Raw genomic sequence first — 97437 nt, 5'->3', positions numbered from 1 at the left:
TCCTCGTCGACCGCCGCGGCGAACGGCGCGATCTTCGCCTCCGCCAGTGCACGTACCGACTCCCGGAGCATCTCGTGCTCCTCCGAGGGGCGGTACAGGTCGAAATCGGTTCCCGCTGACGCCACGAGCCTTCACTCCCCTGAGCTAACTACTGTTAAGTAGCCTGAATTCTAGGGCTGCTCCGCGGGCCTCCCCAGGGGCCCTCGTACGTGATGTTCCCGACAGGGCCGGGGCGCGGTCCGCCCGCTCCTGGACTCCCCGCTTTCCCTCCCGGATATGCTCGGTCGCGGCCTGGGCTGCCCGTTCCGCCCATGCCGTGACCCCGTCCGCGCACCCGTCACTGGAGCACCGCATGGCCCTGAAGATCACTGTGATCGGCACCGGCTACCTCGGCGCCACCCACGCCGCGGCCATGGCCGACATGGGCTTCGAGGTGTTGGGCATGGACGTCGTGCCCGAGAAGGTGGCGGCGCTCTCCCGTGGCGAGATCCCGATCTACGAGCCGGGCCTGGAGGAGCTGCTGCGCCGCCACGTGGCCGGTTTCGAGGGCTCCACCGGCCGGTTGCGGTTCACCACCTCCTACGAGGAGGTCGCGGCCTTCGGTGACGTGCACTTCGTGTGCGTCAACACCCCGCAGAAGCACGGCGAGTACGCCTGCGACATGAGCTACGTCGACTCCGCCGTCGCCGGCCTGGCCCCGCACCTGACGCGTCCGGCGCTGGTCGTCGGCAAGTCGACGGTGCCGGTGGGCTCCGCCGCGCGCCTGGCCGAGATGCTGGCCGAGCTGGCGCCCGCGGGCCGGGACGCCGAGCTGGCCTGGAACCCGGAGTTCCTGCGCGAGGGCTTCGCGGTGGAGGACACCCTGCACCCGGACCGCATCGTCACCGGTGTCACCAGCGCCCACGCCGAGAAGCTGCTGCGCGAGGTGTACGCGGCGCCGATCGCCGAGGGCACCCCGTTCATCGTCACCGACTTCCCCACCGCGGAGCTGGTCAAGAGCGCCGCCAACTCCTTCCTGGCGACGAAGATCTCCTTCATCAACGCGATGGCCGAGGTGTGCGAGGCCGCGGGCGGCGACGTGGTCAGGCTCGCGGAGGCGCTGGGCCACGACGACCGGATCGGACGGAAGTTCCTGCGCGCCGGCATCGGCTTCGGCGGCGGCTGCCTGCCCAAGGACATCCGGGCGTTCATGGCGCGCGCCGGTGAGCTCGGCGCCGACCAGGCTCTGACGTTCCTGCGCGAGGTCGACTCGATCAACATGCGGCGCCGCGGCCACATGGTGGAGCTGGCCCGGGAGGCGGTCGGCGGCGTCTTCCTCGGCAAGCGGGTGGCGGTCCTCGGCGCGACCTTCAAGCCCGACTCCGACGACGTCCGCGACTCGCCCGCGCTCAACGTGGCCGGGCAGATCCACCTCCAGGGCGGCCAGGTCACGGTGTACGACCCGCGGGGCATGGAGAACGCCCGCCGGGTCTTCCCCACCCTGGGCTACGCGGAGTCGGCGGTCGACGCCATAAGGGGTGCGGACGTGGTGCTGCACCTGACGGAGTGGGCGGAGTTCCGGGAGCTGGACCCGGTCGCCCTGGGCGAGGTCACCGCGGGCCGGCACATCCTGGACGGGCGCAACGCGCTCGACGGCGAGGTGTGGCGCCGGGCGGGCTGGACGTACCGGGCGCTGGGCCGGCCGTAGGCAGGGTCTTCACAGTCCCGCCTGTCCGCCCTTCGGGCGAACGACGCCACTGTGAAGGCTTTGCCCAGGGCTGAGGAGCGACCGCGGGGCGCGAGGCGTTCGCCGTCGGGCGCCCCGCCCCGTCAGTACGCCTGGAGTTCCACCAGCGTGCCCTGCGGATCGCGTACGTGCGCGGTGCGCAGCCCTGCGCCCCACTGCGGCCGGTCCGCCGGCGGTGCGACCGGCGCCGCCGAAGCCGCCAGGCAGCGGGTGTAGGCGTCCGCCACGTCCGCGACCCGGCAGACGAACATCACCGAATCCGCCGGGTCGCCGCCGGCGGAACCGGTCACCTCGGCCATGAGCGCCCTGTCGCACAGGATGAGCAGGGCCTCCTCACCCAGATCCCACTGGGCGTACGGGCCGTCCTTGTCCCCTTTCACCCGCCGCGCGCCGGTCAGCGCGGGCAGCACGGCGTCGTAGAACCGGAAACACGCGGCGAAGTCGGTGACCAGCAGTCTCGGGTGCAGTCCGTCCATGGTTCCGCCATTTCATAGGTAGACACCTACGGTTTCACCTTTGACTATAGGTGATCACCTAACATGGCGTCATGTCCTCGCGCCCCGCCGACCGGCCCGCCTCCCCGCCCACCCTGCTGGACCTGGACGTCTACCTGCTGTCCCGGGTGGGCAAGGCAGGGCGGGCTGCCGTCGCCGCGCGGCTCGCCGAGTACGGTCTGCGCCTGTGGCACATGGCGGTCCTCGCGGTCCTGCGGGACTTCGGGCCGCAGGACCAGCGGTCCCTGGGCGAACGACTGGCGCTGCACCCCAGCGACGTGGCCAAGGTGGTCGACGCGCTGGCACGGGACGGCCGGGTGCGGCGGGAGCGCACACCCGCCGACCGGCGCCGCGTCACGGTGGACCTCACCGAGCACGGGCGGGAGTTGCTGACCTCGCTGCACCGGGAGGCGGCGGCCGTCGGTGACCGTCTGCTGAGCGCCCTCACCCCCGGGGAGCGCGAGACCCTCCGGGGCCTCCTGCGGCGGGTCACGCCACCTCCCGGCACCCCCTGACCGCGTCCCCGATCCTCGCGGACCCACCAACCGCCGTGCGGACCGCGGCTCTTGCGTCCGCGTCCGGCCGCCGTGCCCGACGGCGAACAACCCGGCCCGGTCGCCGCGTTCGGCGTCGGTCATCGGGCAGGATCACGAGGTGACCGTCACCAGCAGCCACACTGTGGAGGTAACCGCATGGCCATCGCGAAGCTCGGCGTGACCGCTCTGGACTGCCCCGATCCCGCGGCTCTCGCCGCGTTCTACGCCGCCCTGGTCGGCGGCGAGGTCGTGGACCCGGAGGAGGACGACTGGGTGGAGGTGGAGGGCCCGGACGGGGAGCGGCGCCTGGCGTTCCAGCGCGTCGAGGGGTACCAGCCGCCGAGCTGGCCCGGCCAGGAGCAACCTCAGCAGCTCCACCTCGACTTCGACGTGCCCCGCGCGGAGATCGACGAGGCCGAACGGCAGGTGCTCGCCCTCGGTGCCAAGCTGGCCTGGGGCGACGAGGGGGAGCGGAACTTCCGGGTCTACCTGGACCCGGCCGGTCACCCGTTCTGCCTGTGCATGACGGACCGGGCCTGAGGACGATCCCCGCCTGAGGCCGCGCGGCGGGGCGGGGGGACCGCACTGCGGCAGCGGGTGCCCTCGCCGGCGGCCTGCCGCCGCGACGTCTCGCGGAAGGCGCCCCGTGACGACCGGATCGGCCCCACCGTGCTCACGCAGGGTGGGGTTCCGGCCCGTCCGCGGCCCGCGGGGCAGGTGTCGTGCCGGGCTCTCTCGACGCGTGCGTGGGCGCCCCGTGGCGTCAGGTGCGGACCGTCCCGGTGTCCACGGTGGGCCTGTCCTGCTCGCGTTGCAGGGACCGGAAGTCCCCGGCCCAGCCGGGGTTGCGGGCGGGCGTCGCCGAGGACGCCTCCGCCGGGCGTGCCGTGCGGTTGGCGTAGAGGCTGTTGAGCAGCCAGGGCTGTTTGTGCGGCCCGAAGTCCTTCGTCATGGCGGCCCCCTGGGCGACGCCGTAGGTGGCCACGGCGAGCCGGTCGGTGGCCCGGAACCGGTCGACCTGGTCGCGCAGGTAGTGCCGGTGACTGGCGTACCAGGGGCTCATGGCGAGCAGGTCCTGCCACTGCTGCTGGGGCCACGGGTGGTCGATCGCCTGCCTGATCGCCTGCCACACCCTGGTGTCCGCATCCATCCGGTAGCGCTCGGCGAACCGGTGCGGTATCGGGTCCGTCATGTGCTGCTGCCACAGCTGCACCAGGGAGAACTCGGTGACCAGGAACTTCTGCCCATGCCCCAGCCGGGGCAGCACGAAGTCCAGGTACTTCCCGGCCTGCTCGATCGACTGCACGTGCGGGTGGATGTCCACGCCCTCGATGCCGTCCGTCCGTCGCGCGAAGTCCATCCAGCGCTCGGCCCCCCGGCCGCGCCACTCGGGCTGGTCGAGGTGGTTGAGGGCGCCCATGTAGACACGGGTGCGACTGGTGCTGCCGCTGTGCCGGGACCGGTAGGCGAGGACGTGCCGGGCGACCGCCTCGTAGAAGTCGCCCAGCGGGCCGTTCCAGTCCTTCTTGCGGCTCTCGATGAACGGCTCGTTGCCGACGACGAGGATGTTCACCTTGCCCATGACGGCGTCCAGCACCTTGTCGACCCTCGCGAGCACCTTCTCCGTCTCGGGACTGTCCGGAGCGGGGAACGCCCTGTCGTTGTGCGGCAGTTTGAGGGTCAGGACGGTGCCGAAACCGTGCTGGGAGACCTTCAGCAGGGTGGCGAGCGCCCTGTGCTGGAGGGCGCCGGGGTCCTCCGCGGCGCGCAGGGCGACGAAGCCGCGCAGCCAGCCCGCGCCCACCCCTTCGAGCTCGGTGAGGCCGCAGCCGGTGGGGTCCTCGTTGAAGTTCCCGCCGAGCGCCCCGTCCGGGGCCGCGCCCGACGCACCGCCGTCCTTCTTCTCACCCGAACCGTCGCCACCGGTCCTGGAGCACCCGGCAGCGAGCAGGGCCGCCCCTGACGCCCCGACCAGCCACCGCCGGGTCACTCCACCCTCGTTCCGCGTCACGCCTTCTCCTTCACGACCTGGCTGTTCCGGCAGGCTGCCTGCCCTGATTCGCCGCCACTACACGGGTCAGCGGACGGGAGGCCGGCGGTCGTCCTGGAAGCCGATCCGTAGCGTCGGGGCGACCGGAGGCAACCGGCGTACCGGATGGGACTGTCCAGACGGGCAAGTCTCGCGGACCACCACCGCGAAATCTGGCGAGAAAGCACCTCGACAGTGCAAAGTTGCACCTCAGGCGAGTCCCGAGGACGTGTGTCCAAGGGCGGAGCGCCACAGGGGCGCTACCTACACCTGGGGGGCGCATGGCTACGGCTGACTTCGACGTTCGGCCCGACCAACTGGACGACCAGGCGAAAGATCTCGACACCGCGGGTGAAGAGGTCGACTCCGTCAAGGGTGGCCTGCCCACCCCGTCGCGTTATCCGGCCCGCGTCCTCGGTGGGGCCGAAGTCGGGGCGGCTTTCGACGCGTTCGCCGACGCGTGGCTGACGGAGTGCACGACGCTGGGGGGCGCCCTGCACGAACTGGCCGACAGGCTGCGGGCCTCGGCTGACAACTACCGCTCCACGGAGAACGAGGCCGTCGCCATGCTGGGCCACTCGATGGTCCTGATGCCCCACGGCCTCGCCACCCCGATGGCCTCCGCGGGCGGCGGGTCCCCCTTCGGCTGACCGTCCTCGTCACCGACCGTCGTCATCACCCCGGGCCCCGCCACGCGCGGGCCCCCTCATCCCGCGGGTCACGCCGTCCCGGTGTACCGCCCGTACCTCTCGCACGGGGACGACAACCTCACCATGGCCGATCAGGACACTCCCACCGCCCGCCGAAGCCGACTGCAGTCGTGCCTGCACCGCCTCGGCGACTGCGACGACAAGGTCGCGCTGGCCGAAGCGGTCCGGGACACCCTCGCCGTGTCGCCGCCGGACGGCTCCTCCGACGTCCTCGACCACCTGGCCCAGGCGTACCGGCGCCAGGCGGACGTGGTGGAGGAGGTGGGCGCCCGGGTGGGTGCCGTCGGCAGGACACACCTCCCGAACGTGTGGGCGGGGCAGAGCGGTGCCGGCGCGGCGGACGCCGTGAACGCCGCGGCTCGCGACGCGGACCACATGTCGCTGGCGTTCCGCGAGGCGTACAGGACGCTCGCCGCGTTCGCGGACGTCGTCCACGAGGCCCAGGCCACCGACGGCATGGGCCGGGAGCTGCTCTTCGACGCGTTCCGCATCCTGGAGTCCTCGGACGCACTCGCCGACGACCAGCAGGGGGACGGGGCCGGGAAGGGCGGCGGCGGACTCCGGAAAGGCGGACTGTCGGTGAACAGGCAGGACAGCGAGGCCGCGGAGGAAGCCCTGTCGCACGCCCGCACGGCCGCCACCGCGGGCGCGCAGAAGAGGCTCACGGCCGCCGCCAAATGCGAAGAGGCCGCCCGTGTCGCGACACGTGACCTCAACAAGCTCACCTCCCAGGCCCGCGCCGGCCGTCTGCGGGGCTCCGGCCTCAGTGACGCCGACGCGCTGGCCCTGGCCGACACCGCCGTCGCCGGTGCGCCGCGCGACCTCAACAAGCTGCTCAGCGCCGACGACCTCGACCGTTCGGAACAGGCGATGAGCCGGTTGGACAGCGACGACCACGCCGAGTTCAACCGGATGTTGTCCGATGCCAAGAGCCCGGAGGAACGCGCCTACCTCCTCAAGGCACTGGCCGCCGGGAACAGCATGGACGCCGTCAGCACCTTCCAGGACAAGATCCACGGGCGCGACCCCCTCTGGCTCCGCGACCACCTCTCACCGATCACCGCGGACAGCGACAGCATGAAGGACGAGGGGCTCGACGACGACGGCGCGAACAAGAACACCGAGGACGTGACCTTCCACGGCCAGAAGTGGGAGCAGGGCGGGGACGGCAGCGAGGGCACCTGCGTCGCCTCGTCCACCATCACCGCACGCGCCCTGGTCGACCCGGTGTACGCCCTCGACCTCACCGGCGGGCCCTCGGGCCACGACGAGAACCCCGACCACTTCCGGGACCGCCTGGTGGACGAGCAGCACCGGGTGCACAACGAGGGCGACGGCGGCAAGAACTGGAACGGCATGGGGGTCGAGGGGCAGGAACTGGTCGACGACCGGGAGATCGGCTCCCACACCGGTACCGACTACGACCGGCGTGACCTCTCGGGCGACGACGACCGGCGCGCCGCGCTGACCGATGTCGAGCAGTCCGTCGCGGACGGCCGCCCCGTGCCCGTCAACGTCTCGGGGAGCGACGGCAACCACGCCATGATGATCATCGGGCAGGAAGGCGACAAGCTGCAGATCTACAACCCGTGGGGTACGACGACATGGGTGAGCGAGCACGACTTCGTGAGCGGGCACCTGGGGGGAGCGGCCGACAGCGGCCTGGGCGACGGCGTCTTCGCCGTCTTCGTCCCGCACGGAACGGGATGAGCCACGGACGTACGGCGGCCCGCACCGCGCTCCTGGCAACACTGCTGACCGTGCTCCTCGCGGGGTGCGGTGAGGGTGAGCCGCCGTCCCACTCCACGGGCCACCGGAAGATCGTTGTCGACGCCGGTGAGGAGTTCGACCTGACCGTCCCCTACAACGCCTCCACCGGAGAACGCTGGGGCATCACCACCCCCGCGCCCGACCCGTCCGTGGTCCGGACCCGAGGCAGGCGTTTCGCGCACGACACCCCGGTGCAACCGGGCAGCGGCGGCACCCTGCACCTCCGCTTCACGGCCCGGAAGCGGGGCACCACCCGCATCGTGCTGCTGCACTGCCTGGTCCACGCCTGCGACGGTCCCGTCGACTCGCCCTCGCCGGCAGCCCCGTCCCCGTCCACCATGTCCCTGGCCCCCCTCACTCCCCGGCCCGAGCGGATCACCTGGACCGTCACCGTCCGCTGAGAACCGTCAGGCCCGCACGCAGCACCGCGCAACGTCCGTACACAGCAAGGAATCCGACATGACGCCCTCCTCCGCCGACGGTCCGCCCCCCGGTTACCGGACGGAGACCGAACTGCGCGCGCTCGCCCTCCCGCCACTGCTGCGAGGCGGACTGCCCCCGGGCTCGCCCGGTCGCACGGCCCTCTTCGGCGAAGGCGCCGTGGCCGGTGCGTTGACGCTGGGGGACCTCGGTGTCCTGCCCCGGTCGGTGGCGTTCCTCGCCAAGGTCGTGCGCTCCGGCGGAGTCCGCTACGCCGCCGACCTCAGCGAACCCCTGCCCCGGGAGGAGGCCGCCACGGTCGTACGCGGCTGGCTGACGGAAGCGGCGGCGGTCGCGCCCCAGGGCCTTGAGGGGGACGAGGAGGTGGCACGCTGGCTCGAAGCCGTGGCGGCCGTGATGGAGCTGCGCCTCACCAGCGGCCCGCCCGCCACCGGCCGGCAGGACTGAGGGAGCCTCTGGCCGCACCCGCCGCCCGGCTCGGGCCTCAGGCCGCGATGATGGCGATGACTGCCAGCGCCAGTCCGACCGCCCCGACCACGCTGTTCGTCACGTTGAGCAGGTCGGCGTCGACATGGGCTTCGGCGCGCTGGATCGGGTCTGCCGCGATGTCCGCCCAGTGCGCGGCGATGGCGTCACTGCGTGTGTCCACCGTCCAGTCGTCGTTCCGCGATCCGGGTTCGAACGTGCCGGCCACGTGTCCGGAATGCTGGAAGGTGTACACCCGGCCCTGCGCGTCCTTCACCGCCCACACGAGTTGGGTGTTGAACTCGTCGGCGCCGGAGTCGTGGAAATGTCCCGTGAACGTCACCGAGCCGTCCTCGCGGAGGGTCAGGTGGGCGTTGCCGCCGACCGGGATTCCGCTCGCGAAGACGATGGGGGCGAAATCGAAGGTCAACGACGTCGGCAGGTCGTGGGAGAGGGCGAAGTTGAATCCGGCTGCCTCGTGCGGGATGCGCGCGGTGCGGGGTGGTTCCCCTTGTCCCGGCGGCTTTCCCGCAGCGTGCGGACGACGCCCGCGGACGACCCGGCACACAGCGATGCCCCACCGCGTCGCGCGCAGTGGGGCATCGCCGGGAGGGGGCGGGCCGGCCTCAGCCCTCGCCCCCGTCCACCTGCTCGATCGTCGCGTTGGACGGCCCCCGCAGGGACTGCTCCTCGCGGGCCACGGCCTCGGCGTCGCGCAGGACGCGGACCGCGTTGCGCCAGGTCAGCTTGGAGACGTCCGTGCGGGACCAGTTGCGGTCCAGCAGTTCGGCGACGAGGTTCGGGTAGCCCGCGACGTCGGCGATGTCGGCCGGGGTGAAGGCGGTGCCGTCGAAGTCGCCGCCGATGCCGACGTGGTCGACGCCGGCGACCTCGCGCATGTGGTCCAGGTGGTCGGCGACGGTCTTGGCGGTGGCCTTGGGCCGGGGGTGGTTCTCCTCGAAGCGGCGGTGCACCGCCATCGCCTGCGGCGTGGTGTCGAGGTGGTGGAAACCGTGGGCGCGCATGTTCTCGTCGGCGCGCTTGGTCCACTCCACGGCCTCGGGGAGGATGAACTTCGGCACGAACGTCGCCATGGCCACACCGCCGTTGGCGGGGAGCTGCGCGAGCACGTCGTCGGGGATGTTGCGGACGTGGTCGCAGACGGCGCGCGCCGAGGAGTGCGAGAAGACCACCGGGGCGCGGGTGACGCGCAGCGCGTCGCGCATGGTGTCGGCCGAGACGTGGCTGAGGTCGACGAGCATCCCGCAGCGGTTCATCTCGCTCACGACCAGCTCGCCGAACCGGGTCAGGCCGTGGGCCTTCGGCTCGTCGGTGGCGGAGTCGGCCCAGTCGATGGTGTCGTTGTGGGTGAGCGTCATGTAGCGCACGCCCAGCGCGTACAACGCCCGCAGCGTGCCGAGGGAGTTCGCGATGGAGTGGCCGCCCTCGGCGCCCATCAGGGAGGCGATGCGGCCCTCGGCACGGGCGGCCTCCATGTCCTCGGCGGTGTGCGCGGCCCGCAGCTCGCCGGGGTGCCGGTCGATCAGCTGACGCACCACGTCGATCTGTTCGAGGGTGGCGCTGACCGCCTGGTCGCCCGCGAAGTCGGAGCGGACGTAGACCGACCAGAACTGGGCGCCGACGTGGCCGGCGCGCAACCGGGGCAGGTCGGTGTGGAGGGTGGCGCTGGTGTCGCCGGCCAGGTCGACGCGGTCGAGGTCGTAGCGGACCTGCTCGCGCAGGGCCCAGGGCAGGTCGTTGTGGCCGTCGACGACCGGCCACTCGGTGAGGACGTCCACGACGTCGGCGCGGGCGCTCACCGCTGCGCCCCGAAGCCGAAGCCGCCGCCGGCGACCTTGGCGCGCAGCTTGCGGCCCTTCTCGGTGGCCTGGTCGTTCAGGTCCTGCTGGAAGGAGCGCATCCGGTCCTGGAGGTCCGGGTCGTGGGCGGCGAGGATGCGGGCGGCCAGCAGGCCGGCGTTGCGGGCGCCGCCCACGGAGACGGTGGCGACGGGCACCCCGGCCGGCATCTGCACGATGGAGAGCAGCGAGTCCATGCCGTCGAGGTACTTCAGCGGCACGGGCACGCCGATGACGGGCAGCGGGGTGACGGCGGCGAGCATGCCGGGCAGGTGGGCGGCCCCGCCGGCGCCCGCGATGATCGCCTTCAGGCCGCGCCCGGCCGCCTGCTCGCCGTAGTCGACCATCTCGCGCGGCATGCGGTGCGCGGAGACGACGTCGACCTCGTGGGCGATCCCGAACTCGGTGAGCGCCTCGGCGGCGGCCTCCATGACGGGCCAGTCGGAGTCGGAGCCCATGACGATGCCGACGAGCGGTGCCGCGTCGGGCCGGGCGGAGGATTCGGGGGCAGCGCTCATTCCTTGATCGTTCCTCGCAGGTAGCCGGCGGCGTGGGCGGCGCGCTCGCGGACGTCGGCCAGGTCGTCGCCGTAGGTGTTCACGTGCCCGACCTTACGGCCCGGCTTCACGTCCTTGCCGTACATGTGGATCTTGAGCTGCGGGTCGCGCGCCATGCAGTGCAGGTACGCGGAGTACATGTCGGGGTAGTCGCCGCCGAGCACGTTGGCCATCACGGTCCACTGCGCGCGGGGCCGCGGGTCGCCCAGCGGCAGGTCCAGCACGGCGCGCAGGTGGTTGGCGAACTGCGAGGTGATCGCGCCGTCCATGGTCCAGTGGCCGGAGTTGTGCGGGCGCATCGCCAGTTCGTTGACGAGGACGGCGGGCCGGCCCTCGGCGTCGCGGACCTCGAAGAGCTCCACGGCGAGGTGGCCGACGACACCGAGCTGGGCGGCGATGCGCAGCGCCAGTTCCTGGGCCTGGGCGGAGAGGTCCTCGGAGAGGTCGGGGGCGGGTGCGATCACGGTGTCGCAGACGCCGTGGACCTGGATCGACTCCACCACCGGGTAGGCCACGGCCTGGCCGTGCGGGGAGCGCACCACGTTGGCGGCGAGTTCGCGGACGAAGTCCACCTTCTCCTCGGCGAGGACCGGCACGCCGGCGCGGAACGGCTCGGCCGCCTCCGCCACGGAGCGCACGACCCACACGCCCTTGCCGTCGTAGCCGCCGCGGACGGTCTTCAGGACGACGGGGAAGCCCTGCCCGTCCTCGCCCTGCCCGCCCTCGGCGGCGAAGGCGGCGACGTCCTCCGGGTCGGAGACGATGCGGTGGCGGGGGCACGGCACGCCGATCTCGCTGAGCCTGGCCCGCATCACCCCCTTGTCCTGCGCGTGCAGGAGCGCCTCGGGCCCGGGGCGGACGGGGATGCCGTCCGCCTCCAGGGCGCGCAGGTGCTCCGCGGGCACGTGCTCGTGGTCGAAGGTGATCACGTCGCAGTCGCGGGCGAAGGCCCTGAGCGTCTCCAGGTCGCGGTAGTCGCCGACGACGACGTCACCGACCACCTGGGCCGCGGAGTCCTGCGGGGTGTCACTGAGGAGCTTGAACCTGATGCCGAGGGGGATGCCCGCCTCGTGGGTCATGCGGGCGAGCTGACCGCCGCCGACCATGCCGACTACCGGGAACGTCACGCCACCAGGGTAGCCGTCCGCTTCGTCGCTTCGAACACCGGCACTTGGAGGAACGTCCAAGCGGTACCGTGGGGCGCCGTCCGCGTGAAGGTCGCGTGAAGCGCCGGTGACGGGGAACCGGGGTAGCCCGACTGCCGTCCCTCGCGGCGCGGCGCGGTGCGAGCACCGGACCGGGCGGCTCCGCCCTGGTTAGCATGACCGCGGCGGGCTGCCTTCGCCGGCACGGCCGCCGAAGAGACGGACGACGCCCCCGACAGGAAGCGGAAACGATTCACATGGGTGAGCGCAGCGACCTGCGGGCGCGACTGTCGGGCCTGGCCCGCGAGGTCGTGAAGTTCGGAGCCGTGGGGGGCGCCGGCGTCCTGGTCAACCTGGGCGTCTTCAACCTGGTGCGGCACACCAGCGACCTCCCGGTGGTGCGCGCCAGCGTCGTCGCGACGGTCGTCTCGATCCTCTTCAACTACGTGGGCTTCCGCTATTTCACCTACCGGGACCGCGAGAGCAGCGGCCGCACCCGGGAGATGGCACTGTTCCTCTTCTTCAGTGCGATCGGCCTGGTCATCGAGAACGGGCTGCTCTACGCGGCGACCTACGGTTTCGGCTGGGACTCGCCGCTCCAGTCCAACGTCTTCAAGTTCGTCGGCATCGGCCTGGCGACGCTCTTCCGCTTCTGGTCCTACCGGAGCTGGGTCTTCCGTGCGGTTCCCGCGGCGGAGCCGGCGGAGGGCGGCGCACCCGTGGGCGTGGGGCCGGGAAAACCCCGTGAGGAGTCGACCCCGGTCGCGCTCGCGGCGGAGCGCCGGGAGGCACACGCGGTGCCGGGCGCCCCGGTCGACTGACCGCGCGGGGGCCTGACCCTGCGGGCACTGCGGGGGCTCCTCCGTACGGGTCCGGCCGTGGGGGCACGCCCCTGCCGGGGGCCGGACCGGCCCCTTCCGGTCACTCCGCCGCCTCCTCGGCCTCCCGCGCGAGGAAGAGCGCGAAGACGGGGGGCTGCTGCTGGAGGAGCTCCAGGCGTCCGCCGTCGGCTTCGGCGAGGTCACGGGCGACGGCCAGGCCGAGCCCGGTGGAGTTGCGGCCGCTGACGGTCCGCTCGAAGACCCGGGAGCCGAGGTCGGGGGAGACTCCGGGGCCGGCGTCGGTGACCTCGACGACGACCTGGTTGCCGGTGGTGCGGGTGCGCATCGCAACGGTGCCGTCGCCGTGCATCAGGGCGTTCTCCACCAGGGTGGCCAGGACCTGGGCGACCGCGCCGGGGGTGCCGACCGCCCGCAGGCCCTGCTTGCCGGAGCGGACGATGGCGCGGCCGGCGCTGCGGTAGGCGGGCCGCCACTCCTCGATCTGCTGCTTGACCACCTCGTCGAGGTCGAAGGCGACCGCGGAGCCGCTGCGGGGGTCGCGGGAGTTGGTGAGCAGCCGCTGCACGACGTCGCTGAGCCGGTCGACCTGGCCGAGCGCGATGCTCGCCTCCTCCTTCACCGTGTCGGGGTCGTCGGCGACGGTGATCTCCTCCAGCCGCATGGACAGCGCGGTCAGTGGGGTGCGGAGCTGGTGGGAGGCGTCGGCGGCCAGCCGGCGTTCGGCGGTGAGCATCCGGGCGATCCGTTCCGCGCTGGCGTCCAGGACGTCCGCCACCCGGTCCAGCTCGTGCACCCCGTAGCGGCGGTGGCGGGGCCGGGGGTCGCCCGAGCCGAGGCGCTCGGCGGTCTCGGCCAGGTCGGTGAGCGGTGCGGTGAGCCGGTGGGCCTGGCGGACGGCGAGGACGACGGCGGCGAGGACGGCCAGCAGCGCGACCGCGAGGATGATCAGCAGGGTGCGGCCGATCTCGGCGCTGACGGCGGCGTGGGACTCCTTGACGGTGACGGTCTCGCCCCGGTCGCCGTGGACGGTCCAGGAGATGGCCTCGCCGCTGGGCCGGTCGCCGATGTGCAGGGTGGGCCTGCCGGGCACCGTGATCTCGGCGTACCGGTGGGCGGTGATCTGCTCCCGGAGGATGCCCTGGGTGAGTTTCTCGCCGCCGCTGAGCCGGCTCTCGACGATGCCGACGAGCCGGACGGCCTCGGAGGCCACGCTCTCCTGCGCCCCGGCCTGGATGGTGCGGGTCTCGACGATGACGAGGGAGATGCCGAAGACGGCGATCACGACGAGCACCACGGCGAGCGTGGAGTTGATCAGGCGGCGGCGCACGGTGCCCTCCGGGGCCGGGGACGGTCGGCTGCCATTGTCCCGCCCCGGAGCCGGTGGCGGGGCGGCCGGGCGCGCGGCGCCGCCGGTCGGGTGCCTGCCGTCAGCTCTTCTCGAAGCGGAAGCCGACGCCGCGCACGGTGGCGATGTAGCGCGGGTTGGCCGCGTCGTCGCCGAGCTTCTTGCGCAGCCAGGAGATGTGCATGTCCAGCGTCTTCGTCGAGGACCACCAGGTGGTGTCCCACACCTCGCGCATCAGCTGGTCGCGGGTGACCACCCGGCCGGCGTCCCGGACCAGGACCCGCAGCAGGTCGAACTCCTTGGCGGTGAGCTGGAGTTCCTCCTCCCCCATCCAGGCGCGGTGGGACTCCACGTCGATCCGCACGCCGTGCGTGGAGGGCGGCACCTGGGCGTCGGGGGCGGCGCCGCGGCGCAGCAGGGCCCGTACCCGGGCGAGCAGTTCGGCCAGCCGGAAGGGCTTGGTGACGTAGTCGTCGGCGCCCGCGTCGAGGCCGACCACCGTGTCCACCTCGTCGGCCCGGGCGGTGAGGACGAGGATGGGGAAGGCGTGCCCCTCGTTGCGCAGCCGCCGGGCGACCTCCAGGCCGTCCATGTCGGGCAGCCCGAGGTCCAGGACGAGCAGGTCGACGTTGCCCTGGAGGCCGGCGTCGAGGGCGGTGGGACCGTCCTCGCGAACCTCGACGTCGTAGCCCTCGCGGCGCAGGGCGCGCGCGAGCGGCTCCGAGATGGACGCGTCATCCTCGGCCAGCAGTACTCGGGTCATGGCCCGATGGTAGTCCGAGGTGCCGGGCCCTCAGGTCGGCCTTGTACGGGCTGTCACATGACACTTGAAGGCGCCGTTCGGTTGCCCCCCGGTTCCCTCACACGAGTGTGAGGGTTCTCTCAGTGGGTATCGGCGCGTCTTAACGGGACGTAAAGTGACAGGAACGTCCATCGCACCACCACGGGACCCAACGCGCCGCCCGGCGCCGCCGGTCCCGTTCGTGTAAGGGCCACTCACTTCCGTGACCGGCCCGTGACACCCCGTGAATGACCTGTTGACCGGGTCCGCCGCGCGCAACGAGGCGCGGGGACGTGGATCCCGGTGTGCGGTTCTCGTCCGCGTCGCCTTCGATCAGGCGAACGTACCCCAGGGCGTGGGGGAGGACGGCCGCACGCCGGTGCCGGTCACCGACCGGGCGCGTGAGCTGCGAGGCAGGCGCGTCCCGAAGAGCAAGGAAGCACCATGGCGTCCAGCCTGACGAAGGATGCCCCGGAGCAGGAGAACCCTGCCGGCGGCAAGACCTTCTTCGGCCACCCCCGCGGACTGGCCACTCTCTTCATGACCGAGATGTGGGAGCGCTTCAGCTTCTACGGCATGAGGGCCCTGCTCACGCTCTACCTGCTCTCCGGTGGCGTGGACGCCGCGAAAGGGATGCAGGGGGGCGGCCTGGGGATGACCCTGGCCGCCACGACGGCGATCTACTCCATCTACCTGGCGATGGTCTACCTGCTGGCGCTGCCCGGCGGCTGGCTCGGCGACCGGGTGTGGGGGCCCCGCAAGACGGTGGCGATCTCCGCCGGCACGATCATGCTGGGCCACCTGTGCCTGGCAGGTCCCGGCGCCGGCTTCTTCTTCGCGGGCCTCGCGCTGGTGGCGATCGGTTCCGGTCTGCTGAAGGCCAACATCTCCACGATGGTGGGCCACCTCTACAACGGTCCGAACGACCCGCGGCGTGACGGCGGCTTCACGATCTTCTACATGGGGATCAACCTGGGCTCCTTCATCGCCCCGCTGCTGATCGGCACCATCGGCGAGGAGGTCAGCTGGCACCTCGGCTTCGTCCTGGCCGCCGTCGGCATGGGCCTGGGCCTGCTGCAGTTCATGCTGTTCAGCAAGCACCTCAGCCCGGAGAGCTCGGTCGTGCCCAAGCCGCTGTCGCGGGAGGAGAAGGCGTCCTTCCTGCGCAAGGGCCTGGCCTGGCTGGCCGTCGCCGTCGTCTTCTACGCGATCGTGGTGGGCACCGGTCACTTCACGCTGAACTGGGCGATGGTGCCGCTGACCCTGCTCGGCCTGGTCATCCCGGCGGGCGTGCTGATCCGCATCAAGCGGGACCGGGAGCTCGACCGCAGCCAGCAGTCCAAGATGTCGGCGTACATCTGGTTCTTCGTGGCCGCCGCCGTGTTCTGGATGATCTACGACCAGGGCGGCTCGACCGTCCAGGCCTTCGGCTCCGGCAAGGCCGCCGGCACGCTCTTCGGCATCGGCTTCCCCTCGTCCTGGTACCAGTCGCTGAACCCGATCATGATCATGGCGCTGGCGCCGGTCTTCGCCTGGTTCTGGCTGTACCTGAACCGGAAGCGGAGCGAGCCGAGCACCATCGCGAAGTTCGCGGCCGGCCTGTTCTTCGTCGGCGTCTCGTTCTTCTTCTTCCTGATCCCGATGGCGATGGCCTCGAACGGCACGCTGGTCAGCCCGATGTGGCTGGTGGGCATCTTCCTGATCCAGACCGTCGGCGAGCTGTGCCTGTCGCCGGTGGGCCTGTCGGTGACCACGAAGCTGGCCCCGGCGAAGTACGCCTCGCAGATGATGGGCGTCTGGTTCCTCGCGGTGAGCGCCGGCGACTCCGTCACCAGCATGCTCTCCATCTGCGGCGCCGACCTCAGCGGTGCGGGCGTGGTGACGGTGGAGGCACTCCTCGCGGTCGTCGCGGGCTTCGCGGTGTACATGTACCGCCGCAAGGTGCGCGACGCGATGGGCGAGGTCAAGTAGCGCCCGTCCCCCGGGCCCGCTCCCCACGGCGGGCCCCGGGGACCGCTCAGTGTTCACCGCTCACCGGGCACTGAGCGCGGAGAACGGAGCACGGAGCACGAAGGAGCCCGGGTCCGGCAGGAGAACCTGCCGGACCCGGGCTCCTTCGTGTGCAGTGTGGAGCTGTGGAGCCGTGTGCGCTGTGGAGCGGCGTCCGCGTGCGCTCCGCTGCGTTCGGCTACGTCGGCGGCGTCCGCGGGTCCGCTGCGGCGTCACGTGGCGCCAGCGGCGTTCACGTGGCGCCAGCGGCGTTCCGGTGGGGCGGGACGGCCCCGGGGGTCAGCGGGCCTCCGGGAGCGTCAGCTCGGCCCAGACGGTCTTGCCGGTGCCGTCGGGGTGGTGGACGACGCCCCAGTCGCTGCACAGCCGCTGGACGATGAACATGCCGTGGCCGCCGGGGCGGCCCGCCTGGTGGGGCGTGCGGGGCGCCGGGGAGCCCGAGCCGTTGTCGGACACCTCCAGGCGCAGCACCTTCGCCGTGTAACGCAGCCGCAGCTCCTCGGGGCCGTCGGCGTGCAGGCACGCGTTGGTGACCAGCTCGGAGGCGACGAGGAGGACGTCCTCGGCCGCGGCTCGCGCGTCGGGTGCCTCGGCGGGCAGCCAGCCCCAGTCGTGCAGCGCCTCGCGTGCGAAGTCCCTGCCGCGGGCGACGGCACCCTTGGCGCCTGCCAGCCGCAGCCTGCGGATCTGCCCCGCCGGCACGACGGGGGAGGCAGCCGCGGCGGCCCCGGGGGAAACGGACGGCACGCCAGCGCTCCCCGGCTCCGGGCCGAGGTCGCCCGGCGGGTACGGCCGGGTGGTGCTCATCAGCGCTTCACCTCACCGAATCGCCTGTTCACGGTCAACGGGTTACCTGCCGACTACAGCAGATTCAGGTGTCTCCTGCCCGACGGGGCGTCGGGAACACCTGGTGGCGGACACCGGTCCGTGTGACGACGGCAACGGCAGCCGGATCATGTGCACGCTGCGCCGCGACACGGCGACCCGGCGCAGCGGCGCAGTCTGCGGCGGCGCACCGGCGCAGCCGCATGACACCCCTGCGGCCAGGGGATATCCGTGTGACGGGCGAGCGGCACCCGAGCGGCGGGCGCTCATTCGGCGAGCGCCGCGTCGAGGCTGTCGTGCACCCCGAACACGGCGTCGGCGCCGGTGATCTCGAAGACGCGCGCCACCACCGGCTGCATGTTCGCCAGGTGCACGGCGCCGCCCTCGGCCTCGACCGTGAGCCGGGCACCGAGCAGGACGTTGAGCCCGGTGGAGTCCATGAACTCCAGACCGGCGCAGTCCACGACCAGACGCGTGTAGCCGTCGGCGACGCAATCCTCCAGTGAGCCGCGCAGCACGTCGGCCGTGTGGTGGTCCAGTTCGCCGGTGGCGGTCACGACCGCGCTGGCACCGTGGTGCCGGATCTCCACCTGGAGTCGGCCACGGCTCGCACTGCCGACCGTCCCGCGGTCCATGCCTGCGCTCTCCTTCAGCTGCTCTGAACGGGCTGTCCGTACGCGCTGCGGATATCTGCACAGATGTTCGACATCCGGCGCTCGGAACCCACTACGCGTGGTCGCACCCTACGCCAGTGGGGGAGGTCGCCGGTAGCCGAACGATGGGCATAAACCGCCATATACGGACAGCCGTCACTTGCCTTTGGGGTGTGAACCCAGGTAGGCGTAGAGGAGAACCACCCGCACAGCCGGCTTTGGAGGCGCCGCACACCGCAGCTTGATGCACAGGCTTCGGCAGCCATATGCCGAGTAACCATGGAGGACACCCATGTCACCCCGGCTCGACGACCTGCGTACCGGGCTTGTCCCGGAACCGAACTCCGCATCGTCGACTTTCCTGGCCGAGCGGAACCTCGCTCAGTCAGTTCCTTCCCAGATGATCCCCACTGATGCGCACCTCGCGCACACGGAATCCCCGCAGTCTGAATCCGCGCTGGTCACGCCCCCGCACTCGGAGGACGTGGACCCCACGCTCGCGGAACTGCACGAGATCGACCCGCTCGCCACGCTCGACGCCCTCCCCTCCTACGAATCCCTGGGGACGGTGGACGCCCGCGCGCTGTCCAGGACGCTCTTCGGGCGGCTGGAGACCCTTGAGGAGGGCACCGCGGAGCGCGCCTACGTGCGCGGCACCCTGGTGGAGCTGAACCTCGCCCTGGTGAAGTTCGCCGCCTCCCGGTTCCGCTCCCGCAGCGAGCCGATGGAGGACATCGTCCAGGTCGGCACCATCGGCCTGATCAAGGCGATCGACCGGTTCGAGCTCGACCGCGAGGTGGAGTTCCCCACCTTCGCCATGCCGACGATCATCGGCGAGATCAAGCGTTTCTTCCGCGACACCAGCTGGTCGGTGCGGGTCCCGCGCCGCCTGCAGGAGCTCCGGCTCGACCTGGCCAAGGCCGGTGACGAGCTCGCGCAGCAGCTCGACCGCGCCCCGACGGTGCACGAGCTCGCCGAGCGGCTGGGCCTGAGCGACGACGAGGTCGTCGAGGGCATGGCCGCGAGCAACGCGTACACGGCCAGCTCCCTGGACGCCCAGCCCGAGGACGACGACGGTGAGGGCGCCCTCGCCGACCGCATCGGCTACGAGGACCACGGCCTTGAGGGCGTGGAGTACATGGAGTCCCTCAAGCCGCTGATCGCCGACCTCGCGCCGCGCGACCGCAAGATCCTCAGCCTGCGCTTCGTGGCCAACATGACGCAGTCGGAGATCGGTGAGGAACTGGGCATCTCGCAGATGCACGTCTCCCGTCTCCTCTCGCGCACCCTGCGCAAGCTCCGCAAGGGGCTGATGGTCGAGGAGTGACGTCCGGCCCGCGCCCTCCCTCCGCGGGTGAGGCGAGCGGACGCACGTGACGCAGACGGATGCGGCCCGGCCCGGAGGGGTCGGGCCGCATCCGTCTGCCGTGGGCGGTCCCCGCGCGAGCCCGAATACGGAGCCGGCCGAGCCGCGTGCGACGCCCCGCCCCGGCAGCCCGCGCATCCCGCCCCGGCAGCGTTCGCCCCCCGCGGCCCGGCGCCTGCCGCCTGGCCCTGACGACTGAGGCCGGAGCCCGCTGTCCGGGGCCGGCGCCCGGAGCCTGCCGCAGACCGGCCGCGACGGGCCGCGCTCCCGGCCCTGGCCCGGCACGATCCGGTCCCCGTCCTGGGCCCCGGCACGGCCCCTGCTTCCGGTAGGCGCGGGGCGGCGGTGACAGCAGGTCGCCCAGGTGATGGAGTTGACCCATGAGTGCCAGCGCGTCCTCGTCCTCGTCCTCCGCCGCCGTCCGGCCGGGTGCCGCCGCCCGCGACCTCGCCGTCGAGGCGGCCGTGGCCAGGGGGCTCCTCGGCCCCGAGGCCCCCGTGGTGGGCCTGCTCGACGTCGCCGGCGTCCGCCGTTCGGTGGCGGAGCTGCGCGCGGCCTTCGAGGCGGTTTCGGCGCCCGGTACGCCCGTGCTGCACGCCTTCGCGGTCAAGGCGGCCTCCCTCGTCCCGGTGCTCCGACTGCTCGCCGACTGCGGCATGGGCTGCGAGGTGGCCAGCCCCGGTGAGCTGGCGCTGGCGCGGGCGGCCGGCGTCCCCGCGGCCCGGACCGTGCTGGACTCCCCCGCCAAGACCGCCGCGGAGCTGCGTGAGGCGCTCTCCCTCGGCGTCGCCGTCAACGCCGACAACCCGCAGGAGCTGGCGCGGATCGACGCGCTGCGGGCCGGCTCGCCGACCGCCTCGCCGCTGGGTCTGCGCGTCAACCCGCAGCTGGGCACCGGCAGCATCGGCGCGATGAGCACCGCGACCGACACCTCGAAGTTCGGTGTGGCGCTGCGCGACCCGGGCGCCCGCGACTGGGTGCTGCGGGCCTACGCGGACCGGCCGTGGCTGACCCGCCTGCACGGCCACGTCGGCTCGCAGGGCATGCCCCTGGACCTGATGGCGGCGGGCGTGCGGGAGCTGTACGAGCTTGCCGAGGAGGTCAACGCGGCGGCCGGGCGCCGGCAGATCGACACCCTCGACATCGGCGGCGGCCTGCCCGTCAACTTCGACTCCGAGGAGACCACCCCGACCTACGCCGAGTACGCGCGGCTGCTGCACACCACGGTGCCCGGCCTGTTCGACGGCCGCTACGGGCTGGTCACCGAGTTCGGCCGGTCCCTGCTGGCCAAGCACGGCACGGTGGTGGCGCGCGTGGAGTACGCGAAGTCGGCCGGCGGACGCCCCATCGCCCTCACCCACGCCGGCGCGCAGGTCGCCACCCGCACGGTCTTCGTCCCCGGGGCCTGGCCGCTGCGGGTGGCCGCCTACGACGGGCAGGGGCGACCGAAGACCGGGGAGGCGGTGGCCCAGGACGTCGCGGGCCCCTGCTGCTTCGCCGGCGACCTGGTGGCCCGCGACCGCCCGCTACCGCTCCTGGCGGCGGGCGACCACGTCGCCCTGCTGGACACCGGCGCCTATTACTTCTCCACCCACTTCGCCTACAACTCGCTGCCCCGGCCCGGCATCCACGGCTACGACCTGACGGGCGAGGGCACCGGTGCGGACGCCGTCCGCTTCGCGACCGTGCGCACCCCGCAGACCGTCGCCGAGGTCGTCACGGAGAGCGGCGCGGCACACCGGGACGCACTGGGCGAGCTGGGGGCGGGGTGACGGGAACCGTGGCACGCCACTGACCTCTGCCGCCGTCCGGCCTGCGCTCCTCAGGGGGTCCGGCTGCCGCTCCACCAGGACCGCTCAGGACCGGGCAGGAGCGGCCGGGCAGCTCGGGGCCTGACCACTGGACCGGCCCGCTCAGCCACCGCCCCACCCGCGTCCGTCACGCACGTCCCTCACTCACGTCCCTCACGCACGTCCGTCACGCCCGTCGCGGCGCGGTGCTCCCTGCGGCCCGGGACGGGGGCGTGGTGGAGCGGGCCCGGCCACCGCCGGGGGCCGCGTCTCCCGCGGCCAGGCCGGTGGTCAGGAAGCCCCGAACGTCGGGGCCGACCGGGCCGCGGCGGGCGGCCCACTCGGGGCGGACCCACAGCAGCGTCTCGTGCCGACGCTCCCAGCGGCCCAGCCACAGCGACTTCGCCCACAGCCCCACGCCGAAGCCCGCCATGAGCAAGCCACCGGCGGCGGGCACGGCGAACGCGGAGGCGACGGCGGCCAGGAAGGCGAGCAGCAGCCACCAGCGGCGGCCACGACGCCACTGACGGAGCGTCACCGCACGGTCCTGGAGGACCACCATCTTGGCGGCCCGCGAGGCCGCCCGGGTGAAGCCGGTGTAGCGCCGCCGCCGGACGCCGAACGCCACCAGGGCCGCCACGACCAGCAGCACCACCCCGGTGGCGAGCCCGACCCGACGTCCGGTCAGCCCCGGCACCAGGAGGCCGATGCCGGCGGCGAGCAGGCCCGGCCACCACAGCCACCCGGCGGGGGCCCGCACGATCACCGCCACCCGCGCCAGTCCGTACGCTCCACGTCCCACGTCAGCCTCCTCGCTCCGGGCGGCCCTCCACCGCCGCCCCACCTCGGCGCGGGACTGTAGCGCCCCGTTCTGAGAGCAAGCTGAGGAAGCGGGGCGGGTGATGCACCGGACGGGTGACCTGCGCCGGGGTACGGAGCCGGGAGAACGGGCGCTCCGCGCGGCGCAGCTCAGGGCAGGTAGGTCCGCTGCCACTCCACGGAGGTCATGTTCAGCGCGGCCTCGGCTAGGGACCGGGCGGAGGGGGTCTTGAGCTTTTCGAGGCTGCTGTCGATCCAGCCCCGGACGTTGGAGCAATGGCTCCAGAGAGCACCAAGCCCCCTCACCGTAGAGTGATGGTCCCAGACTGGCACCTCAAACCGTGGCACTCCTGCTGAAGTTCACGAACTCCGCCCAGACGCCCGGCGTTACGTTCATGGTTCCGCGCTCACGAGACTTCGTGTCCCGAACCATGACCTTGACCGGGTCGTTGTCGGCGACTTCAACGCAATCATTCGTTTGCGTGTAGCTGCTGGTACGCCAATTCGGCATGTCACCCACACCTTCCCCTTCCCAAACGTTCGAAATGGTCGATGGCGGCCAGTATGAGGCCCCTCGCCGCCTGCCCGTAGACAGCAGCCCTCCTATGCAGATCGAATGCTTTACGGTAGAGCGCTATCTCTTTCGGCTGCGTCACGGTAATTTCCGCGGAGTACGTCTCGACTAGGGCAAGTTTATCGTCAAACATCGAGAAAGCGTGACCTGTGAAGATGGCGAGGGGGGCGGACTTGGGGACAATGCCCAGGCTAAGTCGCGGCAGCGCCAGGATGGCCAGCAAGCGATCTAGCTGAGCCCTCATGACCTCTGAGCCGCCGTGGTTCGAGTAAAGGGCCTGTTCGCCAAGGAGCACGTTGAAGATTCGATTCCCCTCGTAAAGGTACCTCTGCCTTTCAAGGCGCTTCGCTACGGCAGCTTCCTTGTCAGCTGGCGTCTCGTGGAAGTCAGACAGCAGCTCGAAGACGTTCTCGGCATACTCGGCAGTCTGAATGGTCCCCCAAACCATGTTGGGGTCCCAGATTCGGAAGATCTTGGTCTTCTGATACAGCGGCAAGGACTTCTTCTGCCGGTTCGCGGCCCCGGCAGCGAGCACCCGGCGCCACTCCATCCACAGCTCGTCAATGTGACGGACCGTCGCCACCAAGTCGTCCGCCTCGGCCTCGTGTCCAGTAAGCCGGCACCAGAGGTGGATGTCCTCTTCACGCGCGTTCTGCTTGCCGTTCTCGATGCGAGACACCTTGGACTCCTGCCAGCCAGTGGCAGCGGCAAAGGCCCGGCCACTGCTGAATCCCGCATCTTTGCGGAAACCACGCAGCCGGGCTCCCAACGCCTCACGTGTCTCTTGTGCTTGGTTGTTCACAGCAGGATCAGGGCTTGTACTCGGAGTGCGGGATAGCAGACGACCAGAGCAGGTCCCGCACACGGACGCATTCGGCAACGGTTTGGGGCGCGTCGATCAGTTCGTTGCCGATGAACCGGCCCGAGTCGTTGAAGTGCCCCACAGCCAAGAGGTTGTCATCGAACAACCACCAGTCATTCCCCGCCACCGGAAAGACCAGCCCCTTGGGCAACATGTGCCGCGGGAACCACCGGACTGTCTCGCCGGCCTCCTCGTTGACGTGAGCGGTGACGTACTCCCACTGGATGTACGGGGAGTGCGGCTCGGTGACGACCCGCACACGATGCATGTACCTCCCTGCGCCGGTGACCCGCCTCACGAGGTCTGTCCACGGCACCATGAACGAGTTGTCCACCGCATCCCCACGGAGCCAGCTCGCGTAAGGGCCATCCTCGACTGGGACTGAGTAGTCGTCCCTCAGTTCCAAGTGGAAGGCGCCGTGCGCGCACCCCTCAAAGAGCTGGTTGCGCTCGTCGCTGGAGATCAACTCCACGAGGCTCCTCCAGTAGCGCAGTGATCGCGGCCTTGGGGACCTCGACCACGGTTTCGTAGTCCGGGATGTCCATCTGTGCCAGTGCTTCGGCGTCGGTCACTTCCTGGCCCTGCACAACGTACGTACCTCCAGGTGTGAGGATCATCAGGGGGTCCTCAAGGCGCCTGAACTCACCGGAGGGGAGGCCGTCCTTCTCCAGGTGCTCGAACAGCTCTGTCGGCACCTCCACGGCCGTCTCGCCCTCGGGGATGGTGAGCTGCATCAGCAGATCGTTCGCGAAGACCCTCCAACCCTGGACGAGGTAGGTGTCACGATCCGTGGAGTAGAGGGTCGGGCACTCGCCACCTTGGGAGTTCTTACCAAGGAACCGTAGCTTCATGGTCGTTCTCCTGTCCGCCGCCTTGCGCCGATTTGCGCGCCAGGACGATGGTCAACCAGGCGTGCGGCCCCGTCAAAACTTCTTCTGCAAACTCGTGCAATCTCCTTGGGGGTTGGGCCTCAGGCCTTCTACGTTCGTGACCTCGCACGCTGCCGGGCGTCACTGGCCGGGTTGCGGCGTTGGCGGAGAGCGTCCCGTCTTGCCTCCCCCGTCGAGACAGGACGCCTAACACCCCGAAGGGATGCCCCGTACCCATGACCGCGACGAAGCCCCACGCCATCGGCGCCCCCCGCTACAGCGAGACCATGGTCTGCAGACCGGAATCCGCCCGCTCGGCCCGTCGGTTGGTACGCAGGGTCATAGAGACCTGGCGCTTTCCGAACCGCCTCATCGAGGACGCCGAGCTGGTCATCTCCGAGTTGGTCGGCAACAGCGTGCGACACAGCAGGTGCCACCTCATCCGGGTCGTCATCAGCCGAACGAGCGAGCACCGCGTACGTGTTGCCGTCAGCGACAGGCCCGCAAGCCTCCGTCACCGCGTGCTGCTGCCGGTGAGGACGAGAATGGTCGCGGTCTTCTCCTTGTCGCAGGGCATGCCGAGTCCTGGGGAACCGAACACCGGCGCTGGGGAAAGATCGTGTGGGCCGAGCTGGTCGCCGGAGGCGGTACCTGATGACGCTGCTCCGAGCCACTGTCTCCGGCACTGCTCTCGTGTGCCGGGTCCTCCGGGCCGCCGTGCGTGGGCCGGGACGGGCGCCCTCGGTGGAGCCCCCGGCCCTTCTGGCCGAGGTCGAGGGCCGTCTGCCCGCACGGCAGGCCTGCGAAGCCGTGCCGTTCAGTGTCGCCCCGGAGAGCTACCTGCTCGAAGGGCTTCTGCAGTCGGTACCCATACCGCCTGCCCGGGTCGCGCCGGACGGACAGCCGCCGGTCCGGGAAGGACACCTCCACCACCCTCTTCGATCGAACGGACAGGAGAACCACACATGAGCACGGCAGTTGAGAGCAGCGTCGGTACCCGCCCCTGGGGAGCCGGACGGCTGGCCCCCTACCCGACCACTTACCCGTGCCCGCACGTCACGGTCACCGTCGACCCGGATACGCAGCTCGGGGTCTTCCGTGACCGAGCCGGGCACGTCGTCGAGATGGGCAAGCACGGAACCAGCTCCGGCACCGAGACCTCCACCGTCACCAACGCGGACTCGGCGAACGACCAGGGCCACGACCAGGACAGCCAGCAGGACTGATGGCCAGGACCGAGGAGAGGCCGGTGCTCGTGGCCACCGAGGCGGACGACATCACCGCCGACATGGTGATCACCCAGTTGAACCGGCATGGTGTCCCCGTGGTCAGGTTGAACCCTGCCGACATCGGTACCGGCCTGACGGTCTCGACTCGGATCGGTACCTGTCCGGCCCACGTGGCCGGGCAGGTCCGCACACCGTCGCGAACCCTCGACCTGACCCGACTGCGGTCCGTGTACTGGCGTCGGCCGACCTGGCCCGCCTTCGAACACCTCAGTGATGACGACGCACGTTTCGCTGCCGCACAGGTCCGGTACGGCCTCGGTGGTGCCCTCTACGCCTTCGAGGACACGTTGTGGCTCAATCATCCGCTGCGCAACGCTGCTGCGGACTACAAACCGGCCCAGCTCGCCGTTGCTCGACGCCTCGGCTTCACCACACCACCGACGTTGGTGACGAACGATCCCGATGACGCCCGGAGATTCATCGAGGACCACGGTCAGGTGATCCACAAGACTCTCCGGTGGACTCCGTACCAACGGGACGGTGTTCCGGTGACCGGTTGGGCGGAGCCCGTGACGGCGGCCGAGATCGATGAGAGCGTGCGAGTGGCACCGCATCTCTTCCAGGCCCGCGTGGACAAGGTGGCCGACCTCCGTGTGCTGGTCGTCGGCCGACGGGTGTTCGCCGTGAGAATCGAGTCCGGTCTGCTGGACTGGCGCACGGACTACTCAGCGCTCAGATACAGCACGGTGTGCCTTCCCGGTGACGTGGAGAGGGCGCTGCACGCCTACCTGGACAAGTTCGGCCTGGCCTCGGGCAGCTTCGACTTCGCGGTGGACAGGGCGGGCGGCCTCTGGTGGCTGGAACTGAATCCGAATGGCCAGTGGGCGTGGCTGGAGGAGCACACCGGACTGGGGATGTCCGCTGCATTTGCTGATCTGCTGACTCGGGGAGTGACCCCATGAACGACAGCGTGTCCCGGCGTCAGGCCCTGGCCGAACGGCTGGAGGAAGCCGGTGTCCTCCTCACCCCCCGGTGGCGCACAGCGGTGGAGTCCGTGCCGCGTGAGCTGTTCCTGGAGCCCGGTGTCTTCCTCCCTGCGGAAGGGGGCCGGTGGCGTCCTGTCACCGCGGCGGGGAGCGACCCGGCGGAGTGGGAGGAGATCGCCTATCGCGAGGAGTCCCTGACCACCCAGCTCGACGGGCATCTCACCGCCGACCAGGTGAACGGCCCGGTCGCCGGTTCCCCCACCTCGTCCTCCACCACCCCGGTCACCGTGGTGGACATGCTGGAGAAGCTGAGGGTGGAGGACGGCCACGACGTGTTGGAGATCGGTACCGGTACCGGCTATTCCGCCGCTCTCCTGTGTCACCGTCTCGGCGAGGACCACGTGACCACGGTCGAGGTGGACGCCAACGTGTCAACCCGCGCGGACGCGGCCCTGGAGACGGCCGGGTTCTCCACCTGGGCCGTCGTGGGGGACGGGCTCCTTGGCCACCCTCGTCGGGCCCCGTACGACCGGGTGATCGCCACCTGTGCGGTACGCCGCATCCCTTACGCCTGGATCAGGCAGACGAAACCGGGCGGCGTCGTTCTGGCCACGGTCGGTGGCTCCTGGCAGTACGGCACGGGTCTCGCCGAGGTCACCGTCGCCCGGGACGGTACTGCTGAGGGAAGGATCACCGGTCGCTCCTCGTTCATGCAGGCACGGTCCCAGGCAGCGATCCCGGTAGCCGGTGATCTGTCTGCCCGCACTGCCTACGCCGACAGCGAGCGCAGGGCCGAGCTGTCCCCACTCCTGCTGGAGGAGTGGATGCCGGCGTTCCTTGCGCAATTGTCGTGTCCTGGGGCGCAGTTCGCGCGTGCCACGGCCTCCGACGGCGCCAGGCTGCTGCATCTCTTCCACCCGGAACGGGAATCGTTCGCCGCCTTCACAGAGGGCGGAGGGGGCTGGACCGTCCGCCAAGGCGGCCCCGTTCCACTGTGGGACACGATCGAGTCCTCCCTTGCCGCCTGGCAGGACGCGGGAACGCCCGACATCTCCCGCGTACAGCTCCGCATCACACCGAAGACCCACACGTACTGGATCGAGGGGAACCCGGCACTGCGCTGGCAGCATCACCTCTGACAGCCCGACCGCACCATGGCGCATCGCCCCGGGCGGGACGGTGGCCCGCATCTGGCGTCCACTCGCCCACCTCGGTCGCCTCGGCTGAGCCGCGGTTCCGTGCGCTCGCCCCCGTGCCCTCCCACTGACCGCGGGGCCTCCGCACTCCTTCGGTGCCTGCCCACCACCGCGACCGGCGAGGCCGCACACTGGCCGCCGAAGGTGCAGAGACCTCGTCCATGGTCTCACCGGGATACGGCAGGAGCGCGTGAGATGACCACCCCTCATCCGGCATCGGGGTCCTGGCGCAGGAGTTCCTACAGCCTCGAAGAAGATTCCTGCTGCGTGGAGGTCGCCGACCTGCCTTGTTCGATTGGGGTGCGCGACTCGAAGGACCACTCGGTTTTGGCACTGGCCTTTCCCCCCGCGTCCTGGTCCTCGTTCATCGCTGGGGTGAAGGGGAACGAGCGTCGCGGCTGACCCGGGTCGGACAGGTGGGCCACCGGGCCCGCTCGTCCCCAGTGGCCTCGACGGCGGACGCGCAGCGCTCCCGGCCGTGATCGGTGGGGACGTGCAGCGCTCCCGGTCGTGATCGGCGGGTCGGCGGGAAGGCCGGGGGAGGGGTGTGTGGCGGGGACCGCCGCACCCCGGGCATGGGCCGGGGGCGGGACGACGGCGGTCCCCGCGGTGGACGCGGTCCGGGTCAGGGCCGGCCGTCGCGTCCTGGGCGATCATGGGAGTCCGGGAGCCGCTCCGGAGTTCCTTCTCGCCGCACCACCGAATCTGCCGGAGGCGTGTTAAGGCCGTGCTGCGACCGCGTGACACCTGCGTGCATCTTCGGGTGCGGCCTGTTCCTGCGGGCGGGTCGGGCGGCGCGGGGTGGGCCGGCCGCCCGACGGGGCCTCACTTCGGCCGGTTGGCGAGGAAGGCGAGCAGGTCCTGCCGGCTCACGACACCCACCGGCTTGCCGGCGACCAGCACGATCGCGGCGTCGGCGCTCTCCAGGACGGCCATCAGCGCGCCGACCGCCTCGCCCGAGCCGACCTGCGGCAGCGGGGCCGACATGTGCTGCTCCAGCGGGTGCTCCAACGCCGCGCGCCCGGCGAACAGGGCGTCGAGCAGCTCGCGTTCGACCACCGACCCGACGACCTCGGCGGCCATCACGTCGGGGTGGCCGGCGCCGGGCTTGACGATCGGCATCTGCGAGACGCCGTACTCGCGCAGCACCTCGATGGCCTCACCGACCGTCTCGCCGGGGTGCATGTGGACCAGCGAGGGCAGTGTGCCCTGCTTGTAGGCCAGGACGTCGGAGACCCGGGCGTCAGGGCCGCTCTCCTCCAGGAAGCCGTAGTCCGCGAGCCACTCGTCGTTGAAGATCTTGCTGAGGTAGCCGCGGCCCCCGTCGGGCAGCAGCACCACCACCACGTCCTCGGGACCGAGCCGCTGCGCCACCTCCAGCGCGGCGACCACCGCCATGCCGCAGGAGCCGCCCACCAGCAGGCCCTCCTCCCGGGCCAGGCGGCGGGTCATCTGGAAGGCGTCCTTGTCGGAGACGGCCACGATCTCGTCGGCGACGTCCCGGTCGTAGGCGTCGGGCCAGAAGTCCTCACCCACGCCCTCGATGAGGTAGGGGCGGCCCGACCCGCCGCTGTAGACGGACCCCTCGGGGTCGGCACCCACCACCTGCACCCGGCCCTCGCTGGCCTCCTTGAGGTAGCGGCCGGTGCCGCTGATGGTGCCGCCGGTGCCGACGCCCGCGACGAAGTGCGTGATGCGGCCGTCGGTCTGCTGCCACAGCTCCGGCCCCGTCGTCTCGTAGTGCGAGCGCGGGTTGTCGGGGTTGCTGTACTGGTCGGGCTTCCAGGCCCCGGGGATCTCGCGGACCAGGCGGTCGGAGACGTTGTAGTAGGAGTCCGGGTGTTCGGGGTTGACGGCCGTGGGGCAGACCACGACCTCGGCGCCGTACGCGCGCAGCACGTTGATCTTGTCGGAGGAGACCTTGTCGGGGCAGACGAAGACGCAGCGGTAGCCCTTCTCCTGGGCCACGATCGCCAGCCCCACCCCGGTGTTCCCCGAGGTCGGCTCCACGATCGTGCCGCCGGGGCGGAGCGCGCCGGACTCCTCCGCCGCCTCGATCATCCGCACCGCGATGCGGTCCTTCACCGAGCCGCCGGGGTTGAAGTACTCCACCTTGGCCAGAACAGTGGCCGACACGCCGCGTGTGACGTGCTTCAGCCGGACGAGGGGGGTGTTTCCCACCAGGTCGATCATCGATTCGTAAAACTGCACGGTTGTCTCCGCGATAGGGGGCACGCCCGCCGTCGAGCGCCCGTCCGGCCACCCTATTGCCCGTCCCCCGCCCAGGTCCGCCGCGTTGCGACACGCCGTCTGCGGGGCAGAACGTTGACAGGAGCTCCAGCCGACTTCCGGGCGCGTCCACGGCGGCGGGGCGGGCGAGGTGGCGGGCCGTCAGCCGACAGGCCGTCGACGGCTTCGCGAGGCGCACCGGACCGGGCCACCGGGGGTGCCCTCCCCCGTCCCGTCCCCGTGCGGCGGCCCGCCACGCACGTACGGGGAGGTGCCGCCCGATGTCGACGACGCAGCGGGTGCGGACATGGACGTCCACGGGGAGAGTGGTGCGCCGGATCGTGACGGCGGCCGCCGTCGGGGGCGGCGGCGTCGGGGTGCTGGGGGCGGCCGCCGTCGGGCTGCTGTTCACCGAGATCCGGCTGGCCCGCCACAGCATCGGGGTGAGCGAGGAGGTGCCGCCCGTGGCCGACGGCCGCTACGGCCGCTTCCTCACACCGCCCGCCGACCGCGGCCCGCTGCGCCTGGCCTTCCTCGGCGACTCGACCGCCGCCGGCCAGGGCGTCCACCGGGCCGGTGAGACGCCCGGCGCCCTGGTCGCCTCCGGACTGGCGGCCGTCGCCGAGTCGCCGGTGGAGTTCCGCAACGTGGCGCTGCCGGGCGCGTGCTCGGACGACCTGGCCCGCCAGGTGGCGCTGCTGCTGGCCGACCCGGCGGGCCGGCCGGACGTGTGCGTGGTGATGATCGGCGCGAACGACGTCACCCACCGCGTGCCGCCCACCCGCTCGGTGCGGCTGCTGGCCGAGGCGGTGTGCGCGCTGCGCGAGGCGGGGTGCGAGGTGGTCGTCGGCACCTGCCCGGACCTGGGCACCATCGAGCCGGTCTGGCAGCCGCTGCGGTGGGTGGCCCGGCGGCTGTCCCGCCAGCTCGCCGCCGCGCAGACGGTGGCGGTGGTGGAGAGCGGCGGCCGGACGGTCTCCCTTGGTGCCCTGCTGGGCCCCGAGTTCGAGGCCCGTCCGCGGGAGCTGTTCGGTCCCGACAGCTACCACCCCTCGGTGGCGGGCTACGCCACGGCGGCGATGGCGGTCCTGCCCACGGTGTGCGCGGCGCTCGGCCTGTGGCCTGCCGACCGCGACCGTCCGGGTGTCCTGGCGGCGGACGGTGACGTTCCGGTCGAGCAGGTCGCGGCGGAGGCGGCGGCGGCCGACGGGACGGAGGTGGTCGGACGGCCTGCGCGGCGACGGCTCGGGCTGTCGGTACGGGCGGGGCGGCAGTCCGGCTGATCCTCCCCCGGCCGGGCCGTCCTGGGGAATCTTTCGCCGGCCCCCTTCCGCCAGGGGTAAGCGTACGCTTAGAAAGAGGTCCTCGTCACACCTCGTAAGCCGTGACCCCCGGCCTTACGGACCGGTAACTTCCCCAGGGGCCGGTCCCGGCCGGGCCGGCCACGCCCTCTCGTCCCTCTTGGAGCCGTGATGCCCGAAGCCGTGATCGTTTCCGCCGCCCGCTCCCCCATCGGCCGCGCCTTCAAGGGCTCGCTGAAGGACCTGCGCCCCGACGACCTGACCGCCGAGATCGTGCAGGCCGCCCTCGCCAAGGTCCCCGAGCTGGACCCGGCCGACATCGACGACCTGATGCTGGGCTGTGGCCTCCCGGGCGGGGAGCAGGGGCACAACCTGGGCCGGATCGTGGCCGTGCAGATGGGCATGGACCACCTGCCGGGCTGCACCGTCACCCGCTACTGCTCCTCCTCGCTCCAGACGACCCGGATGGCGCTGCACGCCATCAAGGCCGGTGAGGGCGACGTCTTCATCTCGGCCGGCGTGGAGACGGTCTCCCGCTCGGTCAACGGCACCTCCGACGGGATGCCCGGCACGCACAACCCGCTCTTCGCCGACGCCGAGGCCCGCTCCTCGGCCCGGGCCGAGCAGGAGGGCACCGACTGGCACGACCCGCGCGAGGACGACCTGCTGCCCGACCCCTACATCGCGATGGGGCAGACCGCGGAGAACCTCGCCCGCCTCAAGGGCGTCACCCGCCAGGAGATGGACGAGTTCGGCGTCCGGTCGCAGAACCTCGCCGAGAAGGCCATCGCCGACGGCTTCTGGGAGCGGGAGATCACCCCGGTGACGCTCCCCGACGGCACGGTCGTCGCCAAGGACGACGGCCCGCGCGCGGGCGTGACCATGGAGGGCGTCGCGGGACTGAAGCCCGTCTTCCGCCCCGACGGGCGCATCACGGCCGGCAACTGCTGCCCGCTCAACGACGGTGCCGCGGCGCTGGTCGTCATGTCCGACACCAAGGCCCGGGAGCTGGGCCTGACGCCGCTGGCCCGCATCGTCTCCACGGGCGTCTCCGGCCTCTCCCCCGAGATCATGGGCTACGGCCCGGTGGAGGCCAGCAAGCAGGCGCTCGCCCGCGCCGGCCTGTCGGTCGGGGACATCGACCTGGTCGAGATCAACGAGGCGTTCGCCGCCCAGGTGATCCCCTCCTACCGGGACCTGGGCATCGACCTGGACCGCCTCAACGTCAACGGCGGCGCCATCGCGGTGGGCCACCCCTTCGGCATGACCGGCGCCCGCATCACCACCACGCTCATCAACTCCCTCCAGTGGCACGACAAGCAGTTCGGGCTGGAGACCATGTGTGTGGGCGGCGGCCAGGGCATGGCGATGGTCATCGAGCGCCTGAGCTGAGCCGGCACCCGCACTCCGCACCGCCCGCACTCCCCCGGGAGTGCGGGCGTTCGCCGCACGCCCCCTCGCGCACCACTGCGACGACTGCCTCCCTCGCGCGCCGCGACCGGGCCCCAGGCCCCCGAGCGGGCACGCCGGTCCACGGCCCCAGGGCCCCGCAGCCGCGACCGCGCGGGGCACCGGGCCGCGGCCGGACGGTCCTGGGCCCTGCCCGCGCGGGGGTGTTGGGCCGGCTGCCGCGCAGGGCCGCACCCGCCGGACGCCCGGACACCACCGCACCGAGGTGACGCCTCGTCACCCTCCGCGACGGTCCGGGGGAATGGTGACCGGTGTCACTTCCGGTTCGAAATGCTGCCCGGATTGTGACCAATTCCCCGACCGGAACGTTTCTCCGCAGGTCAGAACATCCGTCTGACGGCTCTGGAAGTACTCCGACCCTGGTTTGCCACGCCTTTCGGGCTGGGCAGGGTCGCCGAGGACCGGCACGCTGGGATAGGAACTCGGGGACGTCAGCCATCGGGAGTCGAGTCTGTGAACGTGCGCAGGGACCTCAACAGCCACTCGTGTGGGCTCCACACGGGCACGGCCTCCCCACGCGTGGAGGCCGGCACATGACCGCGCTCGCCGTCACCCTGGTGATCGCGACGGTGGCCGCCCTCGCTGTGGGCGCCGTCACCGCGTACACGGCTCGGGGGCTGCGCAGGCAGATAACCGCGCTGCGCGAGGAACTGCTCACCGCCTGCGCCCACGCCGAGGCCTCCGCCGACCCCGGGGTGCCCGCCGCACGCCGGTCGGCCGAGGCCCAGGCCCCGCGGGCCGAGATCAGGGCCGCCGTCGCCGAGGCGCTGACGGCGGAGCGGGAGCGCGAGCTGGCCGAGGCACGGGCGTTCTGGGCCGCGCAGGAGGCCCGCGAGGCCGAGGACGCACCGTTCCCGCCGCACGGGCTCGCGGCGTTCGGGCCGGAGGCCACGGCCGCGTACGAGGACCCGGACGTGCTGGGCGCGCTGTTCTGCGAGGACGAGGGCGACCGTTTCGAGGGCCGGCTCTTCCTGCCACGGCAGGTCGACTTCTCGGGCCTCGAACCGCTCCACCCGCGCCCGGAGGGTGACCTCGACGCCTGGCAGAGCGGCCCCTTCGCCGAATGCACCGACTTCGGCTGGCCGCGCCTGGCCGCCGGCGAGCCGGTCCGGGGCGGGATGCCGGACCTGGGCCCCGGTGAGGCGGAGGCCGGCCGTGGGCCCGGCATCGAGGAGCCGCTGGGCGAGTCGCCGGAGCTGGCGGCGGCCCGCCGGCGCCACCCCTCCCACCCGGACTTCCAGCCGGGCCCGGCGATCAGCGACCACGAGCGGACGGTGGCCCGGCTGGAGGAGCTGGCCCAGGAGCGCACCCCGCTCACCGACGTCCGCCCCGGCCCCCTGGGCACCCTCGACGTGTACGTCTTCGCCGACGGCACGACCATCTGCATGACCCCGGGCGACCGGACCACCGCGGAGCGTGTCGCCGCGGCGCTGCGGGAGGGCGACGGTCCGGTGCTGCTGGGCGGGTCGGGCATCTCGGGCGCCTACGCGCTCACCTTCGCCTGGGGCGCCGACCACGCCGAGAACGCCTTCGTGCTGGCCGACCGCGTCATCGCCTCCGTCTGAACCGCCGCCGCCTGCCGGGCGGCGCGAGGGGCCGCGTGCCCTCGCGGTCCGGCTGCGGCTCCGGCCCGGCGAGGGCTTCGGGGGCCCGGCGGCGACGTGCGGACAGGTCCCGCTTGCCGAGCGGGCGTCTCGGGCCGCAGCACGCGGAGCGGCGCGGGCTCGCCGGCTGCGGGTCGCGCCCGTCCCGTCAGCAGCTGCGGGCCGCGCTCCGCACCAGTTCCAGCGCCTCGACGAGCGCGCCCTCCCCCTCCGGGCCCGCCCCGCGCACCGCCTCGACCAGGTCGTGACCGGCCACGGCCACCTGGTCGCCCACCGTGAAGACGCCCTCCTCGGGGAGGGTGCGCAGCGGCTGCTCGGGGCTCTCCAGGCGCTGGGCGCGCCGGGCCAGCTCCCTGGCCAGCGTCAGACCGGTCGCGGCGGCCCCGCGGTGCAGCGCGCTCTGCGGCAGCGCCCGGAGCCGCTCGGCCAGGGAGTCCACGGCCGCTTGCAGGGGTGTCGTGTCAACCACGCCGCGAGCCTATGCGCCGCTGCCAAGTGGTTGCCAACGGGCCGAGGCTGCGGCACGGTGAAATGAAGGAACAGCATCGAGTGTGCGTCCGGAGGCGCCGATGTCTCAGCCCATCTCCGAGGAGACCCATCACAACCTCATCGCCCGTGTTCCGCAGTGCACGGGCCGCGAAGTCTCCGACTGGATCCGCACCATCGACGAGGGGCCGTCCTTCTCCCGTTTCGACGAGAAGGTCAGGTGGCTGAGGGGGGAACACAACCTCTCGCACGGGCACGCCAAGGCGCTCGTGCACGAGTACGACCTCAGGAGGGCGGCACGCAGGCGCTGAGCGCCTGGGCCAGGCACCGCCCGGACGGACCGGTGGCACGGCGGTCACGGGCCTTGCACACGTACGACGAGGGCCGCGGAGAGCTTTTCGAGCTCTCCGCGGCCCTCGTCGTGGCAGACGGAGCCGGCGGGCGGCTGCACCGCAGTGGGCCGCCGCCGCCCGGCTCCCGCGATCAGTCCCTGAGGATGGAGATCAGGCGGAGCAGCTCCAGGTAGATCCACACCAGGGTCATCGTGAGGCCGAACGCGGCCAGCCAGGACTCCTCGCGCGGCGCACCGTAGGCGATGCCGTCCTCGACCTGCTTGAAGTCCAGGGCGAGGAAGAGCGCGCCGAGGACCACACCGACGACGCCGAAGAGGATGCCGGGTCCGCCGCTGCGGAAGCCGAGGCCCTCCCCGCCGCCGAACGCCATGAACAGGACGTTGACCAGGGACAGCAGCACGAAGCCCATGGCCGCGATCAGCACGAACCGCGTGAAGCGGGCCGTGACCCGCACCAGGCGCGTCTTGTAGGCGATCAGCATGGTGACGAACACCGCGATGGTGCCCATCACCGCCTGGGCCGGCGCGCCCTCGAACCCGGGGATGCCGTTGATCTGCCCGCTGAGCGCACCGAGGAAGAGGCCCTCGAAGGCGGCGTAGGCGAGGATCAGCGCGGGCGAGGGGCGGCGCTTGAAGGACTGCACGAAGCCCAGGACCATCGCGATCAGGGCGGCGCCCACGGCGAGCGGCATGCGCTCGCGCTCGGCCAGGAAGATCCAGCCGGCGACGGCGCCCACCACGACGGTGCCCAGCGTCAGGCCCGTCCGGGCGACGACGTCGTCCATCGTCATGCGCTGCGTCTGCGGCGCGTACTGCGGCGGTGCCTGGGCGGCCGTCCGGTCCTGCGGGTGGGTGGCGGTCGCCGTCTGCGCGTACGGGTTGGCTCCGGCGTAGGGGTTCGCGGCGGGGCCCCCGGCCTGCGGCGGCGCGTCGAAGCCCGCGTAGCCACCGGTGCGGCTGAACCCCCTGCGCGAGAAGACCGGGTTACTGCTCCTCATCTCACTCCTCCATGGCCGCCGTGCGCGGCCTTCCCACAACAGTAATGGTCTGGCAAAAAACTGTCGCTCGTTCTCAGGCAGGATCTTTCCCTTCCACCCCCTGCGTTCCGCCTCGGGGGTGGGGTTCACACCTGTCCCTTCCCCCGGAGGACGAACGAGGTACCCCGGAAGGTGCCCGGTGGGCCGACCTCCCGCCCACAGCTACCGGATTCCGCCCCGGCATGCCGGTATCGTCGGCCGACAAACTCGGACTTTTGCGGCAAATGGGGCGCCACTCCGGCATTCGGCGCACGCCACGGCGGGCGGCACCTCAGGCCGCCCCCGAGCGGACCCGCCCCGGGAACGCCGCACCACCGGAAGGCAGGGGCAACCGCATGCAGGCGATCAACCGACGCACCCTCACACTGGCCGGACTCGGACTGGCGGGCACCGGCCTGCTGGGCACCCGCCCCGGCGGCGGCCAGTCCGCCCGGGCCGCGACACCGCCGCGGCCGGCCCCGACGGCGACGACGACGGCCGCCGCTCCCGTGCACCGGGTGCGGCTGTCCGCCACCGTCGCCGACGTCGACCTCGGCGGCCGGACCGTACGGACCTGGGTCTACGACGGCCGGCTGCCCGGACGGGAGATCCGCCTGCCCGTCGGCAGCATCCTGGTCGCCGACATCGCCAACCACCTGCCGGAGGCCACCTCCCTGCACTGGCACGGCATCGCCACCCCCCTAGCGATGGACGGGGCTCCGCCCGTCACCCCCGCCGCCCCCGCGGGCACCTCCTTCACCCACCACTTCATGGTTCCGGACCCGGGGACGTACTGGTTCCACTCCCACGTCGGGCTCCAGCGTGACCGGGGACTGTACGCACCGCTGGTGGTGGAGGACCCCGACGAGCCGCTGGGGTACGACGAGGACTGGGTGGTCGTGCTCGACGACTGGCTGGACGGCGTCACCGGCACCCCCGAACAGGCCCTGGCCGCCATGCACGCGGGCGACCGCCCGAGACCCGAGAGCGACGCCTTCGTGCTGCGCGGCGCGAGCAGCCCGCTGCTGGGCGGCACGGCCGGCGAGGTCAAGTACCCGCACTACCTGGTGGACGGCCGGCTGCCCACCGCGCCGAGGACCTACCGGAGCAAGCCGGGGCGACGGGTGCGGCTGCGGCTGGTCAACGCCGGCGCCGACACGGCCTTCCGGGTCGCCCTGGGCGGCCACCGCCTCACGCTCACCCACACCGACGGCTTCCCGGTGGCCCACGAACAGGTCGACGCCGTCCTCCTCACCCCCGGCGAGCGCTACGACGTTCTGGTCACCCTGGAGTCCGGCGTCTTCCCGCTCGTGGCGCTCGCCGAGGGCCGCAACGGCTCCGGCATGGCGCTGGTGCGCACCGCCACCGGCACCGCCCCCGGCCCGACGGTGCGGCCGGCCGAACTGAACGGCCGGGTCCTGGCCGCCACCGCCCTCCGCGCCGCCGAGGGTGCGGCACTGGAACCCCGCCGCCCGGACGTCGTCCACCGGGTGGAGCTGACGGGCAGCTCGGTCAAGCACGACTGGGGCTTCAACGGCCACCAGTTCGACATGCACCACCCCGACGAGCACGCCTTCCACGTCCGCGCCGGGCAGCGCGTGCGGCTGGACTTCGTCAACACCACCAAGATCTGGCACCCCATCCACCTGCACGGCCACACCTACCAGATCGGCCGGTCGGGGCCGCGCAAGGACACCGTCATGGTGCTGCCCGGCCAGAAGGTGTCCTGCGCCTTCGACGCCGACAACCCGGGCCGTTGGATGCTGCACTGCCACAACCTGTACCACGAGGCCGGGATGATGAGCCTGGTCGACTACGACAGCTGAGCCGCCGGCCCTGCCGTCCGGGCCCGCCGTCCGGTGCACGCCCCGGGCGCACGGGCCCCGCCTGCCGTCACGGATGTAAGAAGCATGTGAATACGTGGGAATACCGCGAGGGATGAAGGGCACAGGAGCAGCGGAGGTTGATAACTATGGTTCCCCTGCTTCTTGTTCTGCTTCTCGCTCTGATCCTTTTCGGTGCCGGATTCGCCCTCAAGGCGCTCTGGTGGATCGCGGTGATCGTCCTGATCGTCTGGCTCATCGGATTCTTCGTCCGCCCCGCGGGTACGGGTGGCCGCCGGGGCCGGTGGTACCGATGGTGAACCGCAGACGCTGACCGACCGCGCCGAACGGGCCCTTGCACGGTGGGCCCGTTCGGCGGTCGCGTGCGTCCACCGCCGCCGGCGGGGCAGCCCCGGCAACTGCTCCGACCTGCGAAGATCACGGAAGATCACGACAGCAGTGGCGCGGTGGTGACAGGAGGCAGGAAGGGTAGGCGCCGCCACTGCCCCCTCGCTCCGGGCTGTTCGCCGCGCGCCGCCGGACGGATGCGCACCGGTCTGCGCACCCTCGCGGTGGGCCTCGTGAACGGCGGACGCGGAGTGCTGGCGAGCAGCCTCACGGCAGCGGGTCGATCACCTGCCGGAATTCCGGCAATTCCCGCCCGCCCCTTCCCGCGACGCCCGGTTCACGCCCCTTTTCTCCCCTCTTCCCGTCCCGGCGGAACGCCCGGCGCGAGACCCGGGGGTCTTTTTGCGTGCCCGGTTTCCGTCTTCACGCGGTCGTTTCGAGGTCCAGCAGGAAGTGCTTGGCGTCGACGCCCCCGGCGTACTGGCCGACGGACCCGTCGGACCGCACCACCCGGTGGCAGGGGACCACCAGCGGCAGCGGGTTGGTGGCGCACGCCGTGCCCACCGCCCGGACCGCCCGGGGCCGGCCGGAGGCGGCGGCGATCTGCGCGTAGCTGGCGGTGGCGCCGTAACCGATCCCGGGCAGCCGGGTGAGTGCCTCCCGGCGGAACCCCTTGGCCAGACGCCAGTCCAACGGCACGTCGAAGGTCCTGCGCCGGCCCGCGAAGTACTCCTCCAGTTCCCGGCACACCGCGTCCAGCCGCGCGGGGGCTTCCAGGATGCGGGGACTGACCGCCTCGGCCAGGTTCCGCAGCACGGCCTCGTGGTCCTGCACGGTGAACGCGACCCTGACCAGACCCGCCTCGGTGGCGGCGAGCAGCAGGGTGCCGACGGGGCTGTCCAGGGTGCGGTAGGCGACGTCCAGGACGCCTTCGCGGTCGGCCGCCTCGGCCAGGCGGGATCGCAGACGGGCCATGGAGGCCTCGTCGTCCCGGGTGAGTCCTGCGGGCAGTCGCCTGCCGTCGGGGGTGGTCGAACGGGTCATCGCGGGGCCCTTCCCCTCTCTTCGGTGTCTGCCGGATAGGTGGCGCGCAGGTTTCTGAGGCCGTCGGCCGCGGCTCTTCGGGCCGCGGCCGGGGTGCCCCCGATGATCGCGGCCACGTCCTTGTAGGGAAGCCCTGCCAGGTAGTGGTAGGCCACGGTGAGGCGCTGCCGCTCGGGCAGGTCCCGCAGCGCACGCCAGAGGTCGGGGTCCCAGTCCTCCGGACGGCCGGCGGTGGCGGGCCTCTCGGGCACCTCGGCGACCGGCGCGGCCCGGCGGGCGGCGGCCCGGACCACGTCCAGCGCCTTGCGGTGGGCGATGGTCACCAGCCACGCCTGGAGGTTCGCGTCGTCCGCGAGCGCCGGGTAGGCCCGGAGCGCGGCGAGGAACGTCTCCGACCAGGCGTCCTCCGCGTCGTGCGGGCCCACCACGGCCCGCACCACCCGGTGGACCATCGGGCCGTGGGTGCTCACGAGGTGTTCGAAGGGAGGCTTGCTCACACCCTGCAAACGCCGGGGCGGGCCGGAACGTGAGGTGTGCGGCACGGAAAAATCCCGGACAGCCCTCGCGGTGCCCTCAGAAGAGGCGCCCCACGCTGGGCGCGGCCGGTTCCTCCAGGTCCAGCAGGTACCTCTTGCGGTGCAGGCCGCCGGCGTATCCCCGCAGGGCGCCGTCGCCGGCCACCACCCGGTGGCAGGGGACGATGACGGAGACCGGGTTGCGGGCGTTGGCCGCCCCGACCGCCTGGGCCGCCCCCGGCTCCCCCAGCATGCGGGCCAGCTCCCCGTAGGAACGCGTCTCGCCGTAGGGAATGGTCCGCAGCAGGTCCCAGACCCTGCGCTGGAACGGCTCCCCCACCGGGGCCAGCGGAAGGGCGAACTCCCGGCGCGTCCCCGCGAAGTACTCCGCGATCTGCTCCCTGACCTCCTCGAACCCCTCGTCGGTGCGCTCCCCGAAGGTCTCCTGAGGGGGCCGCCGCTTGTGCCCCTCGAAGTAGAGGCCCACCAGCGCGTCCGCCTCGGCCACCGCGGTGAGCGGGCCGAGGGGCGAGGTGATGAGCGTGTGCTTCCTCATGGCCTGTTCCTTCCCAGGCGACGAGTGCGTCGCCCACACCGGGTGGACGCGGCGGGGCGCCGGAATGTGAGGTCCTCCCGCCTGGCGCGCACCGGGGGCGGACGGTGGGGTGGTGCGGAGCCCGTCCACCGCCGGGGATGTTCCCGTCCACCGACGGTACCGGCCGCGCACTGTTCCCGTGCCGCCTGAGCCGGCCGGCCCGGCCGGTGGTCCGTCGGCGGATGAGCCGGCTGCTCAGTACTGCGGCAGCGTGATCGCCTCCATACCCGCCCCCGTATCGTCCCCAACTCGGCCGGTGGATCATAGAGTTGACGCACGACTCGACGCGACCGGGTTCCGGGGGTGCGCTTGACAGATGAGGGCTCCACCCGAGAGGGTTGCCGCTTCCCCGTCACCGGGGCCCCGGCACGCGCACGGCGCGAGGGTGAAGCGCCGCAGTGGAATGGGTGGTTCCGGATTCTGCCGGTGACGGCTCGGTGCTGGTGCCCGGAGCCGGACTTGAACCGGCACGGCCCGAAGGCCAGCGAGGTTTAAGCTCGCCGTGTCTGCATTCCACCACCCGGGCCCTGAGGCCACGACCTCCCTCACAGGGACAGCACGAGCCTAGCCTTCGGTCCAACTCGCACTCCGGCCCGAAGACAACAACGTTGTCTTATTTTATTGAGTCCTGACGCTGCGTCAGGCGGCGGGGCTCCCTCGCAGCACACGGCCTGCGTAGGCTTCTGCACCTCTCGCACACAAACGTGTTTCCGTGCGGTACCGCTGAAAAGTGGCCCATTCTCGATGCCTGCGCAGCCCGCCCTCCGCCCCTCTTCCCCAGGGCGTCAACCCCCTTGCCGCCCGAGCCCGCCCACCACGTCTTCCCCCTTCAGCCGGCCCGGCGGCCACGGTCACTGCCCGCCCGCCCTCAGGGGCGCGGAACCGCTCGCCTCAGGGGTGGGTCATACCAGGGGATGACCGCGCGGGGGTGCCGCTACGACCACGGGCTGTCCCGAGGACGGCCGCACGGGGTGACGTTCGGCGCCCCCGTCGGGCCCACCATGGAGAGACAGGCGCTCCGGCCTCGTCGCCGGACGCCCCCGCACATCCGTACCCCGTAGCAGGGCAGACGCGCGGAGACCGGCTCACACCGGCCGCCCCGCCCTGCCGCACCGACAGGAGAGACACCAGTGACCACCTCCACCCACGGCATCCGCAGCCCCGAGCGCACCGGCGCGGTGGCCGCCCGCGCCACGGGCCTCAGCAAGGTCTACGGACAGGGCGAGACGAGGGTGGTCGCCCTGGACGGTGTCGACGTCGCCTTCCGGCAGGGGGAGTTCACGGCGATCATGGGCCCCTCGGGGTCCGGCAAGTCCACCCTGATGCACTGCATGGCCGGCCTGGACTCCTTCTCCGGCGGCTCGGTCTGCATCGGCGAGGTGGAGCTGTCGGGGCTGAAGGACAAGAAGCTGACCCGGCTGCGGCGCGACCGGATCGGCTTCGTCTTCCAGGCGTTCAACCTGCTGCCGACGCTCACGGCCCTGGAGAACATCACGCTGCCGATGGACATAGCCGGCCGCAGGCCCGACACCGAGTGGCTGCACCAGGTCGTCGAGACGGTGGGGCTCTCCGGCCGCCTCAAGCACCGCCCGGGACAGCTCTCCGGCGGACAGCAGCAGCGGGTCGCGGTGGCACGGGCCCTGGCCTCCCGTCCGGAGATCATCTTCGCGGACGAGCCCACCGGCAACCTCGACTCCCGCTCGGGCGCGGAGGTCCTGGGCTTCCTGCGCAACTCCGTGCGGGAACTGGGGCAGACCGTGGTCATGGTCACCCACGACCCCACCGCGGCCTCCTACGCGGACCGCGTGGTCTTCCTCGCCGACGGCCGGATCGTCGACGACATGGCCGACCCCACGCCGGAGTCGGTGCTTGAGCGGATGGCGCGCTTCGACACCAAGCGCCGCACCAACTGACCTTCGGCGCGCGGCCCGCCCCCGAGGCCCCTGCGGCACGACCGGCCCGTCCCGGGTGCCCGGGGACACCGCCTCACCGCCTCACCGCCTCTGCCGCACCTCGCTGTGCCCGGGCCCCGTCAGGCGCCGCGCCGCGCAGCACCTCCCGCCGCCTCGCCGGCCTCCTCCCCCACGCCCCGGACCGCCCGGCCCGAGCAGAGCGTGGGCCTACCCAGGACCCGCCATGTTCAAGACCGCTCTTCGCAACGTGTTCGCCCACAAGGCGCGGCTGCTGATGACCGTCCTCGCCGTGCTGCTCGGCGTGGCGTTCGTCTCCGGCACCTTGGTGTTCACCGACACCCTCTCCCAGGCCTACCGCAACAGCAGCATGCAGGGGTTCCAGCACGTCGACGTGGCGCTGGAGCCCTCCTCCGACACCTACGCGCACGCCCGGCCGGGGGAGGACCCGCGGCTGCCGCAGCACCTGCTGAAGGACGTCGCCCGGATACCCGGGGTCGCCTCCGTCACCGGCGAGGTCTCCGGCTTCACCGCCGTCGCCGACAAGCACGGCAAGCTGGTCGGCAGCGGCTTCAGCACTCACGGCGGCAACTACTACGCCGGCGCCGACGGCACCGACCCCCGCTACCCGATGCGCTCGGGCCGCGCTCCCCGCGGCCCCGGCGAGGTGGCGCTGGACAGCAGGACGGCGGCACAGGCCGGGTACCACGTCGGTGACCGCGTCCGGCTCTCGGTCGACGGCCCGGTGCGCACCGAGACCCTCAGCGGCGTCTTCCACACCGAGGACGGCGCCGTGGGCGCGGGGGGCACGCTGGCCCTGTTCGACGACGCGACCGCCCAGAAGCTGTTCGCCGCGCCCGGCCAGTACGACCGGCTGGATGTCACGGCGGCCCACGGGACCAGCCAGGACCAGCTGCGCTCGCGGTTGGAGAAGGCGCTCCCGAAGCACACGGCCGACCTGACCACCGGCAGCGAGCTGGCCGAGGAGCAGGCCTCCGACGTCGAGAGGTCCATGGCCACGCTCCGCACCAACCTGCTGGTCTTCGCCGGCATCGCGCTGTTCGTCGGCATCTTCCTCATCGCCAACACCTTCACCATGCTGGTCTCCCAGCGCACCCGGGAACTGGCCCTGCTGCGCGCGGTCGGTGCGGCCCGCCGCCAGGTGACCCGCTCGGTGCTGATCGAGGCCACGCTGGTGGGCCTGATCGCCTCGGTGGCGGGGCTCGCCGCGGGTGTCGGTGTGGGCGCCGGGCTGCGTTCGCTGGTCGCGCGTTTCGGTGCGGCCGGGTCGGTGCCGGACGGGCCGCTCGTCGTCACCCTGCAGCCGGTCCTGGTGTCGCTGGTGGTCGGCGTCGGCATCACCGTGCTCGCCGCCTGGCTGCCGGCGCGGCGTGCCGCACGCATCCCCCCGGTGGCCGCCATGAGCAGCGTGCACGCGACCGCCACCACGAAGTCGCTGGTGGTGCGGAACTGTATCGGCGCGGTGCTGACGGCCGCCGGTGCCGCCACCGTGGTGGCCGCCTCCGGCATGGGCGACCACGCCCAGCTGCCGATGAGCGCCGGTGCGGGCCTCCTCATGATCGGCGTCTTCGTCCTCACCCCCCTGCTCTCCCGCCCGCTCATCGCCCTGGCCTCCCCGGTGCTGCGGCTCTTCGGCGTCGCCGGCCGGCTCGCGCGGCGCAACGCCGTCCGCAACCCGCGGCGCACGGCGGCGACGGCCTCCGCCCTGATGGTCGGCATGACGCTGATCACCGGACTGACGGTGCTGGCGGGGAGCGCGCAGCAGGCCGTGAGCCGGATGGCGACCGAGTCGCTGCGGGCGGACTACGTGGTCAGCATGGTCAGCCACCTCTCGCTCTCCCCCGAGGTCGCCGCGAGCCTGGCCAAGGACCCGCACGTCACCGCGGTGAGCCCGCTGCGCAACGCCCCGGCCCAGCTGGCCTCCGGCAAGGGCCCGGCCCGGCGTGACGACGAGCCGATCTACCTGACGGGCGTCGAGGGCCGCGCCATGGACCGGCTGACCGACCTCGACTTCCGGTCGGGCTCCTTCCGGGGGCTGACGGCGCCGGCGCAGGGGGGAGCCTCCGGGGTGGTGGTGGACACCGCCACGGCCAAGGAGCACGGCTGGCACCAGGGCTCGGTCTTCCGCGTGACCTACGAGGACGGCCGGTCGGACAGCCTGCGGATCACCGGCCTCTACCGCAGCAGTGACATGATCCGCGGCGTGCTGCTGGACGACTCGGTGCTGGCGACCCACCAGAAGGGCGCGACCGACATGCAGGTCCTGGTCCGCACGGCGGGCGGCGCCTCGCAGACCACCAAGGACGCCCTGGAGAAGCGGCTCGGCGACAACCCGGCCGTCGCCGTGCAGGACAAGCAGGACCTTGCCGAGACCGTCGCGGGGGACGTCAACCTGATGCTGAACATGCTCTACGGCCTGTTGGGCATGGCGGTGGTCGTGGCGGTGCTGGGCGTGGTGAACACCCTGGCCATGTCGGTCTTCGAGCGCTCGCAGGAGATCGGCATGCTGCGGGCCGTCGGCCTGGAGCAGCGGGGGGTGCGACGCATGGTGCGCCTGGAGTCGCTGGTGATCTCGCTGTTCGGCGGGGTCCTCGGGATCGGCCTCGGCGTGTTCTTCGGCTGGGCCGCCGGCGAGGCGGTGAGCGACAGCATCACCACCTACGTCACGGTGCTGCCCTGGGGACGGATCGCCGTCTTCCTGGCCCTGGCGGCCGTGGTGGGCGTGCTCGCCGCCCTCTGGCCGGCCCGCCGGGCCACCCGGCTGAACATGCTGGCGGCGATCCGGGCCGAGTGAGAAGGCAGCCGGACGGCACGGCGGCGGGGGTGGAGCGTGCTCCACCCCCGCCGCCGTTCGCGGACGGGCCCGTCGGCCGAGCCGGTTCGGTGCCGTTCTCGGGACGGGTGCCTCAGCCCTGCCAGACCCGGGTGCGCAGGGGGACGCCGGACCGGCCGGAGTCGGGGGTCCGTACGGCGAGCACCTGGTTGACGCCGATGCGGTTCCGCTCGAAGGACACCGCGGAGGCCGCCATGTACAGGCGCCACACCCGCGCCCGGCCCGGGGAGGTGAGCCGTACCGCCTCGTCCCAGTGCCGCTCCAGGTTCGCCACCCAGGCCCGCAGGGTCAGGGCGTAGTGCTCGCGGATGGCCTCCACGTCGCGGGCCTCGAAGCCGGCCTCCTCCAGCTGGGCGACGGTGCGGCCCACCGGCGCCAGCTCGCCGTCGGGGAAGACGTACCGGTCGATGAACTCGTCGACCTGGTAGGCCTCCTCGTCCAGCAGCGGGCGGCGGCCGATCTGGTGGTTGAGGAGCCTGCCGCCCGGCACCAGCAGCGCGTGGAGGTCGGCGGCGTACTCGGCGTAGCGCTTACGTCCGACGTGCTCGGCCATGCCGATGGAGGAGATCGCGTCGTAGGGGCCGTCCTTGACCTCGCGGTAGTCCTGGACGCGGATCTCCACCTGGTCGGTCAGGCCCGCGTCGGCGACCCGCTTGCGGGCGTAGGCGGCCTGTTCCTCGGAGAGGGTGATGCCGACGGCCCGGACCCCGTACTCCCGTGCCGCGTGCAGCACCATCGAGCCCCAGCCGCAGCCGACGTCCAGCAGGCGCTGGCCCTCGCGCAGGTCCAGCTTGCGGCAGATCAGGTCGAGCTTGTCGCGCTGGGCCTCCTCCAGGGTGGCGTCGGCGGTGGGCCAGTAGGCGCAGGAGTAGACCATCGACGGGCCCAGCACCAGCTCGTAGAAGCGGTTGCCGACGTCGTAGTGGTGGCTGATGGCCTCCTTGTCCCGGCGGAGGGTGTGCAGCGGGCCGTGGCGCCGGGTGACCTCCTCCGCGGGCGGCGCAGGTGGTATCGGCAGTCCCGCCAGGCGCAGCATCTCCTTGGCGGCCCCCCGCAGTTCGGGGCGGGAGAGGGACCGGACCGCGGCCAGGGCCTTGGACACCCGGCCGGCCGGCGCGTCCGGGTCCTCGCCGCGTTCCCAGACCAGCGAGGCCATGGTGTCCAGCGCCTGGAAGAGGTCGCCCTCGATGTCGAGGTCGCCGGCGACCCAGGCCCGGGCCAGACCGAGCTCGCCCGGCTTGAACAGCAGGCGGCGCAGGGCCCGGCGGTTGCGGATGACGAGGGCGGGGGCGTCCGGGGGCCCGGCCACGCTGTGGTCCCAAGCTCTGACGCGGATCGGGAGCGGGGCCCCCAGAACCTCTTCAGCGATCTTGGTGATCCGCGCAGCGGCGCCGGCCATGTCGCACACCCTTCGTCGTCCGGAAGGACCCATACACGGGGCCAGTCATACAAACGCCGACCGAGAACCTTCCCCTTCCCTTCCGCGGTTAAGGAAAGAGCAAAAACGTGTAGACGCCACTCAATTGGCGGAGGGGTTGCGCCGGGACGGCCCTGCGGCAGCATCCGGTGGGCCGCCCGCGTCGGAAAAAGCCGAAGAGGCGCCCGCCCCACGGATGGCGGACGCCTCTTCGGCTTCAGGGTGTGCGGCGAGCCCGTGCCCGGCGGCACGCGACCCGCTTCCCGCCGCCCGGGCGGCCCCGGCGGTCCGGGGCCGTTCGGCGGGCGGGCCGGCCGGGCTCAGGAAGCCTTGGCCTTGGCCTTCTCGTTGTCCTGCGCGGCCTTCTTCTTGTCGGCCTCGTCGGCGGCGGCGGTCGGCGGCGCCGGGGCGGGCTTGGCGGCCTCGTAGAACTCCTCGCGCGGACGCTCCATGGCCCCGAGCGAGACGATCTCCCGCTTGAGGAACATCGACAGGGTCCAGTCGGCGAAGACGCGGATCTTGCGGTTGAAGGTGGGCATCGCCATGCCGTGGTACGCGCGGTGCATGTACCAGGCGAGCCGGCCCTTGAGCTTGATCTTGGTCTTGCCCAGGACGATCATCGCGACGCCCTTGTGCAGACCGAGGCCGGCCACCGCGCCCTTGTTGGCGTGGCTGTACTCCTTCTGCGGGAAGCCCCGCATGCCGGAGACCACGTTGTCGCCGAGGACCTTGGCCTGGCGCAGCGCGTGCTGGGCGTTCGGCGGGCACCAGGCGTTCTCGTTGCCCGCCTTGCGGCCGACGAGGTCCGGCACCTGGGCGTTGTCGCCGGCGGCCCAGACGTAGTCGGTGCCCTGCACCTGGAGGTTGGCCGCGGTGTCGACGTGGCCACGGGGGCCGAGCGGCAGACCGAAGCGGGACAGCACCGGGTTCGGCTTGACGCCGGCGGTCCACACGATGGTGTCGGAGTCGACCTCCAGGCCGTTGTTCAGCTTGACGTGACCGTCCACGCAGCTGTCCATGCCGGTCTTGAGGTAGACCTCGACGCCGCGGCCCTCGAGGTGCTCCTTGCCGTAGGCGCCGAGCTTCGGGCCCACCTCGGGGAGGATCTTGTCGGCGACGTCGACGAGGAGGAAGCGCATGTCCTCGCGCTTGACGTTGGTGTAGTACTTGGCCGCGTCGCGGGCCATGTCCTCGACCTCGCCGACGGTCTCCGCACCGGCGAAGCCACCACCGACGAAGACGAAGGTCAGCGCCTTGCGGCGGACGTCCTCGTCCGTCGTCGAGTCGGCCTTGTCGAGCTGCTCCAGCACGTGGTTGCGCAGGCCGATCGCCTCCTCGACACCCTTCATGCCGATGCCGTTCTCGGCGAGGCCGGGGATCGGGAAGGTGCGGGAGACCGCGCCCATCGCGATGACCAGGTAGTCAAAGGGCAGCTCGTACGCCTCGCCGACCAGCGGCGCGACGGTGGCGACCTTGCGGTCCTGGTCGATGGTGGTCACGCGGCCGGTGAGGACCTCCGCCTTGGGCAGCACACGACGCAGCGGAACCACGACGTGGCGCGGGGAGATACTGCCGGCAGCAGCTTCGGGGAGGAAGGGCTGGTACGTCATGTACGAGCGCGGGTCGACGACCGTGACGGTCGCCTCGCCGTACCGCATCTTCTTGAGGATGCGGCGTGCCGCGTACAGGCCTACGTACCCACCGCCTACTACGAGGATCCTGGGACGCTCCGTGGTGCTCATGCCATCGAGTATCCACCCCCGACCGGGGGGTACCTCGTGAGCCCCTTCACAAGAAACTGCTCCCCCTCTGCTACACTGCGCCGCCACCGTGACCGACGCCATAGCGCGCCCGGGGAACCAGACTCCGTCCGTACGCGTTGATCACGCCTCTGATCAGGGATTGCGCCGCGCGGCCCGCATCCGGCCCCGCCCCTTCACCCCGACCCGCGCTCCGCCCCGAACCTCTCCGCCACCCCCCGGAAACGTTCGCGACGGCCCGTGGAGAGCCCCCTGCGGCCACTCGGTTGACGTTGGACCGCCGATTTCATGTGAAGCTTTTCACGAAGTTTCTCGGCGGCTCCCGCGAAGGGGCGCGCCGCACCCCCGTGAGCGCCCCGGAAACCCGCTCAGGCTGCAAGCTCCCACTCACAGGTGAGCGCTCAAAGCGCCCGTCCCCAGCAGGGTTTGACGCCCCGCCCGGGGTCCGGCCGACCGTCGCGGGCAACGTGACGCACCCGCGCCCCACAGGCCCGTCCCGGGCGGCCCTGGCCCCGGCATCCGACCGCTCGGCCCTCCGCCGCGGCGAAGGTGATGCCGTCGAGGATGCCGTGCTCGCTCACCGCACTGCCACCACGGAGGGGGCTGTGTACACAAAAAGGCGTACACTCAAGTCATGGCTGAGACCACTGTGACCGTACGGGAAGCCCGCGCCCACCTGGCCGAGCACATCAACCGCGCCGAACAGGGCACGCCCACAGTGATCACCCGCAACGGCACACCGGTGGCAGCAGTGGTGCCGATCGCTGACTTCGAGGCGCTGGAGGAAGCCGCCGACGTACTGCTGGCCCGTGAGGCCGAGGCGGTCCTGGCCGAGGGCGGTCCCACGGTGAGCATGGCGGAGCTGCTGGCGGATCTCTTCACCGAGCGCACCGACGATGCGGCGTGAAGTACGCCTTCCGTTTCACCGCGGCTGCGCAGCGCCAGCTCCGGGCCATCGACCGTCCCGCCGCCATGCGCATCCTCGCCGCACTGACCGCGCTCGGCGACGACCCCTACCGTGAGGACGCCGACATCAAGGAGCTCGCCGGACCCTCGGGGCTCTACCGGCTCCGGGTCGGCAGTCACCGGGTCGCCTACCGGGTCGAGGACGGCGAACTCGTCGTCCTCGTCGTCAAGGTGGGCGACCGGCGCGAGGTCTACCGCGGCATCTGAGGCCGGGCCGGGAAGCCCCGGGCACCGCCCGGGGCTCGCCCCGCCCGCGCCGCTCAGCCCTCCGCCGCGGCGAAGGCGATGCCGTCGAGGATGTCGTGCTCGCTCACCACGACCTCCTCGGCGCCGGTCCGCTCCATGATCCGCAGCAGTACCAGGGCGCCCGCGCCGATGACGTCGACCCGCCCGGGGTGCATGACCGGGATCGCGGCGCGCTCGGCGTGGGTGGAGGTCAGCAGGCGCTCGCTGATCTCGCGGACCTTCTCCCGGCTGATCCGGGAGTGGTGGATGGCGGCCGACTCGTACTCGGGCAGCTCCAGCGCGATGCCGGCGACGGTGGTCACCGATCCGGCCAGGCCCACCAGCGTGCTCGCCTCGGTCAGCGGGACGCTGCCGGCCGCGAGGTCGAGGGCGGCGTCGGTGTCGGCGACCATCGCCGCGACCTGCTCGGCCGTGGGCGGGTCGCTGAGGCCGTCCTCGCCGGCCAGGTGGCGTTCGGTGAGCCGCACGCAGCCGATGTCCACCGACCGGGCCGCCCGGACGCCGGCCGAGCCCAGGACGAACTCCGTCGAGCCGCCGCCGATGTCGACGACGAGGTAGGGCGCCTCGAACCCGGCCGCCGCGTCTCCGGCCAGTTCCCTGGTCGCGCCGGTGAAGGAGAACTCCGCCTCCTGGTCGCCGGTGATCACCTCGGGCTCGACGCCCAGGATGTCCAGGACGCCCCGTACGAACTCGTCCCGGTTCTGCGCGTCCCGCGAGGCGGAGGTGGCGACGAAACGGACCGCCTGCGCGTCCAGGTCGCGGATGATCGCGGCGTACTCGCGGCAGGCGGCGAAGGTGCGCTCCAGCGCCTCGGGGGCCAGCCGGCCGGTGCGGTCCACGTCCTGGCCCAGCCGCACGATCTTCATGCGGCGGTCGAGGTCGCGCAGCTCGCCGGTGGCCGGGTCCACGTCGGCCACCAGCAGGCGGATGGAGTTGGTGCCACAGTCGATGGCGGCTACGCGCTTCACCGGCGTCCTCCCTCGTCGTTCCCGCCGTCCCCGGACGGGCTCTCCCCGGCCCGGCCGTCCTCCCCGGTGGGAGTGGCCGCACTGTCCCCAGTCGCGCCGCAGACGGACACGCACGGCCCCTTGCGCCACCACTCGGGCAGCATGGCAAGCGCCTCGTCGCCCAGCGGGTTGACGCCGGGGCCGGCTACCAGCGAGTGGGCCACCAGGACGTGGAGGCACTTGACGCGCTCGGGCATGCCGCCGGCGCTGGGGAAGCCGGCAAGGACCTCGACGGCGTCGCGGCGCGCGATGTAGTCCTCGTGCGCCGCGCGGTACGCGGCGGCCAGCTCCGGGTCGGTGGCCAGCCGCTCGGTCATCTCCTTCATCACCCCGCCGGCCTCCAGGGTGCCGATGGCGGAGGCGGCGCGGGGGCAGGTCAGGTAGTAGAGGGTGGGGAACGGCGTCCCGTCCTCCAGTCGCGGCGCCGTCTCCACGACGTCCGGCAGCCCGCACGGGCACCGGTGCGCGATGGTGCGCAGACCGCGCGGCGGGCGGCCCAACTGCTCCTTGAAGGCGGCGACGTCGGCGTCGGTGGGCGGGGTGGGGTCGGTCTGCGGCGGGGGCGTTTCCATGGGCTCTTTCGGCTGGCGCGGCGGCGGGTGGGCCGCGAGGCTACCGCTTGCTCTCCCGCTCCTGCGGACGTCCGCAGGACCGGGCTCTGTGGTCCTCCGGCGGGAGCGCCGGGCCCGTGGCGGGTCCGGCGGTGCCGCGCGGGGCGACCGCGGGCCTCGCGCCCAAGAGCCTACGACGCGCCGCCGCGGTGCACGGACCGCACCACGTCGGCGCCCCCGCGGCCCGGCGGCCGGCCCCGTCAGCGGTCGGCGGAGTCCACCCCGTGCCAGAAGGTGTCGTACCAGGGGCTCTGGCTCGGCTTGGGGGACGGGGCGGGCGAGGCGCCGGAGCCGCCGTCGACCACGGTGTAGCCGGTCTCGCCCGGCAGCACGTAGTGCAGGCGTTCCCGCGCCTGGCGGCGGACGTAGGCGTCGTCCTTCCAGCGGGTCCGCTCCGTGCGCAGCCGGTCGCGCTCGGCCGCGGCCTGGCGTGCGGCCTGCCGCTGCTCGGCGATCTGCGCCCGTTGCGCGATGTACTGCCGCGTCGGGTAGGCGAGCGCCACCACCAGGGAGCACAGCACCAGGGCCAGCAGGGCCGCCCGGCCGGTGAGCCGGGTGCGGCGGGCAGGGCGGCGGTCCCGTCCCATGCGGGCGGCCGCCTGCTCGCCGAGCGCTCTGAGCCGGATGGCGGTCGGGAACCGGTCCGCGGGCACGTCGCCTCCCCATCCTCGTGGTGTCGGCCGCCCCGGAATGACGCAGCGTCCCCGGTAACGGTACGACGACCGTCACCGGGGACGCTGGACCTTCTCACGGCTCGCTCACCCCGGGTCCCGGCGGGCGGTGGGCGCCGGGCGGGGCGGGGCGGGTCGTCAGGCGTTCTTGAAGCGCGGGAACGCGGAGCGGCCGGCGTAGACCGCGGCGTCGTCGAGGATCTCCTCGATGCGCAGGAGCTGGTTGTACTTGGCGACGCGCTCGGAACGGGCCGGGGCGCCGGTCTTGATCTGGCCGCAGTTGGTGGCGACGGCCAGGTCGGCGATGGTGACGTCCTCGGTCTCGCCGGAGCGGTGGGACATCATGCACTTGAAGCCGTTGCGCTGGGCCAGCTCGACGGCGTCCAGGGTCTCGGTCAGCGAACCGATCTGGTTGACCTTGACCAGGAGGGCGTTGGCGGAGCCCTCCTCGATGCCGCGGGCCAGGCGCTCGGGGTTGGTGACGAACAGGTCGTCGCCCACGAGCTGGACCTTGCTGCCGAGCTGGTCGGTGATGGTCTTCCAGCCGGCCCAGTCGTCCTCGAACAGCGGGTCCTCGATGGAGACCAGCGGGTAGGCGGCGACGAGCTCGGCGTAGTAGTCGCTCATCTCGGCGGCGGTGCGCTGCTTGCCCTCGAACTCGTAGACGCCGTCCTTGTAGAACTCGGAGGCGGCGACGTCCAGCGCCAGCGCGATGTCCTGGCCGGGGGTGTAACCGGCCTCCTGGATGGCCTCCAGGATGAGGTCGAGCGCCTCGCGGTTGGAGCCGAGGTTGGGGGCGAAGCCGCCCTCGTCGCCCAGACCGGTGGACAGGCCGCGGCCCTTGAGGACCTTCTTCAGCGTGTGGTAGACCTCGGCGCCCCAGCGCAGCGCCTCGGAGAACGACTCGGCGCCGATCGGCGCGATCATGAACTCCTGGATGTCCACGTTGGAGTCGGCGTGCGAGCCGCCGTTGAGGATGTTCATCATCGGGACGGGCAGCACGTGCGCGTTGGGACCGCCGAGGTAGCGGAACAGCGGCAGGTCGCTGGCCTCGGAGGCGGCGTGGGCCACGGCCAGGGAGACGCCGAGGATCGCGTTGGCGCCCAGCGAGCCCTTGTTGTCGGTGGCGTCCAGGTCGAACATGGCCTGGTCGATGAGGCGCTGCTCGGTCGCGTCGTAGCCGACGAGCTCCGGGCCGATCTGCTCGATCACGGCGAGGACGGCCTTCTCGACACCCTTGCCGCCGTAGCGGTTGGCGTCGCCGTCACGCAGCTCGATGGCCTCGAAGGCGCCGGTGGAGGCACCGGAGGGCACGGCGGCACGGCCGGTGGAGCCGTCGTCGAGGCCGACCTCGACCTCGACCGTGGGGTTGCCTCGCGAGTCGAGGATCTCGCGAGCTACGACGACGTCGATGGACGGCACGTTGTCTCCTTCGTGGGTGACGTGGTTTCTGCCCCCCGAGCCTAACGGCCCGGGGTCGCTTCCCCGCTCCACGGCCCGTTGGCCGAGGACAGAAAAACGGCGGTTACCGGTTGATACATGGCCATACGCGGCCTATTACCCGTAGATCCCGCGCTTGTTCGCTTTACGGGAAAACTGGGCGAAGGGGACAGAGATGAGGGGCTGTGAGCGCCTGCACCGCCACGGACACCCGTCGGCCGCAGCGCCGACAGCCCTGGCGACGCCGCCTCTCATTCAGCCATGCCCGCTTCCCCGACGCACACCCGGGTGGGCGCCGACGGCTCTTTTCGGCCTCGGCGGGCGCCACGGACCGTCCCGCGAGCAGCCGTGAGGGCGGGCCCGGCCGTCCGCCGGCAGCAGCCGCCGACACCGTCCGGACCCGCCGGAACGACGTGAGCCCCGCCGAACGCGTCCGGGGGGCGACACGTCGGCGGGGCGGTCTCACACGGCGGGGGCGGGCCCGGCGGACGGTCCGCACCCGCAGACCCGCGGCCCGTCCGGGCTCCGCGTCACCGGGGGGACGTCCGGTGACGCGGAACGGAGCGGGTGCCGCGGCGGGGGGCCGGGGCTCAGACGTGGAGCTTCTGGCCGGGGATGATCAGGTTGGGGTTGCCGCCGATGACGGACTTGTTGTCCCCGTAGACCTTCTTCCAGGACACGCCGTGAGCCTTGGCGATCTTCGCCAGGGTGTCGCCCTTCTTGACGGTGTAGTTGCCGTTCGGGGCGGACTTCGGCGTCTGGACGGGCTTCTCGGACTTCTGGCCGTCGGTCGAGGTGCCCTGCTGCTGGGGCTGCGGGGTGCTGGAGCCGGAGGGGTTCACGTCGGCCTGGGGGCCGCCCTGGGTCAGGCCGCCGGCGCTGGCGCAGGACCAGGCGCCCGGACCCTGCTGGGCGAGAAGCTTCTCGGCGACGGCGATCTGCTGGTCCTTGGTGGCCAGGTCGGCGCGCGAGGCGTACTGGGTGCCGCCGGCCGCGGCCCAGGAGGAGTTGTTGAACTGGAGGCCGCCGTAGTAGCCGTTGCCGGTGTTGATGTGCCAGTTGCCGCCGGACTCGCACTGGGCGACCTTGTCCCACTGCGAGACGGTGGCTGCGGAGGCGTTGGTGGCGCCCATCATCGGGACGGCCACCGCGGCACCGGCGACGCCGGCGAGCGTGGCGACCCGGACGGCCTTGGACGGACGACGGTGCCTGTTCCTGAGGTTCAGCATCGTTGACGTACTTCCTCACCGACGCCTGCGAGGTGAGCTGTCGGGTTCGGGCCGTGTGAGTTGCCCGGCCGCGCTGGAGATCGCGCGGCTTCACCCCTAGCCGGTCCCTCCGTGGTGCTCGTGGAGGGGCGGCGCCTACCTGGGTCCCCCGCTCCTGCCTACGGCGCTTGCGCGTCTGCTTTCTCCGGACGCCGGCAGGATTCGGCGAGCGCCAGGAGAGCCCGCCATCGGCGAGCGGTCACGACCGTAAACACACATCCCTGGGGTGTTCAAATGGCGCTCATGCACCACAGTTGGGCCTTTTTGATCACTTGACCGACCTATCTCCGCAGGTGGGCCGGGCACGGCGAGAGCAGGACAGGAGGTGCGAGCAGGGCAGGATGAGAGGCATGTCTCACATTCGGCAAAACAGTCACACCCGCCGAAAAGCCCCCTTGTCAGCTGTCGAGCCGGAGCTGCTGCCCGGGCAGGATGAGGTCCGGATCGGCGCCCACGACGGACCGGTTGGCGTCGTAGAGACCCTGCCAGCCGCCGTCCACCCGGTGCGCGTCCGCGATCACTGAGAGGTTGTCACCGGTCCGGACCGTGTAGGAACCGTCGCCCCGCGCCCCGCGCCCGTCCGCACCACCGCGGGAGGCCGCGGCGTCACCCTGCCCGCGCACAGGCTTCGTTACCTCACCGTTACCTTCGGACGGGTCGGGCGCGCCCCGGTGACGGCCGGCCTTCTCCCCCTGCCGGTTGCCGGCGGCGCCGTCTGCGGCGGCCGTGGCCCCGTCACCGGCGGAGGCCTCCGCACTCCCGTGCTCGTCCCCGTGGGTGGCGGACGGGGCCGGCGCCGGGGAGGTCGCGTCCGCCTCGCCGTCCCGACCGGAACCGGACGGGTCGTCGGCAATGGAGTCACCGGCGGCGGAGTCGCCGGCAGCCGGGCCGTCCGTGGCGTCCTCGTGGTCGGCGGAGGTACTGCCGGAGGCGGAGGGGGCGGACGGGTCGGAGCCCTGGCCGGAACCGGTGGAGTCGGTGGCGGCGGGCGCCCGGCCGGGCAGCGGCAGGCCGGGGTCGACGTCGGCCGGGACGTCGCCGCGCTCCAGGTGTGCGTCCCGGGCACAGGTGGTCCAGGCGTCCGGGCCCTGGGCCGCCAGGATCGCCTCGGCGACGGTTATCTGCTGCGACCGGCTGGCCAGGTCGGGGCGGGGCGCATAGGTGGTGCCCCCGAAGCTGCGCCAGAGTTCCCTGGTGAGACTCAGGCCGCCGTAGTGGCCGTCGCCCGGGTCGGCGCTCCACTCACCGCCGCTCTCGCACTGGGCGACCCGGTCCCAGGTGGAGACGTCGGCGGCGTGCGCGCCCCCGGCTGCCAGCAGCGGCAGTGCGATGCCCGCGCCGGTGACTGAGGCCGTGACGAAGAGGGCCGGAGCCTGGCGGGGGCGTCGGTGTCGGCCGTTCCCGGTGCGCATGTGCTTGCCTTTCGAGCGGCTTGTGATGTCCGCGTGAAGGTAGCCGGGCGGCCCGCCGGTCTCAAGTCGGTGTAGCCCAGATCACGTCCGGGTCACGCTGTTGACAAACTGTCACCAGGGCCCGGCCGCCCGGGAACGGGCCGTCACCGTCGGGGTGACGGCCCGGCAGCGGGCGGGTCAGCCTGCGGCCGAAGGCGGGACGGGGGTGAACTCCACCGGCAGTTCGCGCAGGCCCCGCATGATGAGGCCGCCGCGCCACCGCAGTTCCTCCGGTGCACCGGCAGCCCTCAGGTCGGGCAGCCGGGTGAGCAGCTTCGCCAGGGCCGTACGGCCCTCCAACCGGGCCAGGGGTGCGCCCAGGCAGTAGTGGATGCCGTGGCCGTACCCGAGGTGGGGGTTGTCCCGCCGCGCGAGGTCCAGGGTGTCGGGCCCGGCGAAGCGGCGGGGGTCGCGGTCGGCGGCGGCGAGCACCACCAGCACCGGGTCCCCCTGCCCGACGTGCTGCCCGCCCAGCGTCAGGTCGGTGGTGGCGAACCGCCAGGTGGCCAGCTCCACCGGGCCGTCGAAGCGCAGCAGTTCCTCGATCGCCGTGGTCAGCAGCGCGTCGTCGCCGGCGGCCAGGGCGTCCTGGAGCCGCGCCCGTTCGGCGGGGTGGCGCAACAGGGCGTGGGTGCCGTTGCCGATGAGGTTGACGGTCGTCTCGAACCCGGCGAAGAGGAGGATGAAGGCCATCGCGGCGGCCTCGTTCGCCGTCAGGTGCTCGCCGTGGTCCGAGGCGCGGATGAGCCCGGAGATGAGGTCGCGGTCCTCCCCGCCGGCCGTCTCCGCCTCGCCCCGCTTGCGGTCGATGAGGTCGGCGAGGTAGGCGCGCATCCGCTTGACCGCCCGCGCCACACCGCCGCGCGGCCCCTTGCCGTGCCGCAGCATCATGCCCGCCCAGTCGCGGAAGTCGTCCTGGTCCTCGCGGGGGACGCCGAGCATGTCGCAGATGGCGTAGATGGGGAGGGGGAAGGCGAACTCGTGGATGAGGTCGGCCGAGCCCCGTTCGCAGAAGCCGTCGATGAGGTCGTCGGTGAGGCGCTCCACCCGGGGCGCGAACTCGGCCACCCGGCGGGGCGTGAACGCCTTGGAGACCAACCGCCGCAGCCGGGTGTGGTCCGGCGGGTCGATGTTGAGCAGGTGGGTCATGAGGTTGGCGCTGCGCTCGCCCGGGATGCCGATCTTGCCCTTGCCGTGCGCCGACTCCGAGTGGTGGACGGGGTTCTTCGACAGCCGGGGGTCGGCCAGCGCCTCGCGGGCGTCGGCGTACCGCGTCACCAGCCAGGCCTCGACGCCGCTGGGCAGCTCGGTGCGCCGTACCGGCGCGTGCTCCCGCAGCCAGGCGTAGGCGGGATAGGGGTCGGCGGCGAACTCCCAGGTGAAGAGTGCCGGCGGGGTGTCGGGGTGCGGGGTGTCGGGGTTCGGAGCGTGCACGGTGACGACGGTATCGGGCGCCCACGTCCGGCTTTGCCGGCGACCGGTCCGGTGGGTGCTTCGCGGGTTGCGCCGCGTCCGCCCGCCCGTCCGGCTCCCCCGCGCATCCGCTCGTCCCGGCGCCCTGGGTGCAGGCCGCGTCCAGCGGCGGCCTCAGGCCGCATCGCCCCGGACGCACCGGTGGGCGCCCCCATGCCCGGGGGCGCCCACATGCTGCGCCGGCTTGGCGTCCGGATGGTGGTGCGCAGGGCTCGGGGCGCACCTCGCCCTCGGGTGCCCACCGAAGCCGGCGCTGCGGGAGGCCCCGACAGTCTTCGCGGTCAGCCGCCGCCGAAGGAGCTGCTGTGTCCCTCCTGCCAGGGCTTGCGGTGGTCCTTGTCGCTGGCCCTGGTGCCGGCGGCGCCGAGTTCGTTGACCTGCTGAGGGGTGAGGCGGCCCTTCTTGTCCGTCCGCGGGATCTCGGCGTCCTCCCGGAACCCCTGCTCGTACCCGTCGGGGTGCTCCGGCCCGTGGCCGTGCTCCTCGGCCTTCGGCGGGCCCGGCTCGCGGTTCCGGCGCCAGCGGCCGTAGGCCACGGCCCCGATGAGCAGGAGGACGACGACGATGCCCACCACGAACGGTCCGAGACCGATGAGCAGGTCGTGCTCGCCGGCCGCGAGCACCTGGTCGGTGAGTCCGCTGTGTGCCAACTGAACGCTCATGGCCCTCGTGTACCCGGGGCTCTGAGACCCACACCACAACCCCCACAAAGCCGACACTCCCCAGACGCCCCGTCCGCCGGTCCGCGGGGGCGGTTCACCCTCCGTAGGTGGCCGCCGACTCCTCGCGCACCGCTGCGAGGTCCGCCGCCAGCCGCTCCGCCTCCGCGGGGAGCAGGCCGGCGGTGGTGATCCGCACCGCGGGGCCGGTGGCGACGCGGAACCGCGCACCGGCCGCCACCCACCAACCGCGCGACCGCAGACCGCCCACGACCGCCGACTCGTCCCACACCGGCACCCACACGTTGAGGCCGCTGGCCCCCCGCGCGCTCACGCCGTGCCGGGCCAGGGCGTCGAGCAGCGCGGCGCGCCGCCCGGCGTAGGCGCGGGCCGCGTCCGCCACCAGGTCGGCGGTCGCCCGGTCGCGCAGGGCGCGCAGGACCGTCTCCTGCAGGACGTGGCTGACCCAGCCCGAGGTGACCAGCATCCGGCCCTCGTGCCGGGCCACGGTGGTCTCGTCTCCGGCGATCGCTGCCCAGCGCAGGTCGATGCCGAGGTGCTTGGAGACGGTCCGCACCTGCGCCCAGCGCTCCAGTCCGGCGTCGGCCAGGCAGTGCGCGGGCGTCCCCGGCAGGTCGGCGACGTCCGCGTTGTGGTCGTCCTCCACGACGAGGACCCCGGGGTGCGGGCGCAGGACGCCCAGCAGGTCCGCTCGGCGGTCGGCGGTGAGGCGGGCACCTGTCGGGGACTGGCCGCGCGGGCTGCACACCACGGCCCTGGCCCCGCCGCGCAGGGCCGTGCGCAGGGCCTCCGGCCGCATCCCCTCGTCGTCAACCGCGACCGGCAGCATCCGCAGGCCCAGTGCCGGGACGAGGTCCAGCAGGTGGTGGAAGCCCGGGTCCTCCACGGCCACGGCGTCGCCGGGGCGCAGCTCGGCGGTGAGCAGCCGGGAGACGCAGTCCAGCGCACCGTGGGCGAAGCCGATCCGGTCCGCCGGGACGCCGTCGCGGGCGAACCACCGCCCGGCGTACTCGGTCAGCTCGGGCAGGCCGGGCGCGGCGCGGTGCGATCCGGGGACCGGCCCCCACCGCTCCGGCGGGTGCAGCACGGGCAGGAAGGCGGGGTCGGGGTGGCCGCCGGCCAGGTCGCGAATGCCCTCGGGGACCTTCGGCGGTCGCCGCGAGCCGACGGCCGGGGCGTGCGCGACCACCGTCCCGGCCCGGCCCCGGGTCATCACGATGCCGCGCTGCCGCAGCTCCCGGTAGGCGGCGGCCACCGTGCCCGCCCCCACGCCCAGCTCCTCGGCGAGGCGTCGGACCGGTGGGAGAGAGTCCCCCGGAGCGAGCCGTTCCGCGGCCACCTCGCGCTCCACGGCGGCCGAGATCTCCCTGGCGGTGCCACCTTCGATCACATAATGTACTGCCACGGAACACATTTTGTATCGGTACATAGCTGGGGTCAATGCCCGGCCGGGGTCAAGGGGGGACCGTGACGTCACGATCACGCCGGGAGCGTTTCCGTATACGGGTTCCAGGGGGCGCCGACGGGCGCCGGATGCTCGTCGTCACTCTCGTCGACAAGTGCGGGACGGGACTGTGGACCTCCGCGGTAGCGCTGTACTTCACCCAGGTGTCCGGGCTCTCCCTGGGCCTGGTGGGCCTCCTGGTCGGTGTCTCCGGTGGCATCGGGATCGCGGGCGCCCCGCTGGCCGGGCGGCTCGCCGACCGCTTCCCCGTCACGCGGGTGCTCGTCACGGCCCAGCTGCTGCGGGCGCTGGCGCTGCTGGCGCTGCTGACGACCCGCGAGTTCGCGCTCCTGCTGCTGTACTCCGCCGTCGGCGCCCTGCCCGACCGCGCCTCCAGCGTCCTCACCAAGATCTACGCGGCCCGTCTCACCGGCCCCGAGCGGGTGCGCTACCAGGCGGTCAACCGGACGGTGGCCAACATCGGCTGGGCGGTGGGGGGCCTGGCAGCCGCGGTGGCGCTGGGCTTCGGCACCTCGCTGGCCTACCGCCTGCTGCTGGTGGGGAATGCCGCCTCCTACCTGGTCATCGCCGCCCTCACCACGCGTTGCGCCGAACCGCCGGCGCCCTCGCAGCCCCCCGGCGTCCCCGCACCCGCCACCGCTCCCGTCGTCTCACCCGCCTCCGCAGCCTCCGCCGCGCCGCCTCCGCAGCCTCCGCCGCGCCGGCTCCGCAGGCCGTGCCGGCGCCCGAGCGCTCCCCCTGGCGTGACCGCCTCTTCCTCCTCTACACCCTCACCGAGACGGTCCTCTTCCTCGACGACGCGATCCTCCAGGTGGCCATGCCGCTGTGGATCCTGCACGCCACCGGAGCGCCCCTGGGCCTCGCGCCCCTGCTGATGGTGATCAACAACGTGGTGGTGGTCGCCTGCCAGGTCCCGCTGTCCCGGTTCGGCGCGACCCCTCCGGCGGCCCGCCGCCTGCTCCGCCCCCTCGCCGCGGTCTTCCTGGTGGGATGCCTGGCGCTGTCCGCCTCGGCGCTGGTGGGGCCGGCCCTCGCCGTGGTGGCCCTGGTGGTGGCGACGCTCGGCCTGACCGCGGCGGAGATGCTCCACGCCGTCCTGTCCTGGGAGCTGTCGGTGGCCCTCTCCCCGCCCGCGGCGCAGGGTGCCTACCTCGGCGTGCACGGTCTGGCCACGTCCGTGCAGCGCAGCGCCGGCCCGCTCGCCCTCACCGGGGTGGTCGCGGCGGGTCCGCTGGCGTGGCCGCTGGTGGGGGCCGTCCTGATCGCCACCTGCTGGGCGCAGAACCTGCTGGTCCGGCGGCGCCTGGGCGCCGAGCCGGACGCCGCGGCCCCGCCCCTGGTCGCGGCGGGCGGCTGAGGCGGAGTGGGCGGGTGCCGGGGTGGGGCCGTCCGGGACGGTCAGGCGACGCCCTCGGCGGCCCGGATGGCCTCGCGGTAGGCCCGCGCCGCGCCGCGCAGCGCCGTCTCGGGGTCGACCCCCGCCGCCTCGGCCTCGGCCGCGAGGGCCAGCAGCCGGTACCCGACGTCCTCCCCCTCCGGCCGGGCGTCGATACCGGCTGCGCGGGCCCGGGAGGCGAGCTTGGCCGCGAAGGCGAGGGCGGGCTGGGCCACGGGAACGCCGTCGGTGACCGAGGCGCGCTGCTTCTCCACCGCCTTCGTCCGCAGCCAGGTCGCCCTGACCTCCTCGGGCGTGGTCAGCGTCGCGTCCCCGAAGACGTGCGGGTGGCGGTGGACGAGCTTCTCGACGATCGTCGCGGCGACGTCGTCGACCGAGAACGGCCCCTCGGCGTCGTCCTCGGCGATGCGTGCGTGGAAGACGACCTGGAGCAGGACGTCCCCCAGTTCCTCGCGCAGCTCCTCCCGGTCGCCCTCCTCGATCGCCTCGACGAGTTCGTACATCTCCTCGATGCCGTACTTCACCAGGTCCTGGTGGGTGCGCCCGCTGCTCCACGGGCACTCGCGGCGGATGCGGTCCATGACCTGCACCAGGTCCAGCAGACGGGCACCGGGGAGGTCGTAGGAGCCGGGGAGGAGTTCGAGGTCGGGCATCGTCTCGCGGCCCGAGCCGGCGAGGCGGGCCAGGCCGTCGGTGAGCGCGCTCTGACCCGCGCCGGAGGTGACGACGACGGCCTGGCGTCCGCCCTCACGGCAGAAGTCCACCAGCTCGCGGGCGTCGGGGGCGGCCTCCTCCACGCTCACCCCGGCCTCCCGGAGGTAGGGGAGCTGGGGGTGGTCCGCCTCGGCGCACACGACCCGGTCGGCGGCGTGCAGCGCCTGCCACGCGGGCCAGGAGAGCAGCCCGGGGGCGACACGGTGGCTGGTGGTGAGCAGGACCAGGCGGCCGGCGGCTTCAGCGTTCACCCTTCGAACGTAGCGCAACGCCGGCCCCGCACCGTCCGCCGGTCCCGCAGGCCCGCCCGCCAGCCACCGGGCACCCGGCGTCCAGGCGGGGTGGTGGGGCGGCCGGCCGTGGGGGCGGCGCCCGGCCGCGCCCCCGGCCCGGCCCGGGGCTACTGGCCCGAGGTGGCGGTGGCCGTTGCCGGCGGGGTGATCCAGGCCTCCTTGGCCTGCCCGAGCGTCACCTGGTCGTCGTTCCAGGTCCCGTAGCGGGGGTTGACGTCGATCCCCATCTTCTTCGAGGTGGCGGCCAGCGACTTCACCAGCGCCTGCTGGCCCTCGGGCCGGCTCCGGTCGACGCCCAGGTGCTTGGCAACGCCGTCCATGAGCAGCTGGTTGCGGACGGTGGTGTCGATCTCGTCGGGTGCGATGCCCTGCTGCTGGAGCCAGAGCTGCTTCAGCCCGGTGGCTCCCCCGGCGCTCTTCTCGTAGGAGGCCCGCAGGGACTGCACCTGCCGGTCGCTGACCTTGACGCCGGCGTCCCGGGCGTCGCGCGCCACCACCCGGTCGAAGACCATGCGGTTGAGGACGACGAGGCTCAACGTGCCCGAACCCTGCACGAGTTGGGCGCTCTGCGGAGCCCGGTACTGGGCCTCCCGCACCCCGGCCACCTGCGCCTGGAGCTGTGAGACGGTGATCCGTCGGCCGTCGACCACGGCTGCGGCGCCCGGGTGCGCCTGGCTTCCGCAGGCGGCGAGGAGGGGCGTCGCGGCCACGATGGCGGCGGCCGCGCTGACGGAGAGGACGGTCCTACGGCGGAACACTCAGCCTCCCGGCGTGTGGTGGTGCTTTCCGATACGGACGAGGACGTGCTCGGTGCGCGGCACCGGACGCCGGTTGGCATGCCCCGACGGCCCGGCCTTGATCGATGGTAGGGAGTCGGGGTGAGGTGGGCCACTGGTTCGACCAACGAGTTGCCGCCCGTCCGGTTTCTCACCCTGCGCCGGGACGGCGGCCTCCCGCGGCGCAGACCCGCAACCCGGCCCGCCCGGGCTCGGGTTCGCGCCCGGCCCGGGCTCAGCGCAGGGCGGCGGCGACGAGCCCTTCCAGGTCCTCGCGCGGCACGTCGCCCCCGCACACGAGCCGGTCGAAGACCAGTCCGTCGACGCAGGTCAGCAGCGTGTGCGCGCGATGCTCGGAGTCCGGCACGCCGCGCGCCGCGAGGAAGGACCGCACGGCCTCGCGGCCGGCGTTCTCGCGGGGCAGGAGGATCTCGCGCAGCTCCGGGTCGCGCACGCTCTCGACGGCGCAGGCGTGCCGGGCGAGGGAGCGGCGGCGCCCCTCACCGGTGAGGCGCTGACGGGTCAGCAGCAGCAGGCCGTCCACCAGGTCCCCGGGCGTGCGCAGCGGCGGGAGCTGTTCGGCCGTCCCCTGGAGCTCCGCCTGGTCGAGCCGGACCAGGCGGGTGACGAGCCCGGTGAGGAGGGCGGCCCGGGTGCGGAAGTACGCGGAGGTGGTGCCGGGCGGCACGGCTGCCCTGCGGTCCACTGCGCGGTGGGTCAGGCCGCGGACGCCTTCGTCGGCGAGTACGTCCAGAGCCGAGTCCGCGAGAGAGGTGCGCCGGTCCGTAGCCATGACCCCTTTTCTACACCTGTAGCAACCCGGGTAGAGTCCGCCTTCTACAGATGTAGAAGGGGGTTGGCCATGGGGCGTTCAGCGGTGGTCGTCGGAGGGGGTGTCGGCGGCCTGGCGGTCGCGATCGGCCTGCGCCGCATCGGCTGGGGGGTGACGGTCCTGGAGCGTGCGTCCGCGCTGCAGGACGCGGGGGCGGGCATCTCGCTGGCCGCCAACGGCCTCCGGGCCCTGGACGCACTCGGCGTGGGCGCGGCGGTCAGGCAGGCTTCACGGGGCCAGTACAGCGGCGGCACCCGCACCCCGCGGGGCGGCTGGCTGGCCCGGCTGGACGGCGCGGCGCTGGAGAAGGCGGTGGGGACGCCGATCCGGGGCATCCGCCGCTCCGCGCTGCACCGGCTGCTGCGCCAGGCCCTGCCCGCCGGGACGCTGCTGACCGGCTCCGAGGCCGCAGCGGTGCGGCAGACCGGGCCGGGGACCGTCCGCGTCGACTGCGGTGACACGGCCCTGGACGCCGATCTGGTGGTGGCGGCCGACGGCGTCGGCAGCAGGGTGCGCGGCCTGCTCTTCCCCGACCACCCCGGGCCGGTCTACAGCGGCTCGACGGTCCTGCGCGCCGTCACCGGGGAACCGGTCGACCTGCCCACGGACTTCGAGCTGACCTGGGGGCACGGCGCCGAGTTCGGGCACATCGCCTTCCCCGACGGACGGGCCGAGTGGCACGCGGTCCTCAGCCTGCCCGCCGGGACGCGGTTCGACGACCCCCTGGCCGCGCTGCGCCGGCGGTTCCACCACTGGCACGACCCGATCCCGGCCCTGCTCGACGCGGTGCCTGCCGAGGCGGTGCTCCACCACGACGTCCACGAACTCCGCACGCCGCTGCCCTCGTACACGGCCGGCCGGATCGCGCTGCTCGGTGACGCCGCGCACGCGATGACCCCCCACCTGGGGCAGGGCGCCTGCCAGGCCCTGGAGGACGCGGTCACGCTGGCCGCCTCGCTCGCCGCCGGCCCCACCGTCGACGCCGCGCTCGTCCGGTACGACGCCGAGCGCCGGCCACGCAGCCAGCAAGTGGCACGCGCCGCCCGGCAGGCCGGGCGGCTGGGCCAGCAGCTCTCCCGTCCGTGGGCCGTCGCCCTGCGCAACACCGCAATGCGGCTGGCTCCCTCCCGCGCCACCGTGCGCACCGTCCTCCGGCACCACGACTGGGTCCCGCCGCGGCTGGGCTGACCCGGCCCCCACCCCGCCGGCCGACTGCGTGAGGCGGAGGACGACCTCACCACCGCACGAGCCGGTCTCCGCCGTGCCCTGCGGTCCGTTCCGCCCCCGTGACCAGTGCCTGGTCAGGACTTCGCCGCAGCGGGTTCGCGGGCATGCTCAATCGGTGTCCGTCGCAGCCAACACCGCCAGTCGTCGACGTTCCGGGGAGAGCGAGGCCAGGCCGATGTCCCAGGCCACGTGCTCGAACCACTTGGTACCGGCGCCGAAGCCGTACCAGGTGCACTCCCGTGCGCGTTGCTCGACCTCCTCCACCGGGGAACCGCCGGCAACACCGGAGAGACCCGCCAGGGACTGCCAGGCGGCCAGCCGTCCGTAAGCACCGCGTGCGCCGGAGCTGTAGGCACCCCCCGTGGACGCGGCGGCGAAGAGAACGCTCCACGCCTGGTCCGGCGGGCAGGCCGCGACCGAGAAGGTGGTCTTCTTCTTCCCGGCGCCCTTCAGGCATTCCAGACCGAGTCCCAGCAACATGCCCGGTAGGGACTCGGCCCCCAGGGGAGCGGCCAGACCGAAGACCCGTGCCTCGATCCGGCCGTTCGACTCCTCGGCCCAGTTCGCCACAGCTGTGCCGATGCCCTTGGCGGCGGCTTGGGTCGTCGTTTCCTCGACCGACGGCACACGCGTCCCGGCATCAGCCCGCACCTCGCCATTGGCCGGCGAGCCGTACGGCATCGAGTGGCTGCCGCCGCGGGCGCTGTAACTGGGCAGATCCGGCTGCCCTTCCACATCGGACAGCGCCAACGGCAGCCATCCGAGCGGGTGGTAGCTCCAGTGGGGCGACATCGCCCATCTTGCAACCCCCGGAGCCTGCGTGACGTCGGCGCCCCTGAGCACCAGTTCGTGGACGAGGCAGGCGCGGAGTTCCTCGGAGGCTTCTCCGGTGAACGCCACGGCCAGTTCCTCCACGGGGTGGCTTGAGGCCAGCAGAGAGGCCGCGTAACGGTCCAGGTCCGAGTCGGCGGTTTCTGTGCCGGACACCAGCCGCAACGCCTCGGCGACGTGGTCGGGGCCAGGCGTGGTGGCCAGCAGCCGGAGCAGATAGTCGAAGACACTTCCGTACTGCCGGATCCGGCTGGCGTCGGAGCCGTACACGCCGGCAAGGGCGATACCGAGGTCCGCGAGGAAGGCAGCATCTCCCAGCGCGAGGTGACGCTCAGCCACCTCCCACACGCCGGTGACACTCTTCTGATCCGGAAGTTTCGCCACAATCTGCTCAATGCGATCAGCCACGGGTGCGGAGCCTACGTGTCGGCGAACCCGTGGTCGACCGCATATCCCCGCATCGTCACGGCACGGTCAGCCACACTGCTTGAGCATCATGGCCTTGTCGGGCGAGGTGACCGGCAGGTCGTACTTCACGGACACCTGGGCCACACGCACCGAGTAGGAGCAGCGGATCTGCTTGTTCGGCGGCAGCCAGGAGGCCGGCCCGGAGTCGCTCTTGGAACCGTTGGTGGGGCCGTCCACCGGAATGAGGTTGAGCGGGTCGTTCGCGATGTCCTCGCGCTTGCCCTTGTCCCAGTGCGCGGCACCCATCTGCCAGTCGTAGGAGAGCGGCATCACGTGGTCGATCTGGACTGCCGTGGCGCGGGACTTGGTCCAGGTGATGGTCTTCCCCGTATAGGGGTCGTGCAGCGTCATCGACGCTACGACGCAGTCCGATCCGTCGCGGAACCGGACTTTCTCCCCATCGCGCTTCAGCACATCGTTCCGCGAGTCACACCCGTTATGCGCAAAGGGAATGCCCCCCGGTGCTGAATCCATCCACGCATATCCGAAGTCGTCGCGGTCGTAACCCGTCCTGGGGCCCCTGCCCTTCGTGGCCACCTTTTCGATCAGAGTCCTGGCCTTCGCTCTGTCCGCCGCCGAGGTGATGGCGGCCAGACCGGGCTTCGTCCCGTCCGGATTGTCCAGCGGGCTGACGGCCCGCCCGGCGCCGGACGTCGGGGCGGACGCACCGGAGGGGGCACCGTCCGAAGGCAGGTCGACGCCCTTGCACCCGGCGAGCAGCAGCGCCGCGCCGAGCAGTGCGGCGAACGGCGGAAGGACACGCCCCCGCCCGGCTCGAAACCTCATCCGTCTCTCCGTCCCCACCGTGTGCCACCCCCGGCCAGAAGTCCCGGGGCCCGGCGGCCCCGCCAGCGCAGCATAGGACCGGGCCGCCCGGCCTGGGCACCCGGTGGGGGGTGTGCGGAGGACCTGCGCGCCGGCGGCCCACCAAGGCCGGCGGGACGGGCGGGTACGGAGCCGGGCGGACGCGCCGTGTGACGGGCGCCACCAGCGGTTGGGCCGGGCACGGGAACAGGGCCCGCTCCACGCTCGTCTCCCCTCCGAAGGGCGTGGGCGGCCGTTCACCGGGCCGGAGGGCGGAACATCCGGCTGAACGGCTTTCAGGAGTGGGGTGGAGCCGGTGAACCCGGGCAGCGGTACCGCGGACGGCGCGCGGGAGGACGGCGAACGGGGAGCGCCACCCCCACAACCGCCGGAGGTCCCCGCCCCCGCGCGTCCGCCCGAGCACCGGGCCGGCCGGGAAGGCGACGGTCCCCCGGCGGACGCCCCGACGGCCGCGACACACCTGCCCCGGCCACGCCACGCCCCGCCGGGGCCCCGGGCGGCCGGACCGGACGCCCCGCAGCACCGCGCGGCGGGGACGAGGCACGCCGGGAGGCACCGGGTCGTGGACGTCCTGCGTGCCCGGACCGCTTTCCTGCGGGGCCCGAGCCGCGACCCGTACTGGCTGGCGGCAGTCCTCTTCGTCGCCTGGACCGTGCTGTCCGTGGGCCGTTACCGCTCGTTCGCCACCATCTCCTGGGACCTGGGCATCTTCGAGCAGGCCGTCCGCGGCTACGCCCACCTGCACGCGCCGGTGGCCGACCTGAAGGGCCCGGGCACCAACCTGCTGGGCGACCACTTCAGCCCGGTGCTGGCCCTCCTGGCCCCCTTCTACCGGCTGCTGCCCTCACCGGTGACGCTGCTGACCGCCCAGGCCGCGCTGTTCGCCTGGTCGGTGGTGCCGGTGACGCGGGCGAGCACCCACCTGCTGGGTCGCCGTCGCGGACTGGCCCTGGGACTGGCGTACGGGCTGTCGTGGGGGCTCCAGCGGGCGGTCGACTTCGACTTCCACGAGGTGGCCTTCGCCCTGCCCCTGCTGGCCCACAGCCTGGAGGCGGTGGTGCGGCGGCGGTGGACGGCGGCGGTGCTGTGGGCCGTGCCGCTGGTCCTGGTGAAGGAGGACCTCGGCGTGACGGCGGCCGCGGTGGGAGCGGTGGTCCTGGTCCGCAGCCGCCAGGCGGTGCCGTCGGCGATCGCGCTGGTCGCCTTCGGGCTGACGGCGACCGCGGTCACCCTGGGCGTGGTGGTGCCGGCCTTCAACACCGCAGGGTCCTACGACTACTGGAGCAAACTGGGCGGCAGCGGGCCCTCGGCTGCCGGCATCGGCCTGGGCACCGCGGTGCGGACCCTGCTGTGGACGCTGCTGCCCACCTCGGGGCTGCTGGCGCTGCGCTCCCCGCTGCTGCTGGTGGCGCTGCCCACCCTGGCATGGCGCTTCCTCGGCCACGACCCCCACTACTGGGGCACCGACTGGCACTACAGCGCCGTACTGATGCCCGTGGTGGCCCTCGCCCTCGCCGACGCGCTGCCGCGGGCGCACGTCTCGCGCCGGCCCTGGCTGCGCGCCTACGCCGCGCACCTGCCCGCCGCGGTGGCCGCCGCCGCGCTCGCCCTCACCACCACGCTGCCCCTGGCCCGGCTCACCGAGGCCGCGGCCTACCGGGTGCCGGAGGGGGCGAAGGCGGCCGCGCGGTTGCTGGAGCGGGTGCCCGACGGTGCGACGGTGGAGTCCGACATCCGTCCCATCAGCCATCTCACCGGCCGCACCCGGGTGTTCTGGATCGGCGCCACCGGCGGCCTGGCCCCCGACTACGTCACGGTGGAGACGCACCTTGGCCTCTCCACCGAGCAGGCCGCACGCGACGCCGAGCGCCGCCACCCCGGTACGCACTACGAGGTGCTGGGGGCAGCGGGCGGGGTCCTGGTGCTGGACCGTCAGCCGGAGCCGGACGGCGCGCAGCACCCCGGCGCAGGGAAGGACGACGGCCCAAGGAAGGACGACGACCGGGCGCCGGGCGACTGACCGGGCGCCGGGCGACTGACCGGCAGGGCCGCGGGGCGCCCGCGCACGGCCCCGGCCTCGGGCCCGGCCCGAGGGGCACTGCGCACGGCACCCGCCCGGGGTGTCGGCGCACGACCGGCCCCCGGTCCGGGGTGGGGAGCACCGGCGCCCGGCGCTCCCCCGCCCACGCGACGCCTCAGCCGCCCACCACGGTGGTGAGGAACTCACCCACCCAGGACAGCAGTTCGCGACCCACCAGCGGCTTCCCGCCGATCTTCCCGGTCGTCGGGCGCGGCACCAGCACCTGGTGGCCGGTGGCCTTGATGATCGCCCTCGGGTGCAGCCGCTTGAGCCGCAGCTCCTGGGACTCGCGCAGCTCCACCGGCGCGAAGCGGATGTTGGAGCCCTGCAGGGTGATGTCGGCCACGCCGCAGGAGCGGGCCAGCATGCGCAGCCCCGCCACCAGCAGCAGGTTCTCCACCGGCTCCGGCAGCTTGCCGTAGCGGTCGGTGAGCTCCTCACGCACCGCCCGGATGTCCTCCTCGGTGGAGGCCGCGGCGATCGACCGGTAGGCCTGGAGGCGCAGCCGCTCGCCGGGGGCGTAGTCGTGCGGGACGTGCGCGTCGACCGGCAGCTCGATCTTCACCTCCAGCGGCGGCTCCTCCTCCACGCCGCCCTCCAGCGAGGCCCGGTAGTCGGCAACCGCCTCGCCGACCATCCGTACGTACAGGTCGAAGCCGACGCCCGCGATGTGCCCGGACTGCTCCCCGCCCAGCAGGTTGCCCGCGCCGCGGATCTCCAGGTCCTTCATCGCCACGTACATGCCGGCGCCCATCTCGGTGTGCTGGGCGATGGTCGCCAGCCGCTCGTGGGCGGTCTCCGTCAGGGGCTTCTCCGGCGGGTACAGGAAGTAGGCGTAACCGCGTTCGCGGGACCGGCCCACCCGGCCGCGGAGCTGGTGCAGCTGGGAGAGGCCGAAGTTGTCGCCGCGCTCGACGATGAGGGTGTTGGCGTTGGAGATGTCGATGCCGGACTCCACGATGGTGGTCGAGACCAGCACGTCGAACTTCTTCTCCCAGAAGTCGACGACGACCTGCTCCAGTGCCGCCTCCGACATCTGGCCGTGGGCGGTGGCGATCCGCGCCTCGGGCACGATCTCGCGGAGCCGGGCCGCGGCCCGGTCGATGGACTCCACCCGGTTGTGGATGTAGAACACCTGGCCCTCGCGGAGCAGTTCGCGGCGGACGGCCGCGCCGATCTGCTTGTCCTCGAAGGGGCCGACGAAGGTGAGGACCGGGTGGCGCTCCTCGGGCGGCGTGGTGATCGTCGACATCTCGCGGATGCCGGTGACCGCCATCTCCAGGGTGCGGGGGATGGGCGTGGCGGACATCGTCAGCACGTCGACGTTGGCCCGGAGCTTCTTGAGCTGCTCCTTGTGCTCGACGCCGAAGCGCTGCTCCTCGTCGACGATGACGAGGCCGAGGTCCTTGAACTTCGTCTGCGAGGAGAAGAGGCGGTGGGTGCCGATGACGACATCGACCGACCCGTCCCTGAGGCCCTCCAGCACGGCGGTGGCCTCGGTGTCGGTCTGGAAGCGGCTGAGCGCCCGGACGTTGACGGGGAACTGGCCGTAGCGCTCGGTGAAGGTGCCGAAGTGCTGCTGCACCAGCAGCGTCGTCGGCACCAGCACGGCCACCTGCTTGCCGTCCTGCACCGCCTTGAACGCGGCGCGCACCGCGATCTCGGTCTTGCCGTAGCCGACGTCGCCGCAGATCAGCCGGTCCATGGGGACCGACTTCTCCATGTCCTCCTTGACCTCGCCGATGGTGGTGAGCTGGTCGGGCGTCTCCGCGTAGGGGAAGGCGTCCTCCAGCTCACGCTGCCAGGGGGTGTCGGCCCCGAAGGCGTGGCCGGGGGCGGCCATCCGCGCCGAGTACAGCTTGATCAGGTCGGCGGCGATCTCCTTGACGGCCTTCTTGGCACGCGCCTTGGTCTTGGTCCAGTCGGCGCCGCCGAGCCGGTGCAGGGTGGGTGCCTCGCCACCGACGTACTTGGTGACCTGCTCCAGCTGGTCGGTGGGGATGTAGAGCCGGTCGCCGGGCTGGCCGCGCTTGGCGGGGGCGTACTCCACCAGCAGGTACTCGCGGGTGGCGCCCTGCACGGTGCGCTGCACCATCTCGATGTAGCGGCCCACACCGTGCTGCTCGTGGACGATGAAGTCGCCCGCCTCCAGCGTCAGCGGGTCGATGGTGCGGCGCCGCCGCGCCGGCATCCGCTGGCCCTCGCGGCCCGCCGCCCGCTGACCGGAGAGGTCGGTCTCGGTGAGCACCGCCAGCTTCAGCGCCTCGTCGACGAAGCCGTTCTCCACGCTGCCGCAGGCCACGTGCACCACGGACGGGGCGAGGTCGGTGAGGTCCGGGTCGAGGCGGGCGGCGATGTTCTCGGCCCCGAGCACCTCGACGGTCCGGGAGGCGAGGCCCTGGCCCTCGGTGACGTACACCGTGCGCCACCCCTCGGCCAGCCAGCTCTGGGTGTCGGCAAGCGCCCGCCGGGTGTCGCCGCGGTAGGACTCGGGCGCGCGCATGCCGAGCTGGAGGGTGTCGGCCCCGCCCTCGCCGTCCAGCACGTCGCGGGCGGCGTCGGCGGCGAACTGGCTCACCGACCACCAGGGCATGCCCAGCTCCCGGGCGTGGTCGCGGACGTCGGCGATGCCCCACAGCGAGGCGGCACCCACGTCGATCGGCGCCTCGCCGCCGCCCGCGCTCGCCGCCCAGGAGGCCTGGAGGAACTCCTGGCTGGTCGCCACCAGGTCGGCGGCGCGGGTACGGACCCGCTCGGGGTCGCAGACAACCGCCATGGCGCCCGCCGGCATCACGTCCAGCAGCAACTCCATCTCGTCGACGAGGACGGGGGCGAGGGACTCCATGCCCTCCACCGCGATGCCTTCGGCGATCTTGCCCAGCAGTTCGCCCAGCTCGGGGTGGAGCTCGGCCAGGGCCGCCGCCCGCTCCCTGACGTCCTCGGTCAGCAGCAGCTCGCGGCACGGCGGGGCCCACAGCCCGTGCTCGGCCACCTCCAGCGAACGCTGGTCGGCGACCTTGAAGTAGCGGATCTCCTCGATGTCGTCGCCCCAGAACTCCACCCGCAGCGGGTGCTCCTCGGTCGGCGGGAAGACGTCCAGGATGCCGCCGCGCACCGCGAACTCACCGCGCTTCTCGACGAGTTCCACGCGCGCGTAGGCGGCTGCGGCGAGCGCGTCGACGGTCTCGGCCAGGTCCGCGCTCTCGCCGGTGCGCAGACTCACCGGCTTGAGGTCGCCGAGCCCCTTGACCTGCGGCTGGAGGACCGAGCGGACCGGGGCGACCACCACGGAGACGGGCCCGGTGGCCGGGTCCTCCGGGTCCGGGTGCGTCAGCCGCCGCAGCACCGCCAGCCGGCGTCCGACGGTGTCCGAGCGCGGCGAGAGCCGCTCGTGCGGCAGCGTCTCCCACGAGGGGTACTCCGCCACGCCCTCGGGCGGCAGCAGCGAGCGCAGCGCCGCCGCGAGGTCCTCCGCCTCCCGTCCGGTGGCGGTCACGGCCAGCACCGGGCGCTTCGCCTCGCGCGCCAGCGCGGCGACGGTGAAGGGGCGCGCGGCGGGCGGCCCGACCACGTCGACGTGCGGCCGGTGGCCGTCGGTGGCCGCCTGCACCGCTTCGGCGAGCGCCGGGTCCTGTACGACGGCGTCGAGGAGACCTGTCAGGCTCATGTAAAGGTTTCCGTCCCGGGAGCGATACGACGAGGACATGCGGTGCGGCGGACCGCGCGCCCAGGACGCGGCGACGTCACGCCGACCCGGGCAGCACGAACACCCCGAGCCCACTGCCACCGGCACCCGCCCCCGAAGGACGGGCGCCGGCCACCGCAAGACGGGCCGGGAGCTTCCAGCCTACGCCCGAGCCCACCGCCCCCGCCCGGCCGGAACGGCAGCGGGGCGGGGGCGGGGCGGAGGCCGGGCGGGCACCACGGTCCGGGAGCGGCCGGGCCATGCCCTCTCGTCCGGGGCGGACGGCTCTCAGCCGGCCAGCCTCGGCAGCCCGGTCTCGATCGTGTCCTCGTTGTCGGGATCGCCGACCGGACGACGCACGTCACTCACCGAGCGCGCTGCGGGGACACCCGGACGCGAGGACACCTCCGACAGCTCCGACGACCCCGAGGGCTCCGAGGGCTCCGACGCCCCCGCCACCGCGGCTGACGGCTCCGCCCCTGGGGCTGCTGCGTCCGCCGGGGACGCTGCGCCCGCCGGGGCTGCTGCGTCCGCCGGGGACGCTGCCGTCTCGGACGACGCCACCGACTCCGGCGGCGCTGCCGACTCGGACCGCGCTGCCGACTCGGACTGCGCTGCCTTCTCTGGTGCCTCTGTCGTCTGCGCCGGGATCGTGCCCTCGCTCCCGAAGGCGTCCTCGCGCCGGGGGGTGTCCTCGACGCGGAAGACAGCCTCCTCGCGGGCTTCGCGCCCGGCCTGTGCCGTGTCGCCGGTGCGGTCCTCGCCACCGGCGCGGGCCTCACTGTCCGTGTGCGCCTTACTGTCCGTGTGCGCCTCGTTGCCGGTGGGCGCCTCGATGTCGGTGGGCGCCTCGCTGTCGGCGCGCTCTGCGTCACCGGTGCTGTATCCGATCCCGGCCGGGGCCTCGGCGCCGTCGCCGGAGCCAGCCGGGGTCTCGGCGCTGCCGGTGTCGCCGTCGCGGTCGCCGTCGCTGTTCCCGGCCAGGGCTTCGTTCGTCGGGTGGCTCCCGTTCTCGACACCAGCCGTTTCCGAGGCAGCAGGAAGCTGAGGGGGCGGAGTGTCCGCCAGGGCAGGAACCGGGGCGCCGGGCCGTCCGGTCTCCTCGGGCTCGATCGCGGGGGCCCGCCCTGTCAGGGCGGCGAGGGTGTCGCGGACGTGGGCCATGTGCGTCCGCAGCTCCTCGCTCCGGTCCTCGTGCTCGCGCAGCACCCGCTCGGTGACCCGCTCGATGCGCTCGACCTCCGCACGCGCCTGACGCAACAGGTCCTCCCCGCGCGCCTCCGCATCCTCCTGCCGGTGACGCGCCTCCTCCTCAGCCCGTGCATACAGCCGCTCCGCCTCGGCCCACACCGCACGCTCCCGCTCCTCCATGGCGGCGATCCGCGCTTCGAGGGCCGCCTCCGCCGCGGCTTCCCGGCGTGCGGCCTCCTCCGTGCGCGCTGCCTCGTCCTGCTCCACCTCCCGCAGAAGCTCGGCGCACCGTCGACGGGTGTCCTCCCACGCCTCCACCGCCTCCTGCCGCTGGCGGGCGGCGTCCTCCCGGGCTTCCGCCAGCACCCGGTCGCCCTCCGCTCGGGCGTCGGCGACGCGGCGCTGGGCGGCCTCCTCGGTGTCCGCGCGGAGCGCCCCCGCCTCCCTGCGAGCGGCCTCCCCGGTCTCCCGCGCGAACCGGTCCGCAGCTTCGGTCTCCCCCTCGGCTGCCTCGCGCGCCGTCTCCCGCAGCCGTTCGGCCTCCGACTCGGCGGTGGTGAGGATGAGTCGGGCCTGCTCGCCGAGCGACTCGTAGGTCTGCGGCGGCAGCTGGGCCACGTAGGCGCGCAGCTCGTCCAGTTCCGCCGTCGCCTGTTCCACCGTCGCGGCGAGCCGGCCGGCCCGCTCCCAACAGGAGTCGCGATCGGCCATCAACCCCTCCACCCGGCGGTCCACCTCCGCCGGGTGGTACCCACGTCCCCGTACCGTCTCGAACCCGTACGGCGACATCGATGCACCACTCATCACTTACGACCTCTCCCACGCCCGGGCGAACACGGCTCCGGAACACTTACCCCTCCAAGAATGCGTTATTTGTCCCGCAGACGAAGAGTGCGACGTGCCAGGAACCCGACGGAACGGAACCCGGCGCGACGCCACGGGGCGAGCCCCCGACGGGACGTCGGCCCGGTCGGGGCGGAAGGGGCACAGAGCGGCGGACGCAGGAGAACGGCGAGACCGGACGACTGCGAGACCGGGAAACGGCGAGACCGGGAAACGGCGAAGCCGGAAAAGGCGAAGTCGGAAAAGGCGAGGCCGGCGCGTCAGGAGGTCAGTAGGCCGGGAAGGCAGAAGGGCGCAGGGTGGGGACGGGGTCGAAGGAGAGAACCGGGCGGTCAAGCGCGCGCAGGGGCAGGCAAGCGGGCCGCAGGGGCAGGCAGGGAAGGAAGGGCAGGCAGGGCACACGGAAGACGGCCCCGGCGGTCGGCTCGTTCGAGCCCGGCCGCCGGGCCGTGGGGGGCACGCACGCCTCGCCGCATGCCCGTACTTCGCCGCCGAGGTGAGGCCCGACCAGGGGAGCCTGAAGCGGGGAGTCCTGGCGAGGCGGGGTTCACCCGAGACGGTTCAGAGCAGTCCGTCCCACATCTGTTCCAGCAGCATCGCCCACCAGGTCTCGGGTGTGCTCAGGGCAGCCGGGTCGAGGGCGACCAACTGGGCCTGGAAGTCGACCGTCCAGCGGCCCGCCTGCTCCGGCGTGAGTCCCACCCGCAGTCGCCACATGCGGCCCAGCATCGCCAGGCAGCGGACGAACTCGGGCAGTCCGCTGTTGACGAACTGGGCCGGTGCCGGACCGCCGCCCGGCCCGGCGTGCAGCGGAACCGCGACGATGTGCGCCGTGCCGTACTGCACGCAGATCTGGCGCCCGAAGTCGTTGCCCATGACCAGGTACGAACCCGCGTCGGCAGCCGGCTGCACACCGCGTTCCGCCGCCAGTTCGGCCAGGGTCGGCACCGGGCGCTGAGGCTGCGCCTGCGCCCAGAAGAACGGCCCGAAGTCGACCGGAAGCCCGGCCCACACCAGGGTCTGGGCGACGATGTCCGGGACCCCCTGCCGCGACACGGCCCGCTGGTCGAAACGGAACACCGACCGCCCGAATGCGTGGTCGAGTTCCGGGCCCAGCGCCTGGACGGGCACCGGCGGGATCGGCGGCACCTGGGACGGGTGCGGCAGCGGTACCCGCACCGGGGCCGGTCGTGCCGGGCCGTCGGCGACCTGGTGCAGCTCCCCCTGGTGCTCCAGCAGGTGCTGCACCCCGCGCTGCCGCGAGGCGTGGTCCGAGCCGTAGGGGGCGGTGTGGCTGATCCGTACCTGGGGCCACGTCTCCCGCACCATGCGGGCGCAGTAACCGCCGGGCAGGTCACACGACTCGAGTTCGGTGTGCAGCTCCACCACCTGCTGCGGAGGAACGTTCATCGTCCGCAGCTCGTGCAGCAACTGCCACTCGGGGTGCGGGGTGCCGGGCGCAGACCTCCGCACGATCTTCTGCTCCGACCCGTCCGGCGCACGGTAACTGAGCACCGCCATGTACCCCGGGCCCACCGTCGGCTGCCCTGGTGTCTGGGGCATCTGGGGCGGGTGGGGCGCCTGCGGGACCGAAGGCTGGGGAGCCTGGGGGTGGCCGGCCTGGGGCTGTGGTGCCGGGGGCGGCGGGAAGCCGGAGGCGCCATGCGCCGGCACCGGGCCGGGCGGCCCGGGCGGTCCGGCGGCAGGGCCTCCCCCTGGTCCGCCGGCACCGGCCAACGCCGCGCCGTCGGCGAGCATGGTCGCCGCCGCATGGACCCCGCCCGAGGAAGGACCGTTCCCGGCAGGCGTGCCGGCGCCCCCCACCGGTCCGGGCGGCGCCGGCGCTGCCGCAGGGACGCCGTTCGGGCCGGGCACCTGCGGAGGAGGCGGCGGCGGGGGCGGCGGTCCACCGGCTCGGGCCGTGGCCCCACGCGCCTCCTGACCGCCAGCGGACCGGGGAGCGTTCGGAGGCGGAGGCGGCGGCGGGGGCACACCCGGCCCACCGGCCTGTCCACCGCCACGGCCTGCTGCCGCGACGTTGCCCGGCAGCGCCGACCCGTCGGCCAGCATCGTGGCCGCCGCGTGCACCCCGCCCGGCTGCGCGCCACCGGACGGAGCCGGTGTCTGGGCTCCGCCCTGCTCCGCTCCGGACGCCCCCGGACCCGGTACCGCGTGACCGCTGTCACGACTCTGCGGCCCGTCCTGCTCGCCGAGTTCGACCTGCGAGACCATCTGGGTCGGGACGTAACCGGAAGCCACGCCACTGGAAGCACCGGCGCTGAAGGCACTGCCGCTGGAGGGAACGCCACCGGACGAGGCCGGTCCCGGGAAGGCGGACGGCCCCGGGGCCGGAGCCCCCTCCGCGGGGGCGGGCCCGGGCGGCACGGCGAACGGCGGCGGCAGGTCGGCCACGGCGGGACCGGTGGGCGGCGGCAGGTCGACCAGCCCACCACCAGTGGAGCCTCCGCCGGCGGGGGTGCCGCCGGCAGGGGTGCCGCCAGCGGCGATTCCCCCCGTAGGGCTTCCGCCTGCCGGGGCTCCGGCAGTGGGCGAGGAGGCGTCGGCGGTGGGAGCCACCCGCGTGGGCGGCAGCACTTCACCCCTGCGCAGCAGTTCCGTCTTCGCATCCGGCCGGCTCTGCTGCGCCGCCTGACCGCGATCGTCCTCGTCCGAGCCCACCAGCGGCGGAGCGGACACGGTGAGCGAGGGTTCCTCGGCCACGGAAGCCGCGGGCACGCCGGCCGGACCGTGGGTGCTCGGAGCCGGCGGCCCGGGGACAGCCGACGAGGCCGTGGGAGCCGTGGCGGCAGAGGGTGGTGGGGCTGCCGGGGCCGGTGTGGCCGGGGAGGGGGTCCTGTGGTCGGGGACGCCCATCGCGTCCGCCGCTTCCTGGAGCCAGTCGGGGGGCGTCAGCAGGAAGGACGTGGCGTTGAGGTCCACACGCTGCTGCGGCGCGGGGGCCACCGGCGCCACCGGAGCCGCACCGTACTCCTCGGTGTACCGGCGGATCACCTCGCCCACCGGGAGCCCCGGCCACAGCGTCGTCTCTCCGCTGTCCCGGGCGATCACCAGGCGGGTCCGGCCGCCGTCGGTCGTGGGGCCGCCCGCACGGTCCTCCGACCAGGCGACGAAGCCCAGGTCGAACTCCCGCACCCGCACCTCACGGTGCTGCTGTGCGGGCACACCGCCGTTGGCCCAGCCCTCAGCGCGCTCCTGCGCCTGCGCGAACGTCACCACCGCGCCTCACCCCTCCACCGGAACGGCCTGCGCGAAGCCACCGTCCACCATCAGGTTCGCCACCGTCTCCAACTCCGGCGGATCGCCGGCCAACCGCAGCAGGAAATCGTCGAAGTCCGCTCCGCAGGGCCTGAGCAGACCGGTCATCCGTTGCTGGACGTCCAGGCCGTCCCGGTCCCGGGCGTCGTCGTAGGCGGCGAACCACACCGTCCCCCGGTCCTCGCCCCTTACCTTGACGGCGATGACGCCGCCCTGGACGAAGGTCACCCCGAGGTAGTCCTTGGAGAGGTGGTCGCGCAGGCACTTGTTGACGTAGACGAGGTCGTTGAGGGCCGCGTCGTCCCGCACGGTGAAAAACGGCTGGTCCACCAGAAGTCCCAGCTCGGCGTCGAGGGCCACCCCCACCGGGGCGCAGCCGCCGGCCGCCTTCAGGAAGGCCCGGTAGGCGCCGGGCAACCGGTAGCCCAGCTTCTCCTCGGCGTCGACCACCTGCTCCTCGGAGACCGCGGTCTCCCGGGGCGGTACGGCGAAGTGTGCCGGCCGGGTCTCCTGCAACGGCCGCGTCCCGAGCTTCTCCTGGTCCGGACGGGACGTGGTCAGCCCACCGTGGTGCCGCAGCAGCGCCTTCACCTCGACGGGCACGAGTTCGAGCCGGCGCGTGAACGCCTTGTGGTGCCAGGTCCAGCCGTGGGGCGTGGCCACCGAGGAGCCTTCTGCCCAGAGTTCGTGTCCTTCGCCGTACTGGGCGGCATTGGCCGAGACGAAGTCGGTGAGCCGCAACTCGTCCACCCCGAAGCCCTCGGGAGGGGCGGCGATCTCCACCGCGGCCCGCGCGTAGGGGGAGAAGTCGGGGTACCCGTCCTCGTCCACCCACACTCCCGCCGGGTGCCGTGCGGCACGTACCGGGTCGGGGAAGTGCACGACCTGCCCTGCGTAGGCCGTGTTCGGCGGCGTGGCACGCCCGTCAGCCCGGGGACCGGAAGCCCCTTCCAGCCCGAGACCACCTGTCGTCATGGCACTTGCCCCCTGCTTGGAACCGGCTACTCACCCCAAGCCTATGCCGTCCGTCACCACGGCCGACGCCCCGCCTGCGGACCACCCGGGCCCCCGCCGGGCACCACACCCCGACCCGACGGAACACCGACAGGGCCTCACCAACCGGCCCGCGAACCGATACCACGATCGGCACCACGAACCGGCGCCCGCACCACGTGCGCGAACCGGCCCCGGGAGCCACCCTCGTGCACCGGTCCCGTGTATGGACCTCGCCTGCCGGCCCCGGGCACCGGTCCCGTGTGCGGACCTCGTGTGCCGACACCGCGTGCCGACACCGCGTGCCCGACCCCGTGTGCGGACCTCGCCGGCCGGCCGCGGGCCCGTCAGTCGTGAGTCCGTCAGTCGTGAGTCTGCGAGTCGTGGGCCCCTGAGTCGCAAGTCCGCAAGTCCGCAAGTCGTCAGTCCGTAAGTCATGAGGCTGCGAGCCGTGGGTCTGCGAACCGGAGGTCCGCAAGCCTTCGGTCCGAGGTGCTCTAGCTCTGGCCTGCTGACACGAAGACGCTGTGGCGCTGTGGCGCTGTGGCCCCTGTGGCGCTCCGAGCGTTCCCGGGGGAGTGCCCGACGCAGTGGGAGCCGGGGAGCCGGGGTTTCGCTTCCGTGCCCGTCCGGCGACGACTCCCCCAACCTGACCCCCAGCACAACAGAACGACATTCCGGACAGCACACCCGACTTCCCCAACAGCCGCGCCATTTGGCAGGCTGATCACCCCCGTTAGTCAGCGGGACACCGCAATCCGGGCCACGGGGAGGAACGGCAGCCCAATGAGCACCACTACACGACCCACCACTTCGTCCGGCACGGAGGCACCTGGCGCCGAAGCCGAGTCGCGCCGCGTCCGCCGCGGCGAGGCCGGCACGCGTTCTGCTGCCGTCGCGCCCCATGGCGCGGACAGCGCACCGGAGCCGGCCACCCGTTCCGACGACCCCCGGGTCCAGTGGAGCGCCTCCCCCGCCACGGAGACGCCGGTACTCCGCCACCGCCGCGACGGCATCCTCCCCACCACCGCGGCTGCGCTCTCGGTACGCGGCACCACGCTCACCTGCACCGCAAGCCGCGGGGAGCAGCCGCCCGCCCACCACCCCCTGATCCAGGACTTCCTGGACGCGCTGGCGACGGAGCGCCGGCACCGCTTCACCGGACGGTGCCCCGAGGCCGTGCTCCTCTCCCGGCACCTGAGCACCGTGGACAGCTCGCGCAGCAAGCGCGCCGCCCGCAAACCGCTCACCACCGGCGAAGCCCGACGGGCGTTCCGCCACGCCAAGATCACCACTCGGCACATCCGGGAGGACGGTGACCCCGCGCACGGCACCTACGCCACCCCCTGCACCTCCTGCGATGCGCTCCTCGCGCACTTCAACGTCACCCCCGTCGCACCCGCAGCCCCCGACGCCGCCACACCCGACTGACCGGCGGACCACCCCGGACCGTTGCCCCTCCCCCGCGCCTCCGGGCGCCGACCACTCCTCACACCCGCCGACCACTCATCACACCCGCCGACTGAACGCTGACCATGACGCCACCCGACATGCCCCCTGGCGGCCGACCTGCCTCCCCGGGACGCCCGCACGCTCCGCGCCCGAGGTCCACCGGGCGCGTGCCCTCCCCGACCCCGCCCGGCGACGGGGCGCCGCCCCCGCCGTCACTCGGTACGAGCAGCCCCGCTCACCAGCGGGAGGCCACCAGGTTTCCCGTCGCCGTCGACGCCACTCTGCGTGCGGCCGGCTGGGAGCCGGGCCGCTGGGACATAAGGCAGACCGAGCACTGGGCCGACGCCCTCCGAGCCCACAGCTCGCCCGGCGGCCACCGGCACGCCGTCTTCGCGGGCGCCGTGGAGGCATGGGCGGAGTTCGGCGGCCTCACCGTCACCCCCAGCGCTCCCGGTCGGCAGCTCGCACCCGTCACGTTCACCCTCGACCCCCTCCGCGGTCTCCACCTGGCACGCACTCTCGGCGACCTGGGGCACGCCCTCGGTACCGAGATGGCGCCCCTGGGAGGTGAGGACGACAGCGGAGCCGTCCTCACCATCGACGGCGAGGGACGGGTCTACAGCCTCGACCACAGCGGCGACTGGTTCCTCGGCGCCACCCTCGACCAGGCGCTCGCCACCCTGATCCTCGGCAACCAGCCCACCCGGCTGACCGTCTCCCTCCCCTGAAGGCCCTGTTCCGCTCCCTGGGTGCTCGCTCAGCGATCCGGGTCCTGGCGCGTCGGCCGTCCCCAGCCGGCCGCGCGTCGGGACTCCTCAGGCCGTCATCCCCACCGCCGGCAACACCGCCGAGACCCGGAACCCCCCGGCCTCCGTCACGCCGGAGACGAACACCCCTCCCAGCGAGGCCACACGCTCCCGCATCCCCAGGAGGCCGTTGCCCCCACTCGGCAGACCGGCGTCGGAGGCCGCACCGTTCGAGGGGCCGTTCTCCACCTGGATGGCCAGCTCACCCTCACGGTGTGCCACCCGTACCCGTGTCCGGGCCCCCGGTGCGTGCTTGTGGACGTTGGTCAGCGCCTCCTGCACCACGCGGAAGGCCGTCTGTTCCACACCCCGCCCGTAGGCGTCGCTCTTCCCGTCGACCGACAGCTCGACGGTCATACCGGCCGCACGGGACTGCTCGACCAGATCCTCCAGCCCGGACAGGTGTGGCCCGTCGGCGTCACCGTCCACCGCACGCGACTGCCACCCGGCGCCAGGGCGCGAGGGCGCTGCCGGCTGGTCCCGGGGGCTGCGCCGTGGAGCGGGGACCTGGCCTGCCGGCGTCACACCCCGCGGCGCCGGCCCGCGGGAGCCCGGGGCGCTGCTCCCGGACTGATCCGCGCCGGGGCGAGGGTCGGCGTCGGCCGCCGGACGGCTCCCGCCCGCCGCGCCGCGTGTGCTCGTCTCCGCCCCGGAGACCATCGCTGCCAGCCGTTCGGCCCCGGCTGCCTCGCGGTCGGCCGGGGAGGACCGCAGCACCCCCAGCATCTCGCGCAGCTCCGTCAGGGCCTGGCGCCCCATGTCGCCCACGAGCTCGGCGTTGCGTGAGGCCGCCTCCGGGTCCCGGCTCACGACGGCCCGCAGCGCGGCGGCGTGCACCACCATCAGGCTGACGCGGTGCGCCACCACGTCGTGCATCTCGCGGGCTATGCGTGCCCGCTCCTCGTTGCGGGCCCACTCGGCGCGCTCCTCCGCCCGGTCGGCCAGCAGCGAGAGTTCCCGCTCCAGGCCGTCGGCACGGTCGCGCAGGCTCTCCACCAGGCGGCGCCGGGCCCTGACGTACAGGCCGAGCAGGACCGGAGGTGCCGTGAGCACCAGCCCCATCGCCAGCGAGACACCGGGGACGAAGAGCAGCGGTGGGTCGAAGTCGGGGTCGGAGGCGATCTCCGACCGGAGCTTGAGGTAGGTCACGACCAGTGTGCCCACGATGGACATGCCGGCCAGCGTGGCCGTGGTGCTGCGCGGTATGTCCGAGGTCGCCAGCGAGTAGAGGCCGGCGATTCCCAGCAGGAAACCCATCTCCGCGGGTGTGACCGCAACCGAGACCAGGACCACCGCCACGGGCCAGCGCCGCCGCAGCAGCAGGACCGAGCCGACCACGAGGCCGAGTGCCACGCCTGAAGCCGTCGGTATGCCGGCGTCCCGTGCGAAGTCCCTCCCCTCACTGGCGCACTCCGCCATCGAGACCAGCGCCAGCAGGATGTCGAAGACTGCTGAGCGGCGCCGCGGCCACCACCAGGGTCCCGCCCCGGATGCCCCGGGCGCCCCTCGTGCCACCGCCGTACCACCGCTCTCCCCCGTGCCCTTCATGTCCACCACCCTACGGAAACCGTTGATCCCCCGACTCGGTGTGTGCGGGTGCAGGACCAGTAATCCCCAAGGCCCTCACCACACACACCGCAACGAACGAACGTTCGCTCGAACTGGTGAATCGACCGTGTTTTCGATGCGCGAGGGCCTTCCGGCGGGCGACGATCCCGTCATGACCTCCACACGAAGCACCTCCTCCCTCCGTCCGCGCACCACGCCCTCGGCGCCGGCACCCGTCACCGCGCCCCAGCCCGAGGCCGGGCCGCGCCGGTACCGGGTGGCCGACCCGAACCCGGTGCGCACCCCCGTCCCGCAGCGCTCCCCGAAACGCCCGGCCCCCTCCGCAGCGCCCCCCGAACCGCCCGCCGAAGGGCGGTGGGGCTCCCCTGACCACTCGCTTCCGGCCGGACCGTCGCATCGAAGGCCGGTGGTACGGCATAGTGTTGGGTGCCAGGTGAGGCAGGCCGGGGCTGTGCGCAGCCCGGTCTCCCCTGCGGTCCCCTGTGGTGTAATCGGCAACACGAGGCACTTTGGATGCTTTGTTCCAGGTTCGAGTCCTGGCAGGGGAGCCACCGCCTCACTTTCCGGGTCGAGTGTTCCGGCCTCTCGGGGGCATCCCCGACCGCCATGGACGACCTCACACCCGTCCCGCATGTCGCACAGAAGTCCCCCCGGTATCCTTCGGGTGAAGCCTCCCCGTAGCCAAGAAGCCGAAGGGCACCTCCGTGAGCGCCAAACGCCCGGCAGCCGTCGTCGTTCTCGCAGCGGGTGAGGGCACCCGCATGAAGTCGGCGACACCCAAGGTCCTGCACACCCTGTGCGGCCGGTCCCTCGTGGGCCACGTCCTCAGCGCGGCCCGAGAGCTGGGCCCCGAGCACCTCGTCGTAGTGGTGGGTCACGCGCGGGAACAGGTCACCGCCCACCTCCAGAGCATCGATCCCGCCGCCCGCACCGCTGTCCAGCACGAGCAGAACGGCACCGGCCACGCCGTCCGCACCGGGCTGGAGCAGCTGGCGGGCGACGGTGTCCACCTCGACGGCACCGTCGTCGTGGTGTGCGGCGACACGCCCCTGCTCACCGGGGAGACCCTGCAGCACCTCGCCTCGGTGCACGAGAACGACAAGAACGCCGTCACGGTGCTCTCCGCCGAGATGCCGGACGCCACGGGCTACGGGCGCATCGTCCGGACCCCGGACGGCGCCGTGCGCGAGATCGTCGAGCACAAGGACGCGAGCGAGGAGCAGCGGGCGATCCGGGAGATCAACTCCGGGGTGTTCGCCTTCGACGCGAAGCTGCTGATCGAGGCACTCGGCAAGGTGCGCACCGACAACAGCCAGGGCGAGGAGTACCTCACCGACGTGCTCGGCATCGTGCGTGAGGCCGGTCACCGGGTGGGCGCGGCCGTCGCCGCCGACCACCGGGAGATCGCCGGCATCAACAACCGCGTGCAGCTCGCCCAGGCCCGGCGCATGCTGAACGACCGGTTGCTGCACGAGGCGATGCTCGCCGGGGTCACCGTGGTGGACCCGGCGACGACCTGGGTCGACGTGACGGTGACGTTCGCTCCCGACACGGTGGTGCACCCGGGGACCGAGCTCATGGGGGCCACCTCACTCGCCGAGGGCGCCGAGGTGGGGCCCCACTCGCGGCTGACCGACACCGTGGTCGGCGCGGGCGCGGAGGTCGCCTTCTCCGTCACCCAGGGCGCCAGGATCGGTGCGGGCGCCAGCGTCGGCCCGTACGCCTACCTGCGCCCCGGTACCGAGCTGGGCCAGAAGGCCAAGGCCGGCACCTACGTGGAGATGAAGAACGCCTCCGTGGGCGAGGGCACCAAGGTGCCGCATCTCTCCTATGTCGGGGATGCGACCATTGGTGAGTACACCAACATCGGAGCGGCGAGCGTCTTCGTGAACTACGACGGCGAGACCAAGCACCACACGACGGTCGGATCCCACTGCAGGACGGGCTCGGACAACATGTTCGTGGCGCCCGTCACGGTCGGGGACGGCGCGTACACCGCGGCCGGCTCGGTCATCACCAAGGACGTGCCCCCGGGTTCGCTGGCGGTCGCGCGCGGCCAGCAGCGGAACATCGAGGGTTGGGTCGCTCGTAAGCGTCCCGGAAGCGCTGCCGCCAAGGCTGCTTCCGCCACCCGGGACGGCGTGGAGCCGTCGGGCGAGCACTGACCGTGCGAAGGAGTACGCCGGGCCCGGCGTACCGTGAGAAACGCACGCAAACAGGGATTCGAGGAGATTTGCTGTGACCGGGATCAAGACGACCGGCGAGAAGAAGCTGATGCTCTTCTCCGGCCGCGCCCACCCCGAGCTGGCCGAGGAGGTCGCGCACCAGCTCGGTGTCGGCCTGGTCCCGACGAAGGCGTTCGACTTCGCCAACGGTGAGATCTACGTCCGCTACCAGGAGTCGGCCCGCGGCGCGGACTGCTTCCTCATGCAGAGCCACACCGCTCCGATCAACAAGTGGATCATGGAGCAGTTGATCATGCTCGATGCTCTCAAGCGGGCCTCGGCCCGGAGCATCACCGTGGTCATCCCCTCCTACGGCTACGCCCGGCAGGACAAGAAGCACCGCGGCCGGGAGCCGATCTCGGCGCGCCTGGTCGCGGACCTGCTCAAGTGCGCGGGCGCCGACCGCATCGTCACGGTCGACCTGCACACCGACCAGATCCAGGGTTTCTTCGACGGCCCGGTGGACCACCTCTTCGCGCTGCCGGTCCTCGCGGACTACGTGGGCGCGAAGGTCGACCGCGAGAAGCTGACGGTCGTCTCCCCCGACGCCGGCCGGGTGCGGGTGGCGGACCGCTGGTGCGACCGCCTGGACGCCCCGCTGGCCATCGTGCACAAGCGCCGCGACAAGGACGTCGCCAACCAGGTGACCGTCCACGAGGTCGTCGGTGACGTGAAGGACCGGGTGTGCGTCCTGGTCGACGACATGATCGACACCGGCGGCACCATCTGCGCGGCGGCGGACGCGCTGTTCGCCAACGGGGCTGCCGACGTCATCGTCACGGCCACGCACGGCATCCTCTCCGGCCCCGCGGCCGACCGCCTGAAGAACTCCAAGGTCTCGGAGTTCGTCTTCACCAACACCCTGCCCACCCCGGGCGAGCTCGAGCTGGACAAGATCACGGTGCTGTCGATGGCGCCGACGATCGCGCGGGCGATCCAGGAGGTCTTCGAGGACGGTTCGGTGACGAGCCTCTTCGAGGAGCAGGCCTGACCTCCCCGTGAGGCCCGGCCGATCCACCGGCCTGACCTCTCCGGTCGGCCAGGCCTCCCCTGGCCCGGCCCCACCTCGCTCCACCGTGCGGTGATCGATTTCGGACGCGGCCTCCCCGCCGGGTAGACTCCCAGAGTTGCTCGGCGAGGGAGGCCGCACCCGTGTGTGCGGGGCTCCGTTATCGACGCGCTCTTCGTAGCAGGTCTGTCGTGGGCCGGGTGACTGGTCAGTTTCCGTACAGATCACGAGGAGTGCAGTCATGGCTGAGTACAAGCTCGACGCCGAGATCAGGACCGACTTCGGCAAGGGCGCCGCCCGCCGTCTGCGTCGCGAGTCCAAGGTTCCGGCGGTCATCTACGGTCACGGCGCGGAGCCGCAGCACGTGGCGATCGACAGCCACGCCCTGATGATGGCCCTGAAGATCCCCAACGTCCTCATCCGTCTGACGGTGGACGGCAAGTCGCAGCTGGTCCTCCCCAAGGACGTGCAGCGCGAGTACATCCGGCAGTTCCTGGTCCACGTCGACCTGCTGGCCGTCAAGCGCGGCGAGAAGGTCACCGTCGAGGTGCCGATCGTCGTCGAGGGCGACCTCGCCCCGGGCGGCAACCTGCTCGAGCACACCCTGAACGCCCTGCCGGTCGAGGCCGAGGCCACGCACCTGCCGGAGAACGTCACGGTCAACGTCGAGGGCGCCGAGGCCGGCCACTCCGTTCTGGCCAAGGACGTCAAGCTGCCCTCGGGCGTGTCGCTGGCCGTCGAGGAGGACGTGACCGTCCTGCAGGTCGTCGCCGCGCAGGCCGAGGAGCCCACCGAGGCTGAGGAGACCGAGGCCGAGGGTGCCGAGGCCGCCGCCGAGGCCGGCGAGGAGACCGCTGCCGAGGGCGAGGAGTCCTCGGAGGCCTGATCCTCCGGACTTCAGGCGCCGGGTCTCCGGTGCCGACGGCGGCCGGCAGGCCGCCGTCACCGGTGGACCGGGTAGGGCGTTCTGTGCGCCTGTCCCGCGATGACCGGTGGTAAGTCGTCCGCTGCCCCGCGCCTTCGGGTGCGGGGCAGCGGTCGTGTGCGGGCCCCCGCGAACGGGACGGAGACGGACCCGGCCGCGCCGAGGCGACGCGACCGCCCCAACCGCCTGCCGCCGCCCCGACGGGCTGGGGTTGTCCCGGCGCCCGGAGTTGTTCCGGCGCCTGAGAATGTCCCGGCACGCAGTGGTTGCCGGGTTGCCGCGGCGCTCGTGGTGGCGGTTGCCGGACGGACGAGGAGAGTGAGTGATGGCGGAGTCGACGGACCCCTGGCTGGTTCTGGGGCTTGGCAATCCGGGGCCGGAGTACGCGAACAACCGGCACAACGTCGGGTTCATGGTCGCCGACCTGCTGGCGCAGCGGATGGGCGCCCGGTTCAAGGCGCACAAGTCGCGGGCCCAGGTGGTGGAGGGCCGGCTCGGTGCCCCGGGGCCGGGGAGCCGCAGGGTGGTCGTGGCCAAGCCCTCGTCGTACATGAACCTCTCGGGCGGGCCGGCGACGGCGCTGCGCGACTTCTACAAGGTGCCGGTGGCCAACATCGTGGCGGTGCACGACGAGTTGGACATCGACTACGGCGTGCTCCGGCTCAAGCTGGGCGGCGGTGACAACGGGCACAACGGCCTGAAGTCGATGACGAAGGCCATGGGCCCGGACTACCACCGGGTGCGGTTCGGCATCGGGCGCCCGCCGGGCAGGATGCAGGTGGCGGACTTCGTCCTGAAGGACTTCTCGGGTGCGGAACGCCGCGAGCTGGACTACTTCGTGGACCGTGCCGCGGACGCGGTGGAGGCACTGATCACCGAGGGCCTGGAGCGGGCGCAGACCACATACAACTCCTGATGGCTACGGACCTGCCGCGGTACCGGCCACGCCACCACTCGGTGACGGGACACGGGTTGCCGAACACGGCTTGGAAACACGGGTTGCGGAACACGGGTTGCGGAACACGGGTTGCGGAATACGGCTTGCAGGGCTCAGGTCGCAGGACACGGTCAGGGACAGGTTTGACGGTCTGCGGGCGACGCGGCCCACGAGGAGTCCGTCCACGCCGCTCCCGCAAGGGCCCGGCCCCCGCAAGCCCGCTGTCCGCAGCCCGGCCGTCCGTCCTCCGCTGTCACCAGCCCGTTGCCCGCAGCCCACTCAGCAAGGCCCACTGTCCGCAGCCCGCTCAGCAAGGCCCACTGTCCGCAGCTCCGGCGCCGGCTCCGGCTCAGGCTGCGGCTCCGGCTCCGGCTCTGCCGAAGGGGAGTGGCGCACCGCGGAAGCGGACACCACGTGCCCGGCACCACGCCTGGGCAGAAGCTCACGACGCCTGGGCAGCGACGCGGGAAGCCCGGGCAGCGGCGCGCGAAGCCCGGGCAGCGGCGCGCGAAGCCCGAGCAGCGGCGCGCGAAGCCCGAGCAGCGGCGCAGGAAGCCCGGTCAGAGGCGCAGGAAGCCTGGTCAGAGGCTGAGGAAGGCGGCGCACATGACGAGGCCGCCGAGAATGCCCATGCCCCAGGCGGTCCGTCGTAGCCGCATGCCGCCGGCGACGACGAGTGCGGCCAGGAGCAGCGCACCGCCCAGCGGGACCCACGAGTAGAGGACACCGCTCAGCCCGGTGCGGACGGCCTCGCTGCTTCCCGGCCGGATGACGACGGTCGCCCGCTGCCCGGCGTCCGGTGCGGCGATGCTGGTGAGAGTGACCTTGCGGTGGCCGGAGTGCGGGGAGGCGGGGGCCTCGGGGGCGAAGGTCCCGGTGCACCGGTCGTCGCGGCAGCTGGTGACGGTGACCGTGCCGCGTTCGTGGCCGCGCGGGAGCATGGCGTAGCGGGCGGTCCCCCAGGAGGACCAGACCCCGGCGGCCAGGAGCAGCAGTGCGAGCAGCCCGGTGAGGACGACCCGGGCGAGGAGCACCAGCCCGAAGGCGCGCTCGCCCGTCCTGCGCAGGGCACTGCGGCGGGGCCGGCGCACGGTCCTGGTGGCGCCGGCGCGGGCCGGGGAGCCGCCGGCCGGTCTGGAGGAGGCACTGTTCCTGGTACGGCTGGAGGACATGGCGGCGATCCTTGGGCATATGTCAGCACGCGGTCAACCACGGCGACGCGAACGGCAGCGGACCGGAAACCCGGGGTCCACGTAGCCGTCCCATCCGGGGATTCCTCCCCGCACCGCCCCCGCACCGCCGCCTCAGTCCACGTCGACCGCGAGCGAGTAGAACCGGGTCACCTGGTCCTGGGCGTCGTTGTCGTCGGAGACCAGGTAGAGCACGCGGCGGCCGCGGTAGGGGCCTCGGGTCAGCTCCGGCCCCAGCGCCATGCCCTCGACGTTGGTGACCAGGGGGTGGGCGCGGTTGGGCTCGTCCGGGTTGGGGACGTTGCCCTGCGGGCACTTGGCCAGGTCGAAGAGCAGCTCCTTGTGGGCCAGTCGGCTCGCCGGGGCCCGGCCGAGGTCCGGGATGCGGCTGACGTCGGTGTCGGAGACGTCCGTCCGGTAGACGCGGACGGTGTTGCCGTTCTCGGGGTCGTAGGTGCGTTCCAGGGTGAGGAGGTGGCGCCCGCCCAGTGCGACGATGTCGGCCAACTGCCCTTCAGGCCGCACCGGGTAGGCGAGCTGGCGGTCCAGGCTCCAGCCGTGCGGCCCGCCCCTGACGTACCGCACCAGGCGTATGACGTCGCTCCCCTGGTTGCTGCTCTCGGAGGCCAGGGGGACCTGGAGGCCGCTGTAGAGCAGGTCGCCGTCGGGGGTACGGGCCAGGGACTCCAGCAGCTCCGAGCGTTTGGCGGCGCTGCCGGGCCCCGGGCGGAAGGACTGCGGGATCTCCAACTCGTCCTGGAGGCGTCCGTCGGTACGGCTGAACCGCCCTATGGACGGCTCGGTCTCGGAGGCCACCAGGTAGCCCTCCTTGGTGACGACGAGCCCTTCCCCGTCGAACTCCTCGTCCGCGTACAGGCTTCCGTCGGGGGCGCGCAGCTGCACGGCGTCGGTGACGTGGACGTCGAGGTGGTCGGGGGTGCCCAGGGACACGGCGTAGAGGCGGGCGTTCTTGTCGTCGACGGCGTAGCCGCGGGCGGGGCCGGTGAGGCTGAGGCCGGACAGTCCCGCGATCCGCTCGCCCCGGTAGCTCTTCTCGTCCAACTGGTCGGAGTGGCCCAGGAGGGCGGCGGCCGGGGAGCAGGTGGCGCCGGCCGCCGGGGAAGCGGTGGTGTGGTCGGTGAGCAGGGCGGTGGCCGCGGCGCACACCCCGGCCGTGAGGACCGCGCCCACGGTGACCAGGATGCGGCGCAGACGGTGGCGTCCGGGGTCCTCCGGTGGTGCGCCGGCGTCCGGCGGCCTGTTCCCCGGGCTGCTCCGCGGGCGGTTCTCCTCCTGCGGTCTCTCCGGTGGTCTCTGCGGCGGGTCGCTGCCGGCGGCGGGCGGCGCGGTGGGGGCGTCGGTCGTGGGCTTCCCGGGAGCGGGCCAGGCGGCGTTGTGCACCAGTGGGGCGTGGCCGATGTCGCCGTCGGACTGGCGTCGGGGGTGCTGTTCGGGGTCGCGGCGCAGCGCCCGGTAGAGGTCCTCGGGGCTGAGGGTCTCGCCACCCTCGGGGATGCCGTGCTGCAGGAGGCGGACGAGGGCCCCGGTGAACCGGGTGTGCTCGGCGCCCTCCGGCGCGAAGGCCACGGCGTCCAGGTCGCAGGCGGCCAGCCGGTAGGTGCCCTCCACCGGTGTCATGGGCAGGATGTCGGGCTCGGTGGCCAGGGCGGACTGGGCGTCGATGATGAGGCCGCTGAAGCAGCAGTCCATGATGACGATCTTGCGGCGGGCCCTGGAGCCGTCCAGCACCGCCCGGCGGAAGTCGCTCCAGGCGATGGAGGACCAGGGCCTGTCCGGCGTGGAGCCCGTGACGCTCAGCCGCAGCTTGCCGCCGCCGGGGTCCACCAGGCCGTGGCCCGCGTAGTAGACGACCAGGGTGTCGGTGGCGGTGGCGGCGGTCCTGGCGGCGCGGTCGAGCAGGGTGTCGGTCCGCTCCGGGTCGGTGAGCGCGAGGCACCTGCCGGCCGGCAGGCCCCAGATCCGGCGGTCGGTGAGGAGTTGGTGCAGGCGCAGGCAGCCGTGCACGGCAGCGGGGAGTTCCTCCAGCAGTGCGTACCGGCTCACGCCTATCAGCACGGCCGCCGACTCGGCGGGGTCGGGCACGGAGGCCGGTGGCGTGGTCATCGGGACGGGCCGGAGGGGTCACGGCCGGGCCCCACCGGGCAGGGCCCGGCGTCCGGTTCGCCGGAGTCCGCGGCTGCGGGGCCGGGCGCACCGTCCGCCGGGTCCTCGTCGGGCCGGGGGCCGGGGAGGCGGGCCGGTTGCCCCGGTGGCTCCTCGGGGTCTCCCGTGCGGACCGGGTGTGCCCGTGCCTCTCCGAGGCAATCCGTTCCGACCGGTTGCGCCGCGGGCTCCTCGGGCTCGTCCGTGCGCCGGCGGTCGGTCAGGGCGTGGCGCACCGAGTCGGCGTCGACCTGGCCGGCGGGGATGACGGTGCTGCGGCCGTCCCGGGTGACGACCACGTCGCCGTCGGCGGTGAGGCTGACGGTGTGGTCCTCGGCCTCGACGACGGGGGCGGAACGCGGGCGGCACGCCTGTCGCCAGGCGGCCACCGACAGGATCAGCGAGGCCAGCTGGAAGGAGGAGTCGACGGCGAGCTGGATGGCGTCGAAGGCGGTGCCCATGCTTCCCGCCGGCGCGGACACCGGGCGCAGGGAGATGCGGGCGTGGAGCCGGACACGGCGGTCGCGGCACAGCCAGGTGTGCAGGGAGGCCTGGGAGTCGGCGGGTTCCTCGGCGGAGAAGGTCAGGATCACCATCGCGGTGGGCTCCGGGTGACGAGGTGGACGGGACGGCGGTCGCCCAGCCGTGCACGAACGCCGTCGTGTTCTCCAACTGGCTCGGATGTTACCTCAGTTGAAACTTCCGGGAGGGCTCCCGGAAGAGCGTCCGCGGCGGGTCCTCCGTCCCGTTCGTTCCGTGCGGTCCCACCGCCTCCGCCCGCCGGGAGCCGACGGCGTCCGCCGCGATGCGCTCGGGTCCGGCCCGCTCCCGCAGACGGGGCCGGCCCGCGTCCGGGAGTGGACGCGGGCCGGCCGGTGGCTGCGGCGGTGGCGGGTCAGCCGGTGTTGCGCAGGCCCGCGGCGACGCCGTTGACGGTCAGCAGCAGCGCGCGGGAGAGCACGGGGTCGGGCTCGGCCCCGGCCTTGGCGGCCTCCCGCTGGCGGTGCAGCAGGGTGACCTGGAGGTAGGAGATCGGGTCCAGGTAGGCGTCACGGATGTGGAAGGTCTGCTTCAGCACCGGGTTGGCGTCCAGGAGGTCGTCCTCGCCGGTGATGCGCAGGACCTCGGCGACCGTGAGGGCGTGCTCGGCCTTGATGACGTCGAAGACGTGCTTGAGCTCGTCGGGGACGAGGGTGTCGACGTAGTGCTGGGCGATCCGCAGGTCGGTCTTGGCCAGCGTCATCTCGACGTTGGACAGGAAGTTGCGGAAGAAGTGCCAGTGCGAGTGCATCTCGTCGAGGACGGTGTCCAGCCCGGCCTCCCGGGCGGCCTTCAGGCCGCTGCCGACGCCGAACCAGCCGGGGACGATCTGGCGGGACTGGGTCCAGCCGAACACCCACGGGATGGCACGCAGTCCGTCGAGGCCGGCGCCGGAGTCGGGCCGGCGGGAGGGCCGGGAGCCGAGGTGGAGTTCGGCGAGCTGGTCGACGGGCGTGGAGGCGAAGAAGTAGGCGGGCAGGTCGGGGTCGTCGACGAGGTCGCGGTAGGCGCCGTGGGCCGCCTCGGAGACGGTCTCCATGGCGGCGTCCCAGCGGGCCAGCGCCTCGGCGGACTGCCGCGGCTCGGTGTGCAGGGCCGAGGCCTGGAGGGTGGCGGCCACGGTCAGTTCGAGGTTCTCGCGGGCCAGCGAGGGGACGAGGTACTTGTCGGAGATGACCTCGCCCTGCTCGGTGACCTTGATCTCGCCCTCCAGCGTGCCGTAGGGCTGGGCGAGGATCGCGTCGTGCGAGGGGCCGCCACCGCGGCCGACGGTGCCGCCGCGGCCGTGGAAGAGGCGCAGCCGCACGCCGTGCCGGTGGGCGACGTCGCGCAGCAGGCGCTGGGCGCGGTGGATCTCCCACTGGGAGGTGGTGATGCCGCCGAACTTGGAGGAGTCGGAGTAGCCGAGCATGACCTCCTGCACGTCGCCGCGGAGCGCCACCAGGCGCCGGTAGGAGGGGTCGGACAGCATCTCGTCCAGGAGCTGGTCGGCGATCTTGAGCTCGTCGGTGGTCTCCAGGAGCGGCACGATGCCGATCTTGGCCCAGCCGGCGTGCAGGTCGATCAGTCCGGCCTCGCGGGCCAGGACGGCGGCGGCGAAGACGTCGTCGGAGCCCGCGCACATCGAGATGATGTAGGACTCGATGACCTCGGGGCCGAAGCTCTCCTGGGCCTTGGCGACCGTCTCGAAGACGCCGAGGGTCTTGCGGCCCGCCTCGTCCAGCGGCGCGGGGGTGGGCGCCAGCGGACGGCGGGAGCGCAGCTCCTTGGCCAGGAGCTTGCCCCGGTACTCGCGCGGCATGTCCGCGTAGCGCCACGACTCCTCGCCGAGGCGGTCGAAGAGCTGGCCCAGGGCGTGGTGGTGGGCGTCGGCGTGCTCGCGGACGTCCATGGTGGCGAGCTGGAGGCCGAACGCGGAGATGGTGCGGATGGCCCGCTCCAGGCGGCCGTCGGCGACGAGGGTGCCGCGGTGGGCGCGCAGCGAGGTCTGGATGAGGGTGAGGTCCTCCAGCAGCGCCGCGGTGCCGAGGTAGTCGCGGCCGGGGACGTGCGGGGTGCCCTCGGCCAGTCGCTCGCGGGTGTTGAGCAGCTTCTGCCGGATGCAGGTCAGCTTGAGCCGGTAGGGCTCCTCGGCGTTGAGCCGCTTGTAGCGGGGGCTGATCTCGGGCAGGGCGTCGATGTCGGCCTGGAGGGAGGTGAGGAGTTCCTCGGTGGCGCCGGAGTTGCGGATGGAGTTGGAGAGGGCTCCGCGCAGCTCGTCGACGTGCTCCAGGGCGTCGGTGATGCCGTGCTCGTGCTGGAGGATGAGGACGTCCCAGGTGACCTGCGGGGTCACGTTGGGGTTGCCGTCGCGGTCGCCGCCGATCCAGGTGCCGAAGGTCAGCGGGCGGGTGCCGGCGGGCAGGGTGGTGCCGACCCGCTCCAGCTCGGCGGCCAGGTCCTCCAGGACGTCGCCGACGGCGCCGCGGCCCAGCTCGTCGAGGTAGTAGATGGCGTTGCGCGCCTCGTCGCTGGGTTCGGGGCGGGCCACGCGCAGCTCGTCGGTCTGCCAGATGAGGTCGACGTTCTCGGCGAGGCGGGCGTCGGTGCGCCGGCGGTCGGTGGCGTCGGTGTGGTCCAGCAGCTCGGCGATGCGGCGGAGCTTGGTGAGGACCGAGCGGCGGGCGGCCTCGGTCGGGTGGGCGGTGAAGACCGGGCGGACCGCCAGGTGCTCGGCGGTCTCCTGGAGGTGCTGGGGGTCGGCGTCCTTGAGCATGTCCGCGGTGCGGGCGAGGATGCCGCCCTCCGTGGAGCGGCGGGCGCGCAGCTCGCGGCCGCGGTGGACCTGCTCGGTGACGTTGGCGAGGTGGAAGTAGGTGGAGAAGGCACGGACCAGCTTGGCGGCGGTGGGGAGGTCGGTCGCGCCGACGAGCTCGGCGGCGGCCTCCCCGTCACTGCGGGTCAGCGCGCGGACGCGCTCGACCAGGTCCAAGAGGTCCTGCCCCTCCTGGCGCACGAGGGTCTCGCCGAGGAGGTCGCCCAGGCGCCGGATGTCGGCGCGCAGGGCTCCGTTGGCGGCGGCCTCGGCAGGCCCGCCGCCGGTGATGTCGATGACGCCGTCGTCGGCGGTCCGCTCGGCTCCCGGCGTTGCAGAGGCGGGGCGAGGGGTGCTGTCGGCACTGCTCACGGGTGCGGCTCCTTGCCGTGTTTATGCACGTTGGGGACTTGCTGGCGGGTTGGCGGACCGCGCTGTCCGACGCCCACAGGATAGGTCGCTTCCGTCTGGAGGGATCTGCCTGTCCGTTTTCTGGGCAGTTGGGGAAAGGATGGAGCGGCGTCAGGCCCTTGCCGGACGTCGTGGCACTGCCATACTTACGAAACCGTAGGTTACGGCTCCGTAGGCGTAGCCTCGCGGTGTCCATTCCCCCGACCCCCACGAGGGACCACATGACTGTTAGCCCGGAAGTCCTGGAAGAGTCACCACAACCCGGCACGGCCGGTGCCGCGCCCCAGACCGTGCCCTCCGCGACGCTCGGCGGTGAGCGCAAGGGAACCGTCGAGCAGCTCACCCTGATGGCATTCATCGTGGTGCCGTTCGTGGCACTGGTGGCCGCGGTGCCCCTGGCCTGGGGCTGGGGCATGAGCTGGCTCGATGTCGCCCTGCTGGTGGTGATGTACTACATCGGCTGCCACGGCATCACGATCGGTTTCCACCGGTACTTCACGCACGGCGCCTTCAAGGCGAAGCGTCCGCTGCGCATCGCCCTGGCGATCATGGGCTCGATGGCGGTGGAGGGTCCGCTGGTGCGGTGGGTCGCCGACCACCGCAAGCACCACAAGTTCTCCGACGCCGAGGGCGACCCGCACTCGCCGTGGCGGTACGGGGAGACCGTGCCCGCCCTGATGAAGGGCCTGTGGTGGGCCCACATCGGCTGGATGTTCGACGAGGAGCAGACGCCGCAGGAGAAGTACGCACCCGACCTGATCAAGGACGGGGCCATCCGGGCCATCTCCCGCCAGTTCGTGCTCTGGACGCTCGTCTCGCTGCTGATCCCGCCGCTCGTCGGCGGTCTGGTCACGATGTCCTGGCAGGGCGCCCTCTCGGCGTTCTTCTGGGGTTCGCTGGTGCGGGTCGCGCTGCTGCACCACGTGACCTGGTCGATCAACTCCATCTGCCACGCGGTCGGCAAGCGGCCGTTCCGCTCCCGGGACCGCTCGGGCAACGTGTGGTGGCTGGCGGTGCTCTCCTGCGGTGAGTCCTGGCACAACCTGCACCACGCCGACCCGACCTGCGCGCGGCACGGCGTCCTCAAGGGCCAGGTGGACTCCAGCGCGCGGCTGATCCGCTGGGCCGAGCTGGCCGGCTGGGCCTACGACGTGCGGTGGCCGAACCGGTCCCGGATCGATTCCCGCCGGCAGGAGGACGACTCCCGCCGTAAGGAGCGTGCTGCTCAGGCGGCATGATGGAGGCCGTGGCGAGCGACGGCGGTGTGAAGAGCGACAAGGACGGTGGCGGAACCAAGCCGGGGGCGCGGCGCACCCGCCGGGTGCGCATGACGGGCAAGGAACGCCGCGAGCAGTTGCTGGACGTCGGCCGTACGTTGTTCGCCGCCCGGGGCTTCGAGGGCACCTCGGTGGAGGAGATCGCGGCGAAGGCCGGGGTGTCCAAGCCGGTGGTCTACGAGCACTTCGGGGGCAAGGAGGGCCTGTACGCGGTCGTCGTCGACCGCGAGATGCGGCAGCTGCTGGAGATGGTGACGGGCGCACTGACCGCCGGCCACCCCCGGGAGTTGCTGGAACAGGCCGCGTTCGCGTTGCTGGACTACATCGAGTCCTATACGGACGGGTTCCGCATCCTGGTGCGGGACTCCCCCGTCGCGCAGTCGACCGGCACCTTCGCCTCGCTGATCAGTGACATCGCGACGCAGGTGGAGGACATCCTCGGGCTGGAGTTCAAGGCCCGCGGGTTCGAGCCGAAGCTGGCGCCGCTGTACGCGCAGGCGCTGGTCGGCATGGTGGCGCTGACCGGTCAGTGGTGGCTGGACGTCCGCAGGCCCAGGAAGGCGGAGGTCGCGGCCCACCTGGTGAACCTCGCCTGGCACGGCCTGGACGGTCTGGAGTCCAGGCCCCGGCTGATAGGGCACCGCAAGGCGTGAGCGGCCGGAGGTGCGCCGGGGGCGGGGTCCGCCACCGGCGCGCCGGGTCCGTGCCGCCCCAAGGGCCCCGTCCTCGTGGAGGACGCTGTTGGTTAATTCGGGCTCTCGCGTGACGTCGGCCTTCAAGACCCGGTTGTGGTCTTGAAGGCCGACGTTGTCGTATGGGGTGGGTGCG

General features: G+C 72.7%; 85 protein-coding genes, 2 tRNA genes, 1 pseudogene and 1 riboswitch. Of the genes and pseudogenes, 39 read left to right on the top strand and 49 right to left on the bottom strand.

All coding sequences use genetic code 11. The features are described from left to right. Positions 1-125, bottom strand: a 125-nt coding sequence (locus tag ACFV3R_RS24500; protein WP_385587019.1) for an acyl-CoA dehydrogenase family protein, incomplete at its 3' end; no start/stop codon positions are given. Between the two features lie 227 nt (positions 126-352). Between ACFV3R_RS24500 and ACFV3R_RS24495 the strand changes: the two genes are divergently transcribed. Beyond that, entirely contained in the window at positions 353-1687 is a 1335-nt protein-coding gene (locus ACFV3R_RS24495; RefSeq protein ID WP_385587006.1) for a UDP-glucose dehydrogenase family protein, read from the top strand. Positions 1688-1809: 122 nt separating this feature from the next. Here the strand turns inward: ACFV3R_RS24495 and ACFV3R_RS24490 are convergent, their stop codons facing one another. After that, positions 1810-2202, bottom strand: coding sequence for a VOC family protein (locus tag ACFV3R_RS24490; protein WP_385587000.1), 393 nt, complete (start codon positions 2200-2202; stop codon positions 1810-1812). 71 nt (positions 2203-2273) lie between these two features. On the opposite strand from ACFV3R_RS24490, the gene ACFV3R_RS24485 reads away from it, so the two are divergent. Next, positions 2274-2735 carry a MarR family winged helix-turn-helix transcriptional regulator gene (locus tag ACFV3R_RS24485; RefSeq protein WP_385586997.1) on the top strand — a complete coding sequence of 154 codons (462 nt, stop codon included), beginning with the start codon at positions 2274-2276 and terminating at the stop codon, positions 2733-2735. A 177-nt stretch (positions 2736-2912) separates the two neighbouring features. Continuing rightward, entirely contained in the window at positions 2913-3296 is a 384-nt protein-coding gene (locus ACFV3R_RS24480) for a VOC family protein (protein WP_385586994.1), read from the top strand. 223 nt (positions 3297-3519) lie between these two features. Here ACFV3R_RS24480 and ACFV3R_RS24475 read toward each other — a convergent pair whose 3' ends face one another. Next, positions 3520-4767, bottom strand: coding sequence for a hypothetical protein (locus tag ACFV3R_RS24475; RefSeq protein ID WP_385586991.1), 1248 nt, complete (start codon positions 4765-4767; stop codon positions 3520-3522). 299 nt (positions 4768-5066) lie between these two features. Here ACFV3R_RS24475 and ACFV3R_RS24470 point away from each other — a divergent pair, with 299 nt between their 5' ends. The 4 genes from ACFV3R_RS24470 (at position 5067) to ACFV3R_RS24455 (ending at position 8153) form a co-directional block, all read left to right on the top strand. Continuing rightward, positions 5067-5435, top strand: coding sequence for a WXG100 family type VII secretion target (locus ACFV3R_RS24470; RefSeq protein WP_385586988.1), 369 nt, complete (start codon positions 5067-5069; stop codon positions 5433-5435). A gap of 123 nt (positions 5436-5558) precedes the next feature. Further along, positions 5559-7205 carry a peptidoglycan-binding protein gene (locus ACFV3R_RS24465; RefSeq protein WP_385586985.1) on the top strand — a complete coding sequence of 549 codons (1647 nt, stop codon included), beginning with the start codon at positions 5559-5561 and terminating at the stop codon, positions 7203-7205. Next, positions 7202-7666 (top strand): protease inhibitor I42 family protein, encoded by a 465-nt coding sequence (locus ACFV3R_RS24460; protein ID WP_385586983.1) that lies wholly within the window; start codon positions 7202-7204, stop codon positions 7664-7666. The genes ACFV3R_RS24465 and ACFV3R_RS24460 overlap by 4 nt, the downstream gene beginning before the upstream one ends. A gap of 58 nt (positions 7667-7724) precedes the next feature. Next, positions 7725-8153, top strand: coding sequence for a hypothetical protein (locus ACFV3R_RS24455; RefSeq protein ID WP_385586980.1), 429 nt, complete (start codon positions 7725-7727; stop codon positions 8151-8153). Positions 8154-8190: 37 nt separating this feature from the next. Here ACFV3R_RS24455 and ACFV3R_RS24450 read toward each other — a convergent pair whose 3' ends face one another. From ACFV3R_RS24450 to ACFV3R_RS24435, 4 genes are all read right to left on the bottom strand, one after another. Continuing rightward, the gene (locus ACFV3R_RS24450; protein WP_385586977.1) at positions 8191-8601 is read right to left on the bottom strand and encodes a hypothetical protein; all 411 of its coding nucleotides are present in this window, start codon (positions 8599-8601) and stop codon (positions 8191-8193) included. Between the two features lie 196 nt (positions 8602-8797). Then, positions 8798-9991, bottom strand: a complete 1194-nt coding sequence (locus ACFV3R_RS24445; protein ID WP_385586974.1) for a dipeptidase — start codon at positions 9989-9991, stop codon at positions 8798-8800. Continuing rightward, positions 9988-10548, bottom strand: coding sequence for a 5-(carboxyamino)imidazole ribonucleotide mutase (gene purE, locus ACFV3R_RS24440; protein ID WP_385586971.1), 561 nt, complete (start codon positions 10546-10548; stop codon positions 9988-9990). Before purE ends, ACFV3R_RS24445 begins: the two co-directional genes overlap by 4 nt. Beyond that, positions 10545-11693, bottom strand: coding sequence for a 5-(carboxyamino)imidazole ribonucleotide synthase (locus ACFV3R_RS24435; RefSeq protein ID WP_385587015.1), 1149 nt, complete (start codon positions 11691-11693; stop codon positions 10545-10547). The genes purE and ACFV3R_RS24435 overlap by 4 nt, the downstream gene beginning before the upstream one ends. A gap of 296 nt (positions 11694-11989) precedes the next feature. On the opposite strand from ACFV3R_RS24435, the gene ACFV3R_RS24430 reads away from it, so the two are divergent. Next, positions 11990-12553, top strand: coding sequence for a GtrA family protein (locus tag ACFV3R_RS24430; protein ID WP_385586968.1), 564 nt, complete (start codon positions 11990-11992; stop codon positions 12551-12553). 100 nt (positions 12554-12653) lie between these two features. On the opposite strand, the gene ACFV3R_RS24425 is transcribed toward ACFV3R_RS24430, so the two are convergent. Then, positions 12654-13901, bottom strand: a complete 1248-nt coding sequence (locus tag ACFV3R_RS24425; protein WP_385586965.1) for an ATP-binding protein — start codon at positions 13899-13901, stop codon at positions 12654-12656. Between the two features lie 100 nt (positions 13902-14001). Further along, on the bottom strand, positions 14002-14682 hold the full coding sequence (locus tag ACFV3R_RS24420) for a response regulator transcription factor (protein WP_385586962.1): 681 nt from the start codon (positions 14680-14682) through the stop codon (positions 14002-14004). Between the two features lie 462 nt (positions 14683-15144). On the opposite strand from ACFV3R_RS24420, the gene ACFV3R_RS24415 reads away from it, so the two are divergent. Next, entirely contained in the window at positions 15145-16671 is a 1527-nt protein-coding gene (locus ACFV3R_RS24415) for a peptide MFS transporter (RefSeq protein ID WP_385586959.1), read from the top strand. Between the two features lie 318 nt (positions 16672-16989). On the opposite strand, the gene ACFV3R_RS24410 is transcribed toward ACFV3R_RS24415, so the two are convergent. Then, positions 16990-17517, bottom strand: coding sequence for an ATP-binding protein (locus tag ACFV3R_RS24410; RefSeq protein ID WP_385586956.1), 528 nt, complete (start codon positions 17515-17517; stop codon positions 16990-16992). A 284-nt stretch (positions 17518-17801) separates the two neighbouring features. Continuing rightward, complete coding sequence (locus tag ACFV3R_RS24405; RefSeq protein ID WP_385586952.1) at positions 17802-18170, bottom strand: STAS domain-containing protein; 369 nt, start codon at positions 18168-18170, stop codon at positions 17802-17804. 418 nt (positions 18171-18588) lie between these two features. On the opposite strand from ACFV3R_RS24405, the gene ACFV3R_RS24400 reads away from it, so the two are divergent. Both ACFV3R_RS24400 and ACFV3R_RS24395 read left to right on the top strand, forming a co-directional pair. Beyond that, the gene (locus ACFV3R_RS24400; protein WP_385586949.1) at positions 18589-19515 is read left to right on the top strand and encodes an RNA polymerase sigma factor SigF; all 927 of its coding nucleotides are present in this window, start codon (positions 18589-18591) and stop codon (positions 19513-19515) included. A gap of 419 nt (positions 19516-19934) precedes the next feature. Next, the gene (locus ACFV3R_RS24395; RefSeq protein WP_385586946.1) at positions 19935-21326 is read left to right on the top strand and encodes a diaminopimelate decarboxylase; all 1392 of its coding nucleotides are present in this window, start codon (positions 19935-19937) and stop codon (positions 21324-21326) included. Positions 21327-21531: 205 nt separating this feature from the next. Here the strand turns inward: ACFV3R_RS24395 and ACFV3R_RS24390 are convergent, their stop codons facing one another. The 6 genes from ACFV3R_RS24390 to ACFV3R_RS24365 all read right to left on the bottom strand — a co-directional run bounded on the left by ACFV3R_RS24390 (position 21532) and on the right by ACFV3R_RS24365 (position 24450). Beyond that, entirely contained in the window at positions 21532-22146 is a 615-nt protein-coding gene (locus tag ACFV3R_RS24390; protein ID WP_385586943.1) for a hypothetical protein, read from the bottom strand. 167 nt (positions 22147-22313) lie between these two features. Then, positions 22314-22469: a hypothetical protein gene (locus ACFV3R_RS24385; protein ID WP_385586940.1), complete on the bottom strand. Its 156-nt coding sequence runs from the start codon at positions 22467-22469 to the stop codon at positions 22314-22316. Positions 22470-22497: 28 nt separating this feature from the next. Continuing rightward, complete coding sequence (locus ACFV3R_RS24380) at positions 22498-22674, bottom strand: DUF397 domain-containing protein (RefSeq protein ID WP_385587012.1); 177 nt, start codon at positions 22672-22674, stop codon at positions 22498-22500. A 1-nt stretch (position 22675) separates the two neighbouring features. Continuing rightward, complete coding sequence (locus tag ACFV3R_RS24375; protein ID WP_385586937.1) at positions 22676-23539, bottom strand: helix-turn-helix domain-containing protein; 864 nt, start codon at positions 23537-23539, stop codon at positions 22676-22678. A 7-nt stretch (positions 23540-23546) separates the two neighbouring features. Further along, entirely contained in the window at positions 23547-24071 is a 525-nt protein-coding gene (locus ACFV3R_RS24370; RefSeq protein WP_385586934.1) for a DUF6879 family protein, read from the bottom strand. Continuing rightward, on the bottom strand, positions 24031-24450 hold the full coding sequence (locus ACFV3R_RS24365) for a hypothetical protein (RefSeq protein WP_385586931.1): 420 nt from the start codon (positions 24448-24450) through the stop codon (positions 24031-24033). Before ACFV3R_RS24365 ends, ACFV3R_RS24370 begins: the two co-directional genes overlap by 41 nt. Positions 24451-24704: 254 nt before the next feature. Between ACFV3R_RS24365 and ACFV3R_RS24360 the strand changes: the two are divergent. The 5 genes and pseudogenes from ACFV3R_RS24360 to ACFV3R_RS24340 form a co-directional block, all read left to right on the top strand. Continuing rightward, a pseudogene (locus ACFV3R_RS24360) lies at positions 24705-24914 on the top strand (ATP-binding protein); the annotation flags it as partial. Between the two features lie 519 nt (positions 24915-25433). After that, positions 25434-25694, top strand: coding sequence for a putative ATP-grasp-modified RiPP (gene tgmA, locus ACFV3R_RS24355; protein WP_385587009.1), 261 nt, complete (start codon positions 25434-25436; stop codon positions 25692-25694). Then, the gene (gene tgmB / locus ACFV3R_RS24350; RefSeq protein WP_385586928.1) at positions 25694-26659 is read left to right on the top strand and encodes an ATP-grasp ribosomal peptide maturase; all 966 of its coding nucleotides are present in this window, start codon (positions 25694-25696) and stop codon (positions 26657-26659) included. Before tgmA ends, tgmB begins: the two co-directional genes overlap by 1 nt. Beyond that, complete coding sequence (tgmC, locus tag ACFV3R_RS24345) at positions 26656-27822, top strand: ATP-grasp peptide maturase system methyltransferase (RefSeq protein WP_385586925.1); 1167 nt, start codon at positions 26656-26658, stop codon at positions 27820-27822. Before tgmB ends, tgmC begins: the two co-directional genes overlap by 4 nt. A 15-nt stretch (positions 27823-27837) precedes the next feature. Beyond that, positions 27838-28281 carry a DUF397 domain-containing protein gene (locus ACFV3R_RS24340; RefSeq protein ID WP_385586922.1) on the top strand — a complete coding sequence of 148 codons (444 nt, stop codon included), beginning with the start codon at positions 27838-27840 and terminating at the stop codon, positions 28279-28281. 423 nt (positions 28282-28704) lie between these two features. Here the strand turns inward: ACFV3R_RS24340 and ACFV3R_RS24335 are convergent, their stop codons facing one another. Then, entirely contained in the window at positions 28705-30090 is a 1386-nt protein-coding gene (locus ACFV3R_RS24335) for a cystathionine beta-synthase (protein ID WP_385586919.1), read from the bottom strand. A 299-nt stretch (positions 30091-30389) separates the two neighbouring features. Between ACFV3R_RS24335 and ACFV3R_RS24330 the strand changes: the two genes are divergently transcribed. The 3 genes from ACFV3R_RS24330 to ACFV3R_RS24320 all read left to right on the top strand — a co-directional run bounded on the left by ACFV3R_RS24330 (position 30390) and on the right by ACFV3R_RS24320 (position 34444). Further along, entirely contained in the window at positions 30390-31391 is a 1002-nt protein-coding gene (locus tag ACFV3R_RS24330) for an SGNH/GDSL hydrolase family protein (protein WP_385586916.1), read from the top strand. A gap of 189 nt (positions 31392-31580) precedes the next feature. Then, on the top strand, positions 31581-32801 hold the full coding sequence (locus ACFV3R_RS24325; protein WP_385586913.1) for an acetyl-CoA C-acetyltransferase: 1221 nt from the start codon (positions 31581-31583) through the stop codon (positions 32799-32801). Positions 32802-33412: 611 nt separating this feature from the next. Continuing rightward, positions 33413-34444 carry a hypothetical protein gene (locus tag ACFV3R_RS24320; protein WP_385586910.1) on the top strand — a complete coding sequence of 344 codons (1032 nt, stop codon included), beginning with the start codon at positions 33413-33415 and terminating at the stop codon, positions 34442-34444. A 187-nt stretch (positions 34445-34631) separates the two neighbouring features. Here ACFV3R_RS24320 and ACFV3R_RS24315 read toward each other — a convergent pair whose 3' ends face one another. Further along, complete coding sequence (locus ACFV3R_RS24315) at positions 34632-34952, bottom strand: hypothetical protein (protein ID WP_385586907.1); 321 nt, start codon at positions 34950-34952, stop codon at positions 34632-34634. Positions 34953-35052: 100 nt separating this feature from the next. On the opposite strand from ACFV3R_RS24315, the gene ACFV3R_RS24310 reads away from it, so the two are divergent. Further along, positions 35053-35280 carry a DUF4287 domain-containing protein gene (locus ACFV3R_RS24310; RefSeq protein ID WP_385586904.1) on the top strand — a complete coding sequence of 76 codons (228 nt, stop codon included), beginning with the start codon at positions 35053-35055 and terminating at the stop codon, positions 35278-35280. Positions 35281-35452: 172 nt separating this feature from the next. On the opposite strand, the gene ACFV3R_RS24305 is transcribed toward ACFV3R_RS24310, so the two are convergent. Then, positions 35453-36319: a Bax inhibitor-1/YccA family protein gene (locus tag ACFV3R_RS24305; protein WP_385586901.1), complete on the bottom strand. Its 867-nt coding sequence runs from the start codon at positions 36317-36319 to the stop codon at positions 35453-35455. A gap of 374 nt (positions 36320-36693) precedes the next feature. On the opposite strand from ACFV3R_RS24305, the gene ACFV3R_RS24300 reads away from it, so the two are divergent. Both ACFV3R_RS24300 and ACFV3R_RS24295 read left to right on the top strand, forming a co-directional pair. After that, complete coding sequence (locus tag ACFV3R_RS24300; protein WP_385586899.1) at positions 36694-38163, top strand: multicopper oxidase family protein; 1470 nt, start codon at positions 36694-36696, stop codon at positions 38161-38163. 146 nt (positions 38164-38309) lie between these two features. After that, positions 38310-38480 carry a hydrophobic protein gene (locus tag ACFV3R_RS24295; RefSeq protein ID WP_385586896.1) on the top strand — a complete coding sequence of 57 codons (171 nt, stop codon included), beginning with the start codon at positions 38310-38312 and terminating at the stop codon, positions 38478-38480. 451 nt (positions 38481-38931) lie between these two features. Here the strand turns inward: ACFV3R_RS24295 and ACFV3R_RS24290 are convergent, their stop codons facing one another. The 4 genes from ACFV3R_RS24290 to ACFV3R_RS24275 all read right to left on the bottom strand — a co-directional run bounded on the left by ACFV3R_RS24290 (position 38932) and on the right by ACFV3R_RS24275 (position 41188). Further along, positions 38932-39552, bottom strand: a complete 621-nt coding sequence (locus tag ACFV3R_RS24290; RefSeq protein ID WP_385586893.1) for a methylated-DNA--[protein]-cysteine S-methyltransferase — start codon at positions 39550-39552, stop codon at positions 38932-38934. Continuing rightward, on the bottom strand, positions 39549-40022 hold the full coding sequence (locus tag ACFV3R_RS24285) for an RNA polymerase sigma factor (protein WP_385586890.1): 474 nt from the start codon (positions 40020-40022) through the stop codon (positions 39549-39551). Before ACFV3R_RS24285 ends, ACFV3R_RS24290 begins: the two co-directional genes overlap by 4 nt. 103 nt (positions 40023-40125) lie before the next feature. Continuing rightward, positions 40126-40623, bottom strand: coding sequence for a methylated-DNA--[protein]-cysteine S-methyltransferase (locus ACFV3R_RS24280; RefSeq protein WP_385586887.1), 498 nt, complete (start codon positions 40621-40623; stop codon positions 40126-40128). Positions 40624-41103: 480 nt separating this feature from the next. Further along, a tRNA-Leu gene (locus tag ACFV3R_RS24275) sits at positions 41104-41188 on the bottom strand. Positions 41189-41792: 604 nt separating this feature from the next. Between ACFV3R_RS24275 and ACFV3R_RS24270 the strand changes: the two genes are divergently transcribed. Together ACFV3R_RS24270 and ACFV3R_RS24265 are read left to right on the top strand one after the other, a co-directional pair. Beyond that, positions 41793-42575 carry an ABC transporter ATP-binding protein gene (locus tag ACFV3R_RS24270; protein ID WP_385586884.1) on the top strand — a complete coding sequence of 261 codons (783 nt, stop codon included), beginning with the start codon at positions 41793-41795 and terminating at the stop codon, positions 42573-42575. A 223-nt stretch (positions 42576-42798) separates the two neighbouring features. After that, positions 42799-45387: an ABC transporter permease gene (locus ACFV3R_RS24265; RefSeq protein WP_385586881.1), complete on the top strand. Its 2589-nt coding sequence runs from the start codon at positions 42799-42801 to the stop codon at positions 45385-45387. Between the two features lie 112 nt (positions 45388-45499). Here ACFV3R_RS24265 and ACFV3R_RS24260 read toward each other — a convergent pair whose 3' ends face one another. Both ACFV3R_RS24260 and ACFV3R_RS24255 read right to left on the bottom strand, forming a co-directional pair. Continuing rightward, complete coding sequence (locus ACFV3R_RS24260; protein ID WP_385586878.1) at positions 45500-46825, bottom strand: class I SAM-dependent methyltransferase; 1326 nt, start codon at positions 46823-46825, stop codon at positions 45500-45502. A 338-nt stretch (positions 46826-47163) separates the two neighbouring features. Next, positions 47164-48585 (bottom strand): NAD(P)/FAD-dependent oxidoreductase, encoded by a 1422-nt coding sequence (locus ACFV3R_RS24255; RefSeq protein ID WP_385586875.1) that lies wholly within the window; start codon positions 48583-48585, stop codon positions 47164-47166. 652 nt (positions 48586-49237) lie between these two features. Between ACFV3R_RS24255 and ACFV3R_RS24250 the strand changes: the two genes are divergently transcribed. Together ACFV3R_RS24250 and ACFV3R_RS24245 are read left to right on the top strand one after the other, a co-directional pair. Next, positions 49238-49510, top strand: coding sequence for a type II toxin-antitoxin system Phd/YefM family antitoxin (locus ACFV3R_RS24250; RefSeq protein ID WP_385586872.1), 273 nt, complete (start codon positions 49238-49240; stop codon positions 49508-49510). Continuing rightward, positions 49507-49776, top strand: coding sequence for a type II toxin-antitoxin system RelE/ParE family toxin (locus tag ACFV3R_RS24245; RefSeq protein WP_385586870.1), 270 nt, complete (start codon positions 49507-49509; stop codon positions 49774-49776). Before ACFV3R_RS24250 ends, ACFV3R_RS24245 begins: the two co-directional genes overlap by 4 nt. Before the next feature lie 53 nt (positions 49777-49829). Here ACFV3R_RS24245 and ACFV3R_RS24240 read toward each other — a convergent pair whose 3' ends face one another. The 9 genes from ACFV3R_RS24240 to ACFV3R_RS24200 form a co-directional block, all read right to left on the bottom strand. Then, positions 49830-50783, bottom strand: coding sequence for an exopolyphosphatase (locus ACFV3R_RS24240; RefSeq protein ID WP_385586867.1), 954 nt, complete (start codon positions 50781-50783; stop codon positions 49830-49832). Then, positions 50780-51394 carry a DUF501 domain-containing protein gene (locus ACFV3R_RS24235; RefSeq protein WP_385586864.1) on the bottom strand — a complete coding sequence of 205 codons (615 nt, stop codon included), beginning with the start codon at positions 51392-51394 and terminating at the stop codon, positions 50780-50782. Before ACFV3R_RS24235 ends, ACFV3R_RS24240 begins: the two co-directional genes overlap by 4 nt. A 239-nt stretch (positions 51395-51633) precedes the next feature. Then, positions 51634-52086, bottom strand: coding sequence for a septum formation initiator family protein (locus ACFV3R_RS24230; RefSeq protein ID WP_385586861.1), 453 nt, complete (start codon positions 52084-52086; stop codon positions 51634-51636). 156 nt (positions 52087-52242) lie between these two features. Then, entirely contained in the window at positions 52243-53526 is a 1284-nt protein-coding gene (gene eno / locus ACFV3R_RS24225; RefSeq protein ID WP_385586858.1) for a phosphopyruvate hydratase, read from the bottom strand. Positions 53527-54134: 608 nt separating this feature from the next. Next, positions 54135-54773 carry a transglycosylase family protein gene (locus ACFV3R_RS24220; RefSeq protein WP_385586856.1) on the bottom strand — a complete coding sequence of 213 codons (639 nt, stop codon included), beginning with the start codon at positions 54771-54773 and terminating at the stop codon, positions 54135-54137. 7 nt (positions 54774-54780) lie between these two features. Next, a riboswitch (cyclic di-AMP (ydaO/yuaA leader) is annotated at positions 54781-54990 on the bottom strand. 220 nt (positions 54991-55210) lie between these two features. Continuing rightward, positions 55211-56224, bottom strand: coding sequence for a transglycosylase family protein (locus ACFV3R_RS24215; RefSeq protein ID WP_385586853.1), 1014 nt, complete (start codon positions 56222-56224; stop codon positions 55211-55213). Positions 56225-56401: 177 nt separating this feature from the next. After that, on the bottom strand, positions 56402-57697 hold the full coding sequence (locus ACFV3R_RS24210) for a cytochrome P450 (RefSeq protein ID WP_385586850.1): 1296 nt from the start codon (positions 57695-57697) through the stop codon (positions 56402-56404). 320 nt (positions 57698-58017) lie between these two features. Beyond that, a complete protein-coding gene (locus ACFV3R_RS24205; protein ID WP_385586847.1) occupies positions 58018-58398 on the bottom strand; it encodes a DUF6479 family protein in 381 nt (126 codons plus the stop codon). 94 nt (positions 58399-58492) lie between these two features. Then, positions 58493-59821: an aminotransferase class I/II-fold pyridoxal phosphate-dependent enzyme gene (locus tag ACFV3R_RS24200; RefSeq protein WP_385586844.1), complete on the bottom strand. Its 1329-nt coding sequence runs from the start codon at positions 59819-59821 to the stop codon at positions 58493-58495. 62 nt (positions 59822-59883) lie between these two features. Here ACFV3R_RS24200 and ACFV3R_RS24195 point away from each other — a divergent pair, with 62 nt between their 5' ends. Next, positions 59884-60756 (top strand): MFS transporter, encoded by an 873-nt coding sequence (locus ACFV3R_RS24195; RefSeq protein WP_385586842.1) that lies wholly within the window; start codon positions 59884-59886, stop codon positions 60754-60756. Then, positions 60699-61238, top strand: coding sequence for a hypothetical protein (locus tag ACFV3R_RS24190; protein WP_385586840.1), 540 nt, complete (start codon positions 60699-60701; stop codon positions 61236-61238). The genes ACFV3R_RS24195 and ACFV3R_RS24190 overlap by 58 nt, the downstream gene beginning before the upstream one ends. A 41-nt stretch (positions 61239-61279) precedes the next feature. Here ACFV3R_RS24190 and ACFV3R_RS24185 read toward each other — a convergent pair whose 3' ends face one another. The 3 genes from ACFV3R_RS24185 to ACFV3R_RS24175 form a co-directional block, all read right to left on the bottom strand. Continuing rightward, entirely contained in the window at positions 61280-62242 is a 963-nt protein-coding gene (locus tag ACFV3R_RS24185) for a nucleoside triphosphate pyrophosphohydrolase (RefSeq protein ID WP_385586837.1), read from the bottom strand. Between the two features lie 149 nt (positions 62243-62391). Beyond that, on the bottom strand, positions 62392-63042 hold the full coding sequence (locus ACFV3R_RS24180) for a SurA N-terminal domain-containing protein (RefSeq protein ID WP_385586834.1): 651 nt from the start codon (positions 63040-63042) through the stop codon (positions 62392-62394). A 253-nt stretch (positions 63043-63295) separates the two neighbouring features. After that, the gene (locus tag ACFV3R_RS24175) at positions 63296-63853 is read right to left on the bottom strand and encodes a TetR/AcrR family transcriptional regulator (RefSeq protein WP_385586831.1); all 558 of its coding nucleotides are present in this window, start codon (positions 63851-63853) and stop codon (positions 63296-63298) included. A gap of 69 nt (positions 63854-63922) precedes the next feature. Between ACFV3R_RS24175 and ACFV3R_RS24170 the strand changes: the two genes are divergently transcribed. After that, positions 63923-65080: an FAD-dependent monooxygenase gene (locus ACFV3R_RS24170; RefSeq protein ID WP_385586828.1), complete on the top strand. Its 1158-nt coding sequence runs from the start codon at positions 63923-63925 to the stop codon at positions 65078-65080. 147 nt (positions 65081-65227) lie between these two features. Here the strand turns inward: ACFV3R_RS24170 and ACFV3R_RS24165 are convergent, their stop codons facing one another. Continuing rightward, positions 65228-66358, bottom strand: coding sequence for a DUF6183 family protein (locus ACFV3R_RS24165; RefSeq protein ID WP_385586826.1), 1131 nt, complete (start codon positions 66356-66358; stop codon positions 65228-65230). A gap of 66 nt (positions 66359-66424) precedes the next feature. Beyond that, complete coding sequence (locus ACFV3R_RS24160; protein ID WP_385586823.1) at positions 66425-67204, bottom strand: HNH endonuclease family protein; 780 nt, start codon at positions 67202-67204, stop codon at positions 66425-66427. A 601-nt stretch (positions 67205-67805) separates the two neighbouring features. Between ACFV3R_RS24160 and ACFV3R_RS24155 the strand changes: the two genes are divergently transcribed. Then, on the top strand, positions 67806-69263 hold the full coding sequence (locus ACFV3R_RS24155; RefSeq protein WP_385586820.1) for a DUF2079 domain-containing protein: 1458 nt from the start codon (positions 67806-67808) through the stop codon (positions 69261-69263). A gap of 175 nt (positions 69264-69438) precedes the next feature. On the opposite strand, the gene mfd is transcribed toward ACFV3R_RS24155, so the two are convergent. From mfd to ACFV3R_RS24135, 4 genes are all read right to left on the bottom strand, one after another. Continuing rightward, complete coding sequence (gene mfd, locus ACFV3R_RS24150; protein WP_385586817.1) at positions 69439-72990, bottom strand: transcription-repair coupling factor; 3552 nt, start codon at positions 72988-72990, stop codon at positions 69439-69441. 306 nt (positions 72991-73296) lie between these two features. Beyond that, complete coding sequence (locus ACFV3R_RS24145) at positions 73297-74910, bottom strand: hypothetical protein (RefSeq protein WP_385586814.1); 1614 nt, start codon at positions 74908-74910, stop codon at positions 73297-73299. A gap of 693 nt (positions 74911-75603) precedes the next feature. Further along, complete coding sequence (locus tag ACFV3R_RS24140) at positions 75604-78279, bottom strand: SUKH-4 family immunity protein (RefSeq protein WP_385586811.1); 2676 nt, start codon at positions 78277-78279, stop codon at positions 75604-75606. A gap of 6 nt (positions 78280-78285) precedes the next feature. After that, entirely contained in the window at positions 78286-79293 is a 1008-nt protein-coding gene (locus tag ACFV3R_RS24135; protein ID WP_385586808.1) for an SMI1/KNR4 family protein, read from the bottom strand. An 804-nt stretch (positions 79294-80097) separates the two neighbouring features. On the opposite strand from ACFV3R_RS24135, the gene ACFV3R_RS24130 reads away from it, so the two are divergent. Both ACFV3R_RS24130 and ACFV3R_RS24125 read left to right on the top strand, forming a co-directional pair. Next, entirely contained in the window at positions 80098-80742 is a 645-nt protein-coding gene (locus ACFV3R_RS24130; RefSeq protein WP_385586805.1) for a YwqJ-related putative deaminase, read from the top strand. A 188-nt stretch (positions 80743-80930) separates the two neighbouring features. Then, positions 80931-81491 (top strand): SUKH-3 domain-containing protein, encoded by a 561-nt coding sequence (locus tag ACFV3R_RS24125; RefSeq protein WP_385586802.1) that lies wholly within the window; start codon positions 80931-80933, stop codon positions 81489-81491. Positions 81492-81578: 87 nt separating this feature from the next. On the opposite strand, the gene ACFV3R_RS24120 is transcribed toward ACFV3R_RS24125, so the two are convergent. Further along, positions 81579-83117: a histidine kinase gene (locus tag ACFV3R_RS24120; RefSeq protein ID WP_385586799.1), complete on the bottom strand. Its 1539-nt coding sequence runs from the start codon at positions 83115-83117 to the stop codon at positions 81579-81581. Positions 83118-83614: 497 nt separating this feature from the next. On the opposite strand from ACFV3R_RS24120, the gene ACFV3R_RS24115 reads away from it, so the two are divergent. The 5 genes from ACFV3R_RS24115 to pth all read left to right on the top strand — a co-directional run bounded on the left by ACFV3R_RS24115 (position 83615) and on the right by pth (position 88213). Next, positions 83615-83689, top strand: a tRNA-Gln gene (locus ACFV3R_RS24115). Between the two features lie 153 nt (positions 83690-83842). After that, positions 83843-85303: a bifunctional UDP-N-acetylglucosamine diphosphorylase/glucosamine-1-phosphate N-acetyltransferase GlmU gene (glmU, locus tag ACFV3R_RS24110; RefSeq protein ID WP_385586796.1), complete on the top strand. Its 1461-nt coding sequence runs from the start codon at positions 83843-83845 to the stop codon at positions 85301-85303. Positions 85304-85376: 73 nt separating this feature from the next. Beyond that, positions 85377-86354: a ribose-phosphate diphosphokinase gene (locus tag ACFV3R_RS24105; RefSeq protein WP_385586793.1), complete on the top strand. Its 978-nt coding sequence runs from the start codon at positions 85377-85379 to the stop codon at positions 86352-86354. Positions 86355-86613: 259 nt separating this feature from the next. Further along, positions 86614-87258 carry a 50S ribosomal protein L25/general stress protein Ctc gene (locus ACFV3R_RS24100; protein ID WP_385586790.1) on the top strand — a complete coding sequence of 215 codons (645 nt, stop codon included), beginning with the start codon at positions 86614-86616 and terminating at the stop codon, positions 87256-87258. Between the two features lie 364 nt (positions 87259-87622). Next, positions 87623-88213, top strand: coding sequence for an aminoacyl-tRNA hydrolase (gene pth, locus ACFV3R_RS24095; RefSeq protein WP_385586787.1), 591 nt, complete (start codon positions 87623-87625; stop codon positions 88211-88213). Between the two features lie 602 nt (positions 88214-88815). Here the strand turns inward: pth and ACFV3R_RS24090 are convergent. The 4 genes from ACFV3R_RS24090 to ppc all read right to left on the bottom strand — a co-directional run bounded on the left by ACFV3R_RS24090 (position 88816) and on the right by ppc (position 95293). Beyond that, entirely contained in the window at positions 88816-89406 is a 591-nt protein-coding gene (locus tag ACFV3R_RS24090; protein WP_385586783.1) for a hypothetical protein, read from the bottom strand. 132 nt (positions 89407-89538) lie between these two features. Then, positions 89539-91548 (bottom strand): esterase-like activity of phytase family protein, encoded by a 2010-nt coding sequence (locus tag ACFV3R_RS24085; RefSeq protein WP_385586780.1) that lies wholly within the window; start codon positions 91546-91548, stop codon positions 89539-89541. Then, positions 91545-92183 carry a hypothetical protein gene (locus tag ACFV3R_RS24080; protein ID WP_385586777.1) on the bottom strand — a complete coding sequence of 213 codons (639 nt, stop codon included), beginning with the start codon at positions 92181-92183 and terminating at the stop codon, positions 91545-91547. Before ACFV3R_RS24080 ends, ACFV3R_RS24085 begins: the two co-directional genes overlap by 4 nt. 299 nt (positions 92184-92482) lie before the next feature. Next, the gene (ppc, locus tag ACFV3R_RS24075; protein ID WP_385586774.1) at positions 92483-95293 is read right to left on the bottom strand and encodes a phosphoenolpyruvate carboxylase; all 2811 of its coding nucleotides are present in this window, start codon (positions 95291-95293) and stop codon (positions 92483-92485) included. Positions 95294-95553: 260 nt separating this feature from the next. Here ppc and ACFV3R_RS24070 point away from each other — a divergent pair, with 260 nt between their 5' ends. Together ACFV3R_RS24070 and ACFV3R_RS24065 are read left to right on the top strand one after the other, a co-directional pair. Then, a complete protein-coding gene (locus tag ACFV3R_RS24070; RefSeq protein WP_385586771.1) occupies positions 95554-96570 on the top strand; it encodes an acyl-CoA desaturase in 1017 nt (338 codons plus the stop codon). Next, positions 96567-97262: a TetR family transcriptional regulator gene (locus tag ACFV3R_RS24065; protein ID WP_385586768.1), complete on the top strand. Its 696-nt coding sequence runs from the start codon at positions 96567-96569 to the stop codon at positions 97260-97262. The genes ACFV3R_RS24070 and ACFV3R_RS24065 overlap by 4 nt, the downstream gene beginning before the upstream one ends. The last annotated feature ends 175 nt before the right edge of the window (positions 97263-97437 follow it).

The organism is Streptomyces sp. NPDC059740 (assembly GCF_042733155.1).
Lineage (GTDB): Bacteria > Actinomycetota > Actinomycetes > Streptomycetales > Streptomycetaceae > Streptomyces.
The sequence above is the reverse complement of the archived record's forward strand: the minus strand, read 5'-3'. Positions and strand labels throughout refer to the sequence as shown.

Bases quoted from the DNA above. Each gene is read 5' to 3' on its own strand.
- ACFV3R_RS24220 (WP_385586856.1), bottom strand. From the start codon at position 54,773: ATGCTGAACCTCAGGAACAGGCACCGTCGTCCGTCCAAGGCCGTCCGG.
- ACFV3R_RS24170 (WP_385586828.1), top strand. From the start codon at position 63,923: ATGGGGCGTTCAGCGGTGGTCGTCGGAGGGGGTGTCGGCGGCCTGGCG.
- ACFV3R_RS24305 (WP_385586901.1), bottom strand. From the start codon at position 36,319: ATGAGGAGCAGTAACCCGGTCTTCTCGCGCAGGGGGTTCAGCCGCACC.
- ACFV3R_RS24330 (WP_385586916.1), top strand. From the start codon at position 30,390: ATGTCGACGACGCAGCGGGTGCGGACATGGACGTCCACGGGGAGAGTG.
- tgmA (WP_385587009.1), top strand. From the start codon at position 25,434: ATGAGCACGGCAGTTGAGAGCAGCGTCGGTACCCGCCCCTGGGGAGCC.
- ACFV3R_RS24470 (WP_385586988.1), top strand. From the start codon at position 5,067: ATGGCTACGGCTGACTTCGACGTTCGGCCCGACCAACTGGACGACCAG.
- ACFV3R_RS24455 (WP_385586980.1), top strand. From the start codon at position 7,725: ATGACGCCCTCCTCCGCCGACGGTCCGCCCCCCGGTTACCGGACGGAG.
- ACFV3R_RS24175 (WP_385586831.1), bottom strand. From the start codon at position 63,853: ATGGCTACGGACCGGCGCACCTCTCTCGCGGACTCGGCTCTGGACGTA.
- ACFV3R_RS24300 (WP_385586899.1), top strand. From the start codon at position 36,694: ATGCAGGCGATCAACCGACGCACCCTCACACTGGCCGGACTCGGACTG.
- tgmB (WP_385586928.1), top strand. From the start codon at position 25,694: ATGGCCAGGACCGAGGAGAGGCCGGTGCTCGTGGCCACCGAGGCGGAC.
- ACFV3R_RS24365 (WP_385586931.1), bottom strand. From the start codon at position 24,450: ATGAAGCTACGGTTCCTTGGTAAGAACTCCCAAGGTGGCGAGTGCCCG.
- ACFV3R_RS24495 (WP_385587006.1), top strand. From the start codon at position 353: ATGGCCCTGAAGATCACTGTGATCGGCACCGGCTACCTCGGCGCCACC.
- ACFV3R_RS24490 (WP_385587000.1), bottom strand. From the start codon at position 2,202: ATGGACGGACTGCACCCGAGACTGCTGGTCACCGACTTCGCCGCGTGT.
- ACFV3R_RS24325 (WP_385586913.1), top strand. From the start codon at position 31,581: ATGCCCGAAGCCGTGATCGTTTCCGCCGCCCGCTCCCCCATCGGCCGC.
- ACFV3R_RS24160 (WP_385586823.1), bottom strand. From the start codon at position 67,204: ATGAGGTTTCGAGCCGGGCGGGGGCGTGTCCTTCCGCCGTTCGCCGCA.
- ACFV3R_RS24420 (WP_385586962.1), bottom strand. From the start codon at position 14,682: ATGACCCGAGTACTGCTGGCCGAGGATGACGCGTCCATCTCGGAGCCG.
- purE (WP_385586971.1), bottom strand. From the start codon at position 10,548: ATGAGCGCTGCCCCCGAATCCTCCGCCCGGCCCGACGCGGCACCGCTC.
- ACFV3R_RS24205 (WP_385586847.1), bottom strand. From the start codon at position 58,398: ATGAGCGTTCAGTTGGCACACAGCGGACTCACCGACCAGGTGCTCGCG.
- ACFV3R_RS24130 (WP_385586805.1), top strand. From the start codon at position 80,098: ATGAGCACCACTACACGACCCACCACTTCGTCCGGCACGGAGGCACCT.
- ACFV3R_RS24310 (WP_385586904.1), top strand. From the start codon at position 35,053: ATGTCTCAGCCCATCTCCGAGGAGACCCATCACAACCTCATCGCCCGT.
- ACFV3R_RS24435 (WP_385587015.1), bottom strand. From the start codon at position 11,693: ATGGTCGGCGGCGGTCAGCTCGCCCGCATGACCCACGAGGCGGGCATC.
- ACFV3R_RS24430 (WP_385586968.1), top strand. From the start codon at position 11,990: ATGGGTGAGCGCAGCGACCTGCGGGCGCGACTGTCGGGCCTGGCCCGC.
- ACFV3R_RS24395 (WP_385586946.1), top strand. From the start codon at position 19,935: ATGAGTGCCAGCGCGTCCTCGTCCTCGTCCTCCGCCGCCGTCCGGCCG.
- ACFV3R_RS24190 (WP_385586840.1), top strand. From the start codon at position 60,699: ATGCCGCTGTGGATCCTGCACGCCACCGGAGCGCCCCTGGGCCTCGCG.
- ACFV3R_RS24380 (WP_385587012.1), bottom strand. From the start codon at position 22,674: ATGCCGAATTGGCGTACCAGCAGCTACACGCAAACGAATGATTGCGTT.
- ACFV3R_RS24080 (WP_385586777.1), bottom strand. From the start codon at position 92,183: ATGGTGATCCTGACCTTCTCCGCCGAGGAACCCGCCGACTCCCAGGCC.
- pth (WP_385586787.1), top strand. From the start codon at position 87,623: ATGGCGGAGTCGACGGACCCCTGGCTGGTTCTGGGGCTTGGCAATCCG.
- ACFV3R_RS24295 (WP_385586896.1), top strand. From the start codon at position 38,310: ATGGTTCCCCTGCTTCTTGTTCTGCTTCTCGCTCTGATCCTTTTCGGT.
- ACFV3R_RS24065 (WP_385586768.1), top strand. From the start codon at position 96,567: ATGATGGAGGCCGTGGCGAGCGACGGCGGTGTGAAGAGCGACAAGGAC.
- ACFV3R_RS24260 (WP_385586878.1), bottom strand. From the start codon at position 46,825: ATGGCCGGCGCCGCTGCGCGGATCACCAAGATCGCTGAAGAGGTTCTG.
- ACFV3R_RS24215 (WP_385586853.1), bottom strand. From the start codon at position 56,224: ATGCGCACCGGGAACGGCCGACACCGACGCCCCCGCCAGGCTCCGGCC.
- ACFV3R_RS24290 (WP_385586893.1), bottom strand. From the start codon at position 39,552: ATGACCCGTTCGACCACCCCCGACGGCAGGCGACTGCCCGCAGGACTC.
- ACFV3R_RS24480 (WP_385586994.1), top strand. From the start codon at position 2,913: ATGGCCATCGCGAAGCTCGGCGTGACCGCTCTGGACTGCCCCGATCCC.
- ACFV3R_RS24235 (WP_385586864.1), bottom strand. From the start codon at position 51,394: ATGGAAACGCCCCCGCCGCAGACCGACCCCACCCCGCCCACCGACGCC.
- ACFV3R_RS24465 (WP_385586985.1), top strand. From the start codon at position 5,559: ATGGCCGATCAGGACACTCCCACCGCCCGCCGAAGCCGACTGCAGTCG.
- ACFV3R_RS24250 (WP_385586872.1), top strand. From the start codon at position 49,238: ATGGCTGAGACCACTGTGACCGTACGGGAAGCCCGCGCCCACCTGGCC.
- ACFV3R_RS24100 (WP_385586790.1), top strand. From the start codon at position 86,614: ATGGCTGAGTACAAGCTCGACGCCGAGATCAGGACCGACTTCGGCAAG.
- ACFV3R_RS24320 (WP_385586910.1), top strand. From the start codon at position 33,413: ATGACCGCGCTCGCCGTCACCCTGGTGATCGCGACGGTGGCCGCCCTC.
- ACFV3R_RS24265 (WP_385586881.1), top strand. From the start codon at position 42,799: ATGTTCAAGACCGCTCTTCGCAACGTGTTCGCCCACAAGGCGCGGCTG.
- ACFV3R_RS24340 (WP_385586922.1), top strand. From the start codon at position 27,838: ATGGCGCATCGCCCCGGGCGGGACGGTGGCCCGCATCTGGCGTCCACT.
- ACFV3R_RS24415 (WP_385586959.1), top strand. From the start codon at position 15,145: ATGGCGTCCAGCCTGACGAAGGATGCCCCGGAGCAGGAGAACCCTGCC.
- ACFV3R_RS24255 (WP_385586875.1), bottom strand. From the start codon at position 48,585: ATGAGCACCACGGAGCGTCCCAGGATCCTCGTAGTAGGCGGTGGGTAC.
- ACFV3R_RS24120 (WP_385586799.1), bottom strand. From the start codon at position 83,117: ATGAAGGGCACGGGGGAGAGCGGTGGTACGGCGGTGGCACGAGGGGCG.
- ACFV3R_RS24410 (WP_385586956.1), bottom strand. From the start codon at position 17,517: ATGAGCACCACCCGGCCGTACCCGCCGGGCGACCTCGGCCCGGAGCCG.
- ACFV3R_RS24485 (WP_385586997.1), top strand. From the start codon at position 2,274: ATGTCCTCGCGCCCCGCCGACCGGCCCGCCTCCCCGCCCACCCTGCTG.
- ACFV3R_RS24280 (WP_385586887.1), bottom strand. From the start codon at position 40,623: ATGAGGAAGCACACGCTCATCACCTCGCCCCTCGGCCCGCTCACCGCG.
- ACFV3R_RS24405 (WP_385586952.1), bottom strand. From the start codon at position 18,170: ATGGACCGCGGGACGGTCGGCAGTGCGAGCCGTGGCCGACTCCAGGTG.
- ACFV3R_RS24090 (WP_385586783.1), bottom strand. From the start codon at position 89,406: ATGTCCTCCAGCCGTACCAGGAACAGTGCCTCCTCCAGACCGGCCGGC.
- ACFV3R_RS24145 (WP_385586814.1), bottom strand. From the start codon at position 74,910: ATGGCCGATCGCGACTCCTGTTGGGAGCGGGCCGGCCGGCTCGCCGCG.
- ACFV3R_RS24085 (WP_385586780.1), bottom strand. From the start codon at position 91,548: ATGACCACGCCACCGGCCTCCGTGCCCGACCCCGCCGAGTCGGCGGCC.
- tgmC (WP_385586925.1), top strand. From the start codon at position 26,656: ATGAACGACAGCGTGTCCCGGCGTCAGGCCCTGGCCGAACGGCTGGAG.
- ACFV3R_RS24400 (WP_385586949.1), top strand. From the start codon at position 18,589: ATGATCCCCACTGATGCGCACCTCGCGCACACGGAATCCCCGCAGTCT.
- ACFV3R_RS24135 (WP_385586808.1), bottom strand. From the start codon at position 79,293: ATGACGACAGGTGGTCTCGGGCTGGAAGGGGCTTCCGGTCCCCGGGCT.
- mfd (WP_385586817.1), bottom strand. From the start codon at position 72,990: ATGAGCCTGACAGGTCTCCTCGACGCCGTCGTACAGGACCCGGCGCTC.
- ACFV3R_RS24070 (WP_385586771.1), top strand. From the start codon at position 95,554: ATGACTGTTAGCCCGGAAGTCCTGGAAGAGTCACCACAACCCGGCACG.
- ACFV3R_RS24460 (WP_385586983.1), top strand. From the start codon at position 7,202: ATGAGCCACGGACGTACGGCGGCCCGCACCGCGCTCCTGGCAACACTG.